Origin of the sequence: Bradyrhizobium barranii subsp. apii, assembly GCF_011516635.5 — a bacterium.
Taxonomy (GTDB): domain Bacteria; phylum Pseudomonadota; class Alphaproteobacteria; order Rhizobiales; family Xanthobacteraceae; genus Bradyrhizobium; species Bradyrhizobium barranii.
Map to the genome: position 1 here is coordinate 1,197,847 of NZ_CP096255.1, position 114,181 is coordinate 1,312,027.

Consider the following 114,181-nt stretch of genomic DNA (forward strand, 5'->3'; position numbering starts at 1 on the left):
CGGACGTGCTGGCGCAGCGGCTTGCCGCCCGGGCCCGGCACAGCGACGGCAATATCGCAGATCGCCTCGCGCGCAGCGTCGACGACGCATCGGCCAATGCCGATGTCACCATCCTCAACGCGGGCAGCGCGGACTATCACAGCCGCCAGCTCGTGCGTGTGATCAGGAACGAAGGCTGGCACGAATAGCCGGCGCAACAAGGAGAACGGAATGTCGGTGATTGAAACGGTCGAACAGCTGGAGGCCATCTACGGTGCCGTTGGTGACGCCTCGACCGTGAAAGTCGCCGACCACGTTACCCCGCTCTACCGCATCTTCATCGAGAAGGCGCCGTTTGCTGCGCTCGCCACCATCGGACCGGAAGGCATCGACTGCTCGCCGCGCGGCGATCTCCCCGGCTTCGTCCGCATCCATGATCCGAAGACGCTGATGCTCCCGGATCGCCGCGGCAACAACCGGGTCGATTCCTTGCGCAACATCGTGCGCGATCCCAGGGTGTCGCTGATGTTCCTGATCCCCGGTTCCGGCAACGCGGTGCGGGCCAACGGCCGCGCTTGTCTCTCCGTCGATCCCGAGCTGCTCGCCTCGTTCAAGGTCGAGGGTAAGGCGCCGCGCAGCGTCATGGTGATGAATGTGGACGAAATCTATTTCCAGTGCGCCCGCGCCATCGTCCGCTCCGACCTCTGGAATCCCGACAAGCGGATCGATCCGAAGACGCTGCCGACGCCCGGCCAGATCCTCGCGGAAATGAGCGAGAACAAGGTCGGCGGCGCCGAGTACGACCGCATCTGGCCCGAGCGTGCTGCTGCGACGATGTGGTGATCTTTTTCTTACCCTCTCCCCTTGTGGGAGAGGGTGGCTCGCCGCGAAGCGGCGAGACGGGTGAGGGGTATCTCTCCGCGAACTCATCTCTCAATCGGCATGCGCGGAGAGATACCCCTCATCCGGCGCTTCGCGCCACCTTCTCCCACAAGGGGAGAAGGAAAGGCGGCACCATCTTCGCTCCTAGTTAAACGCCATCCCGCCGCTCAGCGCGATGGTCTGCCCGGTCATGTAGGCATTGTCGACCAGCAGCATCACGGCTTTCGCCACCTCCTCCGCCGTGCCGAAGCGGCCGAGCGGGATACGGCTGACGAGCCCGGGCTGCCCGCTCATCATGTCGGTCTCGATCAGCGACGGAGCTACCGCGTTGACGGTGATGCCTTCCTTCACCAGCCGCGCTGCATAGCCGCGCGTGAGACCCTCCATGCCGGCCTTGGATGCATTGTAGTGCGGACCGATCGAGCCGGCACCGCGCGCCGCGCCCGAGGAGATGTTGATGATGCGGCCCCATTTCCGTGCGCGCATCTCCGGCAGCACCGCCTGCGTGCACAGGAAGGCGGATTTCAGGTTGACGAGGATGGTGCGGTCGAAGTCGTCCTCGGTGAGATCGTCGACGCCGCGCGTGATGGCGATGCCGGCATTGTTGACGAGGATGTCGATCGGTCCGAGCCCGGCCGTGACGCGCTCGACAATTGTAGCCACGGCGTCGCGCTGCGAGACGTCGGCGGCAGCGACAATGGCGCGTCCGCCTTGCTTGCCGATTTCGCCTGCCAGCTTTTCGGCCTGCCCGATCTGCTCCCGGCAGTTGATCGCCACCGCCGCGCCTGATGCGGCCAGGGCCCGACAGACGGCTGCGCCAATCCCGCGCGAGCCGCCGGTGACGAGCGCGGTGCGCCCCTTCAGATCATCCGCCATGTCCGGATCTCCCAAATTGTCTGTTTTGACGTTGCGCGAGCGTACCATGCCCGCCGCCCGCGCCTGTTGAACTCGTCGCGAGATGAATCCGTCTGTTGGTGCTTGCGCCGGGAGAAGCGCGCCAGCGCGCTCGTGCCAAATATGGATAGCCATTTCATTGACCGAACGCGCCAATCGCTCGATATTCGCAGCATCGAAACTGCTCCTCGAGCTTGATGCCGCGATATGAGAACCGATCACCAGCGTAACCTTGACGACATGCATGCGTGCATGACGCGGCGCTGTTTCTCGGCGGCAACAGGCGCCTGTTGTTGTTGCTGATCGTCTCCTAGCAACCTCCCACAGCACAAATCCCACGACAGGAACGCCGAAATTCCGGCGAACGAGCAGTCATGTCCCAGACACAGTCGAACGCCTACATCATTGAAATCCAGGACCGCGCCGCCGGCATCATCACAAGGGATGAGCGCGGCTTCCGCTTCTTCTCCTCGGAGCGCCTGTTCGACAGCCTCGAAGGCCGCCAGTTCCGGTCGGCGCGCGAGGCCGAACGCGCAGCCCGTGCGGTGTTTTCGGAGCGGAGCCGCCGCGCCAATTCCTCACTCTTCGCCAACTGAACCTGACGCAAAGGACCGCAACATGATTGCACGACGACATATCCTGACCGCAGCGCTTCTCCTCGCAACCGCCCTGGCCGCACCCGCACGCGCCGAGGACAAGCCGGCGGAAATCCGCATCGGCACCCAGAAGGGCGGCTTCTTCCCGGCGGTACGCCAGCGTCAAACGCTCGAAAATGCCTTCAAGCCGCTGGGCATCGAGGTCAAATGGATCGACTTCCAGTTCGGTCCGCCGCTGCTTGAGGCGATCAACGTCGGCAGCGTCGATTTCGGCTTCGTCGGCGACACGCCGCCGATCTTCGCGCAAGCTGGCGGCGCAAAAATCAGTATGTCGCGGCGGTGAAGTCCGAGGGCGACAACCAGGCGATCATCGTGCCGAAGGATTCGCCGATCAAGACGCTGGCCGATCTCAAAGGCAAGCGCGTCGCCTTCGGTAAGGGATCGAGCGCGCACAATCTCCTGGTCGCCTCGCTCGAAAAGGCCGGCCTGTCCTGGTCCGACATCACGCCCGCGCCGCTCGCGCCGGCCGATGCGACGGCGGCCTTCGTGAAGGGCTCGGTCGACGCCTGGTCGATCTGGGATCCCTATCTCGCGCTCGCCGAATTGAAGGAGAACGCGCGCGTTCTCGTCTTCGACAAGGACGTGCACAAGCCGAACGCCTACTACATCGCCAACACCGACTTCGTCGAGAAATATCCGTCGCTGGTGGCAAAGCTCAACACGACCTTCGCCTCCGAAGGCAAGTGGGCGGAGCAGCATCACGAGGAGGTCTCAAAGGCGCAGGCCGAGGCGACCGGCGTCGACATCGAAGCTGTCAGGCGCTTCGTCCACCGCTCCGTCTACAGCGTGGTGCCGCTCGACGCCGAGGTGATCAGGACGCAGCAGGCCGTCGCCGACCGTTTTGCAAAGCTCGGCCTGATCCCGAAGCCGGTCAACGTTTCCGACATCGTCTGGAAGTGGACGCCGGGGTCGTAAGATGAGGCTAGGAAGACGTCGTCATGCCCGGGCTTGTCCCGGGCATCCACGTTGTTCGTCCCGAATAGCTAGACGTGGATGGCCGGGACAAGCCCAGCCATGACGCCCGTGGAGGCTGTCTTCTATCTAAACCCTCAGCCCGTCAGCGCGGCCAGCAATTCATCCGGGCGTTCGGCCATGATCATGTGGCCCGCGCCCGGCACCACGACGGTCTTCGCATGCGGGATCGCCGCGGCGAGCGCCTTGCCCGCCTTCGCCGGTGTCATCATGTCGCGTTCGCCGAGGATGAGCGTTGTCGGCACTTTCACGCTCGCGGCAGCAGTCAGCGCATTCTCGTAAGCATTGCAGGCCGACAAATCCCTGAACAGCACGCCGGGCTCGCAAGACTTCAGCATCGCCTGCGCGCCGCCATGCATCCACAGGCCCGGCGCGAGGCTGCCGCCGAGCTCGGCGTTGAAGCCGAGGCCCCAGATCGACACCATGTCGTTGGCGTCCTGCGAGTTGGCTTCGGCCGCTTTCAGGAGATCCGGGCCGACCGTCATGGTCGCGGCGGTGCCGATCAGGCTCAGCGCGGACACCTTGTCGGGATGACGCGCGGCCGTCTCCAGCGAGATCAGCGATCCCATGGAATGGCCGATCAGGTGCGCCTTCGCCACGCCCGCCGCGGCGAGCAATGCCGCCGTCCAGTCCGCCATCTCGGCGATCGTTGACAGCGAAGGTCCGGCCGTGCGGCCGTGGCCGGGCAGGTCGGGCGCCAGCACGGAAAATCCGTGATGGGCGAACCAGCGCGTATGCAGCGCCCAGGTCGAGTGGTCGAAGCCGGCGCCGTGGAGGAAGGCGACGGCGGGCAGGGACTTGTCGAACTCGCGGCCACCGTTTGCGACAAACACCTCGGCGCCGTTGACAGTGAGCTTCATGGTGTCAGACCTTTTGCGAGATGCGCAGCGCCTGCGCAAGATCGTCGATGATGTCGCTTGCCGTCTCGATGCCGACCGACAGCCGCACCAGCTCCTCGCCGATGCCGGCGGCCTTGAGCTGTTCGGCATCCATCTGCTGATGCGTGGTCGAGGCCGGGTGGATCACCAGTGTCTTGGCGTCGCCGACATTGGCGAGATGGCTGATCATGCGCAGCGATTCGATGAATTTTCGGCCGGCGGGTCGGCCGCCCTTGATGCCGAAGGAGACGATCGAGCCGGCGCCGCGCGGCAGCAGCGTTTTTGCGAGCTGATAGTCGGTGTGGTCCTCCAGCGAGGGATGCAGGACCCAATCGACGGCCTTGTTCGACTTCAGCGCCTCCAGAACCAGATGCGTGTTCTGGATGTGCCGGTCCATGCGCACACCGAGCGTCTCCACGCCCTGCAAGAGCTGGAACGCGTTGGTCGGGGACAGGCAGGCGCCGAAATCGCGCAGGCCCTCGGTGCGCGCGCGCATGATGAAGGCGCTCGTGCCGAACTGTTCGTCGAAAACGATGCCGTGATAACCGCCATAGGGCTCGGTCAGCACGCCGAACTTTCCGGAGCTGCGCCAGTCGAACCGGCCGCCGTCGACGATGGCGCCGCCGATCGCGATGCCGTGGCCGCCGATCCATTTGGTTGCCGAATGCATCACGATGTCGGCGCCTAACTCGATGGGACGGCTGAGATAGGGCGTGGCAAACGTATTGTCGATCAGCAGCGGAATCTTTGCCTCATGCGCGATCGCCGCGACCTTCGGAATGTCCAGCACCTCGAGCCCGGGATTGCCGATGGTCTCGCCGATCACGAGCCGGGTGTTCGGCCTGATCGCCGCACGGAACGCGTCGAGATCGCGCGGCTTGACGAAGGTCGTGGTGATGCCGAAACGCGGCAGCGTGTGCGCCAGCAAATTGATGGTGCCGCCATAGAGCGAGCTCGACGCCACGATATGGTCGCCGGCATTCAAAAGCGTCGCGATGGCCAGATGCAGCGCGGCCATGCCGCTTGCGGTGCAGATCGCGCCGACGCCGCCTTCGAGCGCCGCGAGCCGCTCTTCCAGCACACCGGTGGTCGGATTGGAGATGCGCGTATAGATGTGGCCGGCGCGCTCCAGATTGAACAGCGCGGCGGCGTGGTCGGAATCCTGGAACACATAGGACGTGGTCTGGTAGATCGGCACCGCGCGGGCGCCGGTCGCGGGATCCGGATGCTGGCCCGCGTGCAGGCTCAGGGTCTCGAAGGCTGGCGGTTTCGGCGCGGGCATGCGTGGCCTCGTTGGTCGGTCGGCGGAGGCGGCCGTTGTGCCACAAAATGGCGGGGAACGTCAGCCCATTGACAGCGCCGGGCGGCGGCTCGCAGCGCGCAGTGTGATGCGAGCCGTGGCCGCAGCGTCAGTGCGCTCCCTCGCCCCGTTCTTACGGGGAGAGGTGAAGCGGCACCGTCCGCGCTATCCAACATTCCCGCGTATCGCCTGCTCGATGATTCGCGCCTCCCGCAGCAAAATCTCCGCAACCTCCTGCTCGCGGCGCGGGCCGAGCCTCGTCCGAACGGCGGAGACGGTGATCGCCGCGGCAGGCTGTCCGTCCGGGGTCTTGATCCAGGTGGAGATCGATTTCGTGCCCTGCACGAGGCCGATCTCCCTCATGCCGTACCCCAACCGTCTCGCGGCGGTGATCTGGCCGAGCACCGTCGCGACGTCGGTCCGGTAGGCCCCGAATCGCTTCTCGTTGGCCGCGACGATTTTTCGCGCGTCCTGCGCCGGCATCGCGGCGAGGATGGCGACGCCTGCACTGCTGACGCCGAGCGGCCGGCGCGCACCGACCTCGATCGACAGCACCTGAATCGGATAGATGCCAATCCTGCGGTCGACGCACAGCGTATCGTTGCCGGTCCGCACCGTCAGGAACAGCGTGTCGCCGATCTCAGTGGAGGCACGCCGCAGCGACGGATTTGCCGCGACCAGCAGCCGCGACGGCCGCGGGCGTGCAAGTGCGAGCTCCGGCACCTGGTTGCCGATCGCGTAGCGGCCTGTTCGCTCGTACCGTTCGACGATGCCTTCCTCGATCAGCACGTGGACGATGCGATGCACGGTCGGGCGGGTGAGGCCGGTCGCGCGTACGACCTCGGCCAGCGGCACCCCGTCTTCGCGGCCTGCGGCAAGAATACGCAGCACCGCAAGCGCGCGCCGGATCGCCTGCGCGCCCTGTCGCGGCTCTGCCGTTCCGCCGGCGGATCTTGCGGAGTTCGTCTTGTCCATATTATGGACAAGAACGCCACAATTCACTCGACAGGTAAAGCGCTCATCTGGAGATTGCGCCGCGATCGAGCGCCATGCGCGACGTCACGGCATTCGATATGGAATTGGAAGCGCCGCCGGGAGGTTAACATGAGATTAATCTGGATTGCCATAGCTGCCGCAGCCGCGATGCTGGCGGGACCCGCATCGGGCCAGCAATGGCCGGCGCGCAGCGTCAAGCTGATCGTGCCCTATCCGGCTGGCGGCAATGTCGACAGCGCCGCGCGCATCGTCGCCGACAAGCTCCAGGAAAAGCTCGGTCAGCCCTTCATCATCGAGAACAAGGCCGGCGCCGGCGGCATGATCGCGGGCGAAGCCTTCTCGAAATCGGCGCCCGACGGTTACACGCTGTTCGTCGGCGCCAACGGCCCGGTGCTGTTCGCGACCGAGATCAACAAGCGCGAGGCCTATAACTGGAAGAAGGATTTTCTTCCGATCTCGACGATCTCGATGACGCCGCTGGTGCTCGAAGTGCACCCGTCCGTGCAGGCCACGACGTTCAAGGAATTCATCGAGCTCGCCAAGCGCGAGCCCGGCAAGCTGACCATGGCCTCGCCCGGCCCCGGCACCACCAACCGTCTGCTCAGCGAGCTGATGCAGTCGAGCCTCGATCTGCAATGGGTCACCGCGCATTACCGCGGCAACGCGCCGGCGATCAACGATCTCCTGGGCGGCCAGGTGCAGTTCGCATTCGACCAGCTCACGGTCAGCCTCCAGCACATCAAGGCCGGCCTGTTCCGCGCGCTCGCCGTCACCAGCCCGCATCGCCTGAAGTCGCTGCCTGACGTGCCGACCTTCGCCGAGCTCGGCTACAAGGATTTCGACGGCCAGACTTTTACGGGCCTGTTCGCGCCTGCCGGTACGCCGGCGCCGATCGTCGACAAACTTCACGAGACGCTGGTTGCGATCCTGAAAGATCCCAGTGTGATCGACAAGTTCGAAAAGCTTGGCGGCGAATCCACCCCGATGACGCCGGACGAGTTCAAGGCCTATCTCGCGCGCGAGGACGCCAAGTGGATTCCGGTCGTGCGCAAGGCCAACATCAAGGCTGACTGATCGATGCAGATCGACCCCACCGAGCTCGGCGCGGAGCGCATCTACCGGCTGATGACCGGCATCGTGGTGCCACGCCCGATCGCCTGGGTCACGAGCCTGTCGCGCTCCGGCGTGCTCAACCTCGCCCCTTCAGCGCCTTCACCTTCGTCTCGCAGAAGCCGCCGATGCTCGCCATCAGCGTCGGCCGCAAGGGCGCCGACTACAAGGACACCGCGCACAACATCCTCGACACCGAGGAATATGTGATCCACATCGCCGATACCCCGCTGATGTCCGCAGTGCACGACAGCTCGGTCGAGCATCCGCCTGAAATCAGCGAGGTCGAGCATCTCGGGCTGGAGACGCTGCCCTGCGAGCGCATCAAGGTGCGCCGGCTTGCGGCGGCACCCGTGGCGATGGAGTGCCGCTTCCGGCAGTGCCTCGAATTCGGCGAGGCCCGCAGCCGGCTCATCGTCGGCGAGGTCGTGATGTTCCACATCCGCGACGGCCTCGTGAACGACGGCAAGGTCGAGACCGCGGCGCTCGACCCGATCGCGCGCATCGGCGGCCCGCGCTACGCCCGTCTCGGTGAGATCGTGACGCTGAACACCGTCTTCCAGACGCCCAAATCCAAAGACTGAGCGCGCAGCCCATCGCGCGGGCCCTTGTGCCTGAAGACCATTGGAGAATACGACAATGCGACTCGTAAGCTATCTCTTGGACGGAGAGCCGCGCTATGGCGCGGCGGTTGATGGCGGTGTCGTCGATCTGACCAGGCGGATCGGACGCGACTTCTCCGACGTGAAAGCGCTGATCGCGGCCAACGCGCTCGCGGACGCGCAGGAAGCGGTGGCTGGACAAAAACCCGACCACGCGCTGGAAAGCCTCGTCCTGCTTCCGCCGGAAAAGCTCTGGTGCATCGGCGTCAACTACGCCGAGCGCAATGCCGAGTATAAAGACAGCTCAGACCTGCCCAAATATCCCAGCCTGTTCGTGCGCAGCATCTCGTCGATGACCGGCGCCGGCCAGCCGGTCGAGAAGCCTCATGTATCTGAGCAGCTCGACTACGAGGGCGAGCTCGTCATCGTGATCGGCCAGGGCGGCCGTCACATCCCGCGCGAACAGGCCTTCGCGCACATCTTCGGCATGACCCTGTGCAACGAGGGCACGATCCGCGACTGGCTGCGCCACGGCAAGTTCAACGTCACCCAGGGCAAGAATTTCGATCGCTCCGGTAGCATCGGGCCGTGGATCGTCACGTCTGACGAGCTCGATCCGCGCGGGCCTCATGACATCATCACGCGCGTCAACGGCGAGGTGCGGCAGCAGGACACGACCGAGCGGCTGATGTTCCCGTTCGATTTCCTGATCTCCTATCTCTCGACCTTTGCCACCCTGAAGCCCGGCGACATGATCGTAACAGGCACGCCGACGGGCGCGGGCGCGCGTTTCGATCCGCCGCGCTGGCTTAGGGTGGGCGACGTCGTCGAGGTCGAGTCTGCTGGCATCGGCGTGCTGCGCAACACCGTCGCCGCGGAGCAGTAAGCCATGCTCGATACCGCCACGATCGAACGCCTCGCCGCGCGCCTGGATGAGGCCGAGCGCAGCAAGACGCTGATCCCGATGTTCTCGAAGGAATATCCCGACTTCGCCATCGAGGATGCCTACGCCATCCAGCGCGCCTGGACGAAACTTCAGCTCGGCCGCGGCCGTGTTATCAAGGGACACAAGATCGGCCTGACCTCGAAGGCGATGCAGAACGCGGTCGGCATCTCCGAGCCCGATTACGGCGTGCTGTTCGCCGACATGTTCTATGCCGACGCAACGCCGATTCCGTTCGATCGCTTCCATGCGCCGCGCATCGAGGTCGAGCTCGCCTTCGTGCTGAAGGCGCCGCTCCGCGGGCCTGACTGCACCATCTTCGACGTGCTCAACGCCACCGACTATGTCACGCCTGCGCTAGAAATCCTGGAGACGCGCATGCATCGCGTCGATCCCCAGACGGGCAAGACGCGGAAGGTGATGGACACCATCTCGGACAACGCGGCGAACGCCGCGCTGGTGCTCGGCGGCCGGCCGTTCCGCCCGATGGACGCGGATTTGCGCTGGATCGGCGCGCTGCTGTTCCGCAATGGTGAGGTCGAGGAGACCGGGCTTGCGGCCGGCGTGCTCAATCATCCCGCCAACGGCATTGCCTGGCTCGCCAACCGGCTTGCGCCGCATGACGAACATCTCGCGGCCGGCGAGGTGGTGCTGGCGGGATCGTTCACCCGTCCCGTCGACATCCGCCGCGGCGACACGTTCCATGCCGACTATGGCGCGTTCGGCTCGGTATCGTGCCAGTTCGTCTGAACCAACACATAAGAGGGAGCGCATCATGACGGGTCAAACGCGGCGCAGGAGCATCCACATCGGCGGCTTCAAGCACGCCAACCCGATTCCCAACGCCTGCCGCATCGGCAATCTTGTGATGTCCGGCGTCATCCTCGGCCGTGATACGGCTGGCGTGATGCCCGCGAGCCTGGATGCGCAATGCGCCAACATGTTCGCGCATATGAAGGCAACGGTGGAGGCCGCGGGTGGCACCACGGACGACATCATCAAGATGACGGTGTGGCTGAAGGACCGTACGCAGCGCGGGCCCGTCAATGTCGAGTGGCTCAAGATGTTTCCGGACGAGCATTCGCGCCCGGCGCGCCATGCGCTGCCGATGGACAATATGGACGGTGGCGCCCTGGTGCAGTGCGACTTCACCGCCGTGATCGACTGAAGGAGCATTTTGCATGCCGACCTATCTGCCGTTCGACCCCAACCCGCGCCGCCCGGTCAAGGCACCGCCGCCGAAGACCGTCGACAGCCAGTTTCACGTGCTCGGACCCATCGACAAATATCCGGAGCGCCCCGGCGCGGCCTATCGGATGCCGAGCGCGACCTGGGAAGCAGCGCTGCGCGTGCACAAGACGCTCGGCATCGAGCGCGGCATCATCGTGCAGACCACGACGTATGGTGCGGATCATTCCGTCGTACTCGACGGCCTCGCCGCGATGGGCCCGAATTATCGCGGCTGCGCCAACGCACTGGTGTTCGCGGAGGCGAACGACGCTTATCTCGCCAAGCTGCATGACGCGGGCGTGCGCGGCGCGCGCTTCAGTTTCCGCCAGGAGCTCGGCGCCGTGCTGTCGGACGCCGATTTCGCCCGTGCCATCGCGCGCATCCGCGAACTCGGCTGGTACGTGAAGATCCAGCCCGAGAAAGACGGCATCGTCTCCAGCGTCGCCAAGTACGAGAATCTCGAGGTCCCCGTGCTGATCGACCACATGGCGCGGCCCGTGCCCTCGAATGGCAAGGATGATCCGAACCTGCGCAAGATGCTGGAGCTGCTCGAGAAGGGCAATTTCTGGGTCATGCTGTCGCTCGGCGAGAAGACCTCGCAGGCCGGCCCGCCCTATGACGACGTGATCCCGATCGCGCGCGCCTATATCGAGGCCGCAATCGACCGCTGCGTCTGGGCCAGCGACTGGCCGCATCCCGTCTCCGTCAAGCAGCCGCCCAACGACGCCGACCTGCTCGAGCTGATGTACCGCTACGCGCCCGACCAGGCCGAGCTGGAGAAGATCCTCGTGCACAATCCGGCAAAGCTGTTCGGCTTTCCGGACTAGGGCGGAATTGATTCACACCGCCGGCCGTGCCGCCAGCCGGTCGCGCATCTCGGCTGCGATCTCGAACGAGCGCAGCCGCGCGGCGTGGTCGTAGATCTGGCCCGTCGTCATCAGCTCGTCCGCGCCGGTCTCGGCGATCAGCGCCTTCAGCTTCTCCTCGACCGTTTCAGGCGAACCTATGGCGGAGCAGGACAGCGACTGGCCAACCATAGCCTTCTCGGCCGGTGACCACAGCGCGTCCATGTCGTCGACCGGCGGCGGCAGCGGGCCGGGCGTGCCGCGGCGCAGATTGATGAACTGCTGCTGGAGCGAGGAGAACATCCGCTGCGCCTCCGCGTCGCTCTCGGCGGCGAACACGTTGACGCCGACCATCGCGTAAGGCGTGTCGAGCTGCGCCGACGGCTCGAAGCGCGCCCGATATTCGCGCAGCGCCGGCATCATCATTTGAGGCGCGAAGTGCGAGGCGAACGCGAACGGCAGCCCGAGCATCGCGGCAAGCTGCGCGCCGAAGGTGCTCGATCCCAGGATCCAGAGCGGCACCTTCGTCCCAAAGCCGGGCACGGCGCGGATCGCCTGGTTCGGCTGGACATCACCGAGCAGCGCCTGCAACTCCAGCACGTCATGCGGAAAGTTCTCTGAGCTGGTGGCGAGGTCGCGCCGCAATGCCCGCGCGGTGAACTGATCGGTGCCCGGCGCGCGGCCGAGCCCGAGATCGATGCGCCCGGGATAGAGCGACTCCAGCGTGCCGAACTGCTCGGCGATGACCAGCGGCGAATGGTTCGGCAGCATGATCCCGCCGGACCCGACCCGGATCGTCCTGGTCCCGCCCGCGACATGCCCGATCACCACCGACGTCGCCGCGCTCGCGATGCCCGTCATGTTGTGATGCTCGGCCAGCCAGAACCGCTTGTAGCCCCAGGTCTCGGCATGCTGGGCGAGGTCGAGCGAGTTGCGGAACGCCTGCGCCGCATCGCCACCTCTTCGGATGGGAGCGAGGTCGAGCACGGAGAAGGGGATCATGTTTGGCGTACCGGGTGGGAGTGCGATGTGCGCTGCGGCCTCACATGTAGTGGCTCATTATGGAAATGTTAGCGCGCGCTTTTCAGTCGGTCGAGATGTGGCCGGCACCTTTCCCGTTGGCGGCAGCTACAGCAAGCCGCGCTTGTGCTGGATGATGATGATAACGCGAATGATGCAGTCCGATACTGACTCGCCGGGCCGGCGTGCCTTGTGCAGCATTTGCCACGTCACCTCATCGATCTGTATCTGCCATTTGCCGCTTGCCAGGCGTTGTCCAGTATCGTCGGACGGGAACTCGGCCGCAATCAGAGCGCGGCACTCGTCGGTGATTTCAATTTCCGGCATTGTTGGTCGTTCTCGCGGACGGTGTGCTCGCGTGCAGCCCTCGCCCGATCCGGAGAGATCAGCCAGTTAAATCGCGGTAACTACCGATCCGGCCGAAGCCGATGCTGATCGTCCTGACCATGGACGAGGAGCGCGACATCTGGACGCAGTCGCGGCAGGGCGCTGCGGCGCCACCAATGGATGCCTGCTGAATATTGAGGGATGCGGCGCTGACAAGAAGGATCATTCAATGGCTTGGGTCTCGTTCGCGCAGCCGTGACGCTTGAGTCGTCGGGCTCCCGTCGTCGCCGGACATTGCCGATCCTTCACAACCTTAATGCGATTTAACGAGGTTTCCGTAAGCGGTGTGGGTAAACCGCGAGTCGCGGGGGCGTCCTCCAGACACGAGATGACGCCGTGAAGTTTGACGAACAGGAACGCACCGCGCTGACGGACGCTGGGTTTTCCGTCGCCGACAACAGCAAAGCTGCCTACGTCGAAGCCGTCGTGGTGATCGCCGCGATCGCAACTCGTAACTACGCAGCTCGGCGGAACCCACTTCAGTGAAGCTGACCTTCCCTCATGCAAGGCTGAAGGCGCTCTGGAACGAGGCCGTCCGGCAATGGCCGGTTTCGGTGCGAGCCATGAACGGTCGAGATTCGCCCGGTTTCTGGCTTGTCGGTGGCCAAGGCATCTATCTCGCACAACGGCGCCAGGCCTCGGGGCAGCGTGACTCTGGCCTACGCAAACGAATGCGACCCGGTCAGGGTGCCGGTCCAAAGTTGGTTGGGTATCAAGCGCGCCATCTTCGGCGATAACGATGGGAGGGAATTCGTCGATCTGGTGATGATCGGCACTGCCGTCGATGCGGGCGCCGACCTCGAGGTGACCTTCGAGCCCGACACGATGACGGTGGCTGTCGTCGAAAAAGGGACGGCGAGCATACGACTGCAATCGCTGCGCATCCGGGACAAAAATTACACCACGTCAGGACGCAGTTGTCGGGTTTGAGTCTGATCTCGGCTAAGGACCAGACGCGGTATCTTGGCCCGCTACTCTCTCCAAGCCCTGCACATCGTCGTCCTCCCATTCCACGTTGTTGGTTTCGAGATAGCGGGCGACGGCTACGCCGATTGTCGGGAAGAAGTAATTCTCTCCAAGCTGCGCGAAGAGGCCAAATCTTTTCAGCTTGTCCTTCACGGGATCTTTGAGTTCGGCAAAACAAAACTCTATGCCTTGCGCGTGCAACGATCGGTCCAGTTCGGCAACCACGTCGCAGGCGGTGACGTCTACGCTCGTGACCGGCTCCGCGGCAACAACTAGCCAACGCACGGGTGTTGGCGATGTCGCTACGGCATCCAGGACGCGTTCCCTGAAGAATTCGGCGTTGGCAAAAAACAGAGGAGCATCCCAGCGAAACAGGACCAGCCCGGGGACCCGGCGCGCATCCGGATATCGTGTGATGTCGTGATAGCCTTTGACGCCGTGGGCGCGCCCCAATACGGCGGAGTGTGGGCGCCAACCGTCCCACAGGAACTCGATGATAGCGATTGCGATCGCAAGACCAATTCCTGGAATGACTCCGAGCACTGCTACACCGACAAAGCAGACGATCGCCAGCCAGAATTCCCACCGTTGAATGCGATAGATTCGTTTGAGGTCGGCAACTTCAATCAAGCCAATCGCCGATGCGATGACGACGGCGGCCAATGCGGCGGTGGGTAAATGTTGGAGCAGGCTCGGCGCGACCAGGAGGAGCAACGCGATGGCAAACGCGCCTACGACGCTGGTGAGTTGAGTGCGGGCACCGGCGGCTTCCGCAACGGGTGTCCGTGAACTACTGCTGCTGATCGGGAAGCCCTGGAAAAATCCCGTCGCCAAATTGGCGGCACCGAGCCCGACCATCTCTTGGTTGGGATCGACCCGAGACCCCAATCGCGCAGCATAGGCACGTGAAAGTACGCTCGTATCGGCAAACGAAACCATCGCTACTGCACAACCGCCGATCAGCACCGGCACGAGGTCGCTGGAGGTGATCCATGGGACAACGAAACCCGGCAGGCCCTGGGGAAGGGGGCCCAGTACCTTGACGCCGTATTGCGTCCCGAGATCAAGCACCCCGACGACGAGCGTAGCCCCAACGACCGCAATCAGAAGGCCCGGTACCCGCTTGTTGTTTCTGAGAAGCAGGATCACGATCAACGTGGCGAGGCCAATCGCGAACGCGACCCAGTTTATCCGCCCCCCAAGGATCGCGCTGACAATCGCCCACAGGCTTCGCAGTGGCCCCTCGCTCTCGATGGAAAAGCCGAAGAGCTTGGGCAGCTGGCTGATCAATACGGTCAGGGCAATTCCGTTCATATACCCGTAGCGTATCGGCTTCGAGAGAAGCTCGGTGATAAAGCCAAGGCGCGCGACACCTGCCAGGATACAGACCGTCCCTGAGACAATCGCCATCATGCCCGCGAGTGTCACGGCCCGCAGGGGATCGCCCTGAGCCAAGGGAGCGATGACTCCAAGGAGTATTGCCGCCAGCGCCGAGTCCGGGCCAAGGACGAGAATGCGGCTTGGGCCGAACAGCGCGTAGGCGAGCAGCGGCACGATCGTTGCGTACAAACCGTAGATGCCCGGCAGGCCCGATGCAGCTGCATAGGCAATGCCGACCGGGACCAGCATTGTCGCCAGGACGATGCCGGCGAAGATATCGTGCGGAAGCCATGCTGCTTCATATCGACGGAGAGTGTCGAGTCCGGGCAACCAGCGCTTCATTGATGGCTTCTCCCAGCCCGCATTGAGCAAGTTTGCCCCGCATGATGTGTTGGACCGATCAGGCTATTACGCCCGCAGCAGGCTGAACAGTGGCCCGGCGCTATGGCCGAAGCAGCACAGCGGGCCATGGGTGCCAGCCGGCACCAAGTCTTCCCTGCGCCCTCTTCACGGTCGAGGGGGAAGGACCAAAACCGAACTCGGGCGTTTCATGCCGCGAGAATGGCGTTCGTTCGCGGCTGTTTGAGTGGCCTGTGCCTCCGTTCACAACCCTGTTATTGCGACCTGGTGCGCCCGTTGTCTCAACTGGGCGTTTTGCGCCTGTTGTTGTACCCTTGGTGAAACAGCTGCTGGGGTCGCGAGGAGGAACTGACATGACCATGGTCGTACTCAACCGACGCTATCTCCTCGCCGCCGGCGGCTCGGTCCTGGCGGCCGGGGTGTCCGGGCTCCTGTTGCCTGCCCGTGCGGAAGGCCTCGCACCGACCGAGTCGATGTCGGGTGGCGCGAACAACTACCGCAAGGGCGCGGCGATCGTGGACCGGATCGGCAAGGGCAGCTTCTGGATGAGCGGCACCGTACGCCGCGCAGGCGACGGGGCTCCACTTGCCGGGCAGCGCATTCAGATCTGGGCGCACACGACCGAAGGGCAGGAACACGAGCCGCAGAGTCATGGCGCCACGCTCACCGACAAGGACGGCAAGTTCCGGCTCGAGATGCCGCAGATCATTCCGATCTTTGGCCAGCCGCATGGTCACCTCGCCTATGACAGCGGTGAGTTCAAGACCGTCTTTCTGCGGCCGGTGATGCGGAGCGCGAAGGAGACGAGCCTGGAAGCGCACTTCATCCTGCAGCCGGCCTGACCGGGTTGCGAATGAAGGGGTGGAGACTGGCCCGGGTGATCCTGATCTGGGTTGCCCTTGCTTTGGCCAGCGTGCCGATCGCCGCGGCAGCGGGAAGCGAGCAGCTCGCATGGCGCGGTTCGCTCTACATCCTGGCCGGGTTTGCGGGGATTGTTGCCCTCGGCCTCGTGCTCGTTCAGCCCCTGCTGATTGGCGGATATCTGCCGGGATTTCCGGCCTATCGCGGACGGCGTGCGCATCACTGGATCGGCGGCGCGCTGGTCGCAGCGATCGTGATCCATGTCGTTGGCCTCTGGATCACCAGCCCGCCCGACATGATCGACGCGCTGACCTTCTCATCGCCGACGCCGTTCTCTCCCTTTGGCGTGACCGCGATGTGGGCCATCTTCGCGGTCGCGCTTTTGGCCGCCCTGCGCCGGCGATTGGGACTGCGACCGCGAACCTGGCGCTTCATTCACATGCCGCTGGCGATCGTCATCGTCGCAGGCAGCGTGGTCCATTGCCTGCTGATCGAGGGGACGATGGAGACGATCTCGAAGGCGGCACTCTGCGCGCTCGTCCTCGCGGCAACCGTAAAAGTCATGATCGACCTGCAGGTGTGGCGAAAGCGAAGGACCTTGCGCGGCGAGAGCACTGCGCCGCGGTGACATGGCCGCGCGTAGCGCATAGTAGAGTGAAGCGAAACCCATCGCACTTTGTCTGCGCGGAAGCATGATGGGTTTCGCTAGCGCTCTACCATCCTACGAAACTTTTGCTGACCGCCTTGTTCAAACACGTTCGGCGTCGTCAGCGCCGATCTCCGCTCCGCTTGCCGCAGATAGCGACGGGGCGTATCCTAGAGCATTTTCCGACCGGAAAGAATCGGGTGGGGATTCCCAAAACGGCGCGAGTCAGATTCAAGCTGCATGCTGGCGAGGGAGGCCAGCATGTATGGCCAGGGCGCTTTCGGTTGATCTTCGCCAAAGGGTGGTAGCCGCGATTGACGGTGGCATGTCCTGTCGACAGGCTGCTGAGCGCTTTGGTGTCAGCGCGGCCAGTGCGATCCGCTGGCGCGGTCGCCTCAAGAAAGTTGGCGACATCGTTCCTAAACGCCAGGGCGGTGACCGCAAATCGCAGCGCATCGAAGCGCATTCGCAATTGATTCTGGAGGCGGTGACAGCGAGGCCGGATATCACGCTTGCCGAGTTGCGAGAACTGTTGAAACGTCGTGGAATATCGACTGGCATCGCGTCGCTCTGGCGTTTTTTCCAGCGCAGAAAGATCACACTTAAAAAAAGACAGCGCACGCCGCCGAGCAACGGCGCGGCGATATAAATGCCGCACGTGAGGAGTGGTTCGAAGGGCAAATCGACCTTGACCCTGAGCGTCTCGTCTTCATCGACGAAACCAGCGCCAACACCAAAATGGCGCGGCGTTACGGGCGCTCGCCACGCGGCGAGCGATGTCGTGCAGCTATCCCACACGGACATTGGAAGACGACGACGTTCACCGCTGGATTGCGCTCCGACGGTCTGATCGCGCCGCTTGTTCTGGACGGTCCAATGGATGGCGACGCTTTCCTGGCCTACGTCGAGCAATTGCTCGCCCCATCGCTGCGGCCGGGCGATACCGTTATCATGGACAACTTGCCCGCTCACAAGGTCCATGGCGTTCGAGAGGCCATCCAGGCGGTCGGAGCTAGCCTGCTCTATCTTCCGCCCTACAGTCCAGACTTCAACCCGATTGAAATGGCCTTCTCCAAACTGAAAGCGCTGTTGCGGACCGCCGCAGCCCGCACCATGCCCGATCTCTGGCAAGCAATCGCCAACGCTCTCAAACGCTTCTCACCCGAGGAATGTCAAAATTATCTCGTCGCGGCTGGTTACGACGCAACGTGATCGGAAAACGCTCTAGCGCGATGGTTGTCAGTGCCCCCGAGCTGAAAACGTTCCTGCTCGCGACGCCGTTCTTCGGCGGTCTTCCGGACCCGAGCCTCGACCTGCTGATTTCGATGCTGGTCGAGTGCCGCTTTGATGCCGGCGCGACCGTCGTGGCGGAAAGCGAGCCGGGACGCTCGCTGTTCATCGTCAAGTCCGGCCGGCTGGCGGTGAGCAAGCGGGCGAACTCGGGGAACGTCATCCCGATTTCCGTTCTGGAGGCTGGCGATTTCTTCGGTGAAATGACGCTGATTGAAATGCAGAATCGTTCCGCAACGGTGGTCGCGGAGAGTCCGACGGTGCTGTACGAGCTGACGGCGCAAAAGCTCTACGCTTGCTACAAGGCCGATATCCACGCCTATGTGATCGTCCTGCAGAACGTCAATCGAGAGCTATGCCGGCGGCTGCGCCGTGCCGACGATCGCCTCACCGGACACCAGGCGGACGAAGACGAAACCCCCGCGAGATGACTGTGCTTCTCTGCGCCGCCGCAAGTTCGCTCCGCGGCTGACGGTCCCGGATTACGCTCGCGCTCCATCCGGGCCACGCCACTTCGCGTGGGACGTTCAGCCCACCGGTCCCGGGATCCAATCGTCCCCTGAAAGTGGACTGACCCTTACGCCAACAATGACTCCGAGTTCCAGGCTTGGATCGAAATGGCGCATCGTCCGCTCGTTGAGGTCGATGATGCGGCCAGGCCTTAATGGCCCCACGTCATTTATCTTGACGATGACCTTCTTGCCGACGGCCTCGACGAGGGCATATTTCGGCCTCGCGCCAAATTGGACCCCGCCAAATTTCCCGCGCAAATTCGTCTTGATGGCAGCCGCCCAGACAGAGGGATCATAGCGCTCGCCGGAGGCTGTGTTCGGACCGCCCTCTTCCTTGCCGGGCTTGAACGGATTGTACATGGATGCGGCGCCAACGATCGCCTGCCCGGAGGCGGCATCGACGACGGCGCTTGAGTGAACTTCACACGCTTCACTTCGATCAACGGGAACAGAAACGGCAAGCGCAACCAGGGCGCCGCAAATTGCGGCGCTCGAGCGGAACAGCATTATAACTCCTGTGATTTTTTCGATCGTCCGGTTCCGACACCGCAAGCATGGTCAAGCGAACGCGGAAGCGTTCACGAACTTGCACCAGTGCTTTGCGGATTCGAGCCAACCCCTGGCTACGGAACCGATGTGCGAACCAGAGCGGTCCGCACGCAGTGTTTTAGGTTGTCCCCGACTAAGACAGAGAATGCGTCAGCAGCATGACCTGATGGAACCTGCGGTGAGTGACAAATGCGATGTCGCCACAAGCCGACACGCTCGCGCTAATTGATGCGTCGGGCAAAACACCCGCCGCTCGCACAAACCCGTCAATCCTCTGCAGTAAAAATATTCCACTTTACCGAAATTCGGAATTGCGGCATTGTCTCCGCCATCCCGGCCCGAGAAGAGGGGCGATCGTACGTCGTCACGAACGTGGGCCGGGGTGCGGTGGACGCGGCAGTGCCGGGCACGCGAATGCGGGACCAGGGCGAGATGAACCTCGTGAGGGCCTTGACTGCGTGCGGGACGGACGGCGCCTGTGTCCAGCGAAGCCCTTGGGCGGAGCTGGATCGCTGCGTACGGCGAAAACGTGTGGTCCTGACCGTCGTTGCTACGGTCAAGCCTTGCGGAGATGGATCGGGGCTCTACCGGGTTTCGAGGCATCGCCAATTCGCGAGGTGACGGAGGCCAGAAGGAACTCGGCTCCGGGGAGAGCGCGCATAAGCCGTCAGACCATCGCGCAGGGAAGGCCGGGTGTTTTTCCGGCCCACCTGTTTCCCGCCTGCGCATTTGCGTGTGCAAATTCCTGGCGCAGCGGATCATGGGTGCCAGCCGGCACCCGGCCTTCCCTGCGCCCTCTTCACGGAAGAGGGCGAAAGAGGAGAGCAAAACTCGGGCGTTTCATGCCGCGAGAATGCCGCTTCATGCGTGAATTGAGAATCGTGTTGCCCGATGGGATTGATCGAGACGCGGGGTGCGTGTCGCTCAAAATCCACATGCGTTCGTAATCGCCAGCTTAGGTGCCTCAAACGGTCGCATCCGCGGACGCGATATCTTTGCGATGGCCTGACCAGGTTCCATAGTGTCAGCGATGATTTGCAACCGAGGGGCGGGGTATCAAATGACAGCGCGTAAATGTTTCATCGTGGCCGCGGGATTGATGACGGCGAGCGCCGCCCATGCCGAGGACGTTCCCTCCAACGCCGAACTGTTTCGCATGCTGAAAGCGCAGCAGCAGACCATCTCCGAGCTGCGCGCCGAATTGAAGCAGGCCAAACAGGAGCGGCGCACGGTCACTCCGCGAGAGGCGACTGCACCGGCAGCCAAGCCAGCCGGACGCGACGCCGCGAGGGAGACGGTTGCGGTAGCACCGCCCGCGCAGGCTTATGCGATGTACAACAAGGGACCCGCAGTCGTGCCGGCGCGCACCGGCGGTGCCTATGTCGGTGTGTTCGGTGGCGGCGGCAGTCGCGGCGGCACTGACGTCAGCCAGCTCGGCACCGTCTTTTTCGTTGAGGCCGTCGGGGGCCCCTTGGCTGTCGACGCCACAGGGCGGACTAGCAGCGGCGGCGTCGGGTTCGGTGGCGCGCATCTCGGTTATGAATGGTCGTATGGTACGTATCTGCGGCCCGCTTTGGAGATCGAAGGTTTCTATCTGGCAGGTAACCAGCCGCGTGCGACGTTGGTGACCCCCACAGACCGATTTGCAGAGCACTCCTTCGACACGACTTTCCCGACGCGCACCACGGTGCTGCTGGCGAACATGGTTGTCGGCTTCAACACGCCCTATCAAGGCATCACGCCCTATATCGGTGGCGGGATCGGGGCCGCGAACGTCTCCATCAACGGCGCCACGTCCACACAGACCGACCCGGCCGAGCCTGGCATCAACCACTTCAACGAGCGTCCGGACTCCTCAGCCTGGACCTTTGCGGCACAGGCCAAGGCCGGTGCGCGCTTCGCTCTCGGCAACAGCGGCGCTTACCTGTTCGGCGAGTACCGCTATCTGTACGTCGGCGATGTGAATCAGGTTTTCGGCTCCACCGTGAATCTGGAGGGTTCTGTGAGGTCGCGCTCACGCGAGGGCGCGGCAGGCGCTTATGACGCGACCTCATTGAAGCCGGATTGAACGAAGGCGCGGGAGGCTATTCGCGGTTTTGCAGCTATGGGGATTGTTCGAGATCGCCATGCCCGATCTGCTGGCTCGGCGCGTGAGGCAGAGACACAGGAGTGCGCATCCTGGAAGAGTTGAGATCAGACGCGCTTCGCCTGAGATCGCGATAGGCCTTTTGCTGCATCGGACGGTTGTTGTCGCGCAGTGTGACAGCACGGATTCGACATCGTCCGCGATGATCGAGACGCTGGGAGCGAAATGACGAATGATGATCGTCGTGCACGACATGACTTGGCTCACGATGTGTCGCATCGGAACGGTGATGTTCGAGGGCTGGGGCGTCTGAAGCTATGTCGAAAGCGCTCAATGATGCGCATGACGCCACCACAATCGGGACAGGCAGGAACCTCGGCCCAGGTTTGAGCCTCCGAATCCACAGGCGACGGCTGGCCATCGTTTGGGGCTGTTCGCTCATGATCGAGAAGTTCGCGGCAAAGGGCGAGCTTGGCAGCGCGATGGCGGTTGGCCATGAAGCCGAAGTGGCGGATGCGGTGGAAGCCGTCAGGCGGCGTATGAAGCAGGAAACGGCGAATGAACTCATCGGGCTTGAGATTCATGATCTTTGTCGCGCTGTTTTGGCGATAGTCCTTCCATGAGAAGGCGACATGATCGTCGTCGAGTGCGACGAGCCGGCTGTTGGCGATCGCGACGCGATGGGTGTAGCGGCCGAGATAGGCCAGGACCTGTGCGGGTCCGCCGAAGGGCCGCTTGGCGTAAACAACCCAGTTGATGCGTCGCATGGCGTCGAGGTGGGCCGCAAAGGCAGCCGGCTCGGCCAGAGCTCCGAGATCGCCGAAGAAACGCAAGGCACCGGAGTTGAAGGCTGCCGACAGACGTTTGAGAAAAAGTGTGCGAAATAGTCTGGACAACGGTTTGACGGCCAGGAAGAAGTTCGGTCGGCAAGCGGTCCAGCGCGCGCCATCGGGCGAGAGGCCGCCACCCGGAACGACGCAATGGACGTGGGGATGATGCATCAGCGTCTGTCCCCAGGTGTGGAGGACGGCGACGCCGCCGATCGCACCGCCGAGCCGGCGTGGATTGGCGGCGAGCGTCGTCATCGCCTCGGCGGCAGCCTTGAACAGGATGGCATAGACGACGGCCTTGTTCTGGAAAGCGATCGCGGCGATCGGTGCGGGAAGTGTAAAGACGACGTGGAAATAGGGAACCGGAAGCAGGTCGGCTTGACGCGCGGCGAGCCACGCGGCTCGGGCTCTCCCCTGACACTTCGGACAGTGCCGATTGCGGCAGGAATTATAGGCAACGCGTGTCGTGCCGCAGTCGTCGCAAGCCTGCATGTGGCCGCCGAGCGCCTCGGTCCGGCACGCAACGATCGCGCTCATCACGCGCCGCTCGACCCGCCCCAGATGACCGGCATGTACACGGCGATAGGCGTCGCCATGCCGGCGCAGAATATCGGCAATCTCGATGGCGGGCCTGTTGGAGCGGATGTCGGAGCGGGTCATGACCCGCATCCCGCTGCGGGTCATCCAGGTGGCGTCACCTCCAGCGACAGGCGATCGAGCGGGCTCTGCGTCGCTCGGATCGTATCGGTGGCGACCTGCGTGTAGCGCGCTGTCGACGACAAATTATTGTGCCCGAGCAAGACCTGGATGATCCGGATATCGGTTCCGTTCTCGAGAAGATGTGTCGCGAAGCTGTGGCGCAGCGTGTGCGGCGTGACGCGCTTGGTCAGGCCCGCAGCCTTCACCGCCGACCGGCAGGCGGCATGCAGCACGGTCTGATCGATCGGATGATCTTCGTCACGACCAGGGAACAGATAAAGCCGCGGCCGGGCGAGCCGCCAGTAGGTGCGCAGGATGCCCAGCAGCTGGGGCGACAGCATCACGTTGCGATCCTTCGCGCCCTTGCCGTGGCGCACCTGGATGACGCCGCGGGCGCTGTCGATGTCTTCGATCCGCAGTCCCGCAACCTCCGAGGCCCTGAGCCCGGCCGCATAGGCGGTGGTGAGCGCGGCGCGGCTCTTCAGGCTCGATACCGCTTCAAGAAACTGAACCACTTCGTCGGCGCTGAGAACGACCGGCAGCTTGCGCGGTTCTCGCGCATAGGGAATGCGCTCTGGGATGAGCGCCTCGCCGAGCGTGACGCCGTAGAAAAACCGTAGCGCACAGACGATCTGGTTCAGCGCCGGCCATGAGATGCCGGTCGAGACCAAATGCACCTGGAAGGCGCGGACGTCTTCCAGCTCTAACCGGTCAGGCGATCGGCCAAAATAGCGGCTGAACTTCGAAACCGCGCTGATGTAGGATCTTTGCGTCGCCGGCGACAGATTGCGGACGGTCATGTCTTCGATCATGCGGCGGCGAAGAGGGCTCAAATCGGCCATCTCGATACTCCTGTCTGAGGGGGTGGGCTCCAACACCCACATCCTCTCAGCCAGGAGGCGATCTATGCCACCTTGCCCCCTACGCCGCGGCAGCGGCTTCGTTCAATCCCGCTCATGCTGCGACCAGCCCGTGGACGGCCAGCTTCGGCGGCACATCGCACCATCTCGCAGCCGGCGGCATCGGCTTCGGCTTCTAGCTCAGCTCGATCACTGCGAGAATCGGAGGGGGCGGACGACACGTCCGGCCCCTCCCAGGAGGCAACCGGGCAACGGAAGAAGGCGATTTTCTGAGGAAACTGGTGCTGCCAGACAGGATTGAACTGTCGACCTCTCCATTACCAATGGAGTGCTCTACCACTGAGCTACGGCAGCAGATGCTGGGATGTTGCTAACGGGCCTGACGGCCACGAAAGGGAGCAGCTTTCCCACAAAGTGCCGCAACGGATCACCGAAATTGCGTCGCTCTTTTTTGGCTATGTATCAGTCCCGTGAGCAATCATAAAGAGGGATGCTCGGCATCGCGTTCGATAAAGGCTTGTCGCGAAAAAAGGCTTGTCGCGAAAGGTGAGCCGCTTACAGGTCTGGTCAGGATCGCCGTGTATCCCATGCGCTGATCCGCCTTGCATGGGTCAGACGACCGCAAGGAAGCGCGGGCAGCGAGTGATGGCCTCGACCGAGATCTCACGCACCGGCTCCCCTCCCAGAGTCCTGCGGAGTCCGCTGGTGCGGTTTTCCTGTTGCCGCACCCCCCCCCACTACCCGACAGCCGCGAAAACGAATCCACGGTCTTCTCTGGGCGATTGAGAGTCGTGTGAGCAGCAGCCAGCGGTGCCATATTGGCATCGATCCGTACCGCGATGGTTGCCCCCGTAAAAGCCGCAGTGGCTTCAAGCGACCACCGCCTCACCACGGCCATGATCGAGGGATGGGTGGCCCGCAGTTCGCCCTGACGTGAGACTGCGCAGCCCCTATGCTGGACCAGACGAATACGGCCACCTCCAAGAGAGCGAGGCCCATAAAGCATCGATGGTTCGACCCATGGCTGATCGCCAGGAGCGAGCCGTTGAAGCAACTTGTGCGGCACGTCACGGCGCTCCTTGAAAGCCAAGAACAGCGCCAGCGAGCGCGGCGTCCTGACGACCAGCAGAACCATGTTCGTGCCGTGGAGGGCGTGATCTGCAATCTGGCTTACGCGATCCTAAATCCGCCGCTGCCGACAGGCTGGCTTGCCACCGACACCCGGAATGGCGAGCGCGGCAAAGGCAGGTACGACAACCCCGCATTCGGCACGACATACCGGAACTTGTTGGCGCAGCTTGAGGCCAATGGCGTGCTGCACCGTCAAACCCCAGCCGCGTTCCGTGGCGAGAGGCATTCGATCCGGCCTACCAGCAGATTTGGCGATATGGTCCGGTCATCGGGCATCAGCTTCGCAGACTTTGGTGCCGATCCCGCGAGAGAAGTCGTGCTGCTGCGCCGGGTCAAGCGCTCGTACTCACCGGAGACAGGCCGACCGAGAAAGGACGCGAAACAGGTTGACTACGAAGACACGTCTACCAGTCGTGCCTACCGGGCGGCAGTGCGGGAACTGAATGCCTTCCTCGACCAAGCGGACATCGCGTTCCTCGACGATGGTCTTGAGCCGGTGGTGGACCCGCACAGCAGAACGCTGACCCGGCGCTTCACCATCTTCGATGAGCAGGAACTTCGGTTCGATCAGGTCGGACGGCTGTTCGGCGGCTTCTGGTTGTCGCTCAAGAAGGAGCGACGGAAGCAGATCAGAATCAACGGCGAGCCTGTGATCGACCTCGACTACCAATCGATGTTTACCAGACTTGCCTACGCTGACCTGTGTCTCCAGCCGCCTGCTGGCGACCTCTACGCTATCCCCGGTCTTGAGGCTCACCGCAGCGGCGTCAAGCTCGCCATGAACTGCTTTCTTTTCGATGAGACCCCGAAGCGCAGGACATGGCCCCAAGACATGGGGTTCAGCCTCGAAACCGGCGCTGACATCGCGGGGGCCGATACCATCCAAGGCAAGCTGCCTGATGGGTGGACGGTCAACAGGACCAAGAAAGCGATCCTGACCGTTCATCCTGCTCTTGAGCGAGCGTGGGGCCGTGGCCTTGGCTATCGCCTGATGTGGCAGGAGAGCGAGATACTGCTGGCGGTTCTGCGTGAGTTGATGGAACAGAACATCCCGGCGCTCGGCCTCCATGATGGTCTACTTGTTCCCCTGTCGAGGATGGACACTGCCCTTGAGGTGATGCGGCACCAGTCGAAGGCCATCGTGGGCGTTGAGTTACCCTGCTCAGTCAAGGCGTGAGACAGGGGTGATCCTTACGCTTCCCATACATGGGGTAAGCAGTGGGTTCACCTCCCTGTTCACCGGGGTAGCAAGCTTAACCCGGTTCACGTAGTCCTACCCGGCCTTCATCGTTGATGATGATCATTAATTACCCGTTGTAGACCCTGATAGACTAGTGAACCGGGTGGACGCGGTGAGCCACGTCTTACGGTGAATACTCATGACCACGATGAGATGATGGATCATTGTCCACCAGAGAGCCTGATCAGGCCAGCCGCTGTCTGACCCGGTCCATCAAGGCTCGCCACTCGGTCCCATCTCGACCTCCCGCCAGCAGGGTCTTCTCCAGCGTTTTCCAGACCTGTCGGCCAAGGTAGCGAAGGTCAGAACGTCGAATGCGGCAGTATTCCTTGGTGGGGACTTCCTCCTCAATGAGCCGGGTCAATTCCTCTGGCCCGTTGGGGCCGTAGCGGATAACGCCGGTCTTCTCACGGCGGCTGCGATAGCGGTTGACCGTCCTGCTATAGACCTCTCGGCGCATGAACCGCTGACCAAGCAGCGCGATCATGTAGTCATTGCGGACGGGTTGAGGGATCGTTGGCGTGATTAGGGCATCCACGACGAGGGCGAACGCCAGCAGGTTGATGACGCCTCGCCGGGTTAGCACTCCCCGATCCCGTGTCCGCAGGGCCAGCAACGCATTGAACCGCTGGCGAGGATACTTGTACCGCTTCATCGCCAACGGAGCGGGCAGCGTCGATAGGGGGCGTGAGAGCGTTCTGCCGATCTGTGATGACCAGTCATCGAAGACGCCGCTGGCGATCTTGTCCGCGAAATGATCCCTGACCACCGCTTCCGCCACCGCGAGTTGGTCCTTGGTCGGCTTGCCAAAGACGGGCTTCATGTCCTCCAGGAACTGGCGTTCACATAGACCGCAAAGGTTCGACCAACGAGTGGCCTTCTGCTGGCATCCAATGGCCTGACACGGGATACCGGCAGCGACAACGATGGCATTCCGCTCCGCCACAGGCAGGCGAGCGGGCGTAGTAACTTGGTGCATTCTCTCCGAAAGGTATTATGTTGTGTACAATTGAATCGCAGCAATTGGCTAACACAAGGACAAACACTGTCCCGCAAACCAATTTCGGATTATCCTATATGTTTGCGACTATATTAAGGTCGTGCCGCACTTAAGCGCCCTCGACTAGCTTGAGGGGGATGTCCCGGGTTCTGTTGAATTTCTGAAGAGGTCGGCGTTGCCCACCTTGAGCCGGTAGGCTCGGGGTGCTGATTCCACAAAGGAGAGCAACGCCATGACGAGAGATATCACACCGGCTGGTTGGCCGGCGACCGGGGCTGTGGAGAAATCATTTGCGGAAGTGCGAGCGAGCTTCGATCGGTTCTGCCTTGCGGCAGGAATCGAGGCGCTCGGCACGATGATGGAGGCGGATGTGACAGCGGCCTGCGGGCCGCGCCACGGTCGTGATGCGGCGCGGCGGGCGCACCGTTGGGGCCGAACGCGGGGGCGGATCGGTTTCCACGGCGGCAAGATCGAGGTCGATCGCCCGCGGGTCCGGGGCATGGACGGCCGCGAGGTCACGATCCCGAGCTGGGAAACGGCGGCGCAGGAGGACTGGCTCGGTCGCTGGGCGATGAACCTGATGCTGATCAATGTGTCGACGCGCCGGTTCGGCCGCGCCGTCCGGCTGCCCGAGGGTGACGTGCCGGCACCGCCCGGATCGGGGATTTCGAAGTCGGCGGCCTCGCGGAGGTTCGTGGCTCTGTCGGCGGCGCGGCTGGCCGACTTCATGGCTGCCGATCTGTCCGCGCTCGACCTTCTGGTGGTCCAAATCGACGGGCTGCATCTCGACGACGATCTCGTGCTGGTGGCCGCGATCGGGGTTGACGGCGAAGGCAACAAGCATCCGCTGGCGCTGGTGGAGGGGCGACCGAGAATGCAGCAACGGTTCAGGCCCTGCTGGACAACCTGGTCTCGCGCGGGCTCGACCCGACGGTGCCAAGACTGTTCATCGCCGACGGCGCGAAGGCGTTGTCGAAGGCGATCCGCCGCACCTTCGGTTCGGCCGCTGCGATCCAGCGCTGCCAGATCCACAAGGCGCGCAACATCATGGAACGCCTGCCGAAAGAGCATCATGCGGCCACCCGCCGGGTGCTGCGCCAGGCCTGGGAGCTCGATGACGCCGACAAGGCTGAAAAATTGATCCGCAATCTCGCGCGTCGACTCGACCAGCAATGGCCCGGCGTTGCGGCCAGTATCCTCGAAGGCCTCGACGAAATCCTGACTGTCGTCCGGTTGAAGTTGCCGAAGGAGCTTCGCCGATCGCTCGCCTGTACCAATATCGCCGAGAACATGATGGGCACCATTCGCCGCGTCACGCGCAACGTTAAACGCTGGCGGGATGCCGGTATGGCCTTGCGATGGGTCGCGGCCGGTATGATCGAGGCCAACAAGGGCTTCCGACGATTGAAGGCGCATAAGCAATTGTCGGTTCTGCGTGCGGCCCTTCAAGCTCACCACGATCGCATGACAATCAAGTCCGTTGCCCACGTCACGAGGGCTGCGTAATATTCATTCCGGCAACGTCGACCCGACGTAGTTCAACAGCGATCGGGACATCCCCAGCTTGAGACGCCGCACAAGGACGCGGCGGAATGCGCTCTGATCCGCGATCTCGCTACCGACAAGGCCAAGCGCGAACTGTTTGACCGCCTCGCAGGACATCTGACCGTGCTTGCGGATCAAGTCGAGCAACAAATGCTGGAGCGGAAGAAGACTACCGGTTGATCTCCACATGGGCGTCCAACTGACCAACCTTCCGCTGGCAGCGATGTCGTCACTGGTCAGAGATGGAAGGGCAAGCTGGTCGCCCCGTACACCCGTGCGAGCAAGGAGCCTTTCATCAAAGCAATGTCTGCTTTTGAGGACAAAGCAGTCTACCCGTCCGTCTCCTGCGATATCGCCTTCTGACCCATCTCGGGAGGTTGGCCTCTAGCTCAACTTCGCACCCCTCAACTCGCGAGCTGTGCCTTCGGAGGCTTCCAAGTCGTCGCCTTCGCAAGATCGGGCTGATATAGCCGCAGCATGGGACTGATCCCTTGGTCCTCGCGGTTGATCGGTAGCCAATTTTCCGGCGGCACACCATCGGGCTTATTGGCAGCAATGCGGATTTCGATTCCGCCATCGGCGTTCAGTTTATATCCCGCATTTTGGCCGACCGAATACTTGTTCTCCTTGTTTGGGATGAACCAGCCGTTTTTCGTGTCGTAAAGAGTGACTGACCAGAAGGCCAAGGCAGGCGGCAGTTCGTCCTTTGTCATCTTTATGACGTAGTCATGCAACGCACTCATGGGCTTGTTATCTGCGGGGTTGACGGGAAGATACAGCGCTTCGTCTGCTGGCTGACCGATCGGCCCGATCACGTTCTGGAACACCAGAGTTGCAAGGTCCATGTGGCCCTTCGGCTTAAACGCGCGAAAGAGAAATTCCTCAGCCTTGCGCTGATCGCCCAAGATTTCGATGTTTGCCCGCTTCACTTCCTCTGAGACTTGGCGGAACGTCGCGCCATCAATCGGCGACACCTTCGCTGCATCATAGGTCTTGCCTGGTTCTACGCCGAGAGGTTTGTAGGCGTCGAGCAAAGCCTGATCGAGTTCGTTACGTGAATCGAAGGTAGTGTGGTTAAAGACGAACTGCATCACTTCCAGCAGGTTGGTGCCGTAGGTGTCTTGGTCGGTCGCGCCGTAAGCGGGAAATTGAACCTTGCTTGACGCTGTGGCCGACTTGCCCTGGTATTCGGACAGGGTTTGGACTTTCAAATCCTTGATCTGCTCAAGGATGCGGGCGTGCTTTGCGGGGCTGCTGGATTCCGGCATGACGCGGATGAAAGCGATAACGAAATCGCCAGTCATCGCTATCGACTTACCTACCCCGGCGACCTTGGTATCCGGCGTGTACCCTTGAGTGCGAGCCGAATAGAACAGAAGCTTCGTAGGTTCCTTATAGTCGCCCGACCTCGTCGATAACGGTATGTCGATATAGCCATCGTAAGCGGAGGTTTCCATCGAAGCATATCGAGTGTCGAATGCAGGAACGTCGAGTATCACCGGCTCATTTCTCAGATCAAGCATAGCGATTTGATAAAGGGTGTCATTGTTTGGCCGAGCAATGGCGTGCATGCTGGCGTTGGCGAGTTCCGTAGACTTGTGAATCTTATTCCAGCCATTGGTATTCAAGGGGTTCTGCGCGTCCATAGCTGCCTTGTTATTTACATTGTACATGGCGACGTATTGGTATGATCGCCGTACAATGTTATCGACCTGCGCATGGTCGAGCTTTACTTGTGCGCTCTGCGCTTGCGCACATTTTGGCATCGTCACCACGGTGGTGATTGCAGCAAGGGGGACGGAGCGAAGGAAGTCGCGTTTCGTGAACATTTTCGGCACTCCTTCCAGTTTAGAGTTGTGCTCAAGCGCGTGTACGCTGCTCCCAGATCGATCTGGCTTCGAGAGGCTACGCGCCTTGGCGACCGCTGACTATGCATAATCGACCAATCCCGAAGCCCGCCTGGATGTGCGTTGTTGGCCGATACTGTTGCAAAAGTCGAAAATCGAACGACCCTAAAAATCTCGCGAAAGTAGATTTTTAGACCTCTCTGCTCCTGCGTCGCTATTCAGCTCCGCTACGAAGGTCCGTGGTCGATTTTGGACGAATCGATATGGTCCCTCACGTCGCCGCGCGTAAAACGCATCAGAAAAACTTTTTCAACACTATCGGCCCCTTTGAGACATGCCCGCCTATCATGAGAAGTCCGTTCACGGGGGTAGACCGAAAGTCGCCATGGTCCCGCCAAACGGACGCGAATGACCGGTGTTGAGGCTAACCCGTCTTATTCGTCAGAGGGCGCCTGAGAGGCTGGCGAGCGTGGTGTAAAGCGCTGATGCGGCGTAGGATTCGGTTGCAAAGCCAACCCCATCACCTTCAGCCGCGAACACCACGCCCGCCATGACCGACGATACGATTCTGCCCTTCTCGTTTCCAGCCGTTCACGCCAAGAAAGTCACAGCTGCCTTCGATGGCGGTCGGCTGACCTCGAACGGGGGCGTGATGCTTCTGGCGCTGGCCGAGCGGCGTCTCGGCTTGGCCGACAATTTGGCCCGGGTGTTCCCGGATCGGCGCGATCCGACGCGGGTCGTGCACAGCCTGGTCGATATGTTCCGCGCGCGCATGTTCGCGATCTGCTGCGGCTACGAGGACGCCGACGACCTCGATCATCTGCGGTCCGATCCCGCATTCAAGCTGGCCTGCGGACGGCTGCCGGACACGGGTCGCGATCTGTGTTCCCAACCGACGCTGTCGCGCCTGGAGAATGCTCCGCGCCTGCGCGACGTGATCCGACTGACCTACACTTTGGTCGACGCATGGATGGATAGCTACCCGCGCGAGCCGGCATCCGTCACGCTCGACATCGATGATACCTGCGATGTCGTCCACGGCCATCAGCAGCTCTCGCTGTTCAACGCTCATTATGACGAACGCTGCTTCCTGCCGATCCACGTCTACGACACGGAGAAGAGCCGGCCCGTGGCGGTCGTGCTGCGGCCCGGCAAGACGCCGGGCGGCGTCGAGGTGCGTGCCCATCTGCGCCGCCTGGTACGGCATATCCGGACGCGGTGGCACAACACGCGAATTACGTTCCGTGGCGACGGGCACTATGCCCGGCCGGAGGCAATGGCGTGGTGCGAGACCAACGGCATCGACTACATCTTCGGTCTGTCCGGCACCAAGCCGCTCGCCAGAAAAGTCGACGCGGTCGCCGACGACATCCGCACGCGACGCGCCATCGAGAACCTGCCGGTTCTGCGCGGCTATACCGAGACGCGCCACAAGGCAAAGTCCTGGGATCGCGAACGACGCACCGTCGCCCGTATTGAGGCGACGATGCTCGGCCTCGACATCCGCTTCGTCGTCACCAGCCTCGATGTCGGCTCGGCCGAGTGGATCTACGACAGCCTGTATTGCGCGCGCGGCCAAGCCGAGAATCTGATCAAGCTGCATAAGACGCAGCTCGCCTCCGATCGCACCAGTTGCCGTTCGGCGCTCGCCAATCAAGTCCGCCTCGTTCTCCATACCGCCGCTTATTGGCTGATGCTGACCGTGCGCGACGCCATTCCCAAAGTCCGGGAATTGGCCACTGCCGAGTTCGCGACGCTGCGTCTTCGGCTCTTGAAAATCGCCGCCCGGGTTGTCGAGACCAAGAGCCGCATTCGCCTTGCGTTCGCCGCGGCATGTCCCGAAGCCGACCTGATCCGCAGCTTGCCCGGCGCGCTGCTGCCGCTCGGTCCTTGACCGGTGGGGCGTCCGCCCGCGTTCACCCAACCCATCCCTCAAGCGCGTTGCAAAGTACCGGTCGTCAGGCGGTGAAAAGCCGAAGGCAATCCTGTGCGCCTCGTCAGCGGAGGTGTGCGGATGCACCAGTCGGACCAAAATACCGCGCTCTCACGAATAGGGCGGGCTAAACGACTGCTGAGCAACATAGGGACGTGTGTCCCGCATGGTGGCGGCGATCAGCAGCCAGTCACCGCACCGCAGCAGCAACCTCCTGCTACATCGTCGCAGCAGCCTGCTACGCCACCGCAGGCGCAGCCAACACCGCGAGGTTAGTGAGTAGGCTCATAGGCTATCTAGGCCGTTCGTCCCCGCATTACACTGATCTTCCATGTGATCTTGAACTGATCCCCCGGCTGCTCAGGGAGTTTGAAGGCGCAGTGCATGTTCGCGTGGCCGATCAGATCGCCGTAGGTGCCCTCATCGAGCTTCGTTGTGAACACCCTCCAAAGCATGGCGATAGTTTGGATATTGTTCCCTGTGCTGTCCGACGACATGCCATCATCGTAGACACTGCCAATAACGCCATCAGCGAAGGTGCCCGACTCAACGCCCGGCATCATCCTGTCCCGCATCTTTGGGAGCATCTGTAAGACGCCATCCCTTTGAGAGGGCGTTCCGTGCCAGTTGAGTACAAGCTTGTCGCCGACGGTGGCGGTGACATTGCCTGTATTAGTTGCGCCAGCCGTGAATGACTCGCCCATCTCCTTCATCTTGCGGAACAGCCCAAACATCAAAGCCCTCTTTCTCAGCCGCGAGCGTTGGACGCCATGTTAGCCTGCGCTCATTGCCTTGTAGATCGCTCCGCGTGAACACCCAAGCTGCTTCGCAATCGCGGTCGCGCCGAGTCCTTGCGAGCGAAGCGTCCTGATCTGGTCGTGATCGAGGCTAACCGGGCGTCCCTTATAGACACCGTTGGCCTTAGCCTTGGCTATGCCAGCCGCCTGCCGCTCCTTGATGAAGCCTAGCTCCATCTCAGCGACCATGCCGAGTACGGTGACCACCATGCGTCCAAGCGGCCCTGCTGTGCTGACCTCTGGCTCAAGAATGCGGAGCGATGCTCTCTTCTGATCCAGTTCGTGGACAAGGTTCAGGGCATCGCGGGTTGATCGGCCAAGCCGGTCGAGCTTCACCACCACCAGCGTGTCGCCCGGTCTGATGAAGTCGAGGATCGTCTCCAACTCGGTTCGGCCCTCGCGGCTTCTGCCTGAGACCTTCTCCTGCCTGACGATGTCACAGCCCGCAGCCTTCAATCGCTCAAGCTGGGTGTCGGTGTTCTGGTCGGTGGTGGAGACGCGAGCGTAACCGATGAGAGACATGGGCCTTCCTGTTCACGATGGGTGTACCCATGGGGAACAGCCATTCGGCGCTCATCATGTGTTCACTACGGGTCCGTTCGAGGATAATTGCACAAATGTATACCCATCTCAAGATCTAAAATGAACGGTGCGCCGGATAGGAAGCATCAACGTTGGATTGATACTTCATCCTTGTGTTACGGATACCTTCAACATCGAGGACGCAAATGCGGGTAAAGCTGAATAGAGGCAATCTCACTGTAAGCTTGCCCTTTGCTCGTCCGCTCCTCATGCAGCCGCAGCTTATCCCACCCTCGTTCTTTCAGATGGTCTATGGGGCATTGACACCCGACTTTCCTATTGCTGCGGCGGAGTTTTCGGCAGGAGCGGGTAACAAACTGAGCGAAGTGTTCGCGAGGTTTAACCTCTACGGTGGGGTGAACACAGCGACGCTCTACTGCGACCGTTTGGTTTTCGACTTCGCCAACCTGACGCCAGCCGACTACCCGATAGTGTACGACATCATGCGAAGGATCCATGACGCCTTTCCCAATGCGTTCGACCAAGTCGGGTACGCCCGGACGGAGATAAGCTCGTTTATCCATTTCGAGGTCGAGGCTCCCGGAGATGCCAACGAGTATCTGAATCGCTTCCAACCGACTGGATCACTACAGCCGTTTGTGGGCGTGGGAGAGTTGGTCACGGAGCCGGTAGGACGCTTTCACTTGATCGGTGTTGATCAAACTTGGCGCTGCAAATTCGGTGTCGAGAAAAGCGCTGCGCTGGCAAATGGCATCTTCGTTGACATGACCATCGTTCTCAGCAATCCGGGCGTCCTCCCGAGATTCAGTTCGTTTGTAAGCAAGTTAGAGATGGCTTCGCGTATTGGGATTGCGACACGGGCTGTGCTTGAACTGGAGTGGGATACATGATCGGTCAGCAGGTTGTGACCCTCGCGGCTCAGCGAGAGTTGGTTGACCAGAGACCAAGCTATACCGGCTCTCAAGGAAGCGGGTCTACGATCAGTCCCGCGCCCCTAGGGCAAGCGGGGATCATCCAAGAGGCGGCGATCCCGGCTGGTAAGGGCGTTCAGCAAACAAGCGTTCCGCGCGGAATGTTTGAGGCTTTCATCAATACGTGTCAGCGCTGGGGGCTAGATCAAGGCGCTCAACTCACGTTGCTGGGGTACGACGAACAGGACTACCTCGGCTCACAGCTACTGATGGGACACGTCCCAGCGCGAACCCGAGACGTGAAGGACCGTATTGGTTACGTTCTCGCGATAAGTTTGGGCCTCGGGACCATCTTCAATGAGGCCGTTGCACCTGAGGTTCGTTGGTTGTCAGCCGAGCATCCACGGCTACGCGAAAGCCCGCTTCGGCACATGCTGAGGGGAGGGATGGTCAACCTGATGACTGTTTCTGACCTCGTCTCCATAGAGAGAAACCTTTGATCGAGGCTTTCACGCGCCAAGTGGTTGCGAGTCAGGATGTCCTTCGGCTCGCCGGACTGCCTGCATCGTCTCTTGATGCAGTCCTACTTCGCAGGGGTATCCGGCCAGAAAGTGTTGCAGACAGCCGCGCGATCCTCGAACAAACCGCTATCCCCTTTTCCGCTGAGGCGATGGTGAGCGACACGTTCGTAGCCAAGCCTAAATACCCGACGCCTTTCCCCCCTGGCCGGTTCGGCAATGGGCAATGGCCGGTCTACTACGCTGCCCTCGCAGAGGAGACGTGTGCCTCCGAGGTAGCATACCATTTGACCGGGCAGGCGGTTGAGGGCCGCTACTACTCGGTGGTCTCATGTCGCTTTCGGGGAGATGTGTTAAACCTCGTAGGCGAGCAGAACAGGCACCCCGATCTAGTAAGCCCAACCGATGCAGGCTACCCATTCTGCCAGCAAGTCGCTGATGAAGCCCGTTCGGTCGTCAGCGGTCTTCATGCGCCGTCCGCGCGGCATACAGGCGGCGTTTGCATTCCAGTGCTCGACAGACAATCGCTATCGCAGCCCCAAGTGTCACACCGTGGAAGGTTCGTGTCGGACGTGGGAACGCTCAAATTCGAAACAATATGAGGCCCCCAGCGGGGGGATGCGCGGGCCTCCAGAGTGCCGCTGCCGTCTCAGATTTTTTTGCAATTTTCTGCCTGCCTACGCTGCTGCCCGCTCAATGTCGGTGAGCTTGTATCGCGGGAACGCGGCCATCACTTCCATCCGCTTCTTGACGGTGATGCCCCTGTACGCCTCGCCCTGCGTCCGGGCGGCGTGTCCGCAGATCGCGTCCACCGTCAGGTCGTTCAATCCAGCGTCGTGTCCGTGGGTCTTGAAGGTGTACCGCCATGCGTGGTTGGGCTGGACTCGATCATCAGTCACGACGCTCCGCACCATCGTATAGACGCGCTTGTAGACACCATCAGCCGGTCCTGCCGTGGTGCCATCCTTGCCCACATCGCAGAACAGGTGGCCGGGTTTTGAACGTTGTAGGAACTCTATGAAGCCGGTCGCGATCAGATGCTCATGAACAGGGACATCCCGATAATCATCGGTTTTAACGTCTCCAGCTTCCGGGTTGACACGGATAACCCATGTGGTCGCCTCGCGCCTCAAGTCCTCCTTGCGCAATTGGATCATCTCAACAACCCGCGCCCCTGAATAGGCGCAGAGCCACGGCACCCATCGCTTGGCGGCAGTAGTCTTGGGGTTCTCCCGCTTCGAGCCGTGAACGGCCAGCGCGGTATTGAGGATCGCGGCTATCTCATCGTCCAAGAACCACGGTTCGCGAGTGCGCTTCTTTCCGCGTCCTTCGATCCTTACGTTCTCCGCTGGATTGGACAACAGCCAGCCGCGCCGCTTGCCCCACGCGAATACGGCTCTCAGAGCGGCGATGTCGGTGTCATTGATCGTCTTTGCGGCGATGCCCTTCGCGTTGCGTTCGTCGGCCCACGCCTGCACCCTCTCGGTCGTGACATGGTTCGTGTCATCGGGTCCGAGCCATCTCTGGAATCGCAGCGCGATGGCCTTCCACCGCTTGGCGTCGCGTTGGCGGACGCCACGTTTGAGCGCGGCGTCATGCCAAGCGTCAGCCAGCGCAGTGATCTGCATGCCGCGTTTGGTGGATGGGTCCGTGACTGATCGCGACTGTGTCGGTTCGGCGAGGGCGGGGTCTTCGTTGCCGCGCAGATCGGCGAGCAGGCGCTCTACGTGCGCGGCCACCACAGCCCCTCTTGTTCTCGCGGCTTTGCGATCAGAGGTTCGAAGTGAGATGCTGATGTGGGTTTGATACCAACCCTCCGGTCGGCTCCCTTGCGACCGGTCACGGAGGATGCGCTGTACGTCGGCAGGGATTGCGCGACGGTAATACCAGTTCTCAGAGCCTATACGCTTGGTCAGAGAGATCGTTTTCAGCACCACGGTGCATCACTCCTATGTATCAGGAGCGACGCGGAAAGCCGCTATGGCCTTGTACTTTCAGTGAAACCAATGGTGCTGCCAGACAGGATTGAACTGTCGACCTCTCCATTACCAATGGAGTGCTCTACCACTGAGCTACGGCAGCATGTGCTGGGATGAGAATCGGCCGCCAAGGGGGCCTACCAAGCGGGCCGATATCTGCCACAAGCCCCCCTCCTGTGCAAGCTTGCTAGCTCAGCCAAAACGAGAAAATCGGGTCGATATCGGGGCCAAAATGCCCGTTTTCAGGTGAAAGTACCGACTTTCCGCCGATTTCGGTTCCGATATCCCCGGCCAACTGGCCAGTTGGCCGCGGCATGGCATTCGGCCCATTTTGGATTTCGCACGAACAGTTCACGAGGGGCCTCTTGAGCTGCCGCATTCTCCGGGCATGTTATCGCGGATCGCTGGTATGGACCGCTGATGGCTGACGAGAACGACAAGAGCACGAGACAGGCGAGGGGTGCGCGGGACGACCGGCTGAAATCGGCGCTGCGCGAAAACCTGAAGCGGCGGAAGGTGCAGGCGCGCGAACGCGCCGCAATCACCGACCCCTCGCAGAACGACGATGCTTCCCTAGATGAGGGGACCGCCGGCAAGACCGGCGATTGAAGTCTGGCGATTAGAATTTTTGGAGTGCATGGACGTGGCAATGGGGCAGGACGAGCAGCAACGAGACGATGGTGACGCGCAGATGTCGCGGTTCACGCGCCCTGAGCAGACCTTTCCGGCGCTGACATCGGCCGAGATCGAGCGCATGCGGAATTTCGGCGAGGTCCGCACTTACGCCGACGGCGAATTCCTGTTCGAGACCGGCAAGCCCGGGCCGGGTATGTTCGTCGTGCTGAAGGGCCACGTCGCCATCACCCAGCGCGACGGGCTCGGCAATGTCACGCCGCTGATCGACCAGGGGCCGGGGCAATTTCTGGCCGAGCTCAGCCAGCTCTCGGGCCGGCCGGCGCTGGTCGACGGCCGCGCCGAAGGCGAGGTCGAGACGCTGCTGCTGCCGCCGCCCCGCCTGCGCGCGCTGCTGGTCGCCGAGGCCGAGCTCGGCGAGCGCATCATGCGCGCGCTGATCCTGCGCCGGGTCAATCTGCTTCAGGCCGGCGTCGGCGGTGTGGTGCTGATCGGTCCCTCGTATTCGGCCGGCGTGGTGCGCTTGCAGGGCTTCCTCACCCGCAACGGCCAGCCGCATCATCTGCTCGATCCCGAGCGTGACCGCGACGCCGCCGAGGTGATCGCACGCTATTCGCCGAAGCCGGAAGACTGGCCGCTGGTCGTCGCGGCGAGCGGCGAGGTGCTGCGCAATCCCAGCGAAACCGAGGTTGCGCGCGCGATCGGCATGATCGGCGGCCCCCGCAACGACCGCATCTATGACGTCGCGATCGTCGGCTGCGGACCCGCGGGGCTGGCGACCGCGGTGTATGCCGCCTCCGAAGGGCTTTCGGTCGCCGTGCTCGACACCCGCGCCTTCGGCGGCCAGGCCGGCGCCAGCGCGCGCATCGAAACTATCTGGGCTTTCCGACCGGCATTTCCGGCCAGGCCCTGACCGCGCGCGCGTTCAACCAGGCGCAGAAGTTCGGCGCCGACATCATGATCCCCGTCACGGTGAAGTCGCTCGACTGCACGCGCAGGGATGGCGCCTTTGCGGTGACGCTCGACGGCAGCGATCCCTTGCGCTCGCGCGCAGTCGTGGTTGCGAGCGGCGCGCGTTATCGCCGCCCCGAGATCGAGAACCTCGACAAGTTCGAGGGCCGCGGCGTCTGGTATTGGGCCTCTCCGGTCGAGGCGCGGCTCTGCGCCGGCGAGGAGGTGGCCCTGGTCGGCGCCGGCAATTCGGCGGGGCAGGCGGCCGTGTTCCTGTCGGGACACGCCAAGAAGGTGCTGATGATCATCCGCGGCGGTGGCCTGGGCGCCAGCATGTCGCGCTATCTCATCGAGCGCATCGAAGCGACACCCAACATCGAATTGATGTTCAACACCGAGATCACCGCGCTCGAGGGCGACGAAGCCTCGCTGCTGCGGCGCATCCGCTGGAAGAGCCGGCTGTCGAGCGATGAAGACTCCGCCGACATCAAGAATCTCTTTTTGTTCGTCGGTGCCGATCCCGCCACCAGCTGGCTCGACGGCTGTGGCGTCACGCTCGATCGCGGCGGCTTCGTCGTGACGGGCGCGCAGTCCGAGCTGAACCAGGGCAAGCTGGTGGCCCCACTGGAGACCTCGGTGCCCGGCGTCTACGCGGTCGGCGACGTCCGCTCCGGCTCGGTCAAGCGCGTCGGCGGCGCCATCGGCGAAGGCGCGCAGGTCGTGGCCTCCCTGCACGGCTATCTCGGCGACGCCGCAAAACCGGCGCTTTAGTCAAGGACAAGACAAGCAGACGGCAGGCGGAATCTCACTTGCCATCTTGCCGTGTCCCACGGACTATCGCCCCGTCGCGAGGCCAATCGCGCGTGGAAGAACAAAAGATTCACAAGGGAGGACTAAATGGCCGAACTCGTCGTGCTCTACAAGACGCCCAAAGACGCCGCCGCCTTCGACAAGCATTATGCCGAGACCCACATTCCGCTCGCGAAGAAACTTCCCGGCCTGAAGAAATACGCCGTCAGCACGGGCGCAGTCGGCTCGCCCGCCGGACCATCGGGCGTCCACCTTGTCGCCATTCTCAGCTTCGACAGCGTGGGCGACATCCAGAAGGCCTTCGGCAGCGAAGCTGGCAAGGCGGCCGCGGGCGACGTGCCGAAATTCGCCAGCGGCGGCGCCGATCTGCTGATCTTCGACACCAAGGAAGTCTGAGCGCGCGCGAAGCGTCTCGCCAAATTCGATTCAACTTTCGTCGAAGACCTGCAAGCTCGTAGCCCGGATTTAGCTTCGCCCCATCCGGGCTACAAACTGCTCTCGTTTGTGACAGCACTGCAAAAAATTCGGTCGTGCGTTTGTCGATTCGCACGACGGCGCATGGCTCCGCACGAGTCTGTGACATCGCGTATGTAGCCATCCGATGAGGACCGTAATATCAATCGCCTGATCTCAATGCAGAGAGTAGGAGAGATGCCGTGGTTCTTGGGTTGAGCCTGCCCGCCTTCACGTTGGTCCATGTCATCATCAGCCTGATCGGCATCGTCGCCGGCCTGGTCGTGATGTTCGGTCTGCTCGGGTCGAAGTCGATGCCGGGCCTCACCGCGATCTTCCTGCTGTTCACGATCCTCACCAGCGTCACCGGCTTCCTGTTTCCGTTCAAGGAGCTGCTGCCCTCGTACATCATCGCCGGCATCTCGCTGGTGCTGCTCGCGATCGCCTGCCTCGCGCTCTACGGAATGAAGCTCAAAGGGGTCTGGCGTCCCGTCTACATCGTGACCGCGATGATCTCGCTCTATTTCAACGTCTTCGTGCTGGTGATCCAGTCGTTCCTGAAGGTGCCGGCGCTCGCCGCGCTCGCGCCTGCCGTGCCGCCGAATCCGCCGGGAGGCCCCGTCTTCGCCGTGGTGCAGGGCATCGTGCTGGTGTTCTTCGTGGTGCTGACCATCGGCGCCTGGCGCCGCTACAAGCCGATGACGTTTGCCTGATCGCACGTTCACGGTCGGTGCGCGGCATCGACCTCGTGACATCGCCCGACCACCTCCGGATTGCCGGCTCGCGTTTTGCGAGCCCGGATTGATTTTCACTGAAGGAGCCATTCATGCCCACCATCACCACCAAGGACGGCGTCGAGATCTTTTTCAAGGATTGGGGCTCGGGCCAGCCGATCGTGTTCAGCCATGGCTGGCCGCTGTCGGCCGACGACTGGGACACGCAGATGATATTCTTCGCCAATCATGGCTACCGCGTCATCGCCCATGACCGCCGCGGCCACGGCCGCTCGTCTCAGGTCGCCGACGGCCACGACATGGATCACTATGCCGACGATCTCGCGGCGGTGACCGCGCACCTCGACCTCAAGAACGCCATCCATGTCGGCCACTCCACCGGCGGCGGTGAGGTCGTGCACTACATCGCGCGTCACGGCGAGAGCCGGGTGGCGAAGGCTGCGATCCTCTCGGCGGTGCCGCCGCTGATGGTGCAGACGGCGGCCAATCCGGGCGGCCTGCCGAAGAGCGTGTTCGACGATCTCCAGAAGCAGCTCGCCGCCAGCCGTACGCAGTTTTATCGCGATCTCCCCGCCGGCCCGTTCTACGGCTACAACCGTCCCGGCGCAAAGCCGTCGGAAGCGGTGATCCAGAACTGGTGGCGCCAGGGCATGATGGGCGGCGCGAAGGCGCATTACGACGGCATCGTCGCATTCTCGCAGACCGACTTCACCGAGGACCTGAAGCAGATCAGCGTGCCCGTGCTGGTGATGCACGGCGACGACGACCAGATCGTTCCCTACGCCGATTCGGGCCCGCTGTCGGCCAAGCTGCTGAAGAACGGCACGCTCAAGACCTACAAGGGCTTCCCGCATGGCATGCCCACCACGCACGCCGAAACCATCAACGCGGACCTGCTCGCGTTCTTCAAGGCGTGAGGGACTGATCTTACCCTCCCCTGGAGGGGGAGGATCGATCGCGCGCAGCGCGAGCGGGGTGGGGTGATCTCTCCCCTCGGGCGCTGTTCGGTGCGGAGAGACCGTCACCCCACCCCGTCTCACATTCCGCTGCGCTCCATGTGAGCCGACCCACGGGCGAGCTACGCTCGTCCCGGACCCCTCCAGGGGAGGGGGCGCACTCACTTCAAGATCGCCCTGATCGCATCGAACGTGCGCTTCACGAAGACCTCCGGCTTCTCCCGCACATCTTCGCCGATCCAGCTTTCGCCGCCGACGCGCATCGCGCCGGTGGCGATCATGGCGACGAGCCGTGCCTTGAGCCTGTCCGATTTGGTTTTGGCACGCTGCGAAAGCCCTTCGGCCAGTGCGCGCTCGAGCTTCTCGTATTTGAGCTGGTCGCGCGCGTGAAGCGCTGGATTGTCGCGCTTGAGCCGCGACATCGCCGCCGCTTCCGCCGGGTCGATCCGCCTGACCGCCGCCGCGATCGCATTCTCCGCCGCCGTCAGCATGGTTTCGCCCGCTGGCCGCGCCACGACCTCTGCGACCAGCGCGCTTGCTGCGCCCTCCTGCCAGGCGGTGACCACGTCCTCCTTCGACGCGAAGTAGTGGAAGAAGCTGCGGCGTGACACGTCGGCCGCGGTCGCGATGTCGTCGATGGTCGTGGCCTCGAAGCCGCGCTCCAGGAACAGCGCCATCGCCGCGCGGGTCAGCCGCTCGCGGGTCTCTTGCAATTTACGCTGGCGCAGGCCGGGGCCGACAGGGGATTTTGCTCCTGCCGGCAATGGCTTGGCGCCTGTCCTGACCGATTTCCCGCCGGGCTTTGAAGCCTTCAAATTATTTCACCTCTTGCAAACTTGCACTCAGTGCACATTTAGACCGGTCGCGGGCCTCATTCCAGCCCCGAACGGAGATACGGCATGACCGACTGGAGCACGGCAGACATCCCCTCCCTCAGCGGCAAGACCGCCGTCGTGACCGGGGCGACGGGCGGCCTCGGCTACGAGACAGCGATGGCGCTGGCGGGCGCCGGTGCCATTGTCATACTCACCGGACGCAACGACGCAAAGGGCCTGCGGGCGATCGAGGGCATTTGCGAGCGGTTTCCCAACGCATTGATCGCCTACGAGCATCTCGATCTCGCCAGCCTCGCCTCCGTCGCCGATTTTACCAGACGCTTCGCTGCGAGCAACGAGCAGCTCGATCTCCTGATCAACAATGCCGGCGTGATGGCGCTGCCGAAGCGGCAGCAGACGGAGGATGGTTTCGAGATGCAGCTCGGCACCAACTATCTCGGCCATTACGCCCTGACGGCACAGCTGTTGCCGCAGCTTCGCCGCGCGAAAGCGCCGCGCATCGTCAATCTGTCGAGCCTCGCGCACCGCTCCGGCGCGATCAATTTCGACGATCTGCAAAGCAAGCGTTCCTATCGTCCCTGGCGCGCCTATTGCCAGTCCAAGCTGGCGATGCTGATGTTTTCGCTGGAGCTGCAGCGCCGCAGCCTCGCCGCCGGCTGGGGCCTGACGAGCCTTGCTGCCCATCCCGGCTACGCGCGGACCGATCTCATTCCGAACGGGCCGGGCGCGAACACCTTCCAGTGGCGTGTGAGCCGTTGGCTCCAGCCTTTCATCAGCCACTCCGCAGCCGAAGGCGCGCTGCCCACGCTGTTCGCGGCGACCTCGCCGGCTGCAGAGCCCGGCGGCTATTATGGTCCGAACTGGTTCTACGAACTGAAGGGGCCGCCCGCGCCGGCGAAGATCATGCCGCAGGCGAAGGATTTCGCCGCGGCCGCCATGCTGTGGGATGTCTCGGCGACGTTGACCGGTGTATCCTTCGACGAGATCGCGGTCGCCGCATGAGCCGCGGGCCGGTTGGGGATGTCACGATGCAAGTCATCATCTTCGGCGCGACCGGCATGGTCGGGCAGGGCGTATTGCGCGAATGCCTGATCGACACCGGCATCGACCGCGTGCTCGTGGTCGGCCGCAGCCCGACCGGCGTGCGCAACGCCAAGCTCACCGAAATCACGCACGGCGATTTCACGGACTACTCGGCGATCGAAGCGCAGCTCACGGGCTTCGATGCCTGCTTCTTCTGCCTCGGCGTCTCCTCGATCGGCATGAGCGAGGATCGCTATCGCCATCTCACCTACGATCTCACGCTCGCGGCGGCGACGACGCTCGCGAAGCTCAATCCGCAGATGACGTTTGTCTACGTCACCGGCGCCGGCACCGATTCCACCGAGCAGGGATCGCGGATGTGGGCGCGGATCAAGGGCAAGACCGAAAACGATCTGCTCAAGCTGCCATTCCGGGGTGCCTACATGTTCCGCCCCGGGGCGATCCAGCCCCTGCACGGCGCCCGCTCCAAGACCGCCTGGGTGCAGGCCGTGTATGCCGCAACCGGGCCGCTCTGGTCGGCGCTGCGCTGGATCTCGCCGCGGCTCGTCACCTCGACCGAGCAGATGGGCCGCGCCATGATTCGTGTCGCCCGGGAGGGGTATCCGCGGAAGGTGCTGGAGATGGAGGATATCAATAGCCTCTAGCCGGCTGGCCCGTTAGTTTCACGGAAATTTCCGCGGCCGCGCGCGTTGAGCCTGATCGGACCCCGAGGAGAAATGCCGGCGATGTCTCCCCAGCTCAAACTGATCGCGCTCGACGCCGACGATCTCGCCGTGATCTCGACCCATGTGCAGGACGCCCGCGTTCAGGCCGCCGACATCATCTGGCGGCAAAGCGAGAAGCGGCTGGTGGTCGGGATGAGCCGGCTGGACTGGGAGCAGTCGCTGGACGGCGAGGCCGAACCCCGCCGGCTGGTCGCCGCGCTCCGCTTCGACCGCGTGCTCGCCTGCAAGTCACGCAACATCGACCTCGGCGCGCCGGACGAGGTTCTGGACCTCGTCGGCATCGAGTTTCACTCCCAGGACGGCCGCGACGAGGAGCCCGGGGGCAGCGCCCTGCTGCTGTTCGCCCATGGCGGCGCCATCCGCCTCGACGTCGAATGTCTGGAATGCGAGTTGACCGATCTGGGGGCGGACGCGCTGGGGGCCGGACTGGGCCTCGAGGAGGAGGGGTGAGCTGACCGGTATACCAGTCAAGCCAGGTCGGGCCGCTGCCGGAACGGCATCTCCCGAGGGTTGACGCAGCTTCCCCGCCGCGCCATTGAGCAGGGGGTCGGGTGAGCCAATCCGCCCCAAAGACCAGCCGGAAGCCAAGCCAAAAATGCCCGTTCGTCTCGACCGCAGCAGCGCCGATTTTGACCAGCGATTCGCGGCCTTCCTCGCCGCCAAGCGCGAGGTCTCGGCCGACGTCGAGGCCGCCGTGCGCACCATCGTCGACGATGTCGCCCGGCGGGGCGATGCGGCCCTGCTCGAGGCCACGGCAAAGTTCGACCGGCTGAAGCTGGATGCATCCGGCCTGCGCGTCACCGCCGCCGAGATCGAGACGGCCGTGAAGGCCTGCGATGCCGCGACGCTGGATGCGCTCAAGCTCGCGCGCGACCGCATCGAGACCTATCACCGCCGCCAATTGCCGAAGGACGAGCGCTTCACCGATCCGCTCGGCGTCGAGCTCGGCTGGCGCTATACCGCCATCGAATCCGCGGGCCTCTATGTGCCCGGCGGCACCGCGGCCTATCCCTCCTCGGTGCTGATGAACGCCGTGCCCGCGCAGGTCGCCGGCGTCGCGCGTCTCGTCATGGTGGTGCCGTCGCCGGACGGCAAGCTCAATCCGCTGGTGCTGGCGGCCGCGTCGCTTGGCGGCGTTAGCGAGATCTACCGGGTCGGCGGCGCGCAGGCCGTGGCGGCGCTCGCGCACGGCACCGCGACGATCGCGCCGGTGGCAAAGATCGTCGGCCCCGGCAACGCCTATGTCGCCGCCGCAAAGCGCCTGGTGTTCGGCAAGGTCGGTATCGACATGATCGCCGGCCCCTCCGAGGTGTTGGTGATCGCCGACGACACCGGCAATGCCGACTGGATCGCCGCTGATCTGCTGGCGCAGGCCGAGCATGATGCCAGCGCGCAATCGATCCTGATCACGGATTCCGCGCGCCTCGCCGCGGATGTCGAGAAGGCCGTCGAAGCGCAGCTGAAGACATTGCCGCGCGCCGCAATTGCCGGCACGTCGTGGGCCGATTTCGGCGCCATCATCATGGTCAAGAATCTTGCCGACGCCATTCCGCTCGCCGATGCGATCGCGGCCGAGCATCTCGAGATCATGACTGATGATCCCGACGCGCTTGCCGGAAAGATCCGCAACGCCGGCGCGGTGTTCCTCGGCGCGCATACGCCGGAGGCGATCGGCGATTATGTCGGCGGCTCCAACCACGTGCTGCCGACGGCGCGCTCGGCGCGATTCTCCTCGGGGCTCGGAGTTGCCGACTTCATGAAGCGCACCTCGATCCTGAAATGCGGCCCGGACCAGCTGCGTGCGCTGGGACCTGCCGCGATGACGCTCGGACAAGCGGAGGGGCTGGACGCTCATTCGCGCTCGATTGGATTGCGCCTCAATCTGTCATGACCCAGCCGCCCGAACAGGACGACTCGACCAATCGCATCGTCGCGGTCACCCTCGACGAGGACTCGATCGGCCGTTCCGGGCCCGACATCGAGCATGAGCGCGCGATCGCGATCTACGATCTGATCGAGCAGAATTTGTTCGCGCCCGATGGCGCCGACGGGAAGGGGCCGTTCACGCTGCATATCGGCATCACCGGCAGCCGGCTGATGTTCGACATTCGCCGCGAGGAAGGCACGCCCGTGGTCGCGCATCTGTTGTCGCTGACGCCGTTCCGGCGGATCGTGAAGGACTATTTCATGATCTGCGACAGCTACTATCAGGCGATCCGGACAGCTACGCCGGACAAGATCGAGGCCATCGACATGGGCCGCCGCGGCATCCATGATGAGGGATCGCGCACGCTCCAGGAGCGGCTGAGGGGCAAGGTGCGGGTCGACTTCGAGACCTCGCGCCGGCTGTTCACGCTCATCACCGTCCTCCACTGGAAGGGTTAGGCGCATGATCCCGAAAAGTGGGCACCGGTTTTCGGACCAGATCATGCGCGAGACAAACGGCTTAATGGCCCGGAAAAATGTGCAGCGGTTTTCCGACAAGGCCATGCCCTCTTTCAAAAGAGGCTAGGCGCGATGGCGGGTCCGCCACGCGCACGCGATCCGCAATCGGTGCTGTTCGCCTGCGCGATGAACAGCGTGCGCTCGCCGATGGCCGAGAGCCTGCTCCGGCACATGTTTCCGCAGGGCCTCTACGTGAAGTCGGCCGGCGCCAGAAACGGCGAGCTCGATCCCTTCGTGGTCGCCGTGATGGACGAACTGGGGCAGGACATCTCCGCCCACAAGCCGCAGACCTTCGAGGAGCTGGAGGACTGGGAGGGGCTCAATTTCGACCTCATCATCACGCTCTCGCCCGAAGCGCACCACAAGGCGCTGGAGCTGACCCGCACGCTCGCCGCCGACGTCGAATACTGGCCGACGCAGGATCCCACCACCATCGAAGGCAGCCGCGACCAGAAGCTCGCCGCCTACCGCGAGGTCTGCGACCAGCTCCTGATGCGCATCCGCAGGCGTTTTGCGAAGGTCGGTGCGGCGAGCGGTTAGCCGTAACACCCGCGTCACAGACCGAGGGCACACGCATGTTGGACGCCTCGAATCAGTAAAGTCCGGGTTCCCGGGTTGTGAAATCAGCCCCCTTCCGATAGGTTCCGCGCGCAATTCATCCCCTGCTTCATCCCCCAAATCACCTGATGCTCGGCCGCCCCAAATTCGTACTTGCCTCCGGTTCGCCGCGGCGCCTGTCGCTGCTCAACCAGGCCGGCATCGAGCCGGACGCGCTCCGGCCGGCCGACGTCGACGAGACGCCGAAGCGGGGCGAGCTGCCGCGCGCCTGCGCCAACCGTCTCGCAAGGGCCAAGGCCGATGCTGCGCTGAAATCGGTGCAGCTCGACGACGAGCTGCGCGGCGCCTTCATCCTCTCGGCCGATACGGTTGTGGCGGTCGGCCGCCGCATCCTGCCCAAGGCCAATCTGGTGGACGAGGCCGCGCAGTGCCTGCGGCTCTTGTCGGGCCGTAACCACCGCGTCTACACCGCGATCTGCCTGGTGACGCCGCGCGAGGCCTTCCGCCAGCGCCTGGTCGAGACCCGCGTCCGCTTCAAGCGCCTCTCCGAGGACGACATCCAGGCCTATATCGGCTCCGGCGAATGGCGCGGCAAAGCCGGCGGTTACGCCGTGCAGGGCATCGCCGGCTCCTTCGTGGTCAAGATGGTGGGGTCTTACAGCAACGTCGTCGGCCTGCCGCTCTACGAGACCACGACGCTGCTCGGCGGCGAAGGTTTTCCGATCCGCTTCGGCTGGCTCAACGCCACGGCCATCTAGCGCGCCGACAAAAATCTCGAAAACAACCCCATGCACAGTAGAATGGGCTCGCCGGACCCGGCCCGCGACGCCTGCGCGTCCGCCCGAGGAACCGCTTTGCCGACAGGCTCTTGAACGCCTTCACCCCGAGTATGCTGCCGACATCATGGACGACCACGTCAAAAAGCCCGCCGGCCCGCTCAAAACCTGCCCGATCTGCGGCAAGCCGCAGTCGGAAGCCACCCGCCCGTTCTGCTCCTCGCGCTGCCGCGACGTCGACCTGAACCGCTGGCTGAAAGGCTCCTACGTCATCCCCGGCCGCGATGACGAGGCGGACGGCGAAGAATAGTTAATAATATCAGACGTTTATTTCGACTTCCGATTTGCCGCGCACCAGCCGCAGCAAGCCCGCCCCACCTTGTGCACAGGCGGGCCGCGCCCGGCGAAGCCACTTGGCGAAGCCGGGTGGACATGCCGCTCCGAGCCCACTATAAACCGCCCGCTCGATGGGCCTTGGCCCCTCTTTGGAGCACGCCCAGGTAGCTCAGTTGGTAGAGCATGCGACTGAAAATCGCAGTGTCGGTGGTTCGATTCCGCCCCTGGGCACCATCACTTCATTCCCCGGCTTCCGCCTACAACCGTTAACGTGCTATAAGCGCTTGTAATAAGGCGCTTTCTGGTTCGTTGATGTTCGCGTACCTCCGCCCGCATCCGGTAAGTTTGTTGGTAGGGCCGTTGGTAACTCGCCGGAAGCGTGTTGGTAGATGGTGCGCAGGGAATCTAATCGATGCCGCTTTCAGATGCCGCTTGCCGCTCCGCCAAACCGGGCGAGAAACCGTACAAGATCAGCGACGCCGGCGGTCTGTTCCTTCTGGTCGAGAAGAACGGTTCTCGCCTGTGGCGTCAGGCTTACCGTTTCGACGGGAAACAGCGGCTGATTGCGCTGGGCGCCTATCCAGCCGTCAGCCTCGCCGACGCCCGGGTCGCTCGGGACCAGAACAAGGGCCTCCTAGCGAAAGGCGTCGACCCATCGGCGCAACGGAAGCTGGATCGGGGCGCCGCCCGGATTGCACGGACCAACACCTTCCGGATCGTCTCCGATGAACTGATCGCCAAGTTCGAAGCCGAAGGCGACAATCCGGCGACCATCGAAAAGAAGAAATGGCTCATCGGCCTGCTGGGTGGTGACATAGGCGATCGTCCTATCGCCGAAATTGCCGCGCCGGAATTGCTAGACGCGCTGCGCAAGATCGAACGCCGCGGTCGGTATGAAAGCGCGCGCCGTGCGCGCAGCCTCGCTGGCCGCGTATTCCGGTATGCGGTCGCAACCGGTCGCGCCGAACGTGATCCGTCGGGCGATCTTGCCGGCGCCCTGATTTCTCCGAAAGTGCAGCATCGCGCCTCAATCACCGAGCCGAAGGCCGTCGGCGCGCTTCTGCGCGCTGTCGACGATATCGACGGGCAGGTCACAACGCGCGCCGCGCTGCAACTGATCGCTCTAACCTTCGTTAGACCGGGCGAACTGCGCCATGCGGAATGGAAGGAGTTCGATACGCGAGGCGCTGTTTGGAAAATTCCTGCGCACAAGATGAAGATGCCGCGTCCACATATGGTGCCGTTGTCGCGGCAGGCGCTCGCCATTGTTGCTGACATCCGAAAAGTGACGGGCACGTCGCCCTTTCTCTTTCCACAGATCCGATCATGGCATCGCCCGATCTCGGATGGCACTCTGAACGCCGCGCTCCGGCGGCTCGGCTACGACAAAACGCAGGTAACAGCGCACGGCTTCCGCTCGACCGCATCAACGCTGCTGAACGAAAGCCGCCTCTGGCACCATGACGCCATAGAACGTCAACTTGCACATCAGGATGGTGACGAAGTTCGCGCCGCGTACAATTCAGCGGAATACTGGGATGAGCGCGTTCGGATGATGCAATGGTGGGCCGACCATCTCGATGAGCTGCGCGCGACCGGGGGCGTTGTGCCGATCGCGAAAGAGCGCCGTCCCCAGTTTTCGTCAGCTTCGTAGGATAATGATGGCAGCAGTTTCAAAAGCACCGAAGAAGCCGCGCCAGCCGCGCCTCCGCAAGGCCGATGCTGAGCTCGATAGGCACTTTAAAGCATGCGAGGCGCGATGGAACGAGGCCAAGCTTAAGGCTGAGAACCCGATTTCAAGACGAGTGAAGCCGCCCGACGGCAAGAAAATCGCAGCCGGTCTTCGCCAATTGTACGAGCTTACCGGCGATCCTCTGTTCAAGCAGGCGGTGATGGCGCTCGATGCCTATGGGCTTGCCGACGGTCGACCGCGCGACAGCGTGAATAGGCTTTGGATGCGGAACTCAGATGAATGGAATAGCGCGCCATCTTTCATGGCCGCCGTGATCGTGGACGCGGAAGATCGGACTGGAAAGAAGATGAGCAAGCGAGCCGCGGCGGCGAAGGTCGTCGCGGCGCTCCGCTTGCCCGGGACAAGCTTTGAAAGAGCCGTGGACATCCTGGAAGAGTTTTACACCGACGGTATGAAGGGGCGCTTCCCACAGTTCGAGTCGGGTGAGATAGGGACAATTTTCGTTGTTCCGGTCGACGGGCGCGAGCCAGAGGAGCTGCGTGCAAGGTACCTACCCAAAGAAGGCAAGGAGGTGCCGAATAACTTACACTGGCGAAGCGCTATCGCCAGCGGTGACGTGACAGCGCGAGTTAAGAGTTGGCGAAAATTGCCCCCGAACTTCGGCAACTCTTAAGGATCAGCATCCGGCATCTTGTTCGCACGATTGAAGGCGAACAACGGAGATGCACGGATGCCCGATCTAACTTTTGCCGACTTCGTTAAGCTCTACAGCCTGCCTCCGAATGTAACGGTCAGGCACTTCAAGGAGCTGGCCGGTATTGGCCATACCCGCTTCTACGAGCTTGCCAAGCAAGGCCAAATCCGTCTCCTAAAAAACGGTCGCTCGACGAGCGTTCCCGTTGAAGATCTTTTCAGCGTGCTTCGCGGCGGTCTCAACGCACGGGTGGCGGCGTGATGCGCTCCGATCGCACAAGTCACAAAGCCGATCGTGAACTACTGCTTGGCCTAGTCGACGCTCTCAATGTGTCGAAGAATCGCCTCGGTCGTGACCCGTGTGGCGACTCGAATATCGTCGGCCGTCGCGGGCACGTCTCGACTGACGGCGTCGCCGCCTACGTCTATCTAGCGTGCAAGACCAAGCGCCGCTGGGAAACAGCCAAGTCCGCCCTGGGTGTGCCCGCGACGCAAGATGGCGACACCGAGGGCGTGCTCCGCATGGATAATCCCCCCTCAGAATCGCAGGCCGAGATCCTCCGGCGCCTGCTTGGGTTACGCAAATCAATACGCCCATCCGACAAGCAGCGCGCCACTCTCGCTCGCTTCAGTTTCCGCCGCGACAACAGCGGGGGTTTCTGACCGTTTTATCGCGGTGGCTGAGGGTGCCGCTACCCCACTGGCACCGACGATGCCGGACTGTGTGAAAACGCCGCTTGAAGAATGGAGGCGATGAGTATGAGTGATGTCGTCCCCTTTCCGCTATCGCGCAGATGGGTGTTCATAGAGCGCCAGGCGCGCCGAGCATCCGAACTCAACGAGGACGCCGGCGAACGCCACATCTTGTATCAGTTGGAAGTTCAGCGCGCCGCCATGAGGCGCAAGGGCATCGACGAGGCTTTGATAGCTCGCGAGATCCGCTGCATGGAGTCCGCGATCAGGGTGTCGCTGCAGCGCCTGCTGATGGGCGGCGCGGCATGACCGTGTTTCACAAGGTTGGACCGGGCGGCCGATCCACGAACTCCATCGCGGGGAAGCGCATGCGCAAGGCGCTGGGATTGCCTCAGGGCGTCGGTTTCTGCGTGCCGGTCCCGCGCGACTTGTTGTGCAGTCCAGCGTGGCTCGCGATGTCTGATCAGTGTCGAAAACTGATTGACGCGTTGATGACCGAGCACGCGGACCATGGCGGGTTCGAAAACGGCAACCTGAAGGCTCCCTACGACACACTCCAGGCGCGGGGTATGCGCCGCGGCAACATCCTAAGCGCCATCCTCGAGGCGAAGGCGCTTGGGATCGTAGATCCAACACGCGGCGTGCGGTCGTACGGTTCAAGAAAGGCGCCGTCGGTGTATCGACTGACTTGGCTCGGTACGCCGGACGGTCTGACGCCCACCAACGAATGGCGGGCAATCAAGACCGAACAGGAAGCCAGGACTCGGATCGTAAACGCGATGGAAGCGCTGAAGCGGGAGCGGTCCATCAAGGCCGCCGCACGCGCCGAATATGCCGGCCGGGCCAACCGAAAGAGGGCCGCATGAAGGAATTTCCCCGGTTACATTTTGAGGAGTTTCCAGTGACGGTTCTGGAACTACTTGGTTGCAAAACCGCAACTAGGCCGAGGCGAGAAACTCAACAAATACAGGCCTCCGCTCCAAGTTACATACGGTGGAACTGCTATTTATATCTTCCCTACCATGGGGAGATCGCATGACACAGCTCCCCCTCAGCCTGGTTGCCGCCAGGACGGCCCTCGAGCGAGCCGTCGTCGAAGCCCGTCTTGCCTACGACTACAGCCCAGGCAGCTACACCTACAGCTGTTTGCATGCGTGCCGTGATGCCGAGCAAGCCGTTGCTGTCTTGCGTGCTGCGTTGCTGGAGCAGCAGCTGGCAGAGGAGGGCACGTGATGGTGTCCACGCCCCAGCTTGCTCACAAGCCAAGCCAAGCCCCCGCGACGATCAAGGTCGCGCCGATCACCAAGATCAGCACGTCAAAGACCAACCTGCTGTCGGGCGCGCGCTTCGGTTTGTCTCCAGTCATGCGCACATCGTACCAACCGATCGCGCAGGTGGTTATGAGGTGGTTCTCACACACTGCTGAGCGGACCTCCGCACCGCTCTCTCGCATCGCCCATCGTGCTGAGCAAGGAGGAGGCCAGCGAGAGCGTGTTGAGCAAAGGCGCCCCAGCGCCCACGTAATCACCGGCAATCGGCCTCCCACAATCGCCGCTCATGCACGCGCTGAGGCTGGCCGGTGTTTCTCGACGTCCGCCGCGTTGAACGCACCACGAGCCACGCCTGGGCCGGGCAGGGGCCAAATGCGCGAAAAAATCTATAGGTACCTTTCGCCACGGTCCGGCCGTGCGCGCCCGACGCGTCCGGCATTTCTGCATATTCCGGATTCCCAAAATCACGGTTTCCTTGTCAGGGGACGAGCCTGTGACATTTAGGACATACTGCAACAAGGGGTTTCGGTATCGCCCCCGGGCCCTACGCCGCGCCGTCCTCTCGATCCTTGAGCGCCGCGACAGGTTGAGTGCGCCGGAAATAGCGTCGTGCGCCTATTGCCACGGGCGGCCGATGGTTCGCCCGGGTTGGCGCATACCGACCGAAGCCGAGGTCGTGTCGGTGCGCCGAGCGCTTCGGCATCTGGTGGGGAGCGGCAAGGTTGTGAAGTCCGGCCGGTATCGGCGCAGCTCTTATCAGCGTCACCGCGATACGTTCTGCCTCGCCACGCAGGAGCGGCAATGACCGACACAGAAATCAATGCCGCGATCGAGGTGCACCGGAAGGCGATCGCTGCCCTCGAAGCTATGAGGCAAACAAGCGCCTCGCCGACACCGCCCCCGCCAGCAGCACCGGCTACCGCTCGCAGGCCCATTGCGAAGCGTCGCTGGGAGTTGGCAGCGAAGGCATTCCGGCGCTTTCCGTTCGAGCCGCATACCGTGAGGAGAATCTGCGTCGATCATCCCGAATGGGCCACGAAGCTTAGGGAGGGCGCCTGGCACGTCGACGCTGACATGTTCGACGCGTTCGCGGATCTGGTAGAGGCCGGCAAAGCCTCGTTCGCGGTGTGCGAGAAGTCCGCGGTGTCAGTGGCGGAAGATGTGCAGATCCCGCTAAAACTGTGACCAGCAATTAGATCCGCAACACGAGGCATTCGAAGTGACCAAAATCGAGAAGCAGTTGGAACAAGCCCGCGCCGATTTGGCAGCGTCAAATGAGGGGATGGCGGCCCTGGGCGCACAGAAGGCCGAGGCTATCCGTAGCTCCAAAACATATGCGCAGTGGCGATTGTCGTATGAGGAATTCTCGCTTGAGGGGGAGCGCCTCGGGCAACTCGTCGAGAAGCTTGAGGCCGATCTTGAACGAGAGAAGGCCGATGCCAAGCGCTCCGCTTTGGATTCTCGCAAGGCCGAGCTACAGAAGCAAACCGCCGCACTTGCTCGTCGGATCAACGAGGAAGGCAGCCGGGCGGCCGCTGTGCTGGTGGCGCTGGCCGAGGAAGCACGGGCAAACGCCGAGGCCGTCGAACGGCTCAATCGCGAGCTATCCGACCACGAGCACCTGATCCACGCCGACCACCTCGCCCGCCACCGTGCTCCGGCGCCGCGGGAAAACCTCGCGGAAGCCATCGTAGATCTTTGGACTTTCGAGGTCGGCGGAGAGTTGGTCGGAGATCCTGACCTCGTGGTCGAGCGCTCATACGAACGCGGCATCATCCCGGCCATCGGCGCCAGCCTGAGACATACCCCTGTGGTCCGCAAAAGGTTTAAGCAAATCACCTATCGTGAGCAGGGCGATCGCGAATACGCCGTGCCGCTCGCCTCGGTCCTGAAGTTGCCGCGCTTTGACGCACCGGGCATGCTTTTCGACCACGGTCGCGCGGTTGAGCCCGCGCAGCGCCGCGAACTCGTGGAATTGATTCCCGCGCCAGATGCTCCCGCCAAGCCGGCCGACAGCGAGGCCGCCTGACATGCCGCAAGAAAATCGCAAATGCGTCGATTGCAGGTTTGCCGAGAAGATCCAGGACGACACGCAGAGGCAGTGCCGCCGCGCCGCCCCGACGAATGGCTCGAGCGTTGGGGCGTGGCCGCGCGTCAAGCTCGATGACTGGTGCTATTTGTTCGAAGCTCGCGGTGGAGCGCAAGCTTCGACCTCGGCGACCGATAGCGCCAAGCTCGCCACCGCCGCGTCGTGGGATGCGGTGGTCGCCGACATCAACAAAACAGTCGCCGCCGGCGGGCACGGACCCTGAATAGGAGCTGCCGGCGACCGCGCCGCGGCGGGGTTTCCAAGGGGTTGGAGTTACCCGCCGCGGCGCTTTCTTGACCAGTGACGCATCATCAACAGGCTTGGAGGGGCCGATGGAAATGGAGTTCAAACTGTGAGTAAGACGATCACCGCTACCGCCGTTACCTCCGCGGTCTAAGCGGAGCGATGCGGCCGCATTACACGCCCAAGCTCAAAAAGCGGACGGCGCTGGTGCGGGCGCTCAAAGAGGTGTTCCGCCGACACCGGTCGCAACCGATTGAACGGGTGATAAACTTGATCAATCCGATGCTCGGGGGGTGGGTGAATTACTTCGCGGTGGGGCATTCCAGCGATGGAATAGGCGGTGGCCGTTCGACACTCTAGGGTTGTTCAACGCCTACAGCGTGCGACGCGACGGGCCGAAAGTTGCCCCAGCAGGATAGGTCCCATAAGCGTTGGCGCGAAGCAAATGGGGCGCGCAGTGCGGGAAATCCGCACGCTGCGTGCGACGTGGAGGGGACTGGAAACGTGGCGCGGTCGAAAAGCGCGCCAGTCCTCGACTACCGATGAGCGGGGACAGGAAACGGAGTGTTGGCCATCGGCCCCAAGCCACCGCGCCCGTCCTCGACTCTACCCATCGGCCTTCAGAGCCTCAAGGAAACTCTTGTTGGCGGTGTATTTCGTTCCTCGGCCAGCGCTTCGCCGACGACCTCCACTACAGTCCGGATCGCCCGCCGCTCGGCACGTTTCACAACGGCGTCGATGTAGGTTTGCCATTGCTTCGTCAGGCGTGGCGGCTGCGCCACGCGCGGATTGACGTATTCATCCAGCGTGGCTACGGGAACAGTGCGCCGAGCACCAAAGTGTCGAAGGTGACAACGTCGACTTGGGTGTCGTGTGAAAAGTGGCAATTTCGAAAGGACAGGATAATGAAATCCGTAGGCAACGGCTTCCGGCCCTCGGGCGGCGAGATCAAAAGCTTCGCCGAATATATGGAGAACGGCTTCCCCAATGTGGAAGGCTGGGTCCATCATGGCCATGGCTCTATGCTCAGCATGATCGCCGAGATGCAAGATGGCGCAGAAATCACAGGACATGTCGGCGAGATCGGCGTGTATCACGGCAAATTGCTCATTGCTCTTGCCCACCTCACTGCCGCAGGGTCCAAGGTCACCGCGCTCGATGTGTACGATGATCAGGCGAAGAATCTCGACGGTGCGGGAGTTGGCAGCCTCGCGCGTCTCCGCGAGAACATCGACCGCTTCGGCCCGCCCGACCGCGACTATGCCTTCCTACAGGCCGATAGCCTCGCCCTGACCTCAAGCGACATCGTGACCCTGATGCGTGAACGCGGGCCGTTCCGCATGTTCTCCGTAGACGGTTGTCACACGGCGGAGCACACTTACAACGATCTGATGACGGCGCAGAACCTGATCTGCCCAGGGGGGGTTATTATCCTGGACGACTTCATGCAGCCTCACTGGCCGGGTGTGACCGAGGCGGTAAACCTGATGTTTTCTCGGACGGTGCCGCGTGTGTGGCCCTTCCTCTACTGCTTCCACAAGCTGTATTTCGTGGGCGCTGGCTGGCATGCGCCCTTCCTAACCGAGGTCCAGCGGCGGTTCGGCAACCTGCCCGAGGCGCGGCCAGTCGCCATGTTCGGCCACACTGCTCTCGCGCTGTATTGAGGCGCCGGAGCCGAGCGCATGGCGGGAAGCCGTGTCGCCCACGCTGCGGGTTGCTCCCCAAGCCCATTGAGGGGGGAGCAACAAACATTGTCAGCTCGTTGATGGGTTGGCTGGCCGGGCGGCGGTAGCGCAGCCCACGGCTCAGCCGGGCGGCTGATGCCCGGCCTCCATCAATACGGACCAAGCGCGCCGGCGTAGCTTCTTCGCCACTTCCTCGCGCCGGTCGGCCGGCGCCGCCACGACGTAGTGTGGCATTTCCCGCGCATTCCAGGGCAGGTCGAATTCGGCGCGGCCAAAGGGCCGGCCGAACACGTTGAGCACAGCGTAATCGATCTCCTCGAATAGGTCGAAGAAATCATCCGCGCCGTAGCCGGCCGGGATGGCGGCGTCATCGCGTCCGAACTCGAAGGCGACGACGGGGCGCTGTGCGGCGAGCAGCCGCTTTCCGTTGCGCAGCGCCAGGCCTTCCAGGTCGAGCTTGATAAATCGCACCGGGTCCCCGGCCAGGTCGTCGAGGGGGACCGCGCCCACCTCGATCTCCTTCAGCCGAACCATTCGGCCATGGAGAGCGCGGGACGACCTACTTCGAATCCCACGGCTCTTCTACCGCTTGGGCCTCAACCACAGGCGTAGGCCGAGCGTGCGCAAGTCCGCCTCAGAATATTTCGCGAGCGCCGCCGTGAAATATTCGTTGGTGTTAAGGTCGACGACGGGGTCGACCTCTACCTCAAACGCGCCTTGAAAGGCGGCTATCACATCGCTAGCGGACTTGTAGTTTGAGTTCGATCCAATCAGCCCACCATCAAGGCTGTAGACAAAGTTGACGATGCGATCGACGTGCGCTCGCGGTATGGCGTTTTGCACGAGATAGTCGGCCATCTCGCTCGGAGAGAACACGAGATGCGACCAGTCGGGGATCGGATTGTTGCCCGCGAAGTCGTAGAGCGTTTCGAACGGCAATGGCTCGTCGGCGGGCAGATTGTCGAACTCTTCCCGCTCTTTCATTACGACGACGTGGTGTCCTAACCGGCCGGGCCAAAGGGGAAGCCCCTGCAAGAAGCCGATGCCGTCGGGCTTGAGAATGCGTTTGATCTGCGCCGCGAGACCGTTGAGGTCCGGAACATGTTCGAGGATGGCCGTGCCATAAACGATGTCGAACGCTTTCTCGTCAAAATCGATGTCGCCGGCGTCGCCGACCAGAAACTCAACGTTGGCCGGAAGCGGCTCTGGGCTGCGCCACTCGCCGATGTTCGTACCCACAACATGGCTGGCCCCGTTGGCGGCAAATAACCGTACAATCGCTTGGTGATAATCGCTTCCGACTTCGAGCACGCGCTTTCCTTGCACGTTCACGCGGTCGAAAAAACAGCGGAACTCGGATAGTTGATAGTCTTGGATGTGGGCCGCGACGTACGGCGGAATTTCCAGTTGTTTTGCTTGCATTCTGTGGGTTACCGGTGATGCGATAGGCGAACCATTTGAGATAGTCGCTCGTGCCGTTCAGGCGGAAAATTCCTGTAACGGTTGCGGGGCGAGCATATCGACGTCCACCTCGATTTCCTTCGAGGTCAGTTCAGGAAGCGGAACCGCGCGCTTGACCGCCTCAAAAATGCGCAGCGTCTCGTTGCCCGTGCCGCCGAGCACCGGCTGGACGTGCTCGATGAGCTCGAGGCCCGCTTGCATGATGAGCTCAGGCAGGTCGCGGCCGTAATCGGTGAAGACTAGTGCGCCTTCCGAGCGCACCGGGTCGCCGTGGTATTCGGGCGGCAGCACATGCTCTACCCCGTTAGGGCCGAGCTTCGCGCGCGTCACGCTGCGCTCGAGATGCGGGTTTTGCGGGATCGTGAAGAAGTGCGAGCCGCCGGGCTTCAGCACCCTTGCTGTCTCGAGGAAGCCGCGCACCGGGTCGGGTACGTGCTCCATCACATCCTGGCTTAGGATGATGTCGAAGCTCTCATCGGTGTAGGTGAGTTGCGTTACGTCCTCACAGCGAACTCCACCTGGTCCAGTTGTTCCGAGCGGGACGCCGGGAAAGAACTCCGAAGTGGAGTAGTTGGGCAGTCCCCGCAGACTGTCGGCGATGCCGCCGACGAAGCCGAGTTCATGCACCCGCAGCTCGGGCCGGCGGGCCAGCAATTCGGGCAGGCTCGTTGCACCCTCTCGGACGAACCGGCGCAACAAAACCTCGGCCAGCGCCTCGCAGCGCGCCAGCGCGAAGCAGTCGCGGCAGACGAACGACTCACGCGCATTCTCTATTGCCGGCGGTAGCAATCTAACTGAACCGCATGCAGCACAACGCGGCACCCTAAACACCCCTTCCAGCGCTGCGCGTGCAGCCATGCGGGAGTAGCGCCTGGCAATGAGTGCGGCCCCCGACGCCGACAATTGTGCGCATCGCTCGGTATTGTCGAGCAGTGAGAGGATCCCTTCCGCAAGGCCTGCCGCATCCTCCGCAATGATCGCCTCCTCGCCTGGCGTGATGCCGATGCCTTCGGCGCCGACAGGGGTCGTCACCACGGGCAGACCGCCGCGTAGCGCCTCGACCACCTTGCCTTTGACTCCAGCGCCGTAACGAAGAGCCGCCAGCATAACGCGTGACCGTTCGAACCAGGGCGCCAGGTCGGGCACCTGCCCGGTCACCACGATGCGGTGGTCAGCCAACGCCTGTACCTCTGCGGGCGGCGCGTAGCCGACCAGCAGAAGACGCGCGTCCGGTCGCGTGCGCCAGACTAGCGGCATGATCTCCCGCGCGATGAAAAGCGCCGCATCGACGTTTGGCGTGTGCGGGAAGCCGCCCACGAAGATCACGTCAGAAAGGCCTTCGAATTGCCCCGCAACGCGCGCGCGGATCTGGTCGCCCTCGTAGTAGTACGGCGGCAAAGTCGTAATTCTCGCCGTGGGCACCAGCTCACGGATCAGTTTTCCTTCCTCTGCGCTCGGCGTCATGATGTGGTCCACCGCGCGCAGAACCCCTACCTCCTGTTCGCGCAGCCGCTCGGCAGCCAAGATCATCTCCGCATTCCCCCGTAGCCGCGCCTCGCGCATCATTCGCAGATGGTGAAGATCGTGCGTATAATAGGCGACAGGAGCGTCGGTGGCCTCTCGCACCACCGCAAGATATTCCGCCGCCAGTTCGGGTCGGCTAATCCACACCTGGCGGACATGTTGGCCATGCGCAGCGAGCCAACCTGCGATCGTCTGCCGCGGGCGGATCATCTCGACGCCGATCGCTTCCAGCGCCTCACAGGGAGGCCCCTCGGCTATCCCGTTATGCGGACCAAACACGACACGCCACCCGGCGTCCACGAGCATCCGGAGGTAGCCAGCCGTGGTCACGTCGCCGGCATGCTGCTCGGGCACCGGAACGCCGGAGTCGACCACGAGGATCGTAGGGCGTTCTGGGCCGGCGTGGCGAATCGCATACTCGTCAGACAGGTCGTGCGGCTGCTTGTGCAGCACCTCGGCAAAGCGTTGCGAGAAGGTGCCGTGGTTGACGCCGGACAACTGGTCCCGGCGTTCGGCCCCATAGGAAGCGCTGCCGGTATGAACCACTCGGCTGCGCGGCTCGTAGACGACCTTCAGCCCCTTCTGTCTGGCACGGAAGGCGAGGTCAAACTCCTCGTAGAAGGCGGGCACATAGGCAAGGTCGAAGCCACCAAGTTCCTTCCAGACCGTCCGCGGCACGCAGAAGCAAGCTCCCGTCACGCAATCGACGAGGCGCCGATGGGTATAGGCGCCGTCCCGCGCATCTGCGCCGCGGCCCAGCGGGTGGCCCCAGCCATTCCACATGATGCGCCAGCCCGCGTCCTGGATGGTGCCGTCGCGATTCAGCAGCATGCCGCCGGAAAGGGCCGCGCTCGACGTCTCATCCAATGCCTGGACAAGGCTACTCAGCCAGCCAGGCGAAACAATTGTGTCGCTGTTTAGGAAGCAAAGCACGCGCCCGCGCGCCTTCGCCGCCCCTCGGTTGCAGCTCAGCAAGAAGCCCAGATTCTCTTCATTCGGAATCCCGATGAGGCCGCCGCTGCGCGGCAGGGCCCATAGCACCGGCGCCTCCGGGCAGTCGTCGACCACGATCACCTCGAAGGAAGGCTCCGTCGGGCGGCTTACAGCGATTGAGCGCAGGCACGTGAGCAGATCGTCCAGCCCGCGATAGGCCGGGATGATGATGGAGACCTCGGGCTCGGGGACGGGCGGGAAGTAGATGGCAGCTGTGTCGTGGAGGGTCTGGAACGCGTCCAGCAGGTCGCGCGGCGGGCAAGAGACTGTCGGCGAGGCGGGGGGCGCGATTACTTCGATATAGGGCATCGAAACCGTCGCGACTGACCTCCGCAGTGCTGCCCGGTGCTGCCGCCACAGCATGAATCGGCGGCCGAGCTGCAGCGTCAGGCTCCACCAGACGACCTTGATCGCCTGCCGCAGGCGGCGCGCCACGCGCGGACTGCGGCGTCCCAGCTCACGGAACGGCGCAAAAATACGCCACGAAGTGCTCGTCCGCACGGCGTTTAACGTCTGCTCGACTTCGACCAGGCGCACCTTCGTATCATCAAGTCGGCGGCTCGCCCGCTGCGACGCGGCGACAGCTTCGCCGCGTTCTGCGCGTGCGGTCTGAATCGCATGCTCTGCGGCGTCCAACGTCTGTCGAGTCGTCCGCAACTCGCGATCCAGCGCCGAAGCTCGCTCAGCCTCCCGCTGCGACGCGGCGACAGCTTCGCCGCGTTCTGTGTGTGCGGTCTGAATCGCGTGCTCTGCGGCGTCCAACGTCTGTCGCGTCGTCTGCAACTCGCGATCCAGCGCCGAAGCTCGCTCAGCCTCCCTCTGCGACGCGGCGACAGCTTCGCCGCGTTCTGTGTGTGCGGTCTGAATCGCGTGCTCTGCGGCGTCCAACGTCTGTCGCGTCGTCTGCAACTCGCGATCCAGCGCCGAAGCTCGCTCAGCCTCCCTCTGCGACGCGGCGACAGCTTCGCCGCGTTCTGCACGCGCCGCATGCATCTCTCGTTCGGCCGTGGCCAGCGCCTCGCGCAGCGAGGGAACACCCAGAGCGTCCTGCACCACGTCATGCACGCGACGACGGTCCGCATAGACCGAAGGGCCAATTCCGGGCAACTTCGCGTCGCTGGCTAGCGCGACTAGGTAGTGGGCGCGCGCGAGTCCGTTCGTCGCCTCGATCAAGTCGGCGTTCCGACGCTCGTAGCTGCGCCAGTCCTCGGCCTCACCCCCGGCCATGACGGAGCCAAGCAGCGGGCGCTGGTAAAGTATGGCGCGGTGTTGAAAATGCGTACCGAGCAGCGCATCCAGCTCGGCCGGCGTCAGTTCGAGCACGTGATAGGGGTTGGGGTCACTTCCAGGCGCTGAGTAGACGGTGCGATCCGGCGTGCTCACGAGGAACAGCCCGCCGGGCCGCAGCACCCGACGCACCTCCTGCAGAAAGCGCGTCTGGTCGGTCAAGTGCTCCAGCGTCTCGAAGGAGACGACGACGTCGACACTGGCGTCGCCGACTGGGATTGACAGCGCGTCGCCCACCGCAAACTGGAGATTCGGGCCCGGGTACGCCGTCCGGGCATGCGCCACCGATTCGGGATCGATCTCGACGCCGGTGACGCTGCGCGCCACGCCAGCCAGCAGTGCCGAGCCATAGCCTTCACCCGAGGCCACGTCGAGCACGTCGAGGCCATCGCACAGATCTCGCGCAAGACAGTATCGGTGGTAGTGCTCGAACTCTATCTGGCCTTCCATGGCCGTGGTCATTCGCTCCCCGGTAAAGGGCAGCGGGACGTGGGCACGAGGGACAGCGAAGTTCCCGCTAGTCCGCGTCGTTCGGCGCGCGAGTTGTTCGATCATCTTGCTTCTTTCAAAAGTTGAAAACGGAATTGGGATAACGGCTGCCGGTGGATGCGGGGCTAGGCACCCAAATGGGCAATGGCACTCCTTAGGTCTCCGGCCGGCAAAACCACCGTGCCCGCCGGCGCGGCCGCCACCTCTGCCGGTTCGGCCGGCATGAGGAGCAGCGTACCGACACCGGCAGTTTGGCCTGCTTGCATATCGGTTGCGCGGTCTCCCAGCATGACCGACCGGGCCGGATCGAGCCGATGCACCACGCAAGCGTCGACGATCATGCCAGGGCTAGGCTTGCGGCGTGGATTCTCGCGCTGGTAAGGTCCGATCCCGTGGGTCGGGTGGTCGGGGCAGAATTCCACGCCGGTCAACGCGATGCCGCGGGCGGTAAAGGCTTGCTGCATCCAGCGTGTCAAAACGAGGAAGTCCGTTTCGGTGTAATAGCCGCGTCCGATCCCCGCTTGGTTAGTCACGACTACAAGAGCCATGCCTCGCGCCACGGCAGCTGCGCAGAGGTCGAAGATCCCGTCGCGGAAGACAAAGTCCTCAGGCCGGTGGCAGTAGCCGGTGTCGTGGTTGATAACCCCGTCTCGGTCGAGGAAAAGAGCGCGCTGCAACGTCATCCCGCGAACGCCCAGGCTGGGATAAGAGTCTGGGCCGCCAGGTAGTCGTCGGGCGTGCCGATGTCGAGGAAGGACGCATCGGTTAGGTGCGCCCGAAGATCGAGCCCACCTGGCGCCGCTAACACCTCCCGCTCAAGGCTGAACGAGTCCGGCATCGGAAGGCGCGACGGCAGATCGCGACGGGCGACGTAAACCCCAGCATTGATCAGGCCGGGCCCGCCTGGACCCTTCTCCGCGAGACCAAGCACGCGGTTGCCGTCGACGATGAGGCTGCCGAACCGCGAGCGGTCGGCGACCGCGCGGACTGCGAGCACCAAGTCGGCGTCCGGCGCCTCAGCCGCAAGCGACGCGATCGGAGCGCCAAGCCAGGTGTCGCCGTTGACAACGAGGACACGGTCCTCCTCGCAGAGTCGCAGCGCGGCCCACATTGCACCGCCCGTACCTAGCGGCGTGGCCTCACACGAGTACAGGACCGTCATGTCGGCATGTTGAGTACCCACCGCGCCACGGAGCACATTGCCCATGTAGCCCGTCGCCAGCAGCACGCGCGTCACGCTTTGCCGCGCAAGACTGTCGAGGAGCCAACAGAGGAAGGGGCGGCCCCCCACAAGCGCCAGAGCCTTCGGCACGTCGCTGACCACGGGACGCAACCGCGTCCCGAAGCCACCGACCAGCACGACTGCCTCGCGGATCATGCGCTCGCGCTGGACGTCGAATCGTTGGGAAATATCGCAGCCTCAATCAGTGCGCAGATCGAATGGCCGAGCACCTCGTGCCCTTCCTGGATGCGTGGCGTGCTTTCATGAGGTATGCGGATCGCGAAGTCGCAGAGCGCGGCGGCCTTGCCTCCGCTGCGACCGGTGAAGGCAACCGTGGTGATGCCTTGGTTTCGCGCTACCTCCAACGCCGCCACCACATTTCGGGAATTGCCCGAGGTGGACAGCGCGAACAGCACATCTCCCGCCACCCCGAGCGCCTCTACTTGTCTAGCGAACACGTAGTCGTAGCCGTAGTCATTGCCGCAGGCCGTGATGATCGAGGCGTCGGTTGTGAGGGCAATTGCCGCAAGAGCCGGCCGGTCGTAGTTGAACCGCGAAACCAATTCGCCGGCCCAATGCTGGGCGTCCGCTGCGCTCCCGCCGTTACCGCAGATCATAACCTTCCGCCCGGCGCGCAACGCGGCCACTGCGGCGGCGGCCACCTGCGCCGCAGTGACGCATAGTTTCTCATCGGCAGCCATGTCGGCCAACAGCCGCGCAGTCTCGGCAATTGTCGCGCGAATATCGCTCACACCCGCCACGCCATCGCCCCTTCGGAAGTAAATCGGACCGTTTCCGCCGCGTAACCTTGAGTGGCCAAGGCACTCATCACTGCCCGTCTGCGCTCCAGCGGTGCTAGGAACACAATGAAGCCACCGCCGCCCGCCCCTGAAACTTTGCCGGCTATTGCCCCAGCGTCCAACGCTAAATCGAATGCGTCGTCGATGAGGCGATTGTTGATACCAGCTGCCATCTCTTGTTTGCTCGACCACCCAACCTGCAACGCGCGCGCAACGCGGCTGAGGTCGCCACGCAGCAGCGCTTCTTTCATTTCTAATGCAGTTTCTTTCAGCCGGTGCATTGCTTCCACCGACTTAGTCGCGCCTTGCTGCACGTTGTAAGTCTGCTCCGCAATGATTGTCGCGCTCTCACGGCTCACCCCCGTGAAGCAGAGGATAGTCTGTGCCTCGAACTCGGTTACCACTTCGCGCTTAATGCGTAGAGGATTGACAATCACCTGATCCTCGTCCCGAAATTCCATGAAATTGAACCCACCAAAGGCCGCTGCGAACTGGTCCTGACGTCCACCGGCGAGGCCCAGATCCTTGCGCTCGATCATGTATGCGAGATGCGCGATGTCGTACTCACCGAGTGGTAGCCGCAGGAACTCACCCAGCGCCTGAAGGACTGCGACGACGAGCGTCGATGACGAGCCGAGCCCCGAGCCTGCCGGGGCCTCCGAGTAGGTGGAGATCCGCAGCGGCAAGGGCTGGCCGCCATGGAAGTCACGCATCACGCGGTTGTAAGTTGCCTTGTGCAGGTCGAGCTTGCCGTCATAGGAAAGGGGAGCTTCGGACGGCCACCGCCCGGCAAGGCCAAGGTCCAGGCTCTCGAGTTCAACATCGTGGCTCTCGGCCGGTGAGACGCTAGCGTAGATGTAGCGATCAATTGTCACGTTCATGACCGCCCCGCCATAGATGTTAGCATACGGCGATACGTCCGTACCGCCGCCGGCAAGCCCGAGACGCAGCGGCGCCCGGGCGCGCGCTACGATCTGGGGACGTGGTGAAATTCGCCGGACGCGCGCAACGAGCTCGCCTGCAGTTTCCCAATCATTCGTGGCGGAATTCAAGAGGTGCACCCGCGGGATATCTTGGATCTGGCCATTGTGGCGGTTCAGTCCCTGCCACGCGCCGCTAACTTCAGCGGTCGGTCTTAATGTCCTGCAAGCAAAACTGACCGGTTGGCTCCGGAAAGCCCGAGATAATGGAGAATTATATCTCGAAAGGTCTCACGCCCGCACCTACCAAGACTGGTTGGCTTCATGGACCCTGGACCAACGTCGCGTGGATCAGTCGCCTCAGCCTTGGCCGCAAAGCAGCTAGCCCTCGCAGGCCGAACGCGACCGGCGCGATCGGGCAGCTGCGCGGACGCGACTCGGCGCTGGGAAACATGCGAACCGCCGCTGTCCCTATCACGCGCAGTTAACTTCAGTGACCAGCTTTACTGTCATGAGTGTTGGCTGCTCTTTAAAAATTGGCATCGCTTTATTCGGGAGAAAGGCCAACCGTACGGAACGAGGGGATGTCCCGATCGGTGTTGAACTACGTCGGGCCGACGTTGCCAGAATGAATGTTACGCGGCCCTCGAGACGTGGGCAACGGGCTTGATCGTCATGCGATCGTGGCGAGCTTAAAGGGCCGCACGCAGAACCGACAATTGCTTATGCGCCTTCAATCGTCGGAAGCCCTTGTTGGCCTCGATCATGCCGGCCGCGACCCATCGCAAAGGCCATACCGGCATCGCGCCAGCGTTTGATGTTGCGCGTGACGCGGCGAATGGTGCCCATCATGTTCTCGGCGATCTTGGTCCAGGCGAGCGAGCGACCAAGCTCCTTCGGCAGCTTCAACCGGACGACAGTCAGGATTTCGTCGAGGCCTTCGAGGATGCTGGCCGCTACGCCGGGCCATTGCTGGTCGAGTCGACGCGCGAGATTGCGGATCAATTTTTCAGCCTTGTCGGCGTCATCGAGCTGCCAGGCCTGGCGCAGCACCCGACGGGTGGCCGCATGATGCTCTTTCGGCAGGCGTTCCATGATGTTGCGTGCCTTGTGGATCTGGCAGCGCTGGATCGCAGCGGCCGAATCGAGGGTGCGGCGGATCGCCTTCGACAACGCCTTTCGTGCGGTCGGCGATGAACAGTCCTGGCACCGTCGGGTCGAGCCCGCGCGAGACCAGGTTGTCCAGCAGGGCCTGAACCGTTACGGCATTCTCGGTCGCCCCTTCCACCAGCGCCAGCGGATGCTTGCTGCCTTCGCCGTCAACTCCGATCGCGGCGACCAGCACGAGATCGTCGCCGAGATGCAGCCCGTCGATTTGGACCACCAGAAGGTCGAGCGTGGACAGATCGGCGGCCATGAAGTCAGCCAGCCGCGCCGCCGACAGCGCTACGAACCTCCGCGAGGCCGCCGACTTCGAAACCCCGATCCGGGCGGTGCCGGCACGTCACCCTCGGGCAGCCGGACGGCGCGGCCGAACCGGCGCGTCGACACATTGATCAGCATCAGGTTCATCGCCCCGCGACCGAGCCAATCCTCCTGCGCCACCGTTTCCCAGCTCGGGATCGTGACCTCGCCGCCATCCACGCCCCGGACCCGCGGGCGCTCGACCTCGATCTTGCCGCCGTGGAAGCCGATCCGTCCCCGCGTTCGGCCCAAGGTGCGTCCGCCGCGCCGCCTCGCGATCGTGGCGCGGCCCGCCACAACATCCGCCTCCATCATCGTGCCGAGCGCCTCGATCCCTGCCGCAAGGCAGAACCGATCGAAGCTCGCCCGCACTTCTGCAAACGCTTCGTCCACCGCCCCGGTCGCCGGCCAACCAGCCGGTGTGATATCTCTTGTCATGGCGTTGCTCTTCTTTGTGGAATCAGCACCCCGAGCCTACCGGCTCAAGGTGGGCAACGCCGACCTCTTCAGAAATTCAACAGAACCCGGGACATCCCCCGGAACGACCCGAAAGCCGTTAATTCCAGAATGCCGGCGGGTTAACGTAGCCGTTAAGGGAACGTTGAGCGCGCGCGGCGTCCGCGAAGTGCTCGGCGCCGTCCATCGTCGGCGCGTGCGCGTGGGAACTGAGGCCGAAACCTTTCGGCCAAAGCGAAACCGCGCCGGCCGGATCACTGAAGCGGATAACGTGGGGCATTAGCGTCCCTTTCGCGTTGCGCACAATCGCGCGTGTTCAGAAATCGAGCGGCGACGAGCGAAAATGCCCAATTGCAACCCTTCTCCACTGTAGCAGGTGTTCTGACGCGTGATCGTTTATGATGGCGCAATCAACAGAGTTGTCGAACGGAACGTTCCGCCCATAAAAAGCGAGCCAAGGTGCTTGTTGCGGACAATTCATGTGTTGTGATCACCCTGTTCAAGAGCGCCCTGACAGCCTTTTGCGAAACCAAGCCGAAGTCGGCCAAGGCGCAAGAAGCAAGCTGTGATGAAATTATGTCCGCACGAGCCGCAATCGCCTTTGGCAGTACAAGCGCGAGTCTCCTTTGCGTAACCGTGTGGAAATACGTCAGAGCCTGAGCTGGCTCCGGTTGTCTGAACAGATTTTCCGCGTCGATAAGTGGAGCCTCTGCCATGGTTAGGCTGCCAAGCGGAGTGGCAGCGGGTTGAAGTAGGCTTGATCGGGGGTGACGCCGTCAAGGCTCGAATGCGGGCGCCGACCGTTGTACAACAAGGCTTGAGAACGCCCACGGGACCGTATGCCGTGAGGTTCTGTACCGGCATCACCCTTGGGCAGGCCGCGAGGTTTTCGTCCATGGTGTGATCGACAAGGCGGACGGCGTTGTTTTCCGCTGCACGCTGGATGGATCGGAGACGCGGCGTTTTCTGGAGATCCCATCCTGGATGTTCGACCGCGCGGCATGTGCTCGCGGTGGCAGCCTAACGGCAGAGCCCTTTGTCAGCCTGGAAGCGCTCAACGCGTTGTCGTCGCTTGTCGATTCAGCGGTCAAGAGCGCGACATCATCATTGAATGAACCGCTTTCCGGTGCATGCGGAGTCTCTCACGATGAGAATCGGGGAGAGGCTCATGGCAAGCAGGACGGCGATATCGGCGAACCCGGTTCGGCGCAACCGGCGGTTCGGCGTGCATCAGATGGACCTGTTCACGGGTGGCATAGCGCACGGCGCCGTCGGGGTACCGGAATGGCGGGAGCTGCCGAAGGAGGCGCAGGATGCGCTGGTGAACTTGATGACGCAGCTGGTGCTGGACCATGCACGGGTAAGCGCAACGCTCGCGAAGAGGGAAGACGGTCATGATCAGTGACAAGGTCCGCCCTCACCATCTCGAACGCAAGGCGATCCTCTATGTGCGCCAGTCCTCCGCCCATCAGGTTCTGCACAATCGTGAGAGCAGCGCGTTGCAATACGCGATGCGCGACCGATTGACGGCGCTGGGGTGGTCCAAGATCGAGGTGATCGACGATGATCTTGGGCGTTCCGCTGCCGGCGGCGTCCAGCGCGCGGGCTTCGAGCGGATGGTGGCCGAGGTCTGCCTCGGCAAGGTCGGCGCAGTCTGTGCGCGGGAGGTCTCGCGCTTTGCCCGCAATAGCCGGGATTGGCAACAGCTGATCGAGATGTGTCGCGTCGTCGACACGGTGCTGGTTGACCAGGAAGCTGTCTATGCTCCGCGGCATGGCAACGACCGACTGCTTCTCGGGCTGAAGGGGAGCCTCAACGAGTATGAGCTGGACCTTTTGCGACAACGCTCGCTCTCGGCACGCTACGAGAAGGCCAGCCGTGGCGAACTGATTGCGGCCACGCCAGTCGGCTTTGTGAAGGTTGGTGATCGCTACGAGAAGGATCCGGACCGGCGTGTGCAGGACGCCATTACGCTCGTCTTCGACAAGATCGAGGAACTCGGGACCGCGCGGCAGGCGCTGCTGTGGTTCCATGAGCACGGCCTCGACCTACCAGTGAAGCAGCCGAACGGCGACACAGCCTGGCGGCGGCCCAGCTACGCGACTCTCCACAGGATGGTCGAGAACCCGGTCTACGGCGGAGCCTACGCCTATGGTAGAACAGCCGTAGCGACGGGGTACGGCGTCCATGGCGCAGGCGCGAAGATCCGGCGGAAGGCGCGCGCCGAGTGGCTCGTCCTCAAGCCGGACGCCCACGAAGGCTATGTGAACTGGGAGAGGTTCGAAGCGATCCGTACAATGGTCTCCAGTAACGTGCCCACGAGCCGGCATCATGGCGCGCCCAAGCATGGCGAGGCGCTGCTCGCTGGGCTCATCCGCTGCCGGCGTTGTGGCCGCAAGCTGACGCTGCGCTACAGCGGTATGAAGCATCACATCCCCCGTTACAGCTGCTCGCGCGGCTGGATGGACAACGGCGAACCGCGCTGCATCGCGTTCGGTGGCTTGCGCGTCGATGATGCGATCGAAGGGGCACTGCTCGGCGTTGTCGGACCCGGCGCCGTTGCGGCGGCTACGGCCGCCGCAGCCCAAGCCACACATCAGAGGGATCAAGTTCGCGAAGCGCTCGGCCGTGATCTCGAAGCGGCCCGTTACGCCGCCGATCGTGCCTTCCGGCAATATGACACGGCGGATCCGGCAAATCGCCTGGTTGCCGCGGAGCTTGAGACGCGCTGGAATCGCTCGCTTGCCCGTGTCGTCGAGGTAGAGAGCAAGATTGCCGCGCATGATGCGACGACCGCACCGACAGCGATCGATCCAACGATGCTCAGCGTGCTGGCCTCAGACCTCAAGTCAATCTGGTCAGGGCCGACCATCGATGCGCGGCTGAAGAAGCGCATCGTCCGTACGCTGATCCACGAGGTCGTTGCCGATATCGATGACGAAGCGTCCGAGATCGTTCTTGTCGTGCATTGGGCGGGCGGCGCTCACAGCGAGATGCGGCTGCCGAAGCGTCGACGGGGGCAGCGTAACAGCACCTCCGGTGACATCATCGCAGCCATCCGGCAACTGGTGCTGATCGCCAGCGACGACCTGATTGCGGGCCTGCTCAACCGCAACGGCCTCAAGACGGGCAACGGCAACCGTTGGACCCGTGAGCGCGTCACAACCACGCGATCTTATCATCGGATACCCGTCTTTCGGCGGGCCGAGGATAGCGTCGAGCCATGGCTCAATCTCTCCGACGCCGCCAGGCTTATCAAGGTCGCATCCAAGACGCTGCGCTTGGCCGCAGAAGCTGGTCAGATCGACGCGGTCCACCCTCTGCCGGATGGGCCATGGATCTTTGCGCGCGCGGCCTTGACCACGGATGCCGCCACATCCATCACCGAACGAGCGCGGCAGAACCCAAGATACCCCGCAGGATCGCATCCCGATCAACAAAGTCTCTTCTCTTCAACAACATAGACAAATGGGTGTTCTGATGCGCGGTTGTAGAAGCCCTCGATGAAGGCGAAGATATCGCGCTGGGCCTCGGCGCGGGTCTTGTAGTTGCAATGATGAACGAGCTCAGTCTTCAAGGTATGGAAGAAGCTCTCCATCGGAGCATTGTCGTAGCAATCGGCCTTGCGGCTCATCGATGCGGTGATGCCGGCGCATGCGAGAGCATTGCGATAGGCGTATGAGGCATACTGCACACTTCGATCGGAGTGGTGGATCAACCCGGCTGGGGCCGTTGTTGCTGGATGGCCATCGTCAGTGCAGCTGCTGCGAGTTCGACCTGCATATGATCGCGCATGGCCCAGCCGACGATCTTTCGACTGAAGAGATCCATCACGGCCGCGAGATACAGCCAGCCCTCCGCGGTCGGGATGTAGGTGATATCGGCGAGCCAAATCCGGTTCGGAACCGGGGCTGAGAAGTCGCGCGCGATCAGGTTCGGCGCGATCGGCAGGTTGTGACGGCTGTCGGTGGTGCGCACACAGCGCGGCGGCGCCATGATGGCGCGGATACCGTGCCGACGCATCATCCGCTCGATCCGGCCGCGGCTGGCGCCGCGGCCCTGCCTCCGCAGGACGGCATGGACGCGGGGACTGCCGTAGCGGCCGTTGCTGTCTTGATGGACTTGCCGGATCGCGGCCAGGAGCGCGAGTCCGCTTACTCACCGGGCGATCGCGCCAGGCGGGTTCCGGCAAAGATCGCGATCGACTTTTTTTTAAAATGTCGCGCTCCATGCGCAGCCGTTCGTTCTCCTGGCGCAACCCGGCGATCTCCGAAGCCTGGTCCGCCGGACTTATCCACCCAGCGCCGCAACACCGAGTCTCGCAGACCAAGTTCCTTGCCAACCGACGTAATCGAGCGGCCGCTCGACACCACCAGCTCAACGGCTTGCCGCTTGTACTCCTCGGTAAACGACCGACGTTGACGTTCCATTCGACACCTCCGCGCTCAATGAGCCTACTACAGGTGTCCACTCATTCGGAGGAGGTTCAGTCCGCTTCCAGCATGCGCATGTAGGTGACGGCGTGCTCCCGGTCATAAGGCGTCAAGGTCTGATCGCTCGGGGCGATATCCCGTGGCGGTCTTTGCATGGGATGCAACTTCGGTTCGTCACAACCTAGAGCGTGATGACTTTAGTTTTGGCCATATCCGGCGTCGGCGAAGCAATTGGCACATTCGGCGGGTGAGGAGCTATCGCTGAAAGTTGGTGACGGCGGGAATCGGGAAGGCGGCATATCGTGGGGGTGCTTGACGCCTCCACTTCTCCACCGAAGGAGCGATATGCCGTGTCCAAAGATAACATCATCAAGTTGATTCAGCCAGGAAACGTCGACGATCAACTCACCGAAATCTTGCGCAATGGGGCGCGTGCTCTGTTGGCCCAGGCGGTCGAGGCTGAGGTCGCGGACTTTCTCGGCAAGCATGCCGATTTGAAGACTGCGGACGGCCACCAGCGCTCGTGCGCCACGGTCACCTGCCGGAACGCGAGGTGATGACCGGTATCGGTCCGGTCGGCGTCCGCCAGCCGCGTGTACGCGATCGCGAGGCGGAGGCTACCGATCCCGACCGCATCCGGTTCTCTCCGTCGATCCTGCCGCCCTACATGCGCCGCTCGAAATCGATCGAGACGCTGCTGCCGATCCTTTACCTGAAGGGTATCTCCACCGGCGACTTCTCCGAGGCTCTGGCGGCGCTGCTCGGCAAGGATGCTGCCGGGTTGTCGGCATCCGCCATCGGCCGTCTGAAGGACGGTTGGCTTGACGAACACACCGCGTGGCAGAGGCGCGATCTGTCGGCGAAGCGCTACGTCTACATCTGGGCCGATGGCATCCATCTCCAAGCACGCCTCGAAGACGAAAAGCAGTGCATCCTGGTGCTGATCGGCGCGACGCCGGAAGGCCGCAAGGAACTGGTCGGCTTCACCGATGGCGCCCGCGAGAGCGCGCAGGACTGGCGCGATCTGCTGCTCGACCTGAAGCGGCGCGGGCTCGGCGTGCCGCCGCGGCTCACCATCGCCGACGGCGCGCTCGGGTTCTGGAAGGCCGCCGGCGAGGTCTGGCCGAAAACGCGCGAGCAGCGCTGCTGGGTACACAAGACCGCCAACGTGATCGCCAAGTTGCCGAAGAGCCAGCAGCCTAAAGCCAAACGCGCGTTGCAGGAGAGCTGGATGGCCGAAACCAAGGCCGCCGCCGAGCTGGCGTTCGACGCCTTCATCGAGAGCTATACGCCCAAATACGAGAAGGCGGCCGACTGCCTGAGCAAGGATCGGGACACGCTACTGGCGTTCTACGACTTCCCGGCCGAACACTGGAAATACCTGCGGACCACCAATCCCATTGAAAGCACCTTCGCTACCGTGCGCCACCGCACGATCCGATCAAAGGGCTGCCTGTCCAACAGAACGGCGCTCGCGATGGTCTTCAAACTGCTTGAGGCCGCGCAGAAAAGCCGGCGTCGTCTCGATGGCCACAACCAGTTGCCAAAACTCGTTCTCGGTGTGACATTCAACGACGGGATCGAGCTCATCGCCAAACCGACTGACCGTCAGCCCATAACCGCCGCCGCCTGACCGGCCGCGCCGTCACCAAAATTTGGCGATAGCTCTTCTGTCCAGCACCGTCATCCAACTGCCGACATTGGTAGGTTGTCGCCCGCCTTCTCACATGAGAGACCTTCCATTGTGGCTCGACACGGTGCCGCGCCACTCTCTCTCTGGCTTTTACTGAAGCCTAGATTTGAGACGACGAGAAGCCCGACCACCCGGAGATTGACATGAAGAGCACAACTGCAGACGCGCCTAAGCGGCCATCGCGGCCCGATACAACTGACCTCCCCTTACCGGTACTGCCACCTCCCACTATTCAGGGAGAGAAGGGCCCCTTCCCTAACGACAGCAGTAACTTCGGCTACCTTTAAGATCATTCTTAACTCCGTTGCCGCCTCTCCCACGAGAGGCGGCAACGTTTAAGGAACAAATGCTCAAGGCCACTCTGAAAATAGCCGACTTGGAAAACTACGATCCTGTTGCCAAAGGCAGTTCGATACAGGTTGGTGAAAGCTACATCCGGCCGTTCCAACATAAGAGTCTTGAGAGTTCGTTAGTGAAGAACACTGAGCAATGGTTCTTCGTCATACGTGAGCGTCAAGTAGCGGCGGACGGGGCTGGCGTTCATTCGGTCGTAATAGCCCATGCGTCTATGGATCAGTTTCGTCAGCACTACCAGAAATGTATGCACTGGCCGCTCGATTTTATCGTGATCGAGGCGGCTCGACGGGGCCCTCGGTTGCGTGTACGAGCAGGCTATATAGCCAGCCTCCCAATTTACTTCCACGTGGAGGAGCGCACTCGTACGGTTACGCTCTCCTGGGATTTCATAGATCTCTTGGATAAATCGGGAACGATCGATAGAGAAATCGTAGCCCATCATCTATCTATGAGAACGTTCTACTCTGCGCGACAGGGGGGATGTCCCGATCGCTGTTGAACTACGTCGGGTCGACGTTGCCGGAATGAATATTACGCAGCCCTCGTGACGTGGGCAACGGACTTGATTGTCATGCGATCGTGGTGAGCTTGAAGGGCCGCACGCAGAACCGACAATTGCTTATGCGCCTTCAATCGTCGGAAGCCCTTGTTGGCCTCGATCATACCGGCCGCGACCCATCGCAAGGCCATACCGGCATCCCGCCAGCGTTTAACGTTGCGCGTGACGCGGCGAATGGTGCCCATCATGTTCTCGGCGATATTGGTACAGGCGAGCGATCGGCGAAGCTCCTTCGGCAACTTCAACCGGACGACAGTCAGGATTTCGTCGAGGCCTTCGAGGATACTGGCCGCAACGCCGGGCCATTGCTGGTCGAGTCGACGCGCGAGATTGCGGATCAATTTTTCAGCCTTGTCGGCGTCATCGAGCTCCCAGGCCTGGCGCAGCACCCGGCGGGTGGCCGCATGATGCTCTTTCGGCAGGCGTTCCATGATGTTGCGCGCCTTGTGGATCTGGCAGCGCTGGATCGCAGCGGCCGAACCGAAGGTGCGGCGGATCGCCTTCGACAACGCCTTCGCGCCGTCGGCGATGAACAGTCTTGGCACCGTCGGGTCGAGCCCGCGCGAGACCAGGTTGTCCAGCAGGGCCTGAACCGTTGCTGCATTCTCGGTCGCCCCTTCCACCAGCGCCAGCGGATGCTTGTTGCCTTCGCCGTCAACCCCGATCGCGGCCACCAGCACGAGATCGTCGTCGAGATGCAGCCCGTCGATTTGGACCACCAGAAGGTCGAGCGCGGACAGATCGGCAGCCATGAAGTCGGCCAGCCGCGCCGCCGACAGAGCCACGAACCTCCGCGAGGCCGCCGACTTCGAAATCCCCGATCCGGGCGGTGCCGGCACGTCACCCTCGGGCAGCCGGACGGCGCGGCCGAACCGGCGCGTCGACACATTGATCAGCATCAGGTTCATCGCCCAGCGACCGAGCCAGTCCTCCTGCGCCGCCGTTTCCCAGCTCGGGATCGTGACCTCGCGGCCGTCCATGCCCCGGACCCGCGGGCGATCGACCTCGATCTTGCCGCCGTGGAAACCGATCCGCCCCCGCGTTCGGCCCCAACGGTGCGCCCGCCGCGCCGCATCACGACCGTGGCGCGGCCCGCAGGCCGCTGTCACATCCGCCTCCATCATCGTGCCGAGCGCCTCGATTCCTGCCGCAAGGCAGAACCGATCGAAGCTCGCTCGCACTTCCGCAAATGATTTCTCCACAGCCCCGGTCGCCGGCCAACCAGCCGGTGTGATATCTCTCGTCATGGCGTTGCTCTCCTTTGTGGAATCAGCACCCCGAGCCTACCGGCTCAAGGTGGGCAACGCCGACCTCTTCAGAAATTCAACAGAACCCGGGACATCCCCGCGACAGGCCCGCGTTGGCGTTAATCTGCTGACTGCTGGCGCCACCTTGTACGTCGACAGATCGCAAACGTCATTTGAGTACGGCGCGACAACTTCATCAGCCCCTGAGCTCTCTGGACGAGAGGGGAGCAATTATGTCCTTGAGTTTTCTGATACTCTTCAGGCGGTTGTTCGTTCGCGGCCGACGGCCTTCTGCGCAAACGCCGTGGAGCTGAGCGGAGGAATGGACTCCGCTTCCGTCGCAGTTGCTGTTAGCGAGAGTGTAGCATCGCTAGCATGTGGCGGGATACTATTGGGCGACGGGAGTAGCCCCAAGCAGATTGACCGCCGAGCTAACATTTTGAGCGCACTGGATTGTCGCGATCACAAAGTTGACATGCACGCCCACATGCCGGCGATTGATCTAGATCTTGACCTGAAAGGACGCCTGCCACTCATTTCAGAGTATTACCTTGAGGCGTTCGGGTCACTCTGGGATCGGTTCCGAGGTGATGGCTGCGAAATAATCTGGACCGGCATAGGAGGAGACGAGCTTTGCGCTCGCTTCAGCAGCGACGAGGAGGAACCCAGATCTCCGTCTTCACCCGACCTGGATATCGCACTTGGGCTTGCAGAAGACCTATTGACGAAACGCGGGCTTGACGCCGCTCGTTCATCCTTCCTTTTTAGCGCCCCCATCAGCGCCACTCTATCCACAACTCTGCTCGCAAGTCTTTGTCATGCTCGCCCACTCGCGACGCGAGGACTTTGGCCCGTCCGCCCATTCGGCGATCCGAGATTGATCAATTTTGGAGCGAAGCTTCCGTTTGCACTTCGCTCGGGCAAGGAGCTCCTCCGTTCTTACTTGCGTGAGCGCTTGGGCTCTGACGTATTTCCACGCGGTTACGCAAAGGAGACTTTCGCGCTTGTACTGCCAAAGGCGATTGCGGCTCGTGCGGACATAATTTCATCACAGCTTGCTTCTTGCGCCTTGGCCGACTTCGGCTTGGTTTCGCAAGAGGCTGTCATGGCACTCTTGAACAGGGTGATAACAACACACGAATTTTCCGCAACGAGCACCTTGGCACGTTTTTTATGGGCAGAACGTTTCGTTCGGCAACTCTGTTGATTGCGCCATTATCAGCGAGGGGACATTCCCGGGCAAGGCACGGGTCATTGCAGCTACCGCTTCAGACCATTTTTCAAGGATAGCTATGTTGATCTCGGGGTCCAGACCGGCGGCGTCTTGCGCAAAATCTACGAGGTGAAGTCGAGTTGCGAGCGGCAGGCGCTCTACACGGCGATCGGGCAAGTCGTGGTTCACGACGATACCCGGAATGGCGATTGCAAGCGCCTAGGCCGCCTCTAATCGGCTCGCCAGATCGCTCGCGCCGATATCAGAGACATGAACGGAGGCAGCCTTCGCCGCCGCGCGTGAAGCCGGAATTCGACCACCCGACCTTGCCACGGCAGATCGGCTAAAGCGTCGCACGTAATGGCTGTGGACGCGACTCGTCTGGCAGACGCAACAGGGACACAGCAAGACCGCTGACTTCAGCCGAGCCACGAGCGCCACCCTGTCGGTCCGGGGAAGGATCTGGACAATCGAAAGCTCGGGGGAAACCAGTGAGCGGAAGGCTTGGAGCAAGGCGAATCACGGGCGCCGACTGCGATTCCGACCTTATGCCCTTATTCGCACTGTCCGTGAATCCTGCACCCTGCTGTCGCGCGCCATGGAAAACTGCCCCCTCAGCGTCACGAGGAATTGCCCCCTCCTCGGATAGCTGAGGAGAGAGTGAATCAAGCGGGAACGAATCACTGAAGGCTCGCCGTGGAATGATCCCCGGGGGCAGGTGATGAGGACGCCGGATGACGTGGCGGAAATGATGCGCCTGAGAGCGTGCGGGTGGGGCGTGAAGCGGATTGCGCGGCAGCTTGGCTGCAGCCATCACACGGTGAAGGACTACGTGGCGGCGGGCGGGTTGAAGCCGTTCAAGTCGCCTGAGCGGCCGAAGCGTCTCGACGGCCTTGAGGGCTGGCTGCGCGAGAGGCTCATTCGGCATCGCGGCAATGCCGACGTGGTGCGCCAGGACCTGTTGGCCGAGAAAGGCGTGGCCGTCAGCCGGCGGACACTGCAACGCGCCGTGCAGCCCTATCGCCAGGCGCTGAAGGCGGAGGCGCTGGCGACGACGCGGTTTGAGACGCCGCCGGGCCGGCAGCTGCAGATCGACTTCGGGGAGCGTCTGGTCGAGATCGGAGGGGCGAAAGTCAAGGCATTCGTGTTCGTGGCAACGCTTGGACACTCGCGACGGCTCCATGCGCGTGCGTTCCGGGCCGAGAGGCAGGAGCATTGGTTCGCCGGGCTCGAGAGCACGTTCACGACCTTCAGCGGTGTGCCGGAGGAAGTGCTGATGGACAATCCACGCGCGCTTGTCGTGCGCCACGACGCGGTGAGCCGGTCGGTTCAGTTCAACGACAAGCTGATAGCCTTCGCAAAACATTGGGGCTTCCGTCCTCGCGCCTGCGCGCCATATCGGGCGCGCACGAAGGGCAAGACGGAGAACGGCGTCGGCTACGTGAAGAAGAACGCGATCGCCGGTCATTCCTTAGTTGGGAAGCATTCGAGGCGCATCTCGACAGGTGGGAGCGTGAGGTTGCGAACGTTCGTATCCACGGCACGACGGGCGAGGCGCCGATCATCCGCTTCGCGCGTGACGAAATACATCGGTTGAAGCCGCTCGGCGGGCAGCCGTCGTTCGGATCCTTGCGTGAACTGACCCGCGTCGTCGGCAATGATTGCGCCGTCGAGATTGATACGAACAGCTACTCGGTGCCGTGGCGCCTTATTGGCGAGCGCGTAGCGGTAACGATCGCGGCCGGCGAGGTGCGGATCCGCCATGGCGTGCACCAGGTCGCGGTTCACGAGCAATCGAAGGGGCGCCGGCTGCGGATCGTCGATCCGGTTCATCTCGACGGTGTTGCCGGGCGCAATGGCGCGGTCCGCCGGCCGGAGACTGCAGCGGCGGTGCCGGGATCGTCTCCACCGCATTCGTTGTTGCGTCCGCTTACCGAATATGAAGCCGTGATCGGGGGAAGCTTCTGATGACGCGCGCAAAGAAGGCAACCGAAGCACCGACCGATCCGCTCGATGCCATGCTGGCGCGATTGCAGCTCTCCGGCATCCGCGATCAGCTCGACAGCCTGCTCGACGAGGCGGCGCGCGCGAACCTGTCGGCGCGTGAGACGCTGATCTTGCTGTGCGAACGTGAGATCGCGCGCAAGGATCATCGCCGCATCGATATGGCGCTGAAGCTTGCACACTTCCCGGCCGTGAAGGAGCTCGCAAGCTTCGACTTCGAGGCGCAGCCCTCGATTGATCCCAAGCAGATCCGCGACCTGGCCGCATCACGTTGGATCGCTAATGGAGAGAACGTGCTGTTGCTCGGGCCGCCCGGAGTCGGCAAGACGCACCTGTCGATCGCGCTGGGCGAGAGGCGATCCTGGCCGGGTACACGGTGCAGTTCACCACGGCGACGACACTGGTCGCAGGCCTTGCCAAGGCGCATGGCGAACGGCGTCTGGATGAGAAACTGCTCGCGCTGTCGAAGCCAAAGCTGCTGATCGTCGACGAGCTCGGCTACCTGCCGCTGGAACCTGACGCGGCGCATCTGTTCTTCCAACTGGTCAGTCGGCGCTATGAAACTGGCGCCATGCTGATCACCTCGAACCGCAGTGTTGCCGAATGGGGCACCGTGTTCGCCGATCCCGTGGTCGCCACCGCGATCCTCGACCGGCTCTTGCACCACAGCCACGTGCTGACGATCCGCGGCGACAGCTACCGGCTCCGAGCCAAGCGCAAGAGCGGCCTCATCAAGCCGCCCGCCGCTGACGGCCCTCCGGTCGGCTCCGCCTCCCTCCGTCCCGTCAGCGGCGGAGCCAACCTTCAACCGAGATCATAATCCCGATGGTGGAGGCAGTTCTTCATGACGCAAAGGGGGCAGTTCCGGATGGCGTTTGACACCTCGGGCGCATGCGGCGCGAGAACCTGCCAGATGTATGATCCTTGCGGCTGCTCCAATGCGTAGGGGGCCCTAGGTCGCTCTGGTGCTTCTCGAGAAACCAAGCGTACCACCGGCCTGCCAAGGCCAAGGCGTTGAGTTTCGTGAGTGGCTGGCCCTGGCCCTTTGCCGCCGCGCGGATGCGTTCGATCCGCGTTTCGACCTCTGCCAGCCATTGTCCATGGAGCGCTTTGGCCTGAGCCTTGGAGGTTCCTGCCGGGGTACGGAGGATTGCCTCGCGGCTGACGCCGTATAGCCGCTTGTATTCTGCGCGAATATCCTTCGGGATGGCCTTGCGAATTTTCGTCGTACCTGTTGCTGAGAAATTTAGCGCAGCCATTCGGATGGGCATCTGTATCGCTCTTTGTATTGAGAGCGAGCGAAATGGTCTGGCTGTTCAATTACTTGCTGCGGCAGAAGCACTTAGGGAGCGCTCTGGTACAGTTGGGTGGGCTCGAACCACCGACCTGTTCCACAGGAGCCGAGCTTATGGCCGCCATCGAACAGGGGCCCTACACGCGACCTGACCCTGTGGATGCTGGGACTACCGGGGGTAGATACGCGCAGCATATTGAGCTACACGCCTTGCGACCGTACTAATTGTAGGCATGCGAATCGGGAGTTCCTGGAACCCGGCAGGCTCAACACAAAGAACAAAAGGAATCTTTTGGGTTCGTTCTCATAGGGGCGTTCATGACCAAAGACGGTCGTAAGTCGCGTGGTACGAAAGGTTCTGAAGTCAAAGTGTTACCCTGGCGGACCTTCAAGGACCGTCGGTCAGGTATCTGGATCGAGGAGACGGTGGCGCAGATCACGGAGACTGGCCAACCGGAGCTGATCGAGTCCCTGTATCGAAACAGCATCCCGAAGGATGCCAAGTTCAGGAAGCTCTGGCAGCTCATCACGGTCAATGGGACCAGGCGGCCGGACGGCGACCTCTGCCCCTGCCCGATGTGTGCACCAAACCGCTTTCTGACCGGCACTCTCGTCTGGTTTCCCGACCTCCAGTGCTGCGCCTTCATCGGCAACTGCTGCGCCGACGCCGACGTCTTGGCCGAGGCCGACAAGGGTATGGAAGTTCGAGGAGAAGAGGAAGTTCGAGGAGGACTACCTTCTCGCGAACCTGCCGCTGGTGGCTCCGAAGTTGGCCATCTTGGAGAAGCTGAAGCCGGTCGCCCTGGAGGCGACGCGGGCCTATCGGAAGTTTAGGACCAGCCTCCCCCAAGTCCATGAGCTGCTTCGCAGGATGAAGCATCCGCACGGCGGTCAGCGCACCCTGACCGAAATCATCCGCAACGAGTCGACCGAGGACGAGTCGGACTACTACGGACCCGCCGGCTCAAAGGGCGAGGCAAGGACGCGATCGAGACCCGGGACCATACCTTCGGTTCATTTACCGGCCACACCGCTGTCGTGAAGGACTATAACGCCATCAGGGATCTGGAGACGATCCACCGCAAGCTGGCGTCGGTTGCGCCAGATGGCTACGGCGACGAGGCTCTGTACTTCATCGCCGACATGTCAGTACAAGAGCGCAATGTCGCGGTCATCATTCTCCAGGACGTCGAGGAACTCCTCGCCGTATTCAGACACAAACTGAAGGATCTTGCCTCCTGCTACACCCGCGCAAACGCCGAGAACCTGAACCAGTTTTTCACGCACGAACTGAACAGCATCTACTACAAGGTGGAGCTGACCAGCGTCCGCAGTCGCCCGACCATGTGGTTCAAGAAGGGCGGCGGCTTCTCCGACCTCATCCTGGAGTCATGGGCCAACAAGCTCGACTTCGAGTGGCCCAAGGCAGACTGACGACCACAAAGCAAAAGGCCCCGGGTGACCGGGGCCTAAAACTGGTGGGGTATCAGCTTGGTAACAGGTACTTCACGTAGCAAGAAGCTGGCGTGACAGCGCTCAACCCTTTCGGGTCCCCAGTGCCGTAAGTGCTGCTAAACCTTTTCGAACCGTCGAACGCATCGTGCTACGGATGTGATTGCGCGGTTTGCTGACGGGTGCTTTTATCTTCGGTTTCTCCACTTGGGCTTGGTTTTGGTGAACTTCGGCTTGAGCGGAGACCCTGAGCTGAGCGTCCCACGTCGCTTTCGGCGTCAGCGTGAATTACGAGTACCATCGCTGATCTCGAAATCCGCGTTTGTTTTACCGCATCGGCTTCAGGCGGCGCAACCCAGGAAGAGCCGCCGTGCCGACATAGTAAGCTGCAGCCACGGTGCAGGTTCTTCGGGCACCATTCCGCGGTCTGGGCCGGGGTTTAGCCTCTGCCCGCCTGCACTTAAGGACCTCCGCGAGTACCTCAATCGCTATGTCTACCTGCCGCGGCTAGAGAACCAGGAGGTTCTGGTCAAGGCCGTGCAGGCTGCCGTGGGCGGTACGCTTCCCGGTCCGTTTGCCTACGCTGAGCGATGGGACGAGAAGTCGGACACCTATCTAAGCCTTGCGATCGAGGGAGCCGTCAATGCGGCAACACTCTATTGAAGAGCATCATGATGCCGCCTTCTAGCGCTGGTGACCAAGCCGGATTCCAAGCTTGAGCGCCTTTTGGCGGAGTGAGCCTTCGGAGCGCTTTGTGAGCTTCGCAATTTTTGCAACCGGAGTCTTGGCTTTCGAATGAGCGCGCAGCTCCTTTACGTCAGCCTTTGTGTATTCGCGACGCACAGGTTTCTTCTTCGTAGCCGTCTTCTTTGCCTTCTTCGCCACTTTTAGCTCCTCGATTCGAGAGCGGGCGTACTAGCACAGCCGCATTGAGGCGCAACTCTCCATCGGTTGACCCTATAGGCTGGTCCGATGCGTGAACTCGCTCATGATGTCAGGTTTGCCGGCGATTTGATGCCGGAGAGATTCGGCCCCTGCCCGAGGTTCAATCACGCATTGACGCGCTGCTAGCGGCGGGTATGACCACCAGTGCTGCAGAATTCATCCGCGACGAGCGCGGCGTCCAGACGTTTCAAAAGGCCCCGGGCCGGGCGCTCGCGCGCCTTCACGCCGACTTTCGTCTTTTCTTTGCACACGGGGCCAAGTGAGCACGGGGACGGCGTGTTACGAACTTGCCAACAGCGCATCCGGTCTGTCCGATTTGTACGCTATAGCGCGCAGGAGTTAGTCGCGGCATCAGAGAGCCTTTTGTTTGGCACCGTAGGCGACATAGATCGACGCATCCGGGCAATTGGGCTGCGCGCAGCTGGCGTCGAATCAAGTCAGCATGAACCTCATCAGCTACCACAAAAGCAATGCCTTCCTGGTAAGCCCGCGCCGACACCAAGGTCGCGCCATGGAAATTCCTATGCCGATCTCGCTCAGCGGGACTTGATCCGATTGTGGCGGAAATCATCGAAGCACACACAGAAACCATGATTGACAATGATAACAACAAGCGGCGCCGGCTCGTCGAGTTCAAGGATGGTTGCCGCTATGGCAAATTCGGAAAGACTAAGGCTTATGAGCTGATCGCCCACGAGAGGATCAGAGCGTACAAGATGGGAGGTAAGACCATGATCGATCTCGACAGCGTGGATGAATATCACGCTTCGCTGCCGAGGGTCGAAGCGAGAGCAAGCTAGACCGCCGATCTGCGCAGCGGAACGGCAGGCGCACCGTCGCGCAGGCTGTCGAGGCGATCAGTGCAACGCTGCATCAAACGCACGCGTCCGGCCCAATAGGCAGCACAGTTATAGATGCCGAGGATCTTGTCGGCCTCTGCCAAGGCGGCGCCGCACCACCTCATCGCGCCACCAGCGCTACTTTCTCAGTGTAGTGGGCGAGTTGGGCTTCCACTACATCGCCGTCGAACGCGCCCTCCTCGTTGAGCAGTGGGCGACGCGGTCGAGTGGAAGCCGTGCGCCCAATGGTCGCCGCCGAGGCAGTATCGCAGTTCGTGCCCGCAGCCCCGCGTTCTGTGTGTTGTTGGACATTGGCAGGCCATCGTCATTGGACGTCCAGCATCGCGGATCAGCGCCGCACGATCAGCACATTTGGTGTCGGTCTCGCGCCCAGGCAATAGAGTCGCCCCGAAGTCGTCCCAGCCACCGGCATTTCGATTCATCGCCAGGTTCGATTCCGGTCGCGACATTGAAGACCGGAACGGCATGGTGCCAGCCCTGCTGCCGGGGGAGCCTGCTCTTTTTTTGCCAGCTGATACGGCCGTCTGCTTGTTGGTATTTCTGTTGGTATTGGCAACATTCGACTATAAAAATTTATGCGAATTCAGACAGTTATAGTATTAGGCGGTTGTCGGCCAGGGGCACCAGCCTTCGCTGCTTCGCAGCTACGGCTGGGCGAGCCGGGCGCAAATCGATCCATGCGAAGCAGCGAAGGCTGTCCCGCCGGAGCCTTGGCGAAGGCGGACTAGATCAACGAGTCCGGTATTCCCCTCCCCTTCCAATCGTCACATCCCACCTGTATAAACCGGTAGCTTCTTCTGTAACTCGAAGGAGCTCACATGAACGACCTGCATACGTGGCTTTCGCAACAGCACCACGGCCTGCGCACCTTCCGGACATTTCAGCAAAAGCTCGAGACGCTCGGCCGGGACGATCCCGCCCAGCGGGGTCTTTGCCGCCTGTTGAGCGGCCTCGTCGGCAGCTATGTCGAGGCCTTTGACGAGGAGCCGTTGCCGGTCGAAATCGCCGATGGCGCATATCAGCGTCTGCTAACGCTGGTTGAGAGCATCGATCTACACGGCGACGCCAACCGCCGGCTCGCCGATATCAACCGCGTGGCGGAGAGTGAGCTCTGGCGGTGAGAGGCGGCACGGCCGTCGCCATCGCGCCGGCATGATCACGGGAAACGCGTGTAGGTCGTGTTCATCGTGTAGTCCTTGCGTGGACCCGATACGACATGACGGACGACGAACGTTCCATCCGGCCGAAACATGTAGGCCGACTGATAGTCGTCGTGCTTGCAAAGATGGCGCGCACGTCCGCTCAGCTTTCCTCCGGAAGCTGCGGACAGTGAAATCTCGTGAAACAGCCGCGGCGGATCTTCCCTGAAGAAGACCTTGAATCCGCCCTCGCTGTTGCTGAAGACGTATTCGCGTTCGGCCTGCACAATGGTGCCGTTCGCGAGCTTCAGATGTCCCTGCTCGCGATAGGCCAACCGCCCCCCGTCCAGGGGCGTGAAGATCGCGATACCCTGCATCGTAGCCTGGCCTTCGATGACGCGGTTGAAGGACCACGAGCCGATCAGCCTTTTCGTGACGTCCGAGGCGTCACCCCAACTATCGATCATCGCTTCATTCATATCTTCAGACCTGCTCTTTAGACCTGCGCAATTAACCAGCCGGTCCAGCCTCACAGGACCCGCAGCGGGGAGTTCGACTTCAGCGAGCCGATACCTATATCCTATCGCAACGAAATGGTGATCCAGCGAGCAGCTTTGATGGCCAGGAGACGCACGACGGAAGCGGACGCCGACGACCTCCCCCGCTATTTCGTCTGGGTCCGGGGCCTCGAAGGCCCCGAGCCGCAGAAATGGATGGCGATGGATTTCGGCATCGGTGACTGGAAGCGGCCGCAAGTGCTGGCCTTTCTGGAGCTGCCGGAAGGCGAACGGCACCTGCCGCTGTCGGCGCTGGCGCGCCGCTATCCGCCGCCGCGGGTGGAGACCTAGCGCTCTCTCACTTCCCCCTCGCCGCGGTCGGCGTCAACCCAAACCGCCTGCGGAAGCAGCGGTTGAAATAGGAGAGGTCGTTGAAGCCGCAGGCGATGTCGCTGATGCGGCCCTCGCGGTGTGCCAGGAGGTCGGCGGCCTTGCGCAGACGCAGTTCGGTGAGGCGGGTGGTGAAGCTGGCGCCAGCCTCGAACAGCAGCTCGTTGACGTAGCGCTCGGATAGGCCGGCGGCGGCGGCAAGCTTCTGGGCGGAAAAACCCGGCTCGTGGAAGCGCGCCTCAAGAATCGACAGCACGGCCTTGAGCCGCACGGCGCGCAGGCCCCCGCGTCGCGCGGCAGTGGCGATATCGCTGCGGGCACCGAGACCGATCGCGGCAAGGTCGAGCAGATGGCCGGCGATCGCCATGCCGGCCTCGTCGGCGGCCGTGGGATTGCGGAGGAGGAGATCGCTGTAATCCATCGCCAGCGACAGCGCGCCGCCGGGCTCGAGCTCGCAGCCGACGAGATCGTCGATGTCGGCGACCATCGCGCGCAGCGTATCGACCGGCAGATGCACGTTGGTGAAGCGCTTTTGGCTCGCGCCGTCGGCCGCGAAGAACGGCTCGTCCAGCTTGAGCAGCACCATCGCTCCCGGCCGCATGGTGAATTCGCGGCCACGATGGATCACCTGAGACGGAAGATCTCCGGTGTTGCGCGCGAGGCAAAAGCGGTCGTCGCCGGTCTCGATCACCTGGCGCTTCTCGCGCCGGACCGTGACGAAGCTGCCGTCGCAACGGCCGAGCATGGTGGTGCCGATATGGATAGAGTTCATCGTGGCGCGAAACGGCACGTCGGACGCCGGATCGAGCTCGCCGGTGTTGGAGAAATGCTCGAACAGCTCCGCGAAGCGGATGAAGCGCTGCCGGTCGGACAAGTCCTGTGGCAGCATCTCGGTCGAGAGCGACTTCCTGATGACGGACATCGAGAACGACTTTTCGAGAATGGCTTTTCTAAGTTCTTAAAAAAAGGCTTGGCGCTCGCCGAACCTCGCACGCCAAACGGACGCCCGCAGAAGACCAGCATACCGCAAGCTATCAGCACGCCAACGTGAATCAAGCCGCGCTGGTCAGTCCAAGCTGCGACGGCGCTGGCGCCGGTCAGTCCAAGACGCCCCGCACAGGCGGGCCCTATTCAGGCCGCGGATGCAGCATCCCGGCACAGACCGGACTGCGTCCGGGCAAACGGGCGGCCCCAGCCTGACGCCCGCTGGAGGAGACAACGACATGCGAACCTCTCTACCCCGCAGCCTCGTGCTCGGCGGCGCCATCGCGACCAGCCTCTGCATCGGTTACGCGCTGGGCGCGCAGCCGCACATGGACGAAGCCATCGCGATCCTGCAATCGGCCCGCGCCGAGCTCGGCAAGGCCGAGCCGAACAAGGGCGGCCATCGCGAGAAGGCGATCGGGATGCCGCCGGCCATTGAAGCAACGGCATTCGGGAGGAAGACATGATACGCACCCTGTTTGCCACGGCTCTCACGCTCGGCGCGATCACGGGCGTTGCCCAGGCCATGCCGCTCACCCTGCTCAACGCAGGCGCGAACGGCGACGTCATCGCGGTCGCCGGCGGCTGCGGCCCCGGCTGGCACCGCGGCCCCTATGGCGGCTGCCTCAGGAACTACGCCAACCCCGCCGCGCATGCCTGCCCGCGCGGCTACCATATCGGCCCCGGCGGCGCTTGCCGCGGCAATGGCAGGTAGGAGCTGAACACTCCGCCTCTCCCCACTCGCAGGGGAGAGGCGTCCGCCGACATCACGCCTCTCGCCACGGGCACCAGCAAGACCAAACGTTTTCGTAACCGTCATTGCCGCGGCGTCCGACCGCGGCAGGGCGGCGGCGCGATCCCGCTTGCTACCTCAACGGGACTATGCACAGAATGCACCTGCTTTTCATGACGCAACCATTGATTGAAATCGTGGAGTGCTGAACGGCGCCAGCCTGAAGTGCTTCACCGTCGATTGCCAGAGGGGCCCCATGACCCAGCATGATGGCGCGCAGAATGGTAATTCTGCCAGACCCAAGCACACGCATGACGATGCAAGCGCCGGCGGGACGACCGCCACCACCCTGTCGAAGCGCAAGCTGGTGCTGTTCGCCGACGGCACGGGCAACGCGTTCACCGCCCAGGAATCCAGCGTCTGGCGGCTCTATGAAGCGCTCGACCACACCCAGCCCGACCAGATCGCGCACTACATCAAGGGCGTCGGCACCGCCGGCTGGGCGCCGCTCGCGGCCATCGACGGCGCCACCGGCATCGGCGTTCCCTCCAACGTCCGCAAGCTCTACCGCTTCCTGTGCTGGAACTGGCGCGAGGGCGACGAGATCTACATCTTCGGCTTCAGCCGCGGCGCCTTCACCGCGCGCACGCTGGCGGCGCTGATCGCGAGCCAGGGATTGGTGCCGGCGGAGATCAAGGGCGAGCCGGTCTCGCATGCCGAGATGGAGCGCAACGCGATGTCCGCATGGCGGGAATACCGCAAGGAATCGGTGGGCTATCGCAGCCTGCCGACGATCTGGATTGCGCGCTGGATTCGCGACCTGCTGCTCATCATCTACCATTTCGTCTGCTGGCACCGCTCCTATTGCACGATCCGCAAGGCCATGGCCGGCCGCAAGAACGTCAAGATCGAATTCCTCGGGCTGTTCGACACGGTCGAGGCTTTCGGCATACCGATCGAGGAGCTGCGCGTCGCGATCGACTGGGCGATTTGGCCGATTTCGTTCCGCAATCACCGGCCCTCGCGCAAGGCGAAGCACATCTGTCACGCGCTCGCGCTCGACGACGAGCGCACCACCTTTCATCCGCTGCGGATCGACCAGAGCCGTCTAGCGAATGACCAGACTGTCAAGGAGGTGTGGTTCGCGGGCGTCCATTCCGACATTGGCGGCGGTTACCCGGAATCCACCCTCTCCTTCGTTCCGCTGGTCTGGATGACCGAGCAGCTCGATGGCCAATTGCGCTTCCAGAACGGCACGATCGAGCGCTTCCGCGAGTATCAATCGGCGATCGGGCCAAAGCACGATTCACGCAGCGGCGCCGCCGTGCTTTACCGCTACGGTCCGCGGCCGATCCTCGAAGGCGATGTGAACGGCGGCAAACCGGTCGTTCACTTCGCCGTGGTCGAACGAATGCTGTTCGGATGCGACGATTATGCGCCGATCATGCTGCCGGCGAACGCGCGGGTGCTGATGCCCGACGGAAGCATCAGGGAGCTCACCAATGACGGCGCGCACCAAGCCATGCATGACGCCTACGCGAAGAAAGCGAGGCGCCCGATAAGCAAGGAGGAATCCGACGCCTTCACTGGAATGAAAGCGCCAGACGCGGACATGGCGAATCTGGCGCGCGGCGCCGTGTGGTGGCGACGCGTGGCCTATTTCTCGCTCCTGATCATGACGGGCATCATCGCCGCCTGGCCGTGGATCGCCCGCAAGATCATAGATACATCCGGCAAGAGCCTGCGCGATTTTGTCAGCAACATCGACTGGGGTTTCAGCGCCATACTCGGCTCCGTCGCGAACCTGCTCAAGAACGTGTTGCCCTCCTATGCGGGGCCATGGCTCAATATCGCACTCTATTATCCTGTCGCGACCGCACTCGTCGTGCTGGTCACGTGGTGGGTCAGGAGCATCAACGCCTCGCTGCGTGATGGCATCCAGGAGCGGGCGCGACTCGCCTGGTACCGGCCGGAACGGAAGGCGAGCGCAAAAAACCTCAGCCGGATGAGTTTGTTGTTCAGGTTTGGCGGTTTGATGCAGCGAAATGCGCGGTGGATGAGCTTTCCGTTCACCAAGATCATCTTTCCCATCGTCTCCATCATCGTCATCTACGCCGCGGCCTTGCTGATCGCCTCGAGCAGCTTCTTCACCTGGCGCGTCGCGACCGGACAGGTTTGTGAAACCCCGGAAACAAAAGCCGCAGAGGCGAAGAGAAAGGGAGCGAACGTCGCGGTAGACATTCCGCCTGCCAAGCCGGTGGGCGACAACGCGCTTCCTGCGGTCGAGCTTTTCAACGTCAACCAGTTCTGTTGGGCAAGCAGGCTCGCCGTGGAGAAGGGCCGCAAATACCGGGTCTGGATCGATATCGACCAACGCTGGTTCGACCGCACGATCATGACCGGCGTCACCGGATTCCAGACCTACGAAAACCACCATTACCTCGCTCTCCCGACCCGGCGACTGTTCGGCGCGGACTGGTTCCAGCCGGTCGTACGCGTCGGCGAGAAGGGCCTGAACGATCAGCCGCTGCAGGCCATGAACGTGATGTCGGCAGATGAACTGCCGCGCCGCATTGACCCGACCCTTCCCGAGGAAAATGCTCAGGATGAGCCAAAAAACAGATATCCCGTCCGCATCGAAAACGCTGAGGAATCGAGCACGGACGATGCGGCGAAGCTGACGACACTCAAGGCTGACATCGCGAAGATGGGCACATTCGATGCGCTTCCGCCAGACGAGTCGGCACGCAAGGTCTGGGACACGCAGAAACTTGCAGACCGGATGGTGGCCGAATTCACCGCACCTGATTCCGGCGAGCTGTTCTTCTACGTCAACGACGCCGTGCAGATCGTCCCGGGCTTCCTGCGATGGCTGGCCCCGGCAAAATACGTCGACTATTTCGGGCCGGACGAACAATACTACAAGAACAACAGCGGCACGGCGCGGATCACGGTACAGCGTCTGCCCGCGCCGCCGACGCCATCGGCTGCGGCAAAGCAGTAGGCGCCGGCCACACCGGAGCGGAAGAGTGACAACGCCCCCATGATTATGGGTGTCGCGGCGTCCGCGCCGCGGCTAAACTTGGCCTCGCGCCGCGGGGGACACGCGGTGCGGGACGATGAACATGAGCGAACAGGGCGAGACGGGTGAGGCCATCACCATCCTCCTCGTCGAGGACGACGCGCCGACCTGCTGGCGGCTCCAGGATGCGCTGGTCAAGGCCGGCTACAAGGTGCGCAGCGCAGCCACGCTCGGCGAGGCGCGCCAGGCCCTGAACGGCGGCGCGCCACGCGTGCTGCTGACCGATCTGCGGCTGCCCGACGGCCATGGCATCGAGCTGATCCGCGAGACCCGGCAGCGCTTTCCCGACACCGAGATCATGGTGATCTCGGCGCTCGGCGACGAGGAGAGCGTGATCTCCGCGATCACCGTCGGCGCCACCGGCTATCTCCTGAAGGACGCCTTCCCGACCGACATCGCCACCACCGTGCGCGATCTGGTCGCCGGCCATTCGCCGATCTCGGCCTCGATCGCCCGTTTCATCGTGCGCAGAACGCAAGGCGTCGCGCCGAGCTCGGCCGAGCCGCCGCGGGGTCCCGTGCTCAACACCGCACGACTCACCCCGCGCGAGATCGATATCCTCTGGGGCATCGCAAAAGGTTTCAGCTACGCCGAGATCGCGAGCCATCTCGGCCTGTCCAGGCAGACCGTGCCCGGCCACATCAAGAACATCTATCGCAAGCTCGAGGTGCACACGCGCAGTGAAGCCGTGTTCGAGGCGGTGCAGCAGGGCCTGATCAAGCTGTGAGCGAGATCGCGGCGAAAGCACCTGCGCGACCGCGGCGCCGGCTGATCGCGGCGCGCCTCGTGCCCTATCTGCTGCTACAGGCGCTGATCGTGATCGTCACCATCCAGGGGCTGCGGCTGCTCCAGCCCAGCGACCCCGACGATTTTGCCTTGAGCGAATTTTCGCTGCGGGAGGACGGCACGACCCGGGCGGTGACGTTGCCGCATTTCACGTCGTCGCGCTACGCGCTCCAGGACCCGCCGCTCTATTCGGGCACGTTCGTCTTCAAGCCCGATGCGGCAAACACGGCCTGGTCGGTCTTTCTGCCGCGCTTCAGCAATGGCGTGGAGGTCGCGGTCAACGGCGTCGCGATCCTGGACTCCCGGCGCGATCCCACCGCCAACCGGCCCGACCGCAACACGCCGGAGATCACAGTGATCCCGTCGTCGCTGCTGCGCGACGGCAGCAACGACATCACCGTGCGGCTGTTGGTGTGGGGTCCGCTGCGAGGCTTCCTCGACACCGTCTATGTTGGGCCGGACGAAAGCTTGCGGGGAGCCTACGAGACGCGCACGCTGCTGTTCGTGACGCTGCCCGTGGTGTTCTCGGCCTGGCAATCGTTGCTGGCGGTGATCCTCGCCATCATGTGGCTGATGCGACGCCGCGAGCCGGTCTATGGCGTGCTGGCGGCAGGAATGCTCGTCGGCGCGATGCAGGCCTTCGCGCCGGCGCCGCTGCCGCCCGCGCCTTATCCGCGGCTGGCCGCCATCCTGCTGGCGTCCGCGCCGATCGAGAGCGCGCTGGTCGTGACGTTCGCGGTGCTGTTCTTCGGCTGGCGCTGGCCGCGCTACGGGCTGCTGTTGTTCGCGCCGGGGCTCGTCATCCTGCTGGTCGGGCTCTTTGCGGGCCAGCCGATCCCGCGCATCACCTTCCTGTTCCTCGGCGTGCCGACCGTGGGCCTGTGCCTGATGCTGCTGGTCGTCATCCTGACGTGGGCGGTGATCAGGCGGCAGGACGCGGCGAGCTTTACCTTCGGCTGCGCCGTGACCATCGTGCTGACCTGCTGGTTTCACGACATGCTCTCGGCGTTCGAGTTCGTGCCGGACGATCGCACCTTCGTCACGCGGCTGTCCTATTCCGCGATGCTGGTGGCGATAGGCGCCGGACTGACCTGGCGCTTCGCCCGCGCGCTCAACGAGGTCGACAGCTTCGCCGGCCAGCTCGTCGCACGCGTGCGCGAGGCCGAGGAGCGGCTGAAGGCAAGCTTCGCCCGCGAAGAAGAGCGTGCCCGTGCCGCCGCACTCGCGAACCAGCGCACGCGGCTGATGCGCGACCTGCATGACGGCCTCGGCGGTCAGCTCGTCAGCATCGTCGCGCTCTCCGAGCGCGGACACGAGGGCGCGACCATCACGGATGCGGCGCGCGCCGCGCTGAAGGATCTGCGCCTCGTCATCGATTCCATGGACGACATCGGCGGCGACCTGATGCTTGCGCTCGGCTCCTGGCGCGAGCGCGCGGCGGCACAATTGCGGCCGCACGACGTCGCACTCGGATGGCACGTGGCGACGCCGCAGGGCCTGCCGCTGCATCCCGAGTTGCGGCCATGGCACGTCATCCAGATCGTGCGCATCCTTGACGAGGCCGTGACCAACGCGGTCAAGCACGCACAGGCGCGCCATATCGTTGTTACCATCGAGACGCTCGACGATGGCCAAGGGGATGGCCAAGGAGAGGGCGACGGGCCGCGTGGCATGATCAGCGTCGCGGACGACGGCAAGGGCTTTGCCCTGTCCGGCAACGGCGAAGCCGGCAGTGCGGGCCAGACCGCGCGGGGTCTGCGCAACATGCGAAGCCGCGCCGCGCGCTGCGGCGCGGTGCTGGATCTGGCCTCGGATTCCTCGGGTACGCGCGTACGCCTGCAACTGCCGAAATTCTTTCCCGATAGCGACGCCGCCGCCACGGGCTGAAAAGCCCCCTCCCCGAACGTGTGGGACGCACGGAGAGAGGGAACGGGCCGGATTATCGTCATGCGGAGGACGGGGGGTTCGTCCGCAAGTCATCCTTTTCGCCCGAAGCGATGCAATCAACTCAATCAAACGAGATCGTCAGCGCACGCCGACGCGATTGACCGGGCCTCCGCGATTCATCGGCGTTCCCGCACGAACGCCGACGCCGTGCGCGCCGACCCCGGGCGTCGCCACCGCGACCGCGGCGGCCGGCGCAACCACCACCGCCCCGGTCGGCCGCACCACGCAGCCCTTGGGCACGCCGACCGTCTTGCAATAGACCACCGCCTGCGCCGGGCTCGTGCCCAGCGACACCATCGCCGCACCCGCGAGCATCATGACCGTCAGGCCGGCGCTCAGCGCTCCCACGTTTTTCGACATCTTGCTCTCCTGCTTCCCGTTCGGCGCCCCGATGCAATCACCGGGTTTCGCAGCCGACGTGCAGCCTGAATGGCAAAAGACGGCGCGCGGATACATGCCATGAAGATGGGGGTGCGCCGAGCGAGCCGATGCCATGAACATGGCATGGACCGGCAACGGCCCTTCGCGAGATGGTCCGGCTCACCCGATCCCAGCGGGACCCGTCACAATCCCAAAGAGGTGTTTCATGAAGACTTCAATTCTTGCCGCGCTGCTGCTCGCTACCGCCATCCTGCCCGCCGCTGCGCAATCCGGTCCGACGCCGCAGGAGCAGATGGCATGCCGCAGCGACGCCGGCAAATTCTGCGCCGAACATATCGGCAAGCCACCGCAGATGAATGCCTGCCTGCGCGAGAACAAGACAAAGCTCTCGGATGCCTGCCGCAAGGTGGTGGAGTCGCACGGCGGGTGATCTTCTTCCGTCCCCCAGTGGGAGAAGGCGCCTTGCCGATGGCAAGGCGGATGAGAGCTGCTTCAACGCACCCAGAGCACAGCCGCTCCGCGGCTCTGCCGCGAGCCACCCTCTCCCGCGAAGAAGGGAGAGGGACAGCAGCTAATTCGTCAGGCCATAGACGTCGATCCGGCCGTCATAGGTCGGGCGATAGATGCGGCCTTTCCAGACGATCGGACGGTTGAACTTGGGATGCATGAAGGCGTGCTCCGGCCCCCAGTCCTCGCTGTCCCAGATCACCTGGAGCCGTTTGGAGCCATCCGGATTGGTGGCGAAATTCTGCGCGTCGTAGACCAGGAAGCGGCCCGGACTGAGAATCATGTTGCTGTCCTGATAGGGCACCATCGCCACGATGATGCCATCGGTGCCGTTGTTGGCGGCAAGCGTGATGCTCCAGCCGGGCATGCCGCCCGGCGGACGCGGCGATTGCGGCGAGGCGATCTCGTTGCCCCCGGCGAGATAGGTCGTTCTCCCGTCGGCCCCAATCGACCAAGCCCGCAAGGCGCTGTTCTCGCCGCCGACGAAATGCATGGTGCCGTGGGTGGCGGACTGGAACAGCAGCGGCGTGCCATGCAGATGCCGCGTCGCGCCGCCGGGAAACACGTTCAGCTCCATCGGTGACGCCGGCGCCGGCGGCACGGCGGGATCGAAATACGTGTACAGGATCGGCGGCATGAGAAGCCTGTTGTAGTTCGCCGCGAAATGGCCGGCCGCAAGTTCGCCCGGCTGCGTCTTGCCGAGCGCATTGGCATTGCCGGTGTAGAGGATGCCGTCCTTGCCCGCGGCCAGAATAGCATGGGCGGAGGCGACGTAGACCGGACCGCCGGAACCGAAATCCTGGTCGCCCCACATCGACTCGTTCATCGCCTCCATGTGATGCGCCACGACCGGCGCGATCTGCGCATCGGTTGCACTGCGACCCGAGGTGACCGCGACATGCGGCATCTCGCGTGCATACCGCGGCTTCAGCGTCATTCCCATGCGCCTCGCATGCGCGATCACGGAGGGCAGGGAAACGTTCGACGGCAGCGCCAGTTCGTCATTGTCGTCATCGTCGGCGGCTGCTGCGTCCGCGGCCGCGCCGACCCGGTTGGCGTCGGTCCATGGCGCCCACCACGACATGACTTCGAAATGCGCATGGCTTCCGGTGTGCAAGGCGAGCCGCACGATGCTCTCGCCGAAATCGCCATGCTGCGGCGAGAACGCTCCGTTGCCGGTGATGACGTAGATTGAACCGTCGGGAGCGAGGGCCGGGCCGGCCCCGCTCTGCCAGAGCCCGCCTCCGGAGCCGGTGACGGTGGAGCACCACGACGCAGCGAGCCGCCAGGCATGGACGTCGACCGCGAGCAGCCAGCCGCGCGCCGTCTTCGACGTCTCGGCGATCGTGCCGAAGGGAATCAGCACGTGGTTCCGCGTCAGCGTCAGGGCGCTGCGCTGCTTGCGCTGGGCCGAGACGAATTTCTGCACCGGCAGGCCGTTCGGCGGCGTGTAGACCGCGCCCTCCAGGTTCAGCAGCCCGTGCACCTTCGAGCCGTCGCGGATCCGCAGCGCGGCGAGGAAATGCTGCCCCTTGACGACGCTGCCGTCGTCGCTGATCCAGGCGCAGGCATAGAGAATGCCCGCCCCCTCGTCGATCACGGGGGTCGAGAGAATACCCCAATGGACGTTGGTCATGTGGCCGTCGATCGCCCTCGTTCCGACGATGGGACGCCCCAAGTTGGTCGCCCAGATCTTCTCGCCGGTCACAGCGTCGAATGCATAGACCCAATTGCCCATGCTGGCCTGGAAGATCAGGTCGCGGGTCTTGCCATCGGCCGTGTGCACGCCGCCGACCGCCAGCGGCTGCGCCTCGAGCCTGGGATCGTCGGGAATCGGAAGGCTGAAGAGTTTGACGATGCCCCTGCTGCGAACGGCGGTCGCCGTCAGCACCGTCTCGGAATTGTTCGCACCGGTACGGGCACGGTCGTAGCTGCGGGTCGTGACGGAGGCGACCATAGTCAGGCTCCGTAAGCGAGGAGGCTTCCGACCGCAATCAGGCAAGCCGCGGCAAGCGGTCGTACGTCGCGCAAGCCTGCGCGCCACCCGCTCGACACGACGGCTCCGCAGGCAAAGCCGAGCCCGGCCATGATCGCGCTCGACAGTGCGGCAACGGCCGGCGCATCAGGCGTGCGCGACACGAGATTGTCGATCGCCAGCAGCGGTGGCAGCACATAGAACCAGCCCAGCGCATTCAAAAGACGTTGCGCGATGGGGTGGCGCACCACCAGCGATGCGCCGCACGCGATCAACAGGATCGCTGCGAGCCCGCCCGCGACCGGCATCGTGACGCCGAGCGCGGAACCCAGCGCATCGCAAGCGCCGAACATCAGAATGAGCGGCAGCACATGCCGTTGCGGAACGATGAATGCGAGTGCAAAGGCAACGATGAGACTGTCCGCGGACGTCCACAACAGATGTATCGACATGGAAACCTCTAAAAGGTTTGCAATGCGAGATAAGTGAGGTCAGTCGGGAAGGCCGCCGCGCCGCCCGCCTTCGAGGGTAATTGCAGCGCGGTGAAGCCGCGATTCCGCGCATGTCGCGCGAGAAGGTAGAGCAGCCAGGCAATGCCGGCTCTATCAACCGGGGCCGGCAAGGTGACGCCTTCGCGGTACGGCGCGAAGAAGCGACCCCGAGCTAACAGCGCTACGCCCATGACGCGGCCTTTGGCTAGCCACGCCAATCATGCATTGAACGGAGATCGTCTGGAAGTTGAAATTCGAGGCAAGCGCGTCCGCAGAACGAACCGTCGCTCACGATCGCGTGCGCGACGGCGAGGATGGGCGCTAATCGTCGTCAGGCCCGAACAGCCTGATCTGCGGCAAGCCGCCGCGCGGCCGGCTCGCGACATCGCGCGCATCGGAATCTTCGCGGATGTTGCGCGCGACGTCATCCCAATCGGTGCGGTCGCGCATGCCACGCGGCTCGCGGGAGTCGTAATGCCGGCGCTCGGCCCAGCGCTCGCGGCGCTCCATGCGGCGCCGTTCGGACGCGGCGCGCTTCACGTCGGAATCCCTGGCCTTGGCATAGGCGTTGTCGGATGAGGATTGCGGCTCTGTCGATGCCTGTTGCTCGGCAGGCCTTGCGACTTGCGGAGGCGATGCCGGTGCCGGCTTGGGCGGCTCGGCCGCGGCTGCCTGGGAAGGCTGCGGCGCTGGCGGCTCGGCGTTCGCCTGACTTGCCTGCGTGTCGGGCTTTGCGGGTTCGGATTTGGCTTTGGCCTGCGCCGGCGCGGCGATCATGGCGCCGAAGGCTTGCGAGCCGGTGAGATATTGCAAGCGCTCGGAAGGCGCGTCCGTCATCGCGGGTTTAGCGGCTTCAGCGCGCTGCGCCATCTTGCTCGTGTCCGGCCCCTGCTTGGGCGCGACCGGATTCATGATATTGCCGGCGACGATGCCGCCACCGAGACCAATGGCGATGGCCGCGACGATCGTTCCGGCACCGACGAAATAAGCTGTCGAGGCGCGCATTGGTCCACTCCCTCTTTGGAGCGGGCAACGTTTGTCGATTGCCGGATGTTCCCGATGCGGGGCGCAGTTCCCGGAGGAACTTGCGCGTCAGATCTGCTGCGCGACTTTTTCAAGCCCGATGATGCGGGCGAGCTTGCGCACTTCTTCCTTCTGGTCCTCGCGCAGCTGGAACAGCAGTGGCATCGCGGCCGACTTCAACTGCTGGACCTCGTCGCAGTTCGGATCGATCGGCACGCCCGGCGCGTTCGGATTGGAGAGCTTGTTCGCGGAGATCTTGCGGACGACGTTGCGCAGCGCAGTCTCGACCGAGGGCCAGTAGTATTCCTGCGACGACGACAGTTTCAGGCGATCCCTGATGCCCGCGATCTGCACGTCGGACAGCAGCGAATAGTTTTTCTGCGGCTGCGGCTTGGCGGCGACCTTCGGCTTGGCCGGAGCTTCGACGGGAGCCTCTGCGGCGGCAGGCGCTTCATGCACACTCGCCTTGGGCATCGGGAAATCGGCGGGCGTCGCGGCGGCAAACGCCTGGCGCAGCGGCTCGGTCAGCACCGGCGCCTGTGAGAGCTTGTCGGCAGAGACCTGGACCGGATCGATCGCGGCCGAGGCCAGTGCCAGCGTCGGAACCAGACGGTCGGCCTTGGCGGCGCGATTTGTCGAAAGCTGCTTGGGCGGCGGGGCCTGCGTGATCATCTCCGCGCTGACGCTGGGCACGCTGTCACGGCCGAGGATGGCGGTGGTGGCGGCGCCGAGGACGAGGAAACAGGTCAGCACGACGATGGTGATGGCTTTGGACAAACGTCTCTCCAGGCCCAGCTTCAAGTCCACGTGACGAGTGCCCGGAAACTGGGCGGTAAATAAGGCTTAACCGAGCCATCGCGACGGCAATCGCGCGGACTGTGGCGACATGCCCCGAAATCTCAAGGAAATCAGGCAGCTAGCGCCAGGTCGTAGGCATCCTGGATGTCGGCGACGATCTCGGAGGCCTCCCAGACCGCGCGCGGCTCGACCGATTGCAGCGTCACCGTCCAATTGCCGCCCCGGCGGGTGCGGGGGACGCTGAGGATGTCGAAGCGCACGTTGCGGCACAGCGGATGACGGGCCAGAGCATGGGCCACGCGGACCCGGATTTCGTCCAGCGTCGCGGCTGTCTTGCTATTGAGAAAATCGAAGTCCATCGCCTGTCCCTCTCGGTCCTGATTGGCGGCCGTGAGGGGATTCTTGGCGGGCGTTGGTTAATCTGCCGTTAAGTACGGGGCTGCGGAGGAGCGCTCGATTAACTGTGATCGGGAGCGACGGCCCCTCCTCTCCCTCCCCGGCAAGCGGGGCGAAGGGAAGGACGCCGCCTATTGCCCGCCCGCATCGCGATACTCGGCGAGGGTCCGCGCCACGAGATCGTCGACCGCCATCACGTCGGTCACGCCCGATGTCGCGTGTCCCCCGCTCCAGATATCGCGCCAGCGTTTCGGGCGGTTTTCGCGCGCGTCGACGTCAATGTCCTTGCCGATGTCGATCGCGCCACGCGCCGGCAGATCGTCGGGATCGAGGCCCGCAGCCACGATCGACGGCTTCAGCATGCTGGTCTGCAACCCTGTGAACGCGGTGGTCAGCAGGATGTCGTCGGCGCTGCTGTCGACCAGCATGTCCTTGTGGCGCTCGTCCGCCATGCTCTCGCGCGTCGCGATGAATTTCGTGCCCATGTAGCCGAGATCGCAGCCGAGGACTCCAGCCGCATGCAGCGCGCGGCCGTCGCTGATTCCTCCGGCGAGCACGATGATGCCGTCAAAGAATGCGCGCACCGCGCGGACGAACGCGAACGGATTGAGCCAGCCGGTCTGCCCGCCTGCGCCCGCGGTGAGCAGCACCAGCCCGTCTGCGCCGGCTTCCGCCGCGCGCTGGGCGTGGCGGATCGAGGCCACGTCCGCCAGCACCAGCGCGCCGGCATCGTGCAGCGGCTTCAACACCGGCGCGGGCGACCCAACAGAGGTGATGACGATCTCCGGCTTGTGTCGCAGCAGCACAGCGAGATCCTGCTCCAGCCGAGCGTTGGAGCGATGCACGATCAGGTTCGGGCAAAGCGGCGCGGCCTTGCGTCCTGTGTGATCTTCGTGTTGCCGCAGTCGCGTTTCGATCTCGGTGAACCACGCCTCGAGCTGTTCCGTGCTGCGGCAATTCACGGTGGGGAAGCTGCCGATCACGCCATTGCGACAGGCCGCGACCATGAGCTCGACGCCCGACACCAGAAACATCGGCGCCGCGATCAAAGGCAGAGCGAGACGATCACGGAAGTGTTGCAGTCGATCGGATGCCACTCACGCCTCCTTGCGCGGGCTTTGTCGTTCCATCCCGCCTTCCCTGTGCTAGCGTTGCGCGCGAACATTGGCATGTCAAAAGCCGATGACAAAGCAACGGGGAAACATATGTCCGATCCGCTCCACGCATCGTCCCCGACTTGCGCGCAGACGCTGCGGGCACTGTCGCGCTATCCCGGCCGCACCGCTTTCGCCTGGCCCGGTGGATCGCTGAGCTATCAGGGCACCATCGACCTGATCGGACGCATCCAGGCGGTGTTCATGCGGCTGGGCTTGCAGCCCGGCGCGCGCGTCGCCTTCCTCACCGCGAACCGTGCCGACACCTGGTGCGCCGGCGTCGCCGCGCAATTATCCAGGCTCTGCGTCACCTGGCTGCATCCGCTGGGATCGCGGGCAGACCAGCACTTCCAGCTCGAGGATTCCGAGGCCGAGATGCTGGTGGTCGATGCCGCCACCTTCCGCGATCGCGGCGGCGAGCTTGCCGCGAGTGCGAGCCGGCTGAGGGCAGTCTTCACCACGGGACCGGCCGACTATGGCGTCGACCTCCTGCAGGCGATCGAGATCGAAGGCCATGCCAGCGCGCATTGCTTCGCCGGCCCCGACGATCTCTCAACGCTGAATTACACCGGTGGCACGACCGGAAAATCCAAGGGCGCACTGCGCTATCACCGCGAGAACGCCGGTGGTGCTGCCGCGATCCTCGCCGACTTCGAGATCCCGGACACCCCGCACTATTCGCGGTTGCCCCGATCAGCCATGTCGCCGGTACGAAAGTCGTGCCGACCCTGATGCGCGGGGGCACCGTGCACATGCTGAAAGGCTTCGATCCCGAGGCGGTGCTGGCGACGATCGCGCGCGAGCGCATCAATTTCACGCTGTTCGTGCCGACCATGATCTATGTGCTGCTCGATCATCCAGCCTTGAGCAAGACCGATCTGTCCTCGCTCGAGCTCGTGCTCTACGGCGCCTCCGCGATGTCGCCGAGCCGGCTGGTCGAGGGCATCGAACGGATCGGGCCGGTGTTCTCGCAGCTTTACGGGCAGACCGAATGCTATCCGATTTCGGTGCTGCGCAAGGCGGATCATGATCCCAAAACGCCCGAGTTGTTCCTGTCCTGCGGCTTCCCGATCTCGACCTGCGAGGTCAGGATTCTCGACGACAACGACCAGGAAGTGAAGACCGGCGAAGCCGGCGAGATCTGCGTGCGCGCGCCGCATGTCATGGCCGAATACTGGAAGCGGCCCGACATCACCGCCGAGACGCTGAAGAATGGCTGGGTCCACACCGGCGACGTCGCACGCAAGGACGAGCGCGGCTACATGTTCATCCTCGACCGCAAGAAGGACATGATCGTCTCCGGCGGCTTCAACATTTTTCCGCGCGAGGTCGAGGACGTGCTGTCGCAGCATGCGGATGTTGCGATGGTCGCGGTCGTCGGCATTCCCGACGAGAAATGGGGCGAAGCCGTCACCGCCATCGTCATGCCGCGTGAGGGGGCGCAGCCCGATCCGGACGAACTGATCAATCTGGTGAGGACGCGAAAAGGCTCGGCACATGCACCGAAGCAGATCCAGTTCGTCAAGCAGCTGCCGATGACCGGCGTCGGCAAGGTCGACAAGAAGGTGCTGCGCGCAGGCTTCTGGAGCGGACGGGACCGGATGGTGGGGTAGTCATCCTGGTCTGCAACTTGTGGCAGGCAGCACCGCACGTATTCCCGCGGCCGGACCCCGGGGTTCTACGGGTCGCTGTGACCCGCGAACAACAGCTCGGAAGGGACTTTTCAGGCACGCCGTCCGCGCAATTGCAGGCGAATCAACGAATCAACTAGACCGCTGACGGGGCTGGGAAGCGGAGTATCAAATGAGAGTCGCTTCCTTGGAAAGTGCGTTGGCCGCGATCACGTTGATCACGGCTATCATCGTCCTGCTGTGGGAGATCAAGATCGTCTACGGCAGCTGAACTGGCAGGACGCTGGCGTCGAACAGAGACCTCCGGACAAGAAGAGGTTCGCGACCAGGGCATCCCTTCCGCGGCGGCGGAAGTCTGCCGTTCAATCGGCTCAAGGAGCGATCACGGCGCTTGCCGACACGCTTACCGCTTTTCGATCACCAGACTCTGCACCGCCCGGCCGAAATAGCCGTGACGATCTGCGAGCCGCGACATCGCGAGGCCGGCGCCGTCGGGACCGATCCAGGATTCGCCGTCGAGCAAGATCCACTCGCCGACCGGCTGGCGCGATAGGTTCACAGTAAGGTCGGCATTGATGTAGGTCCAGGCGCGGAAGTCGAGCGTCGAGGCGGTGCCGTTGGAAAAGTCGGCGGCGACCACGGCGCGCATCGCCTGCGAGACCGCTTCGCCTTCGACCAGCGGATGGTCGAGGCGAAACCAGATCGCGCCGGCCCCCGCCTGGCCGAAGCGGCCGCGCGCGGCGCGCATCGAGACCATGCCTGCGAACGGACTGGTCGCGCCATGGCCGTCCTCGACCAGCGAGTCCTCGGGCGACGGCAGCGTGACCGGCAACTCCTTGACGTCGTCCGGCAACGGCTGTGATTGCCGCTTGATCTTGAGCACGGTGGCACCGACGACCTGAACACCGTCGGCGAACAACTTGATCTCGCAGAGCTGGATCTTGCGCCCCTCGCGCAAAACCTCGCTCTCGATCGTCAGCGGCGCCACCGGCACCGGGCGCATCAGGTCGATGGTGACGCGCGCAACATTCATCGGCACCGGCGTCGGAATGCGTTCCGCCGCCCACGTCACCAGCGCAGACGGCGCCGAGCCGTGCTGCATGCGCCGGTCCCACGGACCTGCAGCATTGGGGCTGGTGACGACGTTGTTGCCGTCGACGCGATAGATGGCGGTCATGTTTGCACGATATCTCGGCTGGCGTTCCCCGGGCGCAGCGCAACGCGTAGGCGGTGCGCTGCAGAGACGGGGTCCATGTGCTGCAGCGATGGGTCCCGGCTCTGCGCAGCAGCGTTGCAGGCTGCGGCGCGTCCGGGACACGAGAGCGGTTAGAGCGGCGGGTCGATCGCCTCGTCATATTCCTTCTTGAAGCGCGCGATCAGATCGGCGGCGGGGATGATGCCGTCGACGCTGCCGATGCCCTGGCCCGAACCCCAGATCTCCTTCCAGGCTTTCGGCTTGGCGCGCTCGCCGGAGGCATCCGTGCCGAAGTTCATCTTGGACGGATCAGACGTCGGCAGGTTTTCCGGATCCATACCGGCCGCGAGGATCGACGGCTTCAGATAGTTACCGTGCACGCCGGTGAAGAGGTTGGAGTAGACGATGTCGTCGGCCGTCGAGCCCGCGATCATCTCCTTGTATTTCTCGACCGCGTTGGCTTCCTTGGTCGCAATGAAGGCCGAGCCGATATAGGCGAAGTCTGCGCCGAGGATGCGCGCGGCGCGGATCGCCTTGCCGTTGCCGATGGCACCCGACAGCGCGATCGGGCCATCGAACCATTTTCGCGTTTCTGCAACGAAGGCCAGCGGCGAGATGGTGCCGGCATGGCCGCCGGCGCCGGCCGCAACCAGGATCAGGCCATCGGCGCCCTTCTCGATCGCCTTGTGGGCGAACTTCTGGTTGATCACGTCGTGGAAGACGATGCCGCCCCAGCCGTGCACCGCTTGATTGAGCTCCTCGCGCGCGCCGAGCGACGAGATGATCATCGGCACCTTGTACTTGGCGCAGAGCTGCATGTCGTGATCGAGCCGGTTGTTCGACTTGTGCACGATCTGGTTCACCGCAAACGGCGCCGACGGCTTGTTGGGATGGGCACGGTCATAGGCCGCGAGCTCTTCGGTGATCCGCGCCAGCCATTCGTCGAGCAGCTCCGGCGGCCGCGCATTCAGCGACGGAAACGAGCCGACCACGCCGGCCTTGCACTGCGCAATTACGAGATCGGGCACCGAGATGATGAAGAGCGGCGAACCGATCACGGGGATCGACAGGCGCCCCTTGAACAAGGCAGGCATGGACATAGGCGAAACGATCCTTTGGTGGCGAGCAAATCGAAAGCTGGAGGCCATACCAACAAGGCAATCTTTCCACTGTCAAGTATTGCGTTTTGACGCCGTGGCGGATGCCGTTACCGCAATTCCAACATGCGGAATTCGCTGCGCAAACGCCGGCGGCATCACCCAATCAAATCCGGATTGATCAGCCGCTCGAACGAGAACATCTCGTCCCATTTCTCCTGCGTCAGCAGCTTGCGTTCGACCACGACGATCTGGTGCAGCGACTTGCCGCTCTTGTAGCCCTCGCGCGCGATCTCGGCGCATTGCTTGTAGCCGAGCAGCGGCTTCAGCACCGTAACAATGCCGAGCGAGTTCAGCACCATGTTGCGGGTGTGCTCTTCGTTGGCGGTGATGCCGACGACGCAGTTCTCGCGCAGGCTGTTGACCGCGCGCTCCATGGTGCGGATCGAGAAGAACAGCGCGAACGAGATCACCGGCTCCATCACGTTGAGCTGAAGCTGGCCGGCACTTGCCGCGAGCGTCACCGTGGTGTCGAGGCCGATGACGAGGAAGCTGGTCTGGTTGACGACCTCGGGGATGACAGGGTTGACCTTGCCCGGCATGATCGAGGAGCCCGGCTGGAGCTGCGGCAGGTTGATCTCGTTGAAGCCGGCGCGCGGGCCCGAGGCCAGCAGGCGGATGTCGTTGCAGATTTTCGTCAGCTTGCTCGCCGTGCGCTTGAGCACGCCGGAGAGCTGCACATAGGCGCCGGTGTCCGAGGTCGCCTCGACGAGATCGCCGGCAAGGATGAAGTCGACGCCGGTCAGCGCGCTCAAATGCCGGACCGCGAGTTTTGGATAGCCGACGGCCGCGGTGACGGAGGTGCCGATCGCGGTGGCGCCGAGATTGATCTCGCGCAGCAGCGCGCGCGCCTCGGAGATGCGGTCGACCTCCTCGCCGATCGTGGTGCCCCAACCGCGGAATTCGGCGCCGAGCGACATCGGCACGGCGTCCTGAAGATGCGTGCGCCCCATCTTCAGCACGCGCTCGAACTCGCGGCCCTTGGTGAAGAAGGCCTCCTGGAGCTGGCGCAGCGCCGTCATGTAGCTCTCGAGCCGCAGGATCAGCGCCAGCCGGAACGCGGTCGGATAGGTGTCGTTGGTCGACTGGCCGTAATTGACATGGTCGTTCGGGCTGACATGCTGGTAGTCGCCCTTGCTGAAGCCGAGCGATTCCAGCGCGAGATTGGCGATCACCTCGTTGGCGTTCATGTTGGTGGAGGTGCCGGCGCCGCCCTGAATGAAGTCGGTGACGAACTGATCCATCATGTCGCCGGCGATGACGCGGTCGCAGCCCTGGATGATCGCGTCCGCAACTTTCGCATCGACCGCGCCGAGGTCGCGGTTGGCCATCGCGGCAGCCTTCTTGACGTAACCGAGCGCCTTCACGAAGTAAGGCTCCTGGTTCATCGGAATGCCGGTGATGTGGAAGTTCTCCTTCCCGCGGATGGTCTGGACGCCGTAGTAGATGTCGTCGGCGATCTCGCGCTGTCCGAGGAAGTCCTGCTCCGTGCGGCTCATGGGCGCTCCTTTGCTGGCGCTACGTCCTCAGTTCTGGCACAGCGCGCTGGTGACGAAGGTATCGGTGCGGCAGTCATCCGGTTTGCGTTGCCGGCCCGGGATCAGAACCTTGGCCGAGCATTTCTCCGCGGAATCGGCGTTCAGGCTCTTGCCTTCCTTGTAGCCCTTGCTCTGGCAGAGCTGGTCGGCGGCTTGCTTGCAGTCGGGCGCGCCATTCGACGAGGCGGGGCAGGCCATGCGCCCCGACACCATGGCCGACGGCGTCGCCAGCCGCGACAGGTCGTTCATGGTCTCGCTCGGGCTTTTGATCGGCGGCAGGATCGAGGGCAGCTTGTCGAACAGCTTGCCCATTTCGTTGATCAGTCCGGGATTTTCCTCGCGCGCCGGCGGCGACGAAGGAGCTGATGTCGAGGGCGGCGGCGCGGTCTGCGGTCCCTGCTCCTGCAAGCCGAGCGCCGGCGGCGCGGATTGCGGCCAGCCGGTGCCACCGGCACCAAGCAGGAGCGAAAGCACTGCAAATATCAGCGTCCCCGGTCGGAGGACCGGATTGCCGGATCGAACCATCATGACGGCAACCGTAGCCGAACCCGGCGCAGCGGCAAAGCGCGGGGTTATTGAGCGAACATGATCTTTGCGGAGAACCGCTTCACACGTCGCGCTGACGCGGCCCTTCGGGGCCGGATCATGCTCTAGATCAGCTTGACCGCGACGACGAAGCCGAGCACCAGCACGGCGGCGCCGAGCGCCACCCAGAGACCGAGATGCTTCTCGATCCTGACGCGGATCCAGTCGCCATAGCGGTTGAGCAGGATCGCGACGATGAAGAAACGGCCGCCGCGCGCGACGATCGAGCACAGGATGAACAGGCCGATATTGTAACCGGCAAAGCCCGAGGTGATGGTGACGAGCTTGTAGGGGATCGGCGTCAGGCCCTTGAGCAGGATGATCACCGCGCCCCACTCCGCGTAGGAGGCGCGGAAGGCGTCGACCTTGTCGCCGAGGCCATAGACCTGGATCAGCCAATGGCCGACCGAGTCAAACAGCAGCGCACCGATGGCGTAGCCCAGCAGACCGCCCACCACCGAGGTCGCGGTGCAGACCGCGGCGTAGAGCCAGGCGCGCTGCGGGCGCGCCAGCGACATCGGGATCAGCATCACATCCGGCGGGACCGGAAAGAAGGAGCTTTCTGCGAAAGCCACGGCTCCCATGATCCAGAGCGCGTAGGGCTTGTGGGCGGCGTCGATGCACCAGTCGTAGATACGTTTCAGCATGGCGCCGCGATGAAGCACCATGGGACGGATTTGTCCATCGCGAGTTTTGTGACGATTTGGCGTGATCTGGAACAGTGTGTCGCGGTTTTCCGAAAGATCGCGCGCAAACAACAACCTAAAGCGCGATGACGCTTTGCTCCGGTTTCACCGCGCTTTAGTGGCGCTTGCGCGAGACGCGCCCTTCCAGCGCGACAATTGGCCGCCTGGCGGCAACGCGCGGTGACGCGACTTTGGGCAGCTTCATCGGCGACTTCGGCAGCTTCTCGGCAATGCCGAGCATGTCTTCCCGCCGCGCCATCTCGCGCCAGACATCCTCCGGGCGCACGCCGGCCGAAGCCCAGAGCACCGTGAGATTGTAGAGCAGGTCGGCGCTTTCCCGGATCACGGCGTCGCTATCGCCATTGACCGCGTCGATGACGACCTCAATGGCTTCCTCGGCCAGTTTCTTCGCCATTTTGGATGGCCCACGCTGAAACAGCCGGGCGGTACGCGATGTTGCCGGATCAAGATCCTTGGCCGCGAGCACAGCCAGATATAGCCGCTCAAGCGAATCACTCATGGTACTCAAAACTACCCTAAACCACTGGCGAGCGCGTTAACGCGCAGGGTTAAAAGCGAAAAACAGGCCGCCGCGGCAAGCGCGACGGCCCGTTGTGGTCAAGACTTGGTAGCCAAGGATTTGGTAGCCAAGGCTAGTAGCAGTTCTGCATGTAGCCCTGGCCACAGAGCTCCGACGGAGCCGTGCCGCCATAGCGCTGATATTGGTAGTTCGGGCCCGGGCCGTAGTAAGGACCGTAGGCGGGGCCACTGTAATAGGCAGGGCCGCCGTAATAGCCATAACCCGGACCCGGACCGTAATCATAAGCGTAGGCGTCACGGGTCGCCGCGATCGCAAGGCCGGTGCCAACGATGCCGGCGATGGCCGCAGCAGCCGCTACGCCGCCACCACCACCGCCATGCCAGTGGCGGCCGCCTGCGTATGAGGCGGTCGGGGCGACCGCGGTCAGCGCCAGCACCGCGGCGGTGGCAAACACGGCCTTGCGGCCGGCAAATCTCGAAAATCGGTCAAACATGTCCTGGACCCTCCTTGGGACCTCGAATAGTGCCTGACGACAGGCTCATGTCTTTCAAACACCCGCAGCCCATGTTGGGTTCCCGAACCCCAACAGAAGCTGAACGGGGTTGCGTGATCATGACGCAACCCCCGCTCATCCGCCGTTCATGTTGGCGCGCGCAGGCTCGTCGCTGGCCGGCGCTGCGAGCGTCACGAAACCACAACAATGCGGGACCGGCGCGCCTGATGTTTGCATTCAAGACGATCGCCCTTCGCGGCCTGCTGGCCATTGCAATCTCGCTTGCCGCGCTGGCTGCGCGCGACGTCAGCGCGGCCGAGACTGCTGCGCCGTCCACTGCGATCCACTTCACATTCGATCGTCCCGTCGATGCGAGCATGGCGCCGTTCTTCCTCGCCGCGAAGGACGGCAATTTCGGCACCGAGCGTCTCAACGTGTCCTTCAAGAGCTCAGCCGGATCGCCGGAGGCGCTCGCGCGCGTCGCCAAGGGCGACAGCGAGCTCGCGCTCGTCGACATCAACGAGCTGATCCGCTTTCGCGACAAGGACGATGCCGCGCCGATCAAAGCCGTGTTCGTGTTGTTCAATCGCGCGCCTTACGCGATCGTCGCGCGCAGGAGCCGCGGCATTCACTTGCTGCCCGACCTCGACGGCAAGACCGTCGGCGTCGCCGACGGCGATCTGTCGATGCGGCTGTGGCCGGCGCTGGCGCAGCAGAACGGCATCAACGCGTCGCAAGTGAAATTCCACAAGATCAGCGCCGCGGTCCGCGAGCCGCTCCTCTCCGCGGGCCAGGTCGATGCCGTCGCCGGCTTCAGCTATCTCTCGGCGGTGAACCTGCGCGACCGCGGCGTGCCCGGCGGCGATCTCGTGGTACTCCGCTATGCCGACTATGGCTGCGAGGCCTACGGCTTCGCCGTGGTGGCCAACCCCGCTTTCGCCGCCGCGAAGCCCGACGCCGTGAAGGGGTTCGTCCGCGCACTGATCGCCGGCGTCAACGCGACCATCAAAGAGCCGGCCCGTGCGGCGGACGAAGCCACGAGCCGGATCGACGACGGCGACCGCGATCTCGAGCGGGAACGCCTTCGCAGCGTGCTCATCGACAACATCCTGACCGACGAGGTCAAACGCAACGGCCTCGGCGGCATCGACCCGGCGCGCCTGGACCGCTCGATCGACCAGATCGCGCAGGATTTCAAATTCCGCAAACGGCCAGCGGCCGGCGATATCTTCGACGACCGGTTCCTGCCGCCGGTCGCGGGACGGCTGATCAACTGAGCAAAACCCGCAGCTTCCGCTGTATCTCGCGAGCGACCCTGATTAGAATGTGGGCTCACATCGTTTCGTCCGCCCGAGTTCGTCCCTCGCATGCCCATCCTCCGTCTCTACACCCGCGTTCTCGAACTGCTCGGCAAGGAGGCGCGGCTGGGCTGGTTGCTGGCGTTTGCCAATCTGCTGCTGGCGGCCTCGCAGTTCGCGGAACCCGTGCTGTTCGGCCGGATCGTCGACGTGCTCTCCGGCAAGGCGGTCGCCGGATCGAACTCGGCCTGGCCGTTTTTGATGGCCTGGGTGGCGTTCGGGCTGTTCACCATCGGCTGCAGCGCGATCGTGGCGTTGCAAGCCGACCGCCTCTCGCACCGCCAGCGCCAGGCGGTGCTGACCGACTATTTCGAGCATATTCTGCAACTGCCGCTGACCTTCCACTCAGGCACCCATTCGGGCCGGCTGATGAAGGTGATGCTCAACGGCACCGATGCGCTGTGGCGGTTGTGGCTCGGCTTCTTCCGCGAGCACTTTGCCGCGATCCTGTCGGTCGTGGTGCTGCTGCCATTGTCGCTCTACCTGAACTGGCGGCTCGCGGTCCTGCTGTTCGTGCTCTGCGTCGTCTTCACCGCGCTGACGACCTTCGTCGTGCGCCGGACCTTCGGCATGCAGATGCAGGTCGAGGAGCACTACAGCGAGCTCTCCGCGCGCGCCTCCGACGCGCTCGGCAACGTCGCTCTGGTGCAGAGTTTTGTGCGCGTCGAATCCGAGGTGAAGGGCTTGCGCTCCGTCGCTGATGACCTGCTCGCGGCGCAGATGCCGGTGCTGTCGTGGTGGGCGCTCGTCACCGTCATCACGCGCGCCTCCACCACGATCACGGTGCTCGCGATCTTCACGCTCGGCATCGCGCTGCACGACCAGGGGCTGACCTCCGTCGGCGAGATCGTGATGTTCGTGAGCTTCGCGACGATGCTGATCCAGAAGCTCGAGCAGGTCGTGAGCTTCATCAACAACGTGTTCATGGAAGCCCCGCGCCTGCGCGAGTTCTTCAACGTGCTCGATGCCGTGCCCGCGGTCCACGACCGCCCCGACGCGATCGATGCGGGACGGCTCTCCGGCCTCGTCGAATTCAACGACGTCACCTTCTCCTATGACGGCAAGCGGCCGGCGGTCGAGGACCTCTCCTTCACCGCGCTGCCCGGCCAGACCATCGCGCTGGTCGGCGCGACCGGCGCCGGCAAGTCGACCGCGATCGCGCTTCTGCATCGCGCCTTCGATCCGCAGTCGGGCTTCATCAGGATCGACGGCATGGACGTCCGCGGCGTGACGCTGACCTCGCTGCGCCGGAACATCGGCGTGGTGTTCCAGGAGGCGCTGCTGTTCAACCGCTCGATCGCGGAGAATTTGCACGTCGGCAAGCCGGATGCGACCGAAGCCGAGATGCGCAAGGCCGCGGAGCGCGCGCAGGCGCTCGAATTCATCGAGCGCAGCGGCGGCTTCGAGACCAATGCCGGCGAGCGCGGCCGCATGCTCTCCGGCGGCGAGCGCCAGCGGCTGTCGATCGCCCGCGCGCTGCTGAAGGATCCGCCGATCCTGATCCTGGACGAGGCCACCAGCGCGCTCGACGCCGTCACCGAGGCCAAGGTGAACGCCGCTCTCGACGAAGTGATGAAGGGACGCACCACGTTCGTGATCGCCCACCGTCTCTCCACCATCCGGAATGCCACGAGGATCCTGGTGTTCGAGAACGGCCGCGTGATCGAAAGCGGAACTTTCGATGAACTCGTGGCCAAAGGCGGCCATTTTGCCGAACTCGCCAGGGCCCAGTTCATGGTTCAGGAAAATGCACGGGCCAGCGTGACGGCCGCTGAGGCTGCGGCGACTGCGGTCAAGTCCCCATAGCATCGTCGAAATTCGGCCTATTTCATCACGGAATACCCGGCCGAAACCCCTATTCTCGACGCACGAGCCGGTATAGGTTTGCGACGCCGCAAGCGGCGGCGCCGGATTTCAGAACCGAACATCAGATCACGAGAGCCGACCGGAACCGGCGGGTCTCCAAGGACCGGAATCGGATAGTGCACGCCCTTCGCCCGCTGCTTCGCAAGTCCCTGTTCAACCTGTTCGCCGCGGCCCTCGCATCCGCGGTGCTGCTTGCGCCGCGCACGGCCAGCGCCGAAGCACTGCTGCTGATCGAAGCCGACAGCGGCAAGGTGCTGCAGGCCGAGAACGCGACCATCCCGTGGTATCCGGCCTCCGTCACCAAAATCATGACGGCCTACGTGACGCTGAAGGCGGTGAAGGACGGCAGGCTCACGCTCGACACGCTGATCACGGTGTCGCCGACGGCGGCTTCGCAATCGCCGTCGAAGATGGGGTTCCGTCCGGGAACGCAGCTCACCGTCGACAACGCGCTGAAGATGATGATGGTGAAGTCGGCGAACGACATGGCCGTGGTGCTTGCCGAAGGCGTCGGCGGCTCGATCGACGGCTTCTCGGCGATGATGAACGACACCGCGCAGAAGCTCGGCATGACGCAGACGAGCTACGTCAATCCGAACGGCCTGCCCGCTGACGGCCAGATCACGTCCGCGCGCGACCTCGGCATTCTCGCGCGCTCGTTCTTGCGCGACCTGCCGGAATACGAATATTTCGTGCACATCCCGGCAATCCGCTTCGGCAAGCGCGTCACCGGCAATTTCAACAAGCTGATCGGCCGCTACCCCGGGGCCGACGGCTTCAAGACCGGCTTCATCTGCGCCTCCGGCTACAATCTCGTGGCGTCGGCCACGCGCAACGGACGACGGCTGATCGCCGTCGTGCTCGGCGCCAACTCCGGCACTGCGCGTGCGGTGAAGGCGGCGCAGCTGCTCGAACGCGGCTTCAGCCAGGACAATCTCACCTGGCTCCGCCCCTCGCTCGGCACCGTCGACAAGCTGGTGCCGGTCGACGCTTCGCCGCCGAACCTGCGCGAGGACATGTGCGGCGGTCATCGCAAGCGGCCGGCCAGCGACGATGACGACGCACTGATCGCCGCCAATGGCGGCACCTCCGGATCGGCCTCCGCCACCGGCGGCGAAGCCCAGGTCACCTTCTTTACCGCGGGCCTTCAGCCGCCCCTGATGAAGGCCTCCGAGCTGATGGCCTCCGCCCCCGCTGCGGCCGAGCCCGTGCTGGTCTATACCGGCCCGACCCGCACCGGCACCGCCCTGATCGCGGCGGTCGCGGCCGATGCCGACCAGCAGGCCACGCCAAAGCCGCGTGGCAAGAAGTCGCGCGTCGCCAGGAAGCCCGACGCGGCCGACAAGCCAGCCGACAAGCCGAAGGATGCCAAGACGGCGGCGGCAAAGCCGGATGCCGCCAAGCCTGACGCCAAAAGCGATACCAAGTCCGCGGCGAAGCCGGCCGGGACCAAGCATGCCGCGGCCAAGCACGGTGCGGCGGCGAAACCCGCCGAGAAGCCTTCGGCAAGCGGCGATCAGGCGGCCAAGCCCGCCAAGCCCAAGGCGGCGACCAAGCCCGCCGCCAAGCCGGCCAACAACAGTTAACGGCACCCATCGCAAGCCGCGCCCGCGCTTCGCACCTGCGGCAGAACGGCTTGCGACAATTCCAGTAGCCACTCCCGGACCTTTGTCCTAAGCCTCGACCGGCTTGCCACCCGTTCCGGCAGGCTCGATACTGGCCGCAATGAGGCAAGCCCGAGACACAACGGGCTCTGGTAAATTGAGGGGAGTTTTCCATGGAGCGCATCTGGCTCAAGCAATATCCGCCCGGCGTGCCTGCTGATATCGAGCCGACCCAATACGCATCGCTGGTCGACCTTCTGGAGGAGAGCTTCGCCAAGTTCGCCGACCGCAAGGCATTCATCTGTATGGACAAGGCGATCAGCTATCGCGACCTCGACCAGATGTCGCTGGCGCTCGCCGCTTATTTGCAAGGCCGCGGCCTGCAACGTGGCGCTCGCGTCGCGATCATGATGCCGAACGTGCTGCAATATCCGGTCGCGACCGCTGCCGTGCTGCGCGCCGGTTTCGCGGTGGTCAACGTCAACCCGCTCTACACGCCGCGCGAGCTCGAGCATCAGCTCAAGGATTCCGGCGCCGAAGCCATCATCGTGCTGGAGAATTTTGCCCACACGGTCGAGCAGGTGATCGCGAAGACACAAGTCAAGCATGTCATCGTCGGCAGCATGGGCGACCTGCTCGGCTTCAAGGGCGTGATCGTCAACCTCGTCGTCCGCCGCGTCAAGAAGATGGTGCCGGCCTGGTCGCTGCCGGGCGCGGTGTCCTTCAACGACGCGGTATCGGCCGGCCGCGGCCTGACGTTCAACAAGCCGAAGCTGTCGCCGGGCGACGTCGCCTTCCTGCAATATACCGGCGGCACCACCGGCGTCTCCAAGGGCGCCACCCTGCTCCACCGCAACATCGTCGCCAACGTCCTGCAGAACGACGCCTGGCTCCAGCCGGCGCTCGCCGCACCTCCGCATGTCGATCAGCTCATGATCGTCTGCGCGCTGCCGCTCTATCACATCTTCGCGCTGACGGCCTGCTACCTGCTCGCGGTGCGCGCCGGCGGCTGCAATCTGCTGATCCCCAATCCGCGCGACATCGCGGGCTTCGTCAAGGAGCTGGCGAAGTACCAGGTCAACAGCTTCCCGGCCGTGAACACGCTCTACAACGGCTTGATGCACCATCCCGACTTCAAGAAGCTCGACTTCTCCAAGTTGAAGATCTCGAACGGCGGCGGCATGGCGGTGCAGCGCCCCGTTGCCGAGCAGTGGAAGGCGGTGACCGGCTGCTTCATCGCCGAAGGCTACGGCCTGTCGGAGACCTCGCCGACGCTGACCTGCAATCCCGCGACCACGACCGAGTTCTCGGGATCGATCGGCATCCCCGTGCCTTCGACCTGGATCTCGATCCGCGACGACGACGGCAACGAAGTCCCGCTCGGCCAGCCCGGCGAGATCTGCGCCAAGGGCCCGCAGGTGATGTCGGGCTACTGGAACAGGCCGGAAGAGACCGACAAGGTGATGACCGCCGACGGCTATTTCCGCACCGGCGACATCGGCGTGATGGACGAGAAGGGCTACACCAAGATCGTCGACCGCAAGAAGGACATGATCCTGGTCTCGGGCTTCAACGTCTATCCGAACGAGATCGAGGAAGTGATCGCGAGCAATCCGGGCGTGCTCGAATGCGCCGTGATCGGCATCCCCGATTCCAAGTCGGGCGAGGCGGTGAAGGCGTTCGTGGTGAAGAAGGATCCCAACCTCACCGCGGAAGCCGTGATCAAGTTCTGTCAGGAGCAGCTCACCGGCTACAAGGTGCCCAAGCACA

General features: G+C 63.2%; 104 protein-coding genes, 3 tRNA genes and 11 pseudogenes (2 of these 118 running past the window's edge). 70 read left to right on the top strand and 48 right to left on the bottom strand.

Features of this window, described 5'->3' with window-relative positions:
- On the top strand, window positions 1–188 hold the 3' end of the coding sequence (phnN, locus tag HAP41_RS05705; protein ID WP_166104513.1) for a phosphonate metabolism protein/1,5-bisphosphokinase (PRPP-forming) PhnN. Its footprint begins 409 nt before the window's first position; the window shows 188 of its 597 coding nt (coding positions 410–597); the start codon falls outside the window, past its left edge; the stop codon is at window positions 186–188.
- 22 nt (window positions 189–210) lie between these two features.
- Complete coding sequence (locus HAP41_RS05710; protein WP_071909237.1) at window positions 211–822, top strand: pyridoxamine 5'-phosphate oxidase family protein; 612 nt, start codon at window positions 211–213, stop codon at window positions 820–822.
- A gap of 183 nt (window positions 823–1,005) precedes the next feature.
- On the opposite strand, the gene HAP41_RS05715 is transcribed toward HAP41_RS05710, so the two are convergent.
- Window positions 1,006–1,737, bottom strand: coding sequence for an SDR family NAD(P)-dependent oxidoreductase (locus HAP41_RS05715; RefSeq protein WP_166104510.1), 732 nt, complete (start codon window positions 1,735–1,737; stop codon window positions 1,006–1,008).
- A gap of 392 nt (window positions 1,738–2,129) precedes the next feature.
- On the opposite strand from HAP41_RS05715, the gene HAP41_RS05720 reads away from it, so the two are divergent.
- A complete protein-coding gene (locus HAP41_RS05720; RefSeq protein WP_166104507.1) occupies window positions 2,130–2,351 on the top strand; it encodes a hypothetical protein in 222 nt (73 codons plus the stop codon).
- Between the two features lie 22 nt (window positions 2,352–2,373).
- A pseudogene (locus HAP41_RS05725) lies at window positions 2,374–3,326 on the top strand (sulfonate ABC transporter substrate-binding protein).
- Between the two features lie 134 nt (window positions 3,327–3,460).
- Here the strand turns inward: HAP41_RS05725 and HAP41_RS05730 are convergent.
- From HAP41_RS05730 to HAP41_RS05740, 3 genes are all read right to left on the bottom strand, one after another.
- Window positions 3,461–4,243: an alpha/beta fold hydrolase gene (locus HAP41_RS05730; protein ID WP_166104504.1), complete on the bottom strand. Its 783-nt coding sequence runs from the start codon at window positions 4,241–4,243 to the stop codon at window positions 3,461–3,463.
- A gap of 4 nt (window positions 4,244–4,247) precedes the next feature.
- On the bottom strand, window positions 4,248–5,543 hold the full coding sequence (locus tag HAP41_RS05735) for an O-acetylhomoserine aminocarboxypropyltransferase (RefSeq protein WP_166104500.1): 1,296 nt from the start codon (window positions 5,541–5,543) through the stop codon (window positions 4,248–4,250).
- 183 nt (window positions 5,544–5,726) lie between these two features.
- Window positions 5,727–6,536, bottom strand: a complete 810-nt coding sequence (locus tag HAP41_RS05740) for an IclR family transcriptional regulator (protein WP_166104498.1) — start codon at window positions 6,534–6,536, stop codon at window positions 5,727–5,729.
- Between the two features lie 129 nt (window positions 6,537–6,665).
- Between HAP41_RS05740 and HAP41_RS05745 the strand changes: the two genes are divergently transcribed.
- The 6 genes and pseudogenes from HAP41_RS05745 (at window position 6,666) to HAP41_RS05770 (ending at window position 11,269) form a co-directional block, all read left to right on the top strand.
- Window positions 6,666–7,631: a Bug family tripartite tricarboxylate transporter substrate binding protein gene (locus tag HAP41_RS05745; protein WP_166104488.1), complete on the top strand. Its 966-nt coding sequence runs from the start codon at window positions 6,666–6,668 to the stop codon at window positions 7,629–7,631.
- Window positions 7,632–7,634: 3 nt separating this feature from the next.
- Window positions 7,635–8,251: pseudogene (locus HAP41_RS05750) on the top strand (flavin reductase family protein).
- Between the two features lie 55 nt (window positions 8,252–8,306).
- Window positions 8,307–9,155, top strand: a complete 849-nt coding sequence (locus HAP41_RS05755) for a fumarylacetoacetate hydrolase family protein (RefSeq protein ID WP_166104480.1) — start codon at window positions 8,307–8,309, stop codon at window positions 9,153–9,155.
- A 3-nt stretch (window positions 9,156–9,158) separates the two neighbouring features.
- On the top strand, window positions 9,159–9,962 hold the full coding sequence (gene hpaH / locus HAP41_RS05760; RefSeq protein ID WP_166104475.1) for a 2-oxo-hept-4-ene-1,7-dioate hydratase: 804 nt from the start codon (window positions 9,159–9,161) through the stop codon (window positions 9,960–9,962).
- A gap of 25 nt (window positions 9,963–9,987) precedes the next feature.
- Window positions 9,988–10,380 carry a RidA family protein gene (locus HAP41_RS05765; RefSeq protein ID WP_166104472.1) on the top strand — a complete coding sequence of 131 codons (393 nt, stop codon included), beginning with the start codon at window positions 9,988–9,990 and terminating at the stop codon, window positions 10,378–10,380.
- 13 nt (window positions 10,381–10,393) lie between these two features.
- The gene (locus HAP41_RS05770) at window positions 10,394–11,269 is read left to right on the top strand and encodes an amidohydrolase family protein (RefSeq protein ID WP_166104467.1); all 876 of its coding nucleotides are present in this window, start codon (window positions 10,394–10,396) and stop codon (window positions 11,267–11,269) included.
- 12 nt (window positions 11,270–11,281) lie between these two features.
- On the opposite strand, the gene HAP41_RS05775 is transcribed toward HAP41_RS05770, so the two are convergent.
- Both HAP41_RS05775 and HAP41_RS05780 read right to left on the bottom strand, forming a co-directional pair.
- Window positions 11,282–12,289 (bottom strand): LLM class flavin-dependent oxidoreductase, encoded by a 1,008-nt coding sequence (locus tag HAP41_RS05775; RefSeq protein WP_166104464.1) that lies wholly within the window; start codon window positions 12,287–12,289, stop codon window positions 11,282–11,284.
- A gap of 126 nt (window positions 12,290–12,415) precedes the next feature.
- Window positions 12,416–12,634, bottom strand: a complete 219-nt coding sequence (locus HAP41_RS05780; protein ID WP_028151408.1) for a hypothetical protein — start codon at window positions 12,632–12,634, stop codon at window positions 12,416–12,418.
- A 396-nt stretch (window positions 12,635–13,030) separates the two neighbouring features.
- On the opposite strand from HAP41_RS05780, the gene HAP41_RS05785 reads away from it, so the two are divergent.
- Together HAP41_RS05785 and HAP41_RS05790 are read left to right on the top strand one after the other, a co-directional pair.
- Window positions 13,031–13,180 (top strand): hypothetical protein, encoded by a 150-nt coding sequence (locus HAP41_RS05785; protein WP_166104460.1) that lies wholly within the window; start codon window positions 13,031–13,033, stop codon window positions 13,178–13,180.
- Window positions 13,181–13,294: 114 nt separating this feature from the next.
- The gene (locus tag HAP41_RS05790; RefSeq protein WP_224581059.1) at window positions 13,295–13,624 is read left to right on the top strand and encodes a DUF3085 domain-containing protein; all 330 of its coding nucleotides are present in this window, start codon (window positions 13,295–13,297) and stop codon (window positions 13,622–13,624) included.
- 12 nt (window positions 13,625–13,636) lie between these two features.
- Here the strand turns inward: HAP41_RS05790 and HAP41_RS05795 are convergent, their stop codons facing one another.
- On the bottom strand, window positions 13,637–15,382 hold the full coding sequence (locus HAP41_RS05795) for a SulP family inorganic anion transporter (protein ID WP_166104452.1): 1,746 nt from the start codon (window positions 15,380–15,382) through the stop codon (window positions 13,637–13,639).
- Between the two features lie 371 nt (window positions 15,383–15,753).
- Between HAP41_RS05795 and HAP41_RS05800 the strand changes: the two genes are divergently transcribed.
- The 4 genes from HAP41_RS05800 to HAP41_RS05815 all read left to right on the top strand — a co-directional run bounded on the left by HAP41_RS05800 (window position 15,754) and on the right by HAP41_RS05815 (window position 18,628).
- Window positions 15,754–16,242 (top strand): peptidase associated/transthyretin-like domain-containing protein, encoded by a 489-nt coding sequence (locus HAP41_RS05800; RefSeq protein ID WP_166104449.1) that lies wholly within the window; start codon window positions 15,754–15,756, stop codon window positions 16,240–16,242.
- Window positions 16,243–16,253: 11 nt separating this feature from the next.
- Window positions 16,254–16,889, top strand: coding sequence for a ferric reductase-like transmembrane domain-containing protein (locus HAP41_RS05805; RefSeq protein WP_166104446.1), 636 nt, complete (start codon window positions 16,254–16,256; stop codon window positions 16,887–16,889).
- A gap of 283 nt (window positions 16,890–17,172) precedes the next feature.
- Window positions 17,173–18,119 (top strand): IS630 family transposase gene (locus tag HAP41_RS05810; RefSeq protein WP_166063836.1). Its coding sequence is split into 2 segments (ribosomal slippage): window positions 17,173–17,512 and window positions 17,512–18,119, totalling 948 coding nucleotides; the frame shifts between segments, so codons are not numbered across the junction.
- Between the two features lie 20 nt (window positions 18,120–18,139).
- Window positions 18,140–18,628 (top strand): cyclic nucleotide-binding domain-containing protein, encoded by a 489-nt coding sequence (locus HAP41_RS05815; protein ID WP_071909253.1) that lies wholly within the window; start codon window positions 18,140–18,142, stop codon window positions 18,626–18,628.
- Between the two features lie 96 nt (window positions 18,629–18,724).
- Here HAP41_RS05815 and HAP41_RS05820 read toward each other — a convergent pair whose 3' ends face one another.
- A complete protein-coding gene (locus HAP41_RS05820) occupies window positions 18,725–19,216 on the bottom strand; it encodes a septal ring lytic transglycosylase RlpA family protein (protein WP_175618166.1) in 492 nt (163 codons plus the stop codon).
- Window positions 19,217–20,318: 1,102 nt separating this feature from the next.
- Between HAP41_RS05820 and HAP41_RS05825 the strand changes: the two genes are divergently transcribed.
- Window positions 20,319–21,326: an outer membrane protein gene (locus HAP41_RS05825; protein ID WP_224580950.1), complete on the top strand. Its 1,008-nt coding sequence runs from the start codon at window positions 20,319–20,321 to the stop codon at window positions 21,324–21,326.
- Window positions 21,327–21,607: 281 nt separating this feature from the next.
- On the opposite strand, the gene HAP41_RS05830 is transcribed toward HAP41_RS05825, so the two are convergent.
- From HAP41_RS05830 to HAP41_RS05840, 3 genes are all read right to left on the bottom strand, one after another.
- Window positions 21,608–22,834 carry an IS91 family transposase gene (locus HAP41_RS05830; protein ID WP_166053869.1) on the bottom strand — a complete coding sequence of 409 codons (1,227 nt, stop codon included), beginning with the start codon at window positions 22,832–22,834 and terminating at the stop codon, window positions 21,608–21,610.
- A 20-nt stretch (window positions 22,835–22,854) separates the two neighbouring features.
- Window positions 22,855–23,715 (bottom strand): tyrosine-type recombinase/integrase, encoded by an 861-nt coding sequence (locus HAP41_RS05835; RefSeq protein ID WP_166079017.1) that lies wholly within the window; start codon window positions 23,713–23,715, stop codon window positions 22,855–22,857.
- Between the two features lie 297 nt (window positions 23,716–24,012).
- A tRNA-Thr gene (locus HAP41_RS05840) sits at window positions 24,013–24,087 on the bottom strand.
- 691 nt (window positions 24,088–24,778) lie between these two features.
- On the opposite strand from HAP41_RS05840, the gene HAP41_RS05845 reads away from it, so the two are divergent.
- Window positions 24,779–26,041, top strand: coding sequence for a hypothetical protein (locus HAP41_RS05845; protein WP_166104441.1), 1,263 nt, complete (start codon window positions 24,779–24,781; stop codon window positions 26,039–26,041).
- Window positions 26,042–26,288: 247 nt separating this feature from the next.
- Here the strand turns inward: HAP41_RS05845 and HAP41_RS05850 are convergent, their stop codons facing one another.
- Window positions 26,289–26,927, bottom strand: a complete 639-nt coding sequence (locus HAP41_RS05850) for a hypothetical protein (RefSeq protein ID WP_166104438.1) — start codon at window positions 26,925–26,927, stop codon at window positions 26,289–26,291.
- A 409-nt stretch (window positions 26,928–27,336) separates the two neighbouring features.
- Between HAP41_RS05850 and HAP41_RS05855 the strand changes: the two are divergent.
- Window positions 27,337–28,610 (top strand): annotated as a pseudogene (locus tag HAP41_RS05855) (IS256 family transposase).
- Between the two features lie 443 nt (window positions 28,611–29,053).
- On the opposite strand, the gene HAP41_RS05860 reads toward HAP41_RS05855, so the two are convergent.
- A complete protein-coding gene (locus HAP41_RS05860) occupies window positions 29,054–30,478 on the bottom strand; it encodes a DUF1214 domain-containing protein (protein WP_166104433.1) in 1,425 nt (474 codons plus the stop codon).
- A 568-nt stretch (window positions 30,479–31,046) separates the two neighbouring features.
- On the opposite strand from HAP41_RS05860, the gene HAP41_RS05865 reads away from it, so the two are divergent.
- Window positions 31,047–32,390: an IS1380 family transposase gene (locus HAP41_RS05865; protein WP_166104429.1), complete on the top strand. Its 1,344-nt coding sequence runs from the start codon at window positions 31,047–31,049 to the stop codon at window positions 32,388–32,390.
- Between the two features lie 335 nt (window positions 32,391–32,725).
- Here the strand turns inward: HAP41_RS05865 and HAP41_RS05870 are convergent, their stop codons facing one another.
- A complete protein-coding gene (locus tag HAP41_RS05870) occupies window positions 32,726–33,163 on the bottom strand; it encodes a hypothetical protein (RefSeq protein ID WP_166104426.1) in 438 nt (145 codons plus the stop codon).
- A gap of 39 nt (window positions 33,164–33,202) precedes the next feature.
- Window positions 33,203–33,748, bottom strand: a complete 546-nt coding sequence (locus HAP41_RS05875) for a recombinase family protein (RefSeq protein ID WP_166104423.1) — start codon at window positions 33,746–33,748, stop codon at window positions 33,203–33,205.
- 206 nt (window positions 33,749–33,954) lie between these two features.
- On the opposite strand from HAP41_RS05875, the gene HAP41_RS05880 reads away from it, so the two are divergent.
- Entirely contained in the window at window positions 33,955–34,659 is a 705-nt protein-coding gene (locus HAP41_RS05880) for a hypothetical protein (RefSeq protein WP_166104420.1), read from the top strand.
- Between the two features lie 691 nt (window positions 34,660–35,350).
- Window positions 35,351–35,800, top strand: a complete 450-nt coding sequence (locus HAP41_RS50645) for an RES family NAD+ phosphorylase (protein WP_224581058.1) — start codon at window positions 35,351–35,353, stop codon at window positions 35,798–35,800.
- 75 nt (window positions 35,801–35,875) lie between these two features.
- On the opposite strand, the gene HAP41_RS05885 is transcribed toward HAP41_RS50645, so the two are convergent.
- The 3 genes and pseudogenes from HAP41_RS05885 to HAP41_RS05890 all read right to left on the bottom strand — a co-directional run bounded on the left by HAP41_RS05885 (window position 35,876) and on the right by HAP41_RS05890 (window position 37,280).
- Window positions 35,876–36,937: a site-specific integrase gene (locus tag HAP41_RS05885; protein WP_166104410.1), complete on the bottom strand. Its 1,062-nt coding sequence runs from the start codon at window positions 36,935–36,937 to the stop codon at window positions 35,876–35,878.
- Window positions 36,938–36,958: 21 nt separating this feature from the next.
- A pseudogene (locus tag HAP41_RS50650) lies at window positions 36,959–37,135 on the bottom strand (DUF6538 domain-containing protein); the annotation flags it as partial.
- A gap of 70 nt (window positions 37,136–37,205) precedes the next feature.
- Window positions 37,206–37,280, bottom strand: a tRNA-Thr gene (locus tag HAP41_RS05890).
- A 317-nt stretch (window positions 37,281–37,597) separates the two neighbouring features.
- Between HAP41_RS05890 and HAP41_RS05895 the strand changes: the two genes are divergently transcribed.
- From HAP41_RS05895 to HAP41_RS05915, 5 genes and pseudogenes are all read left to right on the top strand, one after another.
- Window positions 37,598–37,786 (top strand): hypothetical protein, encoded by a 189-nt coding sequence (locus tag HAP41_RS05895; RefSeq protein WP_028159142.1) that lies wholly within the window; start codon window positions 37,598–37,600, stop codon window positions 37,784–37,786.
- A gap of 40 nt (window positions 37,787–37,826) precedes the next feature.
- Window positions 37,827–39,532 (top strand): annotated as a pseudogene (locus HAP41_RS05900) (FAD-dependent oxidoreductase).
- A gap of 126 nt (window positions 39,533–39,658) precedes the next feature.
- Window positions 39,659–39,967 (top strand): EthD family reductase, encoded by a 309-nt coding sequence (locus HAP41_RS05905; protein WP_063985878.1) that lies wholly within the window; start codon window positions 39,659–39,661, stop codon window positions 39,965–39,967.
- 260 nt (window positions 39,968–40,227) lie between these two features.
- Window positions 40,228–40,737, top strand: coding sequence for a hypothetical protein (locus HAP41_RS05910; RefSeq protein WP_028151419.1), 510 nt, complete (start codon window positions 40,228–40,230; stop codon window positions 40,735–40,737).
- Between the two features lie 113 nt (window positions 40,738–40,850).
- On the top strand, window positions 40,851–41,675 hold the full coding sequence (locus tag HAP41_RS05915) for an alpha/beta fold hydrolase (RefSeq protein WP_071909258.1): 825 nt from the start codon (window positions 40,851–40,853) through the stop codon (window positions 41,673–41,675).
- A 200-nt stretch (window positions 41,676–41,875) separates the two neighbouring features.
- On the opposite strand, the gene HAP41_RS05920 is transcribed toward HAP41_RS05915, so the two are convergent.
- Window positions 41,876–42,529, bottom strand: a complete 654-nt coding sequence (locus HAP41_RS05920) for a TetR/AcrR family transcriptional regulator (protein ID WP_166104406.1) — start codon at window positions 42,527–42,529, stop codon at window positions 41,876–41,878.
- An 84-nt stretch (window positions 42,530–42,613) separates the two neighbouring features.
- Here HAP41_RS05920 and HAP41_RS05925 point away from each other — a divergent pair, with 84 nt between their 5' ends.
- The 21 genes from HAP41_RS05925 to HAP41_RS06020 all read left to right on the top strand — a co-directional run bounded on the left by HAP41_RS05925 (window position 42,614) and on the right by HAP41_RS06020 (window position 56,780).
- Window positions 42,614–43,552 (top strand): SDR family oxidoreductase, encoded by a 939-nt coding sequence (locus tag HAP41_RS05925; RefSeq protein ID WP_166104403.1) that lies wholly within the window; start codon window positions 42,614–42,616, stop codon window positions 43,550–43,552.
- 26 nt (window positions 43,553–43,578) lie between these two features.
- Window positions 43,579–44,238 (top strand): NAD(P)H-binding protein, encoded by a 660-nt coding sequence (locus HAP41_RS05930; protein ID WP_166104400.1) that lies wholly within the window; start codon window positions 43,579–43,581, stop codon window positions 44,236–44,238.
- Between the two features lie 81 nt (window positions 44,239–44,319).
- The gene (locus HAP41_RS05935) at window positions 44,320–44,769 is read left to right on the top strand and encodes a DUF2948 family protein (RefSeq protein ID WP_063986739.1); all 450 of its coding nucleotides are present in this window, start codon (window positions 44,320–44,322) and stop codon (window positions 44,767–44,769) included.
- 145 nt (window positions 44,770–44,914) lie between these two features.
- Entirely contained in the window at window positions 44,915–46,210 is a 1,296-nt protein-coding gene (gene hisD / locus HAP41_RS05940; RefSeq protein ID WP_166104396.1) for a histidinol dehydrogenase, read from the top strand.
- Window positions 46,207–46,704, top strand: a complete 498-nt coding sequence (locus tag HAP41_RS05945; RefSeq protein ID WP_166104392.1) for a UPF0262 family protein — start codon at window positions 46,207–46,209, stop codon at window positions 46,702–46,704. Before hisD ends, HAP41_RS05945 begins: the two co-directional genes overlap by 4 nt.
- 132 nt (window positions 46,705–46,836) lie before the next feature.
- Window positions 46,837–47,304 carry an arsenate-mycothiol transferase ArsC gene (locus HAP41_RS05950; protein WP_166104389.1) on the top strand — a complete coding sequence of 156 codons (468 nt, stop codon included), beginning with the start codon at window positions 46,837–46,839 and terminating at the stop codon, window positions 47,302–47,304.
- A gap of 146 nt (window positions 47,305–47,450) precedes the next feature.
- Entirely contained in the window at window positions 47,451–48,080 is a 630-nt protein-coding gene (locus HAP41_RS05955; RefSeq protein WP_028151428.1) for a Maf-like protein, read from the top strand.
- Between the two features lie 145 nt (window positions 48,081–48,225).
- Complete coding sequence (gene yacG / locus HAP41_RS05960; protein WP_028151429.1) at window positions 48,226–48,408, top strand: DNA gyrase inhibitor YacG; 183 nt, start codon at window positions 48,226–48,228, stop codon at window positions 48,406–48,408.
- A gap of 184 nt (window positions 48,409–48,592) precedes the next feature.
- Window positions 48,593–48,668, top strand: a tRNA-Phe gene (locus tag HAP41_RS05965).
- 178 nt (window positions 48,669–48,846) lie between these two features.
- Window positions 48,847–50,088 (top strand): tyrosine-type recombinase/integrase, encoded by a 1,242-nt coding sequence (locus HAP41_RS05970; protein ID WP_166104386.1) that lies wholly within the window; start codon window positions 48,847–48,849, stop codon window positions 50,086–50,088.
- Between the two features lie 7 nt (window positions 50,089–50,095).
- A complete protein-coding gene (locus tag HAP41_RS05975) occupies window positions 50,096–50,800 on the top strand; it encodes a DUF2635 domain-containing protein (RefSeq protein ID WP_175618165.1) in 705 nt (234 codons plus the stop codon).
- A 57-nt stretch (window positions 50,801–50,857) separates the two neighbouring features.
- The gene (locus tag HAP41_RS05980) at window positions 50,858–51,082 is read left to right on the top strand and encodes a hypothetical protein (protein ID WP_166104383.1); all 225 of its coding nucleotides are present in this window, start codon (window positions 50,858–50,860) and stop codon (window positions 51,080–51,082) included.
- Window positions 51,082–51,483, top strand: coding sequence for a hypothetical protein (locus tag HAP41_RS05985; protein ID WP_166104379.1), 402 nt, complete (start codon window positions 51,082–51,084; stop codon window positions 51,481–51,483). The genes HAP41_RS05980 and HAP41_RS05985 overlap by 1 nt, the downstream gene beginning before the upstream one ends.
- A gap of 96 nt (window positions 51,484–51,579) precedes the next feature.
- Window positions 51,580–51,822 (top strand): DUF6074 family protein, encoded by a 243-nt coding sequence (locus HAP41_RS05990; protein WP_166104376.1) that lies wholly within the window; start codon window positions 51,580–51,582, stop codon window positions 51,820–51,822.
- A 59-nt stretch (window positions 51,823–51,881) separates the two neighbouring features.
- Window positions 51,882–52,379, top strand: coding sequence for a hypothetical protein (locus HAP41_RS05995; protein WP_166104372.1), 498 nt, complete (start codon window positions 51,882–51,884; stop codon window positions 52,377–52,379).
- A 169-nt stretch (window positions 52,380–52,548) separates the two neighbouring features.
- Entirely contained in the window at window positions 52,549–52,746 is a 198-nt protein-coding gene (locus HAP41_RS06000; protein ID WP_166104369.1) for a hypothetical protein, read from the top strand.
- A gap of 839 nt (window positions 52,747–53,585) precedes the next feature.
- Complete coding sequence (locus HAP41_RS06005; protein WP_166104364.1) at window positions 53,586–53,969, top strand: hypothetical protein; 384 nt, start codon at window positions 53,586–53,588, stop codon at window positions 53,967–53,969.
- A 34-nt stretch (window positions 53,970–54,003) separates the two neighbouring features.
- Entirely contained in the window at window positions 54,004–54,813 is an 810-nt protein-coding gene (locus tag HAP41_RS06010; protein ID WP_166104361.1) for a hypothetical protein, read from the top strand.
- A gap of 1 nt (window position 54,814) precedes the next feature.
- Window positions 54,815–55,096 carry a hypothetical protein gene (locus HAP41_RS06015; RefSeq protein WP_166104357.1) on the top strand — a complete coding sequence of 94 codons (282 nt, stop codon included), beginning with the start codon at window positions 54,815–54,817 and terminating at the stop codon, window positions 55,094–55,096.
- Between the two features lie 182 nt (window positions 55,097–55,278).
- Window positions 55,279–55,476: a group II intron maturase-specific domain-containing protein gene (locus HAP41_RS50655; RefSeq protein ID WP_166104354.1), complete on the top strand. Its 198-nt coding sequence runs from the start codon at window positions 55,279–55,281 to the stop codon at window positions 55,474–55,476.
- A 545-nt stretch (window positions 55,477–56,021) separates the two neighbouring features.
- Window positions 56,022–56,780 carry a class I SAM-dependent methyltransferase gene (locus tag HAP41_RS06020; protein ID WP_166104350.1) on the top strand — a complete coding sequence of 253 codons (759 nt, stop codon included), beginning with the start codon at window positions 56,022–56,024 and terminating at the stop codon, window positions 56,778–56,780.
- Window positions 56,781–56,921: 141 nt separating this feature from the next.
- Here HAP41_RS06020 and HAP41_RS06025 read toward each other — a convergent pair whose 3' ends face one another.
- The 9 genes and pseudogenes from HAP41_RS06025 to HAP41_RS06065 form a co-directional block, all read right to left on the bottom strand.
- Window positions 56,922–57,335 carry a class I SAM-dependent methyltransferase gene (locus tag HAP41_RS06025; protein WP_166104347.1) on the bottom strand — a complete coding sequence of 138 codons (414 nt, stop codon included), beginning with the start codon at window positions 57,333–57,335 and terminating at the stop codon, window positions 56,922–56,924.
- A gap of 48 nt (window positions 57,336–57,383) precedes the next feature.
- Entirely contained in the window at window positions 57,384–58,223 is an 840-nt protein-coding gene (locus HAP41_RS06030) for a class I SAM-dependent methyltransferase (RefSeq protein WP_166104339.1), read from the bottom strand.
- A 57-nt stretch (window positions 58,224–58,280) separates the two neighbouring features.
- Complete coding sequence (locus HAP41_RS06035; protein WP_166104334.1) at window positions 58,281–62,528, bottom strand: methyltransferase domain-containing protein; 4,248 nt, start codon at window positions 62,526–62,528, stop codon at window positions 58,281–58,283.
- 152 nt (window positions 62,529–62,680) lie between these two features.
- Entirely contained in the window at window positions 62,681–63,238 is a 558-nt protein-coding gene (locus HAP41_RS06040) for a D-glycero-alpha-D-manno-heptose-1,7-bisphosphate 7-phosphatase (RefSeq protein WP_166104327.1), read from the bottom strand.
- Entirely contained in the window at window positions 63,235–63,933 is a 699-nt protein-coding gene (locus HAP41_RS06045) for a sugar phosphate nucleotidyltransferase (protein WP_166104322.1), read from the bottom strand. The genes HAP41_RS06040 and HAP41_RS06045 overlap by 4 nt, the downstream gene beginning before the upstream one ends.
- Window positions 63,930–64,538, bottom strand: a complete 609-nt coding sequence (locus HAP41_RS06050; protein WP_248577181.1) for a D-sedoheptulose-7-phosphate isomerase — start codon at window positions 64,536–64,538, stop codon at window positions 63,930–63,932. The genes HAP41_RS06045 and HAP41_RS06050 overlap by 4 nt, the downstream gene beginning before the upstream one ends.
- A complete protein-coding gene (locus HAP41_RS06055) occupies window positions 64,526–65,629 on the bottom strand; it encodes a GHMP family kinase ATP-binding protein (RefSeq protein ID WP_175618164.1) in 1,104 nt (367 codons plus the stop codon). Before HAP41_RS06055 ends, HAP41_RS06050 begins: the two co-directional genes overlap by 13 nt.
- A gap of 560 nt (window positions 65,630–66,189) precedes the next feature.
- Window positions 66,190–67,399, bottom strand: a pseudogene (locus HAP41_RS06060) (IS256 family transposase).
- Between the two features lie 118 nt (window positions 67,400–67,517).
- A complete protein-coding gene (locus tag HAP41_RS06065) occupies window positions 67,518–67,697 on the bottom strand; it encodes a hypothetical protein (RefSeq protein ID WP_166104317.1) in 180 nt (59 codons plus the stop codon).
- Window positions 67,698–68,585: 888 nt separating this feature from the next.
- Here HAP41_RS06065 and HAP41_RS06070 point away from each other — a divergent pair.
- A complete protein-coding gene (locus tag HAP41_RS06070) occupies window positions 68,586–68,822 on the top strand; it encodes a hypothetical protein (RefSeq protein WP_156504748.1) in 237 nt (78 codons plus the stop codon).
- Window positions 68,812–70,881, top strand: a complete 2,070-nt coding sequence (locus HAP41_RS06075) for a recombinase family protein (RefSeq protein ID WP_166090234.1) — start codon at window positions 68,812–68,814, stop codon at window positions 70,879–70,881. Before HAP41_RS06070 ends, HAP41_RS06075 begins: the two co-directional genes overlap by 11 nt.
- Here the strand turns inward: HAP41_RS06075 and HAP41_RS06080 are convergent.
- A pseudogene (locus tag HAP41_RS06080) lies at window positions 70,851–71,847 on the bottom strand (IS3 family transposase). The gene HAP41_RS06075 and the pseudogene HAP41_RS06080 overlap by 31 nt on opposite strands.
- 353 nt (window positions 71,848–72,200) lie before the next feature.
- Between HAP41_RS06080 and HAP41_RS06085 the strand changes: the two are divergent.
- Window positions 72,201–73,483 (top strand): annotated as a pseudogene (locus HAP41_RS06085) (IS256 family transposase).
- A gap of 948 nt (window positions 73,484–74,431) precedes the next feature.
- Here HAP41_RS06085 and HAP41_RS06090 read toward each other — a convergent pair.
- Entirely contained in the window at window positions 74,432–75,706 is a 1,275-nt protein-coding gene (locus HAP41_RS06090; protein WP_166064748.1) for an IS256 family transposase, read from the bottom strand.
- Between the two features lie 1,934 nt (window positions 75,707–77,640).
- On the opposite strand from HAP41_RS06090, the pseudogene istA reads away from it, so the two are divergent.
- The 5 genes and pseudogenes from istA to HAP41_RS49970 all read left to right on the top strand — a co-directional run bounded on the left by istA (window position 77,641) and on the right by HAP41_RS49970 (window position 82,332).
- Window positions 77,641–78,887: pseudogene (gene istA / locus HAP41_RS06095) on the top strand (IS21 family transposase).
- Window positions 78,887–79,743: pseudogene (gene istB, locus HAP41_RS06105) on the top strand (IS21-like element helper ATPase IstB). The pseudogenes istA and istB overlap by 1 nt, the downstream one beginning before the upstream one ends.
- 792 nt (window positions 79,744–80,535) lie before the next feature.
- The gene (locus HAP41_RS06110) at window positions 80,536–81,051 is read left to right on the top strand and encodes a hypothetical protein (RefSeq protein WP_166104314.1); all 516 of its coding nucleotides are present in this window, start codon (window positions 80,536–80,538) and stop codon (window positions 81,049–81,051) included.
- A 204-nt stretch (window positions 81,052–81,255) separates the two neighbouring features.
- Window positions 81,256–81,651 (top strand): hypothetical protein, encoded by a 396-nt coding sequence (locus HAP41_RS06115; RefSeq protein ID WP_166104310.1) that lies wholly within the window; start codon window positions 81,256–81,258, stop codon window positions 81,649–81,651.
- Between the two features lie 555 nt (window positions 81,652–82,206).
- Window positions 82,207–82,332 carry a hypothetical protein gene (locus tag HAP41_RS49970; protein WP_256459636.1) on the top strand — a complete coding sequence of 42 codons (126 nt, stop codon included), beginning with the start codon at window positions 82,207–82,209 and terminating at the stop codon, window positions 82,330–82,332.
- Between the two features lie 21 nt (window positions 82,333–82,353).
- Here HAP41_RS49970 and HAP41_RS06120 read toward each other — a convergent pair whose 3' ends face one another.
- Window positions 82,354–82,554, bottom strand: a complete 201-nt coding sequence (locus HAP41_RS06120) for a hypothetical protein (RefSeq protein WP_057848204.1) — start codon at window positions 82,552–82,554, stop codon at window positions 82,354–82,356.
- Window positions 82,555–83,171: 617 nt separating this feature from the next.
- On the opposite strand from HAP41_RS06120, the gene HAP41_RS06125 reads away from it, so the two are divergent.
- Window positions 83,172–83,414 carry a MerR family transcriptional regulator gene (locus HAP41_RS06125; RefSeq protein WP_224580947.1) on the top strand — a complete coding sequence of 81 codons (243 nt, stop codon included), beginning with the start codon at window positions 83,172–83,174 and terminating at the stop codon, window positions 83,412–83,414.
- Window positions 83,415–84,292: 878 nt separating this feature from the next.
- Window positions 84,293–84,595, top strand: a complete 303-nt coding sequence (locus tag HAP41_RS06130) for a hypothetical protein (RefSeq protein WP_166104306.1) — start codon at window positions 84,293–84,295, stop codon at window positions 84,593–84,595.
- A gap of 35 nt (window positions 84,596–84,630) precedes the next feature.
- Here the strand turns inward: HAP41_RS06130 and HAP41_RS06135 are convergent, their stop codons facing one another.
- Window positions 84,631–85,080 (bottom strand): DUF6314 family protein, encoded by a 450-nt coding sequence (locus HAP41_RS06135; protein WP_224580946.1) that lies wholly within the window; start codon window positions 85,078–85,080, stop codon window positions 84,631–84,633.
- A gap of 150 nt (window positions 85,081–85,230) precedes the next feature.
- On the opposite strand from HAP41_RS06135, the gene HAP41_RS06140 reads away from it, so the two are divergent.
- The gene (locus HAP41_RS06140) at window positions 85,231–85,461 is read left to right on the top strand and encodes a hypothetical protein (protein ID WP_063985827.1); all 231 of its coding nucleotides are present in this window, start codon (window positions 85,231–85,233) and stop codon (window positions 85,459–85,461) included.
- A gap of 7 nt (window positions 85,462–85,468) precedes the next feature.
- On the opposite strand, the gene HAP41_RS06145 is transcribed toward HAP41_RS06140, so the two are convergent.
- Window positions 85,469–86,422: an AraC family transcriptional regulator gene (locus HAP41_RS06145; protein ID WP_166104299.1), complete on the bottom strand. Its 954-nt coding sequence runs from the start codon at window positions 86,420–86,422 to the stop codon at window positions 85,469–85,471.
- A 301-nt stretch (window positions 86,423–86,723) separates the two neighbouring features.
- On the opposite strand from HAP41_RS06145, the gene HAP41_RS06150 reads away from it, so the two are divergent.
- From HAP41_RS06150 to HAP41_RS06170, 5 genes are all read left to right on the top strand, one after another.
- Entirely contained in the window at window positions 86,724–86,951 is a 228-nt protein-coding gene (locus HAP41_RS06150) for a hypothetical protein (RefSeq protein ID WP_166104295.1), read from the top strand.
- Entirely contained in the window at window positions 86,948–87,199 is a 252-nt protein-coding gene (locus HAP41_RS06155; RefSeq protein WP_071909307.1) for a GCG_CRPN prefix-to-repeats domain-containing protein, read from the top strand. Before HAP41_RS06150 ends, HAP41_RS06155 begins: the two co-directional genes overlap by 4 nt.
- Before the next feature lie 274 nt (window positions 87,200–87,473).
- Window positions 87,474–90,221 (top strand): T6SS phospholipase effector Tle1-like catalytic domain-containing protein, encoded by a 2,748-nt coding sequence (locus HAP41_RS06160; protein WP_166104292.1) that lies wholly within the window; start codon window positions 87,474–87,476, stop codon window positions 90,219–90,221.
- Between the two features lie 121 nt (window positions 90,222–90,342).
- Entirely contained in the window at window positions 90,343–91,026 is a 684-nt protein-coding gene (locus HAP41_RS06165; RefSeq protein ID WP_166104289.1) for a response regulator, read from the top strand.
- Complete coding sequence (locus HAP41_RS06170; RefSeq protein ID WP_166104286.1) at window positions 91,023–92,972, top strand: sensor histidine kinase; 1,950 nt, start codon at window positions 91,023–91,025, stop codon at window positions 92,970–92,972. Before HAP41_RS06165 ends, HAP41_RS06170 begins: the two co-directional genes overlap by 4 nt.
- 138 nt (window positions 92,973–93,110) lie before the next feature.
- Here the strand turns inward: HAP41_RS06170 and HAP41_RS06175 are convergent, their stop codons facing one another.
- A complete protein-coding gene (locus tag HAP41_RS06175; RefSeq protein ID WP_166104281.1) occupies window positions 93,111–93,392 on the bottom strand; it encodes a hypothetical protein in 282 nt (93 codons plus the stop codon).
- A gap of 226 nt (window positions 93,393–93,618) precedes the next feature.
- On the opposite strand from HAP41_RS06175, the gene HAP41_RS06180 reads away from it, so the two are divergent.
- Entirely contained in the window at window positions 93,619–93,843 is a 225-nt protein-coding gene (locus HAP41_RS06180; protein ID WP_166104278.1) for a cysteine rich repeat-containing protein, read from the top strand.
- 141 nt (window positions 93,844–93,984) lie between these two features.
- Here HAP41_RS06180 and HAP41_RS06185 read toward each other — a convergent pair whose 3' ends face one another.
- The 7 genes from HAP41_RS06185 to HAP41_RS06215 form a co-directional block, all read right to left on the bottom strand.
- Entirely contained in the window at window positions 93,985–95,877 is a 1,893-nt protein-coding gene (locus HAP41_RS06185) for a PQQ-binding-like beta-propeller repeat protein (RefSeq protein WP_166104275.1), read from the bottom strand.
- Window positions 95,878–95,879: 2 nt separating this feature from the next.
- Entirely contained in the window at window positions 95,880–96,332 is a 453-nt protein-coding gene (locus HAP41_RS06190) for a hypothetical protein (RefSeq protein ID WP_208012676.1), read from the bottom strand.
- A 23-nt stretch (window positions 96,333–96,355) separates the two neighbouring features.
- Window positions 96,356–96,577, bottom strand: a complete 222-nt coding sequence (locus HAP41_RS06195; protein ID WP_166104269.1) for a hypothetical protein — start codon at window positions 96,575–96,577, stop codon at window positions 96,356–96,358.
- Window positions 96,578–96,707: 130 nt separating this feature from the next.
- The gene (locus HAP41_RS06200) at window positions 96,708–97,391 is read right to left on the bottom strand and encodes a hypothetical protein (RefSeq protein WP_166104264.1); all 684 of its coding nucleotides are present in this window, start codon (window positions 97,389–97,391) and stop codon (window positions 96,708–96,710) included.
- A gap of 87 nt (window positions 97,392–97,478) precedes the next feature.
- Window positions 97,479–98,186: a hypothetical protein gene (locus HAP41_RS06205; RefSeq protein ID WP_166104261.1), complete on the bottom strand. Its 708-nt coding sequence runs from the start codon at window positions 98,184–98,186 to the stop codon at window positions 97,479–97,481.
- A gap of 131 nt (window positions 98,187–98,317) precedes the next feature.
- Window positions 98,318–98,566, bottom strand: coding sequence for a hypothetical protein (locus HAP41_RS06210; protein WP_028147356.1), 249 nt, complete (start codon window positions 98,564–98,566; stop codon window positions 98,318–98,320).
- Window positions 98,567–98,734: 168 nt separating this feature from the next.
- Complete coding sequence (locus tag HAP41_RS06215; RefSeq protein WP_166104256.1) at window positions 98,735–99,700, bottom strand: NAD(P)H-dependent flavin oxidoreductase; 966 nt, start codon at window positions 99,698–99,700, stop codon at window positions 98,735–98,737.
- A gap of 108 nt (window positions 99,701–99,808) precedes the next feature.
- Between HAP41_RS06215 and HAP41_RS06220 the strand changes: the two are divergent.
- Window positions 99,809–101,370 (top strand): annotated as a pseudogene (locus HAP41_RS06220) (AMP-binding protein).
- 421 nt (window positions 101,371–101,791) lie between these two features.
- Here the strand turns inward: HAP41_RS06220 and HAP41_RS06230 are convergent.
- The 7 genes from HAP41_RS06230 to HAP41_RS06260 form a co-directional block, all read right to left on the bottom strand.
- Window positions 101,792–102,565 carry a thioesterase family protein gene (locus HAP41_RS06230; protein WP_166104253.1) on the bottom strand — a complete coding sequence of 258 codons (774 nt, stop codon included), beginning with the start codon at window positions 102,563–102,565 and terminating at the stop codon, window positions 101,792–101,794.
- A 149-nt stretch (window positions 102,566–102,714) separates the two neighbouring features.
- Window positions 102,715–103,683, bottom strand: a complete 969-nt coding sequence (locus HAP41_RS06235; protein ID WP_166104250.1) for an NAD(P)H-dependent flavin oxidoreductase — start codon at window positions 103,681–103,683, stop codon at window positions 102,715–102,717.
- Window positions 103,684–103,838: 155 nt separating this feature from the next.
- On the bottom strand, window positions 103,839–105,239 hold the full coding sequence (locus tag HAP41_RS06240; RefSeq protein WP_014491544.1) for an aspartate ammonia-lyase: 1,401 nt from the start codon (window positions 105,237–105,239) through the stop codon (window positions 103,839–103,841).
- 27 nt (window positions 105,240–105,266) lie between these two features.
- Complete coding sequence (locus HAP41_RS06245; RefSeq protein ID WP_063985840.1) at window positions 105,267–105,806, bottom strand: hypothetical protein; 540 nt, start codon at window positions 105,804–105,806, stop codon at window positions 105,267–105,269.
- Window positions 105,807–105,928: 122 nt separating this feature from the next.
- The gene (locus tag HAP41_RS06250) at window positions 105,929–106,531 is read right to left on the bottom strand and encodes a YqaA family protein (RefSeq protein ID WP_081369120.1); all 603 of its coding nucleotides are present in this window, start codon (window positions 106,529–106,531) and stop codon (window positions 105,929–105,931) included.
- 133 nt (window positions 106,532–106,664) lie between these two features.
- On the bottom strand, window positions 106,665–107,069 hold the full coding sequence (gene hisE / locus HAP41_RS06255; protein ID WP_166104246.1) for a phosphoribosyl-ATP diphosphatase: 405 nt from the start codon (window positions 107,067–107,069) through the stop codon (window positions 106,665–106,667).
- A 133-nt stretch (window positions 107,070–107,202) separates the two neighbouring features.
- Complete coding sequence (locus tag HAP41_RS06260) at window positions 107,203–107,583, bottom strand: hypothetical protein (RefSeq protein WP_166104243.1); 381 nt, start codon at window positions 107,581–107,583, stop codon at window positions 107,203–107,205.
- 227 nt (window positions 107,584–107,810) lie between these two features.
- Between HAP41_RS06260 and HAP41_RS06265 the strand changes: the two genes are divergently transcribed.
- The 4 genes from HAP41_RS06265 to HAP41_RS06280 form a co-directional block, all read left to right on the top strand.
- Window positions 107,811–108,860, top strand: coding sequence for an ABC transporter substrate-binding protein (locus tag HAP41_RS06265; protein ID WP_063985843.1), 1,050 nt, complete (start codon window positions 107,811–107,813; stop codon window positions 108,858–108,860).
- 90 nt (window positions 108,861–108,950) lie between these two features.
- On the top strand, window positions 108,951–110,747 hold the full coding sequence (locus HAP41_RS06270) for a glucan ABC transporter ATP-binding protein/ permease (protein WP_166104240.1): 1,797 nt from the start codon (window positions 108,951–108,953) through the stop codon (window positions 110,745–110,747).
- A gap of 176 nt (window positions 110,748–110,923) precedes the next feature.
- Window positions 110,924–112,393: a D-alanyl-D-alanine carboxypeptidase family protein gene (locus HAP41_RS06275; RefSeq protein ID WP_166104237.1), complete on the top strand. Its 1,470-nt coding sequence runs from the start codon at window positions 110,924–110,926 to the stop codon at window positions 112,391–112,393.
- A 191-nt stretch (window positions 112,394–112,584) separates the two neighbouring features.
- Window positions 112,585–114,181 carry the 5' portion of a long-chain fatty acid--CoA ligase gene (locus HAP41_RS06280; RefSeq protein WP_166104233.1) on the top strand. Its footprint extends 89 nt past the window's final position, so only the first 1,597 of its 1,686 coding nucleotides appear in the window; its start codon is at window positions 112,585–112,587; its stop codon lies off the right edge, out of view.

Coding starts and splice junctions, on each gene's coding strand:
- HAP41_RS05710 (WP_071909237.1), top strand. CDS start 211: ATGTCGGTGATTGAAACGGTCGAACAGCTGGAGGCCATCTACGGTGCC.
- HAP41_RS05715 (WP_166104510.1), bottom strand. CDS start 1,737: ATGGCGGATGATCTGAAGGGGCGCACCGCGCTCGTCACCGGCGGCTCG.
- HAP41_RS05720 (WP_166104507.1), top strand. CDS start 2,130: ATGTCCCAGACACAGTCGAACGCCTACATCATTGAAATCCAGGACCGC.
- HAP41_RS05730 (WP_166104504.1), bottom strand. CDS start 4,243: ATGAAGCTCACTGTCAACGGCGCCGAGGTGTTTGTCGCAAACGGTGGC.
- HAP41_RS05735 (WP_166104500.1), bottom strand. CDS start 5,543: ATGCCCGCGCCGAAACCGCCAGCCTTCGAGACCCTGAGCCTGCACGCG.
- HAP41_RS05740 (WP_166104498.1), bottom strand. CDS start 6,536: ATGGACAAGACGAACTCCGCAAGATCCGCCGGCGGAACGGCAGAGCCG.
- HAP41_RS05745 (WP_166104488.1), top strand. CDS start 6,666: ATGAGATTAATCTGGATTGCCATAGCTGCCGCAGCCGCGATGCTGGCG.
- HAP41_RS05755 (WP_166104480.1), top strand. CDS start 8,307: ATGCGACTCGTAAGCTATCTCTTGGACGGAGAGCCGCGCTATGGCGCG.
- hpaH (WP_166104475.1), top strand. CDS start 9,159: ATGCTCGATACCGCCACGATCGAACGCCTCGCCGCGCGCCTGGATGAG.
- HAP41_RS05765 (WP_166104472.1), top strand. CDS start 9,988: ATGACGGGTCAAACGCGGCGCAGGAGCATCCACATCGGCGGCTTCAAG.
- HAP41_RS05770 (WP_166104467.1), top strand. CDS start 10,394: ATGCCGACCTATCTGCCGTTCGACCCCAACCCGCGCCGCCCGGTCAAG.
- HAP41_RS05775 (WP_166104464.1), bottom strand. CDS start 12,289: ATGATCCCCTTCTCCGTGCTCGACCTCGCTCCCATCCGAAGAGGTGGC.
- HAP41_RS05780 (WP_028151408.1), bottom strand. CDS start 12,634: ATGCCGGAAATTGAAATCACCGACGAGTGCCGCGCTCTGATTGCGGCC.
- HAP41_RS05795 (WP_166104452.1), bottom strand. CDS start 15,382: ATGAAGCGCTGGTTGCCCGGACTCGACACTCTCCGTCGATATGAAGCA.
- HAP41_RS05800 (WP_166104449.1), top strand. CDS start 15,754: ATGACCATGGTCGTACTCAACCGACGCTATCTCCTCGCCGCCGGCGGC.
- HAP41_RS05805 (WP_166104446.1), top strand. CDS start 16,254: ATGAAGGGGTGGAGACTGGCCCGGGTGATCCTGATCTGGGTTGCCCTT.
- HAP41_RS05815 (WP_071909253.1), top strand. CDS start 18,140: ATGGTTGTCAGTGCCCCCGAGCTGAAAACGTTCCTGCTCGCGACGCCG.
- HAP41_RS05820 (WP_175618166.1), bottom strand. CDS start 19,216: ATGCTGTTCCGCTCGAGCGCCGCAATTTGCGGCGCCCTGGTTGCGCTT.
- HAP41_RS05825 (WP_224580950.1), top strand. CDS start 20,319: ATGACAGCGCGTAAATGTTTCATCGTGGCCGCGGGATTGATGACGGCG.
- HAP41_RS05830 (WP_166053869.1), bottom strand. CDS start 22,834: ATGACCCGCTCCGACATCCGCTCCAACAGGCCCGCCATCGAGATTGCC.
- HAP41_RS05835 (WP_166079017.1), bottom strand. CDS start 23,715: ATGGCCGATTTGAGCCCTCTTCGCCGCCGCATGATCGAAGACATGACC.
- HAP41_RS05850 (WP_166104438.1), bottom strand. CDS start 26,927: ATGAAGCCCGTCTTTGGCAAGCCGACCAAGGACCAACTCGCGGTGGCG.
- HAP41_RS05860 (WP_166104433.1), bottom strand. CDS start 30,478: ATGTTCACGAAACGCGACTTCCTTCGCTCCGTCCCCCTTGCTGCAATC.
- HAP41_RS05865 (WP_166104429.1), top strand. CDS start 31,047: ATGACCGACGATACGATTCTGCCCTTCTCGTTTCCAGCCGTTCACGCC.
- HAP41_RS05870 (WP_166104426.1), bottom strand. CDS start 33,163: ATGTTTGGGCTGTTCCGCAAGATGAAGGAGATGGGCGAGTCATTCACG.
- HAP41_RS05875 (WP_166104423.1), bottom strand. CDS start 33,748: ATGTCTCTCATCGGTTACGCTCGCGTCTCCACCACCGACCAGAACACC.
- HAP41_RS05880 (WP_166104420.1), top strand. CDS start 33,955: ATGCGGGTAAAGCTGAATAGAGGCAATCTCACTGTAAGCTTGCCCTTT.
- HAP41_RS50645 (WP_224581058.1), top strand. CDS start 35,351: ATGGTGAGCGACACGTTCGTAGCCAAGCCTAAATACCCGACGCCTTTC.
- HAP41_RS05895 (WP_028159142.1), top strand. CDS start 37,598: ATGGCTGACGAGAACGACAAGAGCACGAGACAGGCGAGGGGTGCGCGG.
- HAP41_RS05905 (WP_063985878.1), top strand. CDS start 39,659: ATGGCCGAACTCGTCGTGCTCTACAAGACGCCCAAAGACGCCGCCGCC.
- HAP41_RS05915 (WP_071909258.1), top strand. CDS start 40,851: ATGCCCACCATCACCACCAAGGACGGCGTCGAGATCTTTTTCAAGGAT.
- HAP41_RS05925 (WP_166104403.1), top strand. CDS start 42,614: ATGACCGACTGGAGCACGGCAGACATCCCCTCCCTCAGCGGCAAGACC.
- HAP41_RS05930 (WP_166104400.1), top strand. CDS start 43,579: ATGCAAGTCATCATCTTCGGCGCGACCGGCATGGTCGGGCAGGGCGTA.
- HAP41_RS05935 (WP_063986739.1), top strand. CDS start 44,320: ATGTCTCCCCAGCTCAAACTGATCGCGCTCGACGCCGACGATCTCGCC.
- hisD (WP_166104396.1), top strand. CDS start 44,915: ATGCCCGTTCGTCTCGACCGCAGCAGCGCCGATTTTGACCAGCGATTC.
- HAP41_RS05945 (WP_166104392.1), top strand. CDS start 46,207: ATGACCCAGCCGCCCGAACAGGACGACTCGACCAATCGCATCGTCGCG.
- HAP41_RS05950 (WP_166104389.1), top strand. CDS start 46,837: ATGGCGGGTCCGCCACGCGCACGCGATCCGCAATCGGTGCTGTTCGCC.
- HAP41_RS05955 (WP_028151428.1), top strand. CDS start 47,451: ATGCTCGGCCGCCCCAAATTCGTACTTGCCTCCGGTTCGCCGCGGCGC.
- yacG (WP_028151429.1), top strand. CDS start 48,226: ATGGACGACCACGTCAAAAAGCCCGCCGGCCCGCTCAAAACCTGCCCG.
- HAP41_RS05970 (WP_166104386.1), top strand. CDS start 48,847: ATGCCGCTTTCAGATGCCGCTTGCCGCTCCGCCAAACCGGGCGAGAAA.
- HAP41_RS05975 (WP_175618165.1), top strand. CDS start 50,096: ATGGCAGCAGTTTCAAAAGCACCGAAGAAGCCGCGCCAGCCGCGCCTC.
- HAP41_RS05980 (WP_166104383.1), top strand. CDS start 50,858: ATGCCCGATCTAACTTTTGCCGACTTCGTTAAGCTCTACAGCCTGCCT.
- HAP41_RS05985 (WP_166104379.1), top strand. CDS start 51,082: ATGCGCTCCGATCGCACAAGTCACAAAGCCGATCGTGAACTACTGCTT.
- HAP41_RS05990 (WP_166104376.1), top strand. CDS start 51,580: ATGAGTGATGTCGTCCCCTTTCCGCTATCGCGCAGATGGGTGTTCATA.
- HAP41_RS05995 (WP_166104372.1), top strand. CDS start 51,882: ATGCGCAAGGCGCTGGGATTGCCTCAGGGCGTCGGTTTCTGCGTGCCG.
- HAP41_RS06000 (WP_166104369.1), top strand. CDS start 52,549: ATGACACAGCTCCCCCTCAGCCTGGTTGCCGCCAGGACGGCCCTCGAG.
- HAP41_RS06005 (WP_166104364.1), top strand. CDS start 53,586: ATGACCGACACAGAAATCAATGCCGCGATCGAGGTGCACCGGAAGGCG.
- HAP41_RS06015 (WP_166104357.1), top strand. CDS start 54,815: ATGCCGCAAGAAAATCGCAAATGCGTCGATTGCAGGTTTGCCGAGAAG.
- HAP41_RS50655 (WP_166104354.1), top strand. CDS start 55,279: ATGCGGCCGCATTACACGCCCAAGCTCAAAAAGCGGACGGCGCTGGTG.
- HAP41_RS06020 (WP_166104350.1), top strand. CDS start 56,022: ATGAAATCCGTAGGCAACGGCTTCCGGCCCTCGGGCGGCGAGATCAAA.
- HAP41_RS06025 (WP_166104347.1), bottom strand. CDS start 57,335: ATGGTTCGGCTGAAGGAGATCGAGGTGGGCGCGGTCCCCCTCGACGAC.
- HAP41_RS06030 (WP_166104339.1), bottom strand. CDS start 58,223: ATGCAAGCAAAACAACTGGAAATTCCGCCGTACGTCGCGGCCCACATC.
- HAP41_RS06035 (WP_166104334.1), bottom strand. CDS start 62,528: ATGACCACGGCCATGGAAGGCCAGATAGAGTTCGAGCACTACCACCGA.
- HAP41_RS06040 (WP_166104327.1), bottom strand. CDS start 63,238: ATGACGTTGCAGCGCGCTCTTTTCCTCGACCGAGACGGGGTTATCAAC.
- HAP41_RS06045 (WP_166104322.1), bottom strand. CDS start 63,933: ATGATCCGCGAGGCAGTCGTGCTGGTCGGTGGCTTCGGGACGCGGTTG.
- HAP41_RS06065 (WP_166104317.1), bottom strand. CDS start 67,697: ATGCCCCACGTTATCCGCTTCAGTGATCCGGCCGGCGCGGTTTCGCTT.
- HAP41_RS06070 (WP_156504748.1), top strand. CDS start 68,586: ATGGCAAGCAGGACGGCGATATCGGCGAACCCGGTTCGGCGCAACCGG.
- HAP41_RS06075 (WP_166090234.1), top strand. CDS start 68,812: ATGATCAGTGACAAGGTCCGCCCTCACCATCTCGAACGCAAGGCGATC.
- HAP41_RS06090 (WP_166064748.1), bottom strand. CDS start 75,706: ATGACGAGAGATATCACACCGGCTGGTTGGCCGGCGACCGGGGCTGTG.
- HAP41_RS06110 (WP_166104314.1), top strand. CDS start 80,536: ATGACCAAAGACGGTCGTAAGTCGCGTGGTACGAAAGGTTCTGAAGTC.
- HAP41_RS06130 (WP_166104306.1), top strand. CDS start 84,293: ATGAACGACCTGCATACGTGGCTTTCGCAACAGCACCACGGCCTGCGC.
- HAP41_RS06135 (WP_224580946.1), bottom strand. CDS start 85,080: ATGATCGATAGTTGGGGTGACGCCTCGGACGTCACGAAAAGGCTGATC.
- HAP41_RS06140 (WP_063985827.1), top strand. CDS start 85,231: ATGGCCAGGAGACGCACGACGGAAGCGGACGCCGACGACCTCCCCCGC.
- HAP41_RS06145 (WP_166104299.1), bottom strand. CDS start 86,422: ATGTCCGTCATCAGGAAGTCGCTCTCGACCGAGATGCTGCCACAGGAC.
- HAP41_RS06150 (WP_166104295.1), top strand. CDS start 86,724: ATGCGAACCTCTCTACCCCGCAGCCTCGTGCTCGGCGGCGCCATCGCG.
- HAP41_RS06155 (WP_071909307.1), top strand. CDS start 86,948: ATGATACGCACCCTGTTTGCCACGGCTCTCACGCTCGGCGCGATCACG.
- HAP41_RS06160 (WP_166104292.1), top strand. CDS start 87,474: ATGACCCAGCATGATGGCGCGCAGAATGGTAATTCTGCCAGACCCAAG.
- HAP41_RS06165 (WP_166104289.1), top strand. CDS start 90,343: ATGAGCGAACAGGGCGAGACGGGTGAGGCCATCACCATCCTCCTCGTC.
- HAP41_RS06175 (WP_166104281.1), bottom strand. CDS start 93,392: ATGTCGAAAAACGTGGGAGCGCTGAGCGCCGGCCTGACGGTCATGATG.
- HAP41_RS06180 (WP_166104278.1), top strand. CDS start 93,619: ATGAAGACTTCAATTCTTGCCGCGCTGCTGCTCGCTACCGCCATCCTG.
- HAP41_RS06185 (WP_166104275.1), bottom strand. CDS start 95,877: ATGGTCGCCTCCGTCACGACCCGCAGCTACGACCGTGCCCGTACCGGT.
- HAP41_RS06195 (WP_166104269.1), bottom strand. CDS start 96,577: ATGGGCGTAGCGCTGTTAGCTCGGGGTCGCTTCTTCGCGCCGTACCGC.
- HAP41_RS06200 (WP_166104264.1), bottom strand. CDS start 97,391: ATGCGCGCCTCGACAGCTTATTTCGTCGGTGCCGGAACGATCGTCGCG.
- HAP41_RS06210 (WP_028147356.1), bottom strand. CDS start 98,566: ATGGACTTCGATTTTCTCAATAGCAAGACAGCCGCGACGCTGGACGAA.
- HAP41_RS06230 (WP_166104253.1), bottom strand. CDS start 102,565: ATGACCGCCATCTATCGCGTCGACGGCAACAACGTCGTCACCAGCCCC.
- HAP41_RS06235 (WP_166104250.1), bottom strand. CDS start 103,683: ATGTCCATGCCTGCCTTGTTCAAGGGGCGCCTGTCGATCCCCGTGATC.
- HAP41_RS06240 (WP_014491544.1), bottom strand. CDS start 105,239: ATGAGCCGCACGGAGCAGGACTTCCTCGGACAGCGCGAGATCGCCGAC.
- HAP41_RS06245 (WP_063985840.1), bottom strand. CDS start 105,806: ATGATGGTTCGATCCGGCAATCCGGTCCTCCGACCGGGGACGCTGATA.
- HAP41_RS06250 (WP_081369120.1), bottom strand. CDS start 106,531: ATGGTGCTTCATCGCGGCGCCATGCTGAAACGTATCTACGACTGGTGC.
- hisE (WP_166104246.1), bottom strand. CDS start 107,069: ATGAGTGATTCGCTTGAGCGGCTATATCTGGCTGTGCTCGCGGCCAAG.
- HAP41_RS06260 (WP_166104243.1), bottom strand. CDS start 107,583: ATGTTTGACCGATTTTCGAGATTTGCCGGCCGCAAGGCCGTGTTTGCC.
- HAP41_RS06265 (WP_063985843.1), top strand. CDS start 107,811: ATGTTTGCATTCAAGACGATCGCCCTTCGCGGCCTGCTGGCCATTGCA.
- HAP41_RS06270 (WP_166104240.1), top strand. CDS start 108,951: ATGCCCATCCTCCGTCTCTACACCCGCGTTCTCGAACTGCTCGGCAAG.